Here is a 111,738-nt window from a genome sequence, read left to right as displayed (position 1 = left end):
GCCGCGGACCTGGTCAACGTCAAGCTCGCCAAGTGCGGCGGCCTCAGCACCGGCCGGACGCTGCTCGACCTCGCCCGCGCCCACGAGATGGGCACCGCGGTCGGCTCGATGATGGAGACGCACGTCGGGCTGGGCGCCGCGGCGTCGCTCGCCGCCGCCTGCGGCACCTCCGTCGTCGCGGACCTCGACGCCGCCTGGTGGGCCCGCGAGTCGCCGTACCTCGGCGGGCTGCGGTACGACGGCGCCACGGTCGTGCTGCCCGACGCGCCCGGCCTCGGCATCGAGGGGCTGGCATGAGCGCGCCGGACGCGGCCGACGTGCGTGAGGTGGCCGTCCCGGTCTCCACGGTCTGGACCCGCCCCGACGCGCCGCGCGACGTCGACGCGGCCGCGACCGGCGACCTGCCGGACATGGCGGCCTGGGTCGCGACCCTCGACGCCGAGGGCACCGACGACCGCCGCCTCGGCCTGCACGGGCGCACGCTCACCCAGCTGCTCCTCGGCGAGCCCGTCCAGGTGCTGGAGGAGCGGGACGGCTGGGCGCGGGTCGCGGCGCTGTGGCAGGACTCCTCGAGCGACGAGCGTGGCTACGTCGGCTGGGTCCGCCGCGGCCACCTCGGCCGACCCGTCGACCGGCGAACCGGTCCCACCGCGCGCGTCACGGGCCGGACCGCGACGGCGGTGCGCGACGACGGCGTCGAGCTCACCCTGTCGTGCGGCACGCTGCTGTGGCACGACGAGGACGGCCGTGACACCCCGGAGGTGCAGGTCGCGCTCCCCGACGGACGCACCGCGCGGCTGTCGCGGAGCGACGTCGCCCTCGGGCACAAGCGGGAGCACCCGGCCTGGACGCCGGACGCGCTGCTCGCGACGGCCCGTCAGTTCGTCGGCGTGAAGTACCTCTGGGGAGGCACCAGCGGCTGGGGCCTCGACTGCTCCGGGCTCGTGCACCTCACGCTGCGCTCGCACCTCAGCCTGCTGCCGCGCGACGCCTTCGACCAGGAGGCCTCGGCCCGGGTGCGGCCGGTCGACCTCGACGTGGTCGAGCCGGGCGACCTGTACTTCTTCGCCCGGCCGGGCGACCAGATCTACCACGTCGGCTTCGTGTCCCGACCGGTCGAGCCCGACGGCACCCGGTGGATGCTGCACGCCCCCGAGGGCGGGGCGGCCGCCATCGAGGACGCCCCGCTCGCGCCGCACCGGGCGGCGACGCTCGTCGCGGCCGGGCGGGTGCACGACCCGTCAGTCGTCGAGTAGGCCTTCCTTCTCGGCCTGCTTCACGATCGCCCGGACGTTGTCGACGCTGCCGCAGTCCGCGTCGAGCCGCTCGTTGCGGGCCTTCGCGAACGCCGCGCCCAGCCGCTCGCGCACGCTCTCCTCGACGTCCTCGCGGGCCGGGTTGAGGATGGTCAGCTCCTCCTCGGTGAGGTGGTGGTTGACCGCGGTGGCGAGCTCCTCCACGAGGTCGTCGAACGCGTCGCCCTCGAGCTCCTCGGCCTCCAGCACCTTGAGCAGCGCCTCGTGCCCCTCGGCATGCTCCTCCTCGCCGTGCTCGGCCTCGTGCTCGGAGATCGCGTCCTTCCGGCGGAGGGTGGGGTAGACCTCGGCCTCCTCCGCCTCGGCGTGGGCGACGTGCAGGGCGCTGAACGCCCGCCGTACGGCGTCGCGGTCGCTGGTGACGTCGCGCAGCTCGCGCAACAACGCCTCGAAGCGGCGGTGGTCGTCGAGGATCAGGTCCAGCACGTCACCGGAGGTGGGCCGTCCCAGGTCGTGGTTGTCGGTCATGCCCCCGACCTACCCGGACGCGACCGCGGTCATGCCCGCAGGCCGGCCCCGGCCGTGCCCCGGGGAGGCGGGGGTCAGCCGGTCGGGGCGGTGCCCTTGCCGTCGCCGTCGCCGTCGCCGCCGCTGCCCACGGACACCGTCTCGCCGCGGCGCTTCGACACGACCAGGCTCGCGACCGTGGTGACGGCGAGGATCGCGATGATCACGCCGAGGGACAGCAGCGTCGGGATCTCGGGCGCCCACTCGATCGGCTCGCCGCCGTTGATGAATGGGATCTCGTTCTCGTGCATCGCGTGGAAGACCAGCTTGACGCCGATGAAGCCGAGCAGCACCGAGAGGCCGAAGCCGAGGAAGATCAGCCGCTGGAGCAGGCCACCGATGAGGAAGTACAGCTGGCGCAGACCCATCAGCGCGAAGATGTTGGCCGTCAGCACGAGGTACGGCTCCTTGGTCAGGCCGTAGATCGCGGGGATCGAGTCGAGCGCGAACAGCAGGTCGGTCATGCCGAGCGCCAGCATCACGATGAACATCGGGGTGACCAGGCGCTTGCCGTTCTCCTTCACCCAGATCTTGGCCCCGTGGTACTCCTTCGTCGCGGGCAGGTTGTTCTCCGCCCAGCGGACGATCCGCGGCTCCTCGTAGTCGCCGTCGTCGTCGTCCTCGCGCGCCTCCTTGAACAGCTTGACGGCCGTGTAGATGAGGAACGCGCCGAAGAGGTAGAAGACCCAGCTGAACTGGTTGATCGCGGCGGCACCCACGCCGATGAAGATGCCGCGCATGACCAGCGCCAGCACGATGCCGACCATCAGGGCGGTCTGCTGGTACTCCTTCGGGACCGCGAACTTGCCCAGGATGATGATGAAGATGAAGAGGTTGTCGACCGACAGGGAGTACTCCGTGAGCCAGCCGGCGAAGAACTCCGTGCCGTACTGGTGGCCGGCGAACACCCACACGCCGATGCCGAAGACGATCGCCAGGCCGACGTACACCGACAGGTAGGTGGAGACCTCCTTCATCGACGGCTCGTGCGGGCGACGGCCGATGATGACGACGTCGAAGATCAGGATCGCCATCGTGACGACGATGGTGGTCCACCAGACCCAAGTGGGAACGTCCACGTACAGACTCCTCCGGACAGCGGTTGCGTGACGGCGACCCACGGGGGACGGCGCCAGGGACAGCGACAGATCCGGAGGTCTCTTCCGCCCCCTGGGGTCTACCCAGCGCGGGGGCCGACGATGCCGGGACCGTCCGGTCCGTGGGACCGGCGTCCGTGATGACGACACCGACGCGAAGGAATACTCCCCTCCATGGGTCATCCTCTCAGACCTGTGACCCGCTCCGCGAATCCGTCGTACGGCGAGACGCCTTCCGGACCCCGGGACCGCCTGACTGCCCGCCTAGAATTCACCGCGTGACGACACCCGTGCCGTGGCACGACTTCTCCTCCGACCCGCGCCGGCCCGAGAGCGCGACGCTGCGCGCGGCCGACAAGGACCGTGCGGTGGTGGTCGCGGCCCTCGGGGACGCCTACGCCGACGGTCGGCTCACCAAGGAGGAGTACGACGAGCGGGCGACCGCCGCCACGACCGCGAAGACGCTCGGCGACCTGCCTCCGCTGCTGGCCGACCTGGTCCCGATGGCGCCCGGAGCACCGGGCACCGCACTCGACCGGACGACCGTCGAGTCGCTCGACGCGCAGGCGCTGCGGCACTGGGAGAAGCAGCGCGCGGAGGCGCTCAACGGGCTGCTGTTCATCGCGGTCGTCACGTGGGTGATCTGGTTGGTCACCTCCGGGGTGGGCTCGTTCCCGTGGCCGGTGTTCCCGACGCTGTTCGTCGGGATGCGCCTGGTCCAGGTGCAGGTGCAGAAGCGCGAGATCATCCGCAGCCAGCGCGAGAAGCTCGAGGCCAAGGAGCGCAAGCGGCTCGACAAGCGTGACCGACCGTCGCTGCCGCCGGGTGACGACAGCGACGACTGACCGTTCGCCTGAAGGGGTGCCGATGGGTCACTCCGCGTCGCTCGCGCAGAGCTTCTCCATCTCCGCCACGTAGTCGCGCAGCGGATCGAGCCCGGCCTCCGCCCGCCGCTCATCGACCCCGGCTTGGTCCCCGATCGGCGTCGCGGGCACGGCCTCGGCGCCGTCGCAGCGGATCTGGGTGCCGTAGGTCTGCTCCTTTCCCTCGGCGGCCGCCACCCGGTCGGTGAGGTAGGCCAGGTCACCGTGGGAGGCGTCGTCGGCGGCGACAGCCTCCGCGAGGAGGTCGAGCGCACGGCGCTGGAGCTCCGGGTCGAGGTCGGCGTGCTGGGCGACCACCCACGCAGCCGTCGAGCCCTCCCTGCCGACGAGTGCCCAGCCCGGCCAGCCGTGCTCGTCGAAGATCTCGGCGAGGCGCACCTGGCGCTCCTCGAACGTCGTCTCCGGGTCCTCGCCCTGCCCGGTCAGCTCGGCCTGGTCGTCGGCCTGCATCCGGACGAGCTCGTCGTGCAGTGCCTGGTCGAACGCGACCGTCCCGGCCGAGCCCGCGGGGCCGGAGCCGGACGGGTCCGCGTCACCCGACTCGTCGCCGCCGGCGCAGGCAGTCAGCGCGGCCAGCAGGAGGCCGGCCAGCGTGACCGCACTCGGGCGGCTCGTCGTGCGCATCGCGGCTCTCCCTCGCTCGGGACGAGCTCAGTCGAGGCAGAACTCGTTGCCCTCAGGATCGCGCAGCACCAGGAATCCCGCACTCCCCGGCTCCGCGTCGGGCTCGTGCCGGCGGACCCGCTCGGCCCCGAGCGCGACCAGGGCGTCGGCCTTGGCCTCGAGGGCCGCCATCCGCTCGTCGCCGGTCGCCTCAGCTGCCGCGCGCACGTCGAGGTGGACGCGGTTCTTGGCGGTCTTGCCCTCGGGCACCTTCTGGAAGAACAGTCGCGGCCCGTCGCCCTCCGGGTCGACGGCGGCGGACCGGTCGTTGCGGTGCTCCGGCGGCACGCCCCAGGCGTCGAGCGCGGCGTCCCAGGAGTCGAACCCGGCCGGCGGCGACTCGAGCCGGTAGCCGAGCACCTCGCACCAAAACTCCGCGAGCGCCCCCGGGTCGGCGCAGTCGAACGTCACCTGCACGGTCAGTGCCACGAGGCATCCCCCTCCGGTCGAAGCTTCTTCGGCAGCTTGGCGACGACGAGCTCGTAGGAGGTGTCGACCGCCTCGCGCAGCTCGTCGTCGGGGATCGCCCCGTCGATGCGCAGGGTGTTCCAGCCGTTGCGGCCGATGTAGGCCATCACCGACGCCTCGTCGGGGTAGCGGTCGATCCACTCGTCGGCCGGCCCGTCGCGGCCGGGTCCGCACTTGACCCCGACGGCGTCGTTGCCGAGGAAGGCGAAGATCTTGCCGCGCTCCCCCGGTCCGACCTTGGCGACCCGGTCGTTCTCCCACGGCGAGTCGGGCCAGGCACCCGGCTTGGCGAGGGCGTACGTCGCCAGCTCCTCCGGCGTCATCGGCGAACCTCCGCTGATAGCTCAGCGTCGTCCAGTGCCGTCGATGGCAAGGCGGAGGAGGGAGGCGAGGCGGGCCTCGTCGACCGACGACAACGCAGCCAGCGGCGGTGATGGGCGGGGCTGGGCATCAGCGGGCGCCGGCCTCGACCATTTGGCGGAGCTCGCGCTTGAGGTCCTGGATCTCGTCGCGCAGCCGGGCGGCCAGCTCGAACTGCAGCTCGGCGGCCGCGGTGTGCATCTGCTCGGTGAGCTGCTGCACCAGCTCGGCGAGCTCCGCGCTCGGCAGGCCGGCGAGGTCGGCGGCGTGCTTGCCGGACTCGCGGCCGAGGCCGGGCACGGGCTGGCCCTTGCGGGCGGCGCCCTTGGGGTCGACGTTCTGCCAGGTCTTGAGGAGCTCCTCGGTGTTCTCGTCCTCGCGGGCGAGCATCTCGGTGATGTCGGCGATCTTCTTGCGCAGCGGCTGCGGGTCGACGCCGTTGGCCTTGTTGTAGGCGACCTGCTTCTCGCGGCGCCGGTTGGTCTCGTCGATGGCGGCCTCCATCGACGCGGTGACCTTGTCGGCGTACATGACGACCTGCCCGGACACGTTGCGGGCGGCGCGGCCGATCGTCTGGATCAGCGACTTGTCGGAGCGCAGGAAGCCCTCCTTGTCGGCGTCGAGGATCGCCACCAGCGACACCTCGGGCAGGTCGAGACCCTCGCGGAGCAGGTTGATGCCGACGAGCACGTCGTACTGCCCGAGCCGCAGGTCGCGCAGCAGCTCGATGCGCTTGAGCGTGTCGACCTCGCTGTGGAGGTAGCGGGTGCGGACGCCGGCCTCGAGGAGGTAGTCGGTCAGGTCCTCCGACATCTTCTTGGTCAGCGTGGTGACCAGCACCCGTTCGTTCTTCTCGGTGCGCCCGTTGATCTCGTGGATCAGGTCGTCGATCTGGCCCTTGGTGGGCTTGACGACGACCTCGGGGTCGACCAGGCCGGTCGGCCGGATGATCTGCTCCACGACGTTGTCGACGCCGCCGACCTTGGCCAGCTCGTAGTCGCCGGGCGTCGCGGAGAGGTAGATCGTCTGGCCGATCCGGTCGAGGAACTCCTCCCAGCGCAGCGGCCGGTTGTCCATCGCGCTCGGCAGCCGGAAGCCGTGGTCGACCAGATTGCGCTTGCGGGACATGTCGCCTTCGTACATGCCGCCGATCTGGGGCACCGCGACGTGCGACTCGTCGACGACGAGAAGGAAGTCCTCGGGGAAGTAGTCGAGCAGGCAGTTGGGCGCCGAGCCGCGGGTGCGGCCGTCGATGTGCATCGAGTAGTTCTCGATGCCGGAGCAGGAGCCGACCTGCCGCATCATCTCGATGTCGTACGTCGTGCGCATCCGGAGGCGCTGCGCCTCGAGCATCTTGCCCTGCTTCTCGAAGAACCGGAGCTGGTCCTCGAGCTCGAGCTCGATGCCCCGGATCGCGCGCTCCATGCGCTCGGGCCCGGCGACGTAGTGGGTCGCCGGGAAGATGTGCAGCTCGCTGTCCTCGGTCACGACCTCGCCGGTGACCGGGTGCAGCGTCATCAGCCGCTCGATCTCGTCGCCGAAGAACTCCACCCGGATCGCGAGCTCCTCGTAGACCGGGAAGACCTCGAGTGTGTCGCCGCGGACCCGGAACGTGCCGCGGGTGAACGACATGTCGTTGCGGGTGTACTGGATCTCGACGAGCCGGCGGAGCAGCTTGTCGCGGTCCCACTCCTGGCCGACCCGCATCTGGACCATGCGGTCGACGTACTCCTGCGGGGTGCCCAGGCCGTAGATGCACGACACCGTCGACACCACGATCACGTCGCGACGGGTGAGCAGCGAGTTGGTCGCGGAGTGCCGGAGCCGCTCGACCTCCTCGTTGATCGAGGAGTCCTTCTCGATGTAGGTGTCCGTCTGCGGGACGTAGGCCTCGGGCTGGTAGTAGTCGTAGTAGGAGACGAAGTACTCGACGGCGTTGTTGGGGAGCAGCTGGCGCAGCTCGTTGGCGAACTGCGCGGCGAGGGTCTTGTTGGGCTGCATAACCAGGGTGGGGCGCTGCAGCTTCTCCACCGCCCACGCGACCGTCGCGGTCTTGCCGGTGCCGGTGGCGCCGAGCAGCACGACGTCCTGCTCGCCGGCCGTGATCCGCCGCTCGATGTCCTTGATCGCGGTCGGCTGGTCGCCCGACGGCGTGTAGTCGGACTCCACCTTGAACGGCGCGACACTGCGCTGCAGGTCGGTCACGGGCCTCATGCGTGTCAGCGTACGACCCGCCTCCGACAGTCACGCAGGCTCGGGGACCGGGCCGTCCGCCGCGACCGTCGGACGCGGTCCGCCGAACCTGAGGTAGAGGAAGGGGACCGCGAACAGGTTCAGCAACGTCGAGGTGACGAGTCCGCCGAGGATGACCACGGCCATCGGGTGCTCGATCTCGTGGCCGGGGATGCTGCCCGCCACGACGAGCGGCAGCAGCGCAAGCGCAGTCGCGAGGGCCGTCATCAGGATCGGCGCGAGCCGCTCCTGCGCCCCGCGCAGCACCAGGGCCGGGCCGAACACCTCCCCCTCCTCGCGCTGGAGGTGCTGGTAGTGGCTGATCAGCATGATGCCGTTGCGGGCGGCGATTCCCAGCACGGTCAGGAACCCCACGAGCGAGCCGAGCGAGAGCGTCCCGTCGGTGAAGTACGTCGCCAGGATGCCGCCGACCATCGCGGCGGGGAGGGTCATGAAGGCTACGAGCGCCAGCCGCCAGCTCCGGAACGCGATCTGCAGCAGGAGCAGGATGACCAGCGCCGCCACCGAGGCCCACACGAGCAGGCGTCGCTGCGCCTCCTGCCGCTCGGCGAACTCGCCGGTGACCTCCGGGAAGTAGCCGGTGGGGTACTCGACGGCGTCGACGGCCCGCTGGATGTCGCCGGCGACGGCGCCGAGGTCGCGGCCCCGGACGTTGGAGCTGATCTCGATGTAGCGGCGGAGATTCTCGTGCTGGATCAGGTTGGGCGTGGGGCGCACGTCCACGTCGGCGATGGAGCTCAGCGGCACCTGCCCTCCGTCGGGGGTGTCGATCAGCATGTCCCGCACGGACGTCAGGTCGTCCCGCTTGTCGGGGACGCCCCAGATCCGGATGTCGTAGACACGGCCGCCGGTCCACAGGTCGCCGAGCTCCTCGCTGCCGAGGATCGCGGCCGACGCGCGACGCACGTCACCCGGCTTGAGGCCGTGCTCCTGGGCCTTGGCCAGGTCGACCTCGACCTCGATCTGCGGCTCGTTGACCTGCAGCTCGACGTGCACCTCGGCCGTGCCCTCGACGGCCGCCATCCGGGCGCGGACCTGCTCGGCGGTCGCGCGCAGCCGGTCCAGGTCGTCGCCGTACACGCGCACGACGATGGCGTCGCTCGAGCCGGTCAGCACCTCCCGGATGCGCTCCTTGAGGTAGGTCTGCACGTCCCGGTAGAGCCCCGGGTAGCCGTCCACCGTCCGTTGGATCTTCGCCAGGGTCTGGTCGTAGTCAACCGCCGGGTCGACACTGATCCAGTTCTCGCCGAAGTACATCCCCACGACCTCGTCTGCGTTGCTCGCCTGCCCGATGTGGGCGCCGAAGTTGCGCACACCGTCGATCGCCCGGAGCTCCCGGCTCCCCCGCGTCGTGATCCGGACCATCTCCGGGTGCGACGTGCCCGGCGTGCCCAGCCAGTGCATGAGGAAGTCACGTTCCTTGAAGTCCGGGAGCAGCGACTGGCCGAGCGCGGGCACCGCGGCGACACCCGCGGCGACCACGACGGCGAAGCCGGTGGCCAACAGGCGCATCCGGCGCATCAGCCCCGACAGGGTCGCGACGTACCCGCGCTGCAGCAGCCGCACCAGCGGCGGCTGCCGGCGTGCGAGCGGGGCTCGGCCGAGGAGGAGCAGTGCCATCGCGGGTGTCACGGTGAGGGCCACGACCATCGAGGCGAGCACCGCCAGGGCGTAAGCCAGCACCAGGGGCCGGAAGAACGCGCCGGTCAGGCCGTCGAGGAAGAGCACAGGCACCACCGCGACGACGTTGATCAAGGTGGCGTACGTGATGGCGCTGCGGACCTCGACCGACGCCTCGAGCACTACGCGCGCGCTCGTGCGGCCGTGCTCCGCGCGGTGCTGCCGGAGCCGCCGCACGATGTTCTCGATGTCGATGATGGCGTCGTCGACCACGACGCCGACGGCGATCACCAGCCCGGCCAGGATCATCGTGTTGATGGTGGCTCCGCGCCAGTCGAGGACCAGCAGCGCCGCGAGCAGGGAGAGCGGGATGGCGACGGCGCTGATCAGCGCGCTGCGCCACTCGAACAGGAACAGCAGCAGGATGGCCATGACCAGCACGGAGCCGATGAACAGGGCGCTGGTGAGGTTGTCGATCGCGATCTCTATGAACGTGGCGGGCCGGAAGATGCTGCTGTCGATCTCGATGCCGTCCAGCCCCGGAGCCAGCTCCTCGAGGGTCTTCTCGACACCGTGCGTCACGTCCAGCGTGTTGGCCCACGGCAGCTTCTCGACGATGAGCATCAGCCCTTGGCCGTCGTTGATGACGGCGTCGCCGCTCAGAGGCTGGTGCCCGCGGACGACGTCGGCGACGTCTCCCAGCCGGACGGGCGCGTCGTCCTGGGACGTGCCGACCACGACCTGCTGCAGGTGGTCGGCCGTGACGATCGGAAGCGTGTGCTGGACGCCCACGCGCTGGTTGGGTGTCTCGACGGCGCCACCCGTCCCGACCAGGGTGCCGCTCACGTGCTTCAGGAGTCCGGCGTCGACCGCCGTCGAGGTCTCCGTCATGGCCTGCTCGAGCGTGATCCCGTGGTCGTGCAGCGCCTCGGGGTCGACGTTGACGAAGACCATCTCGCGCCGCTGGCCCCACATTGCGACGTTGGCCACACCGCTGACGCCCAGCAGCCTGGCCCGGACCTTCCAGTACGCCGTCATCGACAGGTCGATCATGTCCATCTCGTCCGACGACATGCCGATCTTCAGGACGCGGCTCGTCGCGGACAGCGGCTGGATGATGACCGGCGGCGCCGCCCAGCTCGGCAGGGTCGGCTGGATCGTCGCGAGCCGCTCCTGGACGAGCTGCCGCGCGTCCATCAGGTCGGTCCCCGGCTCGAAGATCAGCTCGACCGAGGACAGCTGGGTGACCGACTTCGACCGGAGGACGTCGAGCCCCGGGACACCCTGGAGGTTCTGCTCGAGAGGAACCGTGATCAGCTCCTCGACCTCACCGGCCGTCAGGCCGATGCAGGCCGTCTGGACCTCGACGCGCGGCGGGGCGAACTCGGGGAAGACGTCGACCGACGTGCCCCTCAGCTGGACGCCACCCAGCGCCATGAGCGCCGTCGCGCCCGCGACGACCAGGAACCGGTAGGTCAGGCTGGTCCGCACGATCCAGCGCATCATCCCGCCCACCCCCTCTCGAGCGTCAGTGCCCTACGCCGAACTCTGCTCCGAGCAGCTCCTGGGCACCGACGGTCACGACGCGCGTGCCCGCCTCCGGGCCTTCGGAGAGCCACACCCGGTCACCCTCGATCACGTCCACGGCGACGGGTGCCCGCTGGAAGACGCGGCGGCCGGGCGCGGTGTACGTCCACGTGCTGCCCTCCTCGTCGTAGAGAAGTGCCGCGTAGGGGATGACGAGGCGGGTCCGCCGGTCCCCTCCGGAGGTCCCCACCGTGGCGGTCTCGAGACCGATCCGCTGGACGGCCCGGGGAGTGAGCGTCACCCGGGACACGTCCGTGCCCGTGACGGGCTCGACGTGGGCCGGGGGGCGGCTCGCGGTGTGCGTGTCGTCGCCTCCCTGGGCGGGGCTCAGCAGCGAGAGGCTCGCGGCGAGGACCGCGCCCAGCACGACGATCCCGCCCCCCATCATTGCCGTCACCACGCGTGACGGGCTGTCGTCCCTCATGTGCACCTCCTCTGGTCGGGTGTTTCCAGGTCTCAGCCGACGCTGAGTCCGGGGTCGACCGGCTGCCGGTCGAAGCCGGCCCCGAGGTCCGAGGAGTCCTCGTGGGGCGCGACACCCATGTACATCAACGGCAGGAAGAACAGCCCCATCGCCAGCGTGGTCACCAGTCCGCCCAGGATGACGACGGCAGCGGGGTACAACAGCTCGGTGCCGGCCGTCCGTCCCAGCACCACGACCGGCAGCACCAGGACGGCGAGCGCCGTCGCCGAGACGAACGTGGGCAGGAACCGGTCGCGCGCCCCCGCGACGACGACGCCGACGCCGGGGCGGTGCCCGTCGGGCCGCGCCAGGGCACGGTAGTGCCCGAACAGCGCGAGGAGGTTCCTGGTGTACACGCCGACCAGGACGAGCAGGCCCAGCAGCGTCCCGAGGCGGAGCTCCATGCCGGTTGCCGCCGCGGCGAGCATCCCGCCGGACAGGGCGAGCGGCAGCCCGATGAAGGCCAGCGCCGCGAGCTTCCAGCTGCGGAGGCAGGCCTGGAACAGCAGGAACATGAAGACGAGCGCTGCCCCGGCGACGCCGAGGACCTCGAGCAGCACCCGCCGCTCGGCGGCGTAGTCGCCGAGGATCTCCGCGTGGTACTCCTGCTGGAAGTCCAGGCCGGCCAGGACGGCCTCCACGTCCGTGGCCACGTCGGGGACGCCCCGACCCGACACGCCGACGACCACGTCGACGTACCGGGAGACCGCGTGGTGCCGGATCGTGGTGGGTGAGGAGGTGACGGACACGTCCGCCACGTCACCCAACCGGACCGCGCGGCCGCCGGGTGTGGTGTCGATCAGGAGGTCCTCCACGGCGGCAAGGTCGTGCCGGGTGTCCTGCGTCCCGATGACGACGACCTGGAAGATCTTCTGTTCCTCGAACAGGCTCCCCACCTCGATGCCCGAGATGACCGTGGCCGCCTCACGACGGATCTCGCCAGGAGTGAGTCCGGCCTCCTGCGCGGCGGCCAGGTCGACCTCGATGTCGATCTGGGGCTCCCGGGGCTGCTGGCTCACCGTCACCATTCCGGCGCCGTCCACGCCGTCCAGCGCGGCTCGCACCGCCTCGGCCTGGTCGCGCAGGAGGTCGAAGTCCTGGCCGAAGACGCGCACCACGACCTGCTCCGTCTCGGTCGCTCCGACGCCGTACGCGGCGGCTCGCTCGTCGGTGTAGGTCTGCACGTCGTGCGCGATGCCGGGGTAGCCGGCCACGACGTCCCGGACCTCCGCCACCGTGGCGTCACGATCCGCGTCCGAGGACAGCGTCAGCCAGAGCTCGCCGCTGCTCACGCTCGACACCACGTCAGAGGTGATCGCCCGCCCGACGTGCGCGCCGACGGTCTTGATCCCCGGCACCGTCCTCAGCTCGTCCGCGACCCGGGAGGTGATGCGGCTCATCTCCCCGTGCGACGTCCCTGCCGCCGCCTGCCAGTGCACCACCAGGGTCCGCTCCTGCAGACCCGGACCCATGTCGGCGTCGAGGGCGGGCGCGACCGCGATCCCGGCGACCGCCAGCACCGCGAACGCCGCGAGAGCCGCGGCGGGCCGGGCGATGCCACGGACCAGCACCTTCCCGTAGGACGACGCGAGTCGGCCGGCCAGGGGTGAGGCGGCGCTGCCGGGTGGCCGGCGGCGGAGCAGCAGCGCGGACAGCGCCGGGGTGACGGTGAGCGCGACGATCAGCGAGACGACCAGCGCCAGGCTGTAGGACAGGAGGACCGGTCCGAAGAAGGCGCCGTCCAGACCGTCCCGGAGACCGACCCAGAACAACGGGACCGCGGCCGCCAGCACGATGAGGGTCGCGAAGACCATCGGTCGGCGCATCTCCTCGATCGCGACGGCCAGCGTGCGGGCGCGTTCGTCCGCCCCCGTCGCCGCGAGGCGCACGCGGACGTTGTGGAAGTCGACGACCGCGTCGTCGACGACCGCTGCGGTGGCGATCGCGAGACCCGCGAGCAGCATGACGTTCATCGACGCGTCGCGGAGGTGGAGGACCAGCGCCGCCGTGACGAGCGACAGCGGCAGGGCGACGGCGATGACGACGCCGACGCGCCAGTCGTACAGGAGTGCCACCACGAGCAGCACCAGGACGAGCCCGATGATCCCGAGCATCAGGGCCGTGCGCAGCCCCTCCTGGACGTACGACGCGGGCCGGAAGACCGTGGTGTCGAGCTCGACGTCCGTGAGACCGGGCGCCAAACGGTCGAGCGTGCGCTCGACGCTCTCGGTGACCTCGACGACGTTCGCCTCGGGGAACTTCTGCACGACCAGCATGAGGCCCTGCGAGTTGCCGGCGACCGCGTCGCCGATGAGCGGCTGGTGGTCCTCGACGACGTCGACGACGTCGCCGAGCCGGACCGGCTCGCCGTCGTCCCCGAGCACCGTCTCCCCGTCCGGGCCCTCCAGCGCCACGCTCGCCAGGTCCTCGGGGTCGTCGATGGGCAGCACGTGCTGGACGCCGAGACGCTGGTTCGGCGTGTCGATGAAGCCGCCCGTGCCCGGGGTCGAGGCACGGACGAAGCTCAGCGGCGAGACCCACAGGGAGTTCGCCGACGTGGTCAGGACCTCGCGAACGGTGACGCCCTCGTCGGCCAGGCGGTCCGGGTCCACCTGGACCTGCATCTGCTGCTCGCGCTGGCCCCAGATGGCCACGTTGGCCACGCCCGGCACTCCTTGCAGCGCGGGCTTGAGGGTCCACCGCGCGAGCACCGACTGCTCGATGGGAGTGAGCGTGGTCGAGTCGACCCGGACCATCATCACCCGGCTCGTCGACGACAGTGGCTGCAGCATCACCGGCGCGGTCGACACGCGCGGCAGGTCGCGCGCCTGCCCCAGTCGCTCCTGGACGACCTGGCGGGCCTCGAGCGGGTCGGTGCCCGGCTCGAACAGCAGGACGATCGACGAGAGGCCCGGGATCGACTCCGACGAGATCTCGTCGAGCCACGGCACGCCGTTGAGCAGCATCTGCTCCATCGGCGCCGTGATCAGCTGCTCCACCTCGACGGCCGACAGCCCGAGGGACTCGGTCTGCACCTCGACGTACACCGGCGCGAAGTCCGGCAGCGCGTCGACGGGCATCTCCCGGATCTGGGTGAACCCGGCGGCGAACAGTCCGACCACCAGGGCGGCCACCAGGGCTGGGAACTTCAGGCTCGAGCCGACGAGTTTGCGTACCATCTGGCACCCCCCTGCGGTCCGAGCCGCCGCAGCACGGGTGCCGCAAGGCTCTCCGAGACCAGAGTTCGCCAGCCGGTGCACGATGTCGACGCTTCGAGCGCGAGTTACGCCAGAGATACGGCGAATGACGTGTCCTCGGCGATCGGGTCGCTCGTCCGGCTTCGTTAGATTCTCCCTGTGAGCAGCTCAGCGGTCCCCCGCCGCCGCCCGGTACCGGTCTCGGTGCGCCGCGTGCTCCTGTCGGTGCTCGGCTTCCAGCTACTGCTGGCGCTGGCGTTGACGCTGGTCGACTCCTACCGCCGGCGGGGCAAGCGGCCCAAGCCGTTCCCGGTCATCCAGCCACGTCCGGTGGCGATCGGCGACGGGCAGGTGACGACGTACACGTTCGGCAAGGACCTGTACGACGACATGCTCGCCGCGATCGCGACGGCGCAGAAGCGAATCCTCTTCGAGACCTACATCTGGAAGGGCGACGAGGTCGGCCAGCGGTTCAAGGACGCGCTGCAGGAGGCGGCCGGCCGCGGTGTCGAGGTCTACGCGATCTACGACAGCTTCGCCAACGCCGTGGTCAGCCCGCGGTTCAAGCGGTTCGGGCCGCGCATGCAGGTGCTCGCCTACCCTGTCTACAGCGCCGGCTGGCGGTTCTTCGACCTCCGCCGCTACGGGCGCGACCACCGCAAGATCATGGTCGTCGACGACGAGGTCGGCTTCGTCGGCGGCTACAACATCGGCACGGCGTACGCCACGGAGTGGCGCGACACCCACGTCCGCGTCACCGGCCCGGGCGTCTGGGACCTCGGCCGCGCCTTCGCCGACTTCTGGAACCTGCACCGCCGCCCGCAGCACGGCACCCGCCCGCTGCTGCTGGAGGCGACCCCCGACTGGGAGCCGCGGATCCGGGTGCACCGCAACGTGCCGCGGCTGTGGATGTTCCCGATCCGCGGGATGTACCTGGAGGCGATCAACCGCGCGTCCACGCGCATCTGGATGACCCACGCGTACTTCATCCCCGACGACGACTTCGTCGACGAGCTGACGGCCGCGGCCCGCCGCGGCGTCGACGTCCGGGTGCTGGTGCCCCGCACCTCCAACCACGTCGTCGCCGACTGGCTGTCACGCGGGTTCTACGGCGAGCTGCTCGCCGCCGGCGTCCGGATCTTCCGGTTCGAGGGCGCGATGGTGCACGCCAAGACCGCCACGGTCGACGGCCGCTGGTCGACCGTCGGCACGGCCAACATCGACCGGCTCTCGCTGACCGGCAACTACGAGATCAACATCGAGGTCATCGACCCCGACCTGGCCGAGGAGATGGAGCGCATCTTCCACTGCGACCTCTCCAACGCCACCGAGCTGACGCCCGAGGAGTGGTCGTCGCGCGGGCTGCACAAGAGGTTCACCGAGCTGGTGCTGCGGCCGTTCCGACCGCTGCTGTAGACGGGCCGGTCCGGAAAACGTACGCATGGTACGGCCGGTCCCGGGAAACCCTCAGGGTGGAGACCTGGGAGGGGATACCACGTGCAGATCGACAAGGAGACCGTCACCGAAGCGCTCCGGGAGCGCGGCTTCCACGACCGCGCGGCGCAGGCCGAGTGCGCGCTTCCGCGCAGCGTCGACACCGAGCGCGACGCCGCGCTGCTCAAGGAGCTCGACGTCGACAAGGCCGCGCTCGAGCCCGACGGCGGCTAGAGCATCCGCCGCAGCAGCCGGTCGCGGTCGACGAGCTGGTGCTTGAGCACCAGCCCGACGTGCAGGGTGACCGCCACGAAGAACGTCACGTGCGTCGCCACGTGCACCAGCAGCAGGTCGTCCTCGACCAGCAGCACCCCTAGGCCGGACAGCGGCATCAGGACCAGCGTCAGGTAGAGCACCTGCTCCGTCCGGTGCGCCAGCCGGCGCTCGCCCTCGGTCAGGGTCTCCGCCCACGGCGGCAGGGGTACGACGCGCCTCCGCACGAGCCGGACCAGGGCGAGCAGCAGCAGCGTGAGGCCGAGCACGACGTGCGTCGTCAGCACCGGCTCGTCGCCGCTGGCCACCCGGGCCAGCACCGCCCCGGCGTCCTGGTCGCGGGCCCGGTCGTGTGCGGCGTCCGCGAGCTCCTCGAGGCGTTCCTCCTCGGCCTCGGAACCGGCCCGGTCGGCACGCGCGTCGAGGGCGTCCTCGACCCGGTCGCGGCCGTCCTCGACGTCGAGGGTGTAGCCGACGACGAGCTGGGCGGCGAGCACCAGCACGGTCAGCCAGTGCAGCACCTTGGTGGCGAGCGGGTAGCCGGTGACGGCCTCCACCTGGGTGTCGGTCACGGGCGCCTCGCCGGCAGGTGCGTGCGCGGCGCCATCCGCGGCCCGCGCCGCGGCCGGTGCAGCCCGCCCAGCTCGACCAGGCGCTGCACCCGGTAGCGGTGCGGCCGGTAGGGCTCCAGCAGGACGGCCAGGCCCTCGTCGTCGACCGCCGTGCCGGTCAGCGCGTAGCCGACGTTCTTCGCGACGTGGTAGTCGCCGAAGCTCACCGCGTCGGCGTCGCCGTGCGCCCGGAACCGCGTCTCCGCGGACGTCCACACGCCGATGCCGGGCAGGCTGCGCAGCCGCCGGTCCACCTCGTCGGACGGCAGCCCGACAGTGCGCTCGAGGGACGACGCGACCCGCGCCGCGGTCACGACCGCCCGCGAGCGCGCCGGGTCGATGTGCATCCGGAGCCACTCCCAGGACGGGATCGTGCGGATCGTCGCCGCCGACGGCTGCACCCACAGCCGCCGCTCCACGCCCGGGCCGGGGGCCCGCTCGCCGTACCGGTGCACGAGCGCGCGGAACCCGGCGAACGCCTCCTGACCGGTCACCTTCTGCTCGATGATCGCCGGCACCAGCGACTCCATCACCAGACCGGTGCAGGTGATCCGCCAGTGCCGGTGCCGCCGGTGGAGGTCGGCGACGACGTCGTGCTGCGGCTCGAAGCCGGTCGGGTCGTCGTCGGCGCCGAGCATCGCCGGCACCGAGTCGAGCGCCCAGGTCGCGCCGCTCCCCCAGGCCGCCGCGTGCACCCTGCCGTCGAGCGCCTGGCGCAGCCGCAGCGTGGCCGGCCCCTCGGGGGTGAGGATCCCGCGCCAGACCGTGCCGTCGTCATCGGTGCGGAACGTCGGGTCGCCGCCGCCGTGCCGCAGGATCACCAGCACCTGGCGCATCGGCAGCGGCCAGTCAGGCTGCCAGACACGCGTCTGCTCGGTCGTGGGTGCGGGCACGCGCTCACGATAGATCGTCGGTGGGACCGGGCAGGATGACCGCATGCTCCTCGCCGACCTCGTCGCCGCCCACGCGGCGGTGCGCGCCACCCGCTCCCGCAAGGCCAAGGTGGCCGCGCTGGCGGACGTCGTCCGGCACGCCGGCGACGAGGGCGACGAGGTCGTGTCGGTGGTGGCCCACTACCTCGGTGGCTCGCTGCGGCAGCGGCGGACGGGGCTCGGCTGGCGCGGCCTGGCCTCGCTCCCGGAGCCGGCCCCTGAGCCGTCCCTCGACGCGCTGGAGGTGGACGCGGCGTTCGAGACGCTGAGCCTGGTCGCCGGCGCCGGCTCCAAGGCGGTGCGGGAGCGGCAGGTCACCGACCTGTTCGGCCGCGCCACCGCCGACGAGCAGGCGTACCTCCGCGGGCTGGTCACCGGCGAGCTCCGGCAGGGCGCGCTCGACGCGCTGGTGCTCGACGCGGTGGCCGCCGCGGCCGGGGTCGCTCCGGACGCCGTACGACGGGCGGCGATGTTCGCGGGCGCGACCGCGCCGGTGGCGGTGGCGGCGCTGCGCGACGGCGAGGCCGGGCTGGCGGCGTTCCGGCTCGAGGTGGGACGGCCGGTGCGCCCGATGCTCGCGTCCAGCGCGCCCGCCATCGACGACGCCTTCGCCGGTCTCGACGGCGAGGTCGCGGTCGACACCAAGCTCGACGGCATCCGGATCCAGGTGCACAAGGACGGCGACGAGGTCCGGGTGTGGACCCGCAGCCTCGACGACATCACCGACCGGCTGCCCGAGGTGGTCGAGCTCGTGCGTGGGCTCCCGTCTCGCCGGCTGGTGCTGGACGGGGAGGCCATCGCGCTCGACGAGGCCGGCCGGGCGCGGCCGTTCCAGGAGACCGGCGCGCGGACCGCGAGCAGCGCCGACCTCGAGACGCTGCGCGCGACGGTGCCGCTGACGTCGTACTTCTTCGACCTGCTGCTCGTCGACGACGAGGACCTCGTCGACGCGCCTGCACGCGAGCGACTGGTGCGCCTCGCGGAGGTGGTGCCGGCCGCGGCTCTGGTGCCGCGCGTGCTGACCGCCGACGTGGCCGAGGCGCAGCGGCTGTTCACGAAGGTCGTCGCCGACGGGCACGAGGGCGTCGTGGTCAAGGCCCTCGACGCGCCGTACGCCGCCGGCCGGCGCGGCGCCGCCTGGGTCAAGGTCAAGCCGCGGCACACGCTCGACCTCGTCGTGCTGGCGATCGAGTGGGGCTCCGGCCGCCGCCAGGGCTGGCTGTCCAACATCCACCTCGGCGCGGGCGACCCCGGCAACGGTGGCTACGTCATGCTCGGCAAGACGTTCAAGGGCATGACCGACGAGATGCTCGCGTGGCAGACCGAGCGCTTCCTCGGGCTGGAGACGTCACGCTCGCAGCACGTCGTGCACGTGAAGCCCGAGCAGGTCGTCGAGATCGCGTTCGACGGGCTGCAGCGGTCGACGCGCTACCCCGGCGGGCTGGCGCTGCGCTTCGCTCGCGTGCTGCGCTACCGCGACGACAAGACCGCCGACGAGGCCGACACCATCGAGACCGTCCGGCTGCTCGGCGGCCAGGTGTACGACGCGTGACACGGGTGGTCACAACATGCCCCGGGTCCGACGTAGCATGACCGCGTGACCAGCGTCGAACCCGTCGGGCAGGCCGCTCCTCCGCAGGACGGCCGGCGCACCGCCGCCGCCGCGCGGCGCCGCCGTCGCGAGGCCGAGATCCTGGCCGCGACGCGCACCCTGTTCGACGCGCGCGGTGTCCGCGACGCGCAGATCGAGGACATCGCCCGGGCCGTCGGCATCAACCGCGCGATCATCTACCGGCACTTCACCGGCAAGGAGGAGCTGTTCGCGCTCACCCTCGTCGGCTACCTCGACGAGCTCGACCAGCGCCTCGCCGCCGCCGACCGGCCCGACGGTGACCCGGTGGAGCGGCTGCGCGGGATCACCGAGGCGTTCATCGACTACGGCCTGGCCTACCCGGCGTTCGTCGACTGCGCGCTGACCCTGATGCGGAGGCCCGGTCCGGAGCTGCTGGAGGAGATCAGCGAGGGCGCGATGTTCCGGCTCGGCCGGGCGATCAGCACCTGCCTGGCTCGCGTGGCGGCCGCGATCGAGGCCGGCGTCGAGACCGGCAGCTTCCACACCGACGACGTCCACCTGCTCGCCAACACGCTGTACGCCGCCGGGCTGGGCGGCATGCAGCTCGCCCGGGTCGGCATGCTCGTGAAGGAGGCGGCGCCGGGCATCCCGACCGTCGCCACGCTGTCCCGCGAGCAGGTCAAGGAGCACCTCGTCGCGAGCAGCATCGCGATGGCGGTCGGTGCGCCCCGCGGGTGAGTCCGACTACCGGTATCGGTAGTCGAAGGGTGACCCATGGGTCACGCCTGAACTACCGATATCGGTAGCTCGGCGCGGCTAGGGCCGGCTGACCGACACCAGCGTGAACACCTCGTCGCCACCGGACAGGTCCCGCTCGCGGACGATCCCGAGGCCCGGCCCGTAGACCTTCTCGGAGACGACGTCCTTCTCCAGACGCGACCACTCCAGGCTCCGGACGGCGTCGTGGACGCGGCCGTGCGGCACCCGCGTGGACACGTGCCGCTGCACGATCCAGGCCTGGTCCTCGGCCTCGCCCCGGAGGTACTCCTGCCGGTACGCCGCCGTGGGCCGCGGGTCCGCCGGCATGACCATCCCGGCGACCGCGCCGTCGACACCGGCCCGCCACGACCCCTCGCGGCTCTCGACGTCACCGTGCTCGTCGTACGTCGCGGTCCGCTCGCCGAAGTACCAGACGTTGCCGGCGTCGTCGGCGGCGTACCAGTCGTGGGTGCGCTCGTCGACGCTCCCGTCCGCCCGGCGCACAACGTCGCGCACCACGGTCGTGGTCACGCCCTGGATCACCTTCGTGCGGTGGGTGACCACCACGCGCTCGCGGAAGCGCTCACCGTCCTCGTGGCCGCGGTACCGCGAGACCGTGCCGGGGACCAGCGGGAAGTACGCGTTCGGCTGCGGGTCGTCGAACCGGGCGGAGTCGACGGCCGACGCCGGGGTGGCGGCCGAGCCTCCGACGGCGGCTCCGGCGACGAGGGTCAGGGCGAGGGCGACGAGTGTGCGGGCGGGCATGGTGGGTGTCCTCTCGACTGGGTCCTGCCAGCCTCGGGCATCGCACCTGAAGCGCGCCTGAACTCCCCCGCGGCGCTCAGCGCTCCAGGATCGCGGTGACGCCCTGGCCGCCGGCTGCGCAGATCGAGATGACGCCGCGGCCGGAGCCCTTCTCGGCCAGCAGCTTGGCCAGCGTGGCGACGATCCGGCCGCCGGTCGCGGCGAACGGGTGACCCGCGGCCAGCGACGAGCCCACGACGTTGAGCTTCGACCGGTCGATCGAGCCGAGCGGGGCGTCGAGGCCGAGGCGCTCCTTGCAGAACACCGGGTCCTCCCAGACCTTCAGCGTCGCGAGGACCTGCGAGGCGAACGCCTCGTGGATCTCGTAGAAGTCGAAGTCCTGCAGCGTGAGGCCGGCGCGCTCGAGCATCCGCGGCATGGCGTACGCCGGCGCCATCAGCAGGCCCTCGCCGCCGTGCACGTAGTCGACGGCCGCGGTCTCGTGGAACGTCAGGAACGCCAGCGGCTCCCAGCCCTTCGCCTCGGCGTACTCCTCCGAGCAGAGCAGCACGACCGACGCACCGTCGGTGAGCGGGGTGGAGTTGGCCGCGGTCATCGTCGCCGCCTCGCCCTTGCCGAACACCGGCTTGAGGGTGGAGAGCTTCTCCAGCGACGAGTCGGGGCGGAGGTTCTGGTCGCGCTCCAGACCCTGGAACGGCGTGACCAGGTCGTCGAGGAAGCCCCGGTCGTACGCCGCCGCCAGGTTGTGGTGCGAGGCGACGGCGAGCTCGTCCTGCTCCTCGCGGCCGATGCCCCACTCCAGCGCGGTCAGCGCGGCGGACTCGCCCATCGACAGGCCGGTGCGAGGCTCGCTGTTCTGCGGGATGGACGGCGCGAGGTGGGCCGGGCGGACCTTGGTGAGCGCGGCGAGCCGGCCCTGCAGGGTCTTGGCGCGGTTGGCCTCGAGCAGGATCTTGCGCAGCCGCTCGTTCACGGCGATCGGCGCGTCGGAGGTGGTGTCGGTGCCGCCCGCGATCCCGACGTCGATCACGCCGAGGGCGATCTTGTCGGCCACCGCCACCGTGGCCTGGATGCCGGTGTCACAGGCCTGCTGGAGGTCGTAGGCCGGCGTCTCCGGCGCGAGCCGGCTGCCGAGCACGGCCTCCCGGGTCAGGTTGAAGTCGCGGCTGTGCTTGAGCACCGCGCCCGCGACCACCTCGCCCACCCGCTCGCCCTGCAGCCCGAACCGGGTGACGAGCCCGTCGATCGCGGCGGTCAGCATGTCCTGGTTGGACGCGTGCGCGTAGACCGTGTTGGAGCGCGCGAACGGGATGCGGTTGCCGCCGACGACGGCGACGCGACGGATGGCCGGGGTGTTGGTCATGGGTACATACTCTCCGGTAACAAGGGGTAGGAAAACCCGATGAGGGTCACGTCACGAAATGTGGACACCGAGTTATACCGCTCGTTACAACTGTAGGACTGCCCGCTCCCCCCGTCCAGGAGGACCGCCGCGATGAGCGACCGCTACCAGAGCCTGATCCACACGCCCGTCGGCCAGCTGCTCGCCAAGAACCTCGGCCTGCCCAACCCGGTCCGCCTGGAGCGCTGGACCGAGGGTGCCCCGCTCGTCGACGGCACGATCGTGCTCGGCGGCGACGGCCGGCTCGAGAAGTCCCTCGTCACCGCGCTCGACGACCTCGGCATCGCGCACGTCCGCGGCGCCGGACCGGTGGGCGAGGGCGAGGAGCGCTACAAGGGGCTGGTCTTCGACGCCACCGGCATCGCGGCGAGCGACCAGCTCGTCGCCCTCCAGGAGTTCTTCACCCCGCTCATGCGCAGCCTCGGCACCTGCCCGCGCGTGGTCGTCCTCGGCGTGACGCCCGAGGCGCTGCACGGGGCGGAGCGCGTGGCGCAGCGCGCGCTCGAGGGCTTCACCCGCTCGCTCGGCAAGGAGATCGGCAAGGGCGGCACGGTGCAGCTCGTGTACGTCGCGCCCGAGGCGCACGACCACCCGGCCGCGCTCGCGTCGACCCTGGGCTTCCTGCTCTCCCCCAAGTCGGCCTACGTGTCCGGCCAGGTCGTCCGGATCGGCGCCCACGGCGCCGTCGACGCGGCCGAGGAGGTCACCGACTGGACCAAGCCGCTGGCCGGCAAGGTCGCGATCGTCACCGGTGCCAGCCGCGGCATCGGCGAGCAGATCGCCCGGGTGCTGCACCGCGACGGCGCCACGATCCTCGGCATCGACGTGCCGCAGGCGGCGAGCGAGCTGCAGGCCCTGATGCGCGAGCTGGACGGCGACCACCTCACGCTGGACATCACCGGCAAGGACGCGCCGCAGCGGATCGCGCAGCACGTGAAGGAGAAGCACACGAAGGTCGACGTCGTCGTGCACAACGCCGGCATCACCCGGGACAAGAAGCTGGCGAACATGAAGGCCGACGGCTTCGGCTCGACGATCGCGGTCAACCTGACCGCGCCCGAGCGGATCACGACCGAGCTGCTCCGGCAGAAGCTGATCGCCAAGAACGGCCGCATCGTCGGCGTCGCCTCGATCGCGGGCATCGCCGGCAACCTGGGCCAGACCAACTACGCCGCCTCCAAGGCCGGCGTCATCGGCCTCGTCGACAGCCTGGCCGACGACCTCAAGGACGGCATCACCATCAACGCGGTCGCCCCGGGCTTCATCGAGACGAAGATGACCGCGGCCGTGCCCTTCGCGACCCGGGAGGTGGGCCGCCGGCTCAACGCGCTGTCGCAGGGCGGTCTGCCGGTCGACGTCGCCGAGGCGATCGCCTGGTACGCCAACCCGGCCTCCACCGCGGTCAACGGCAACGTGGTCCGGGTCTGCGGCCAGATGATGCTGGGGGCCTGACCTGATGGCCGTCCCCACGATGCTCCGGGCGGCGCTGCCGTCGATCCCGGTCGTCAACCAGCTGCCGGGCATCCGCAAGACCGGCACCGACCTGCCCGAGCTCGTCGAGACCCGGTACGACGTGCCCGTCGACCGTGACCACGTGGCGGCGTACAGCGAGGTCTGCGGGTTCCCGCTCAAGGAGAGCCTGCCGCTCACCTACCCGCACCTGCTCGCGTTCCCGCTGCACATGGCGATCATGACCAGCCGGGACTTCCCGTTCCCCGCGATCGGCACGGTGCACCTGGAGAACGCCCTCACCCAGCACCGCGCGATCTCGCCCGACGAGAAGCTCCAGGTCACCGCCCGCTCCGGCGGCCTCCGCCCGCACGCCAAGGGCCGGGCCTTCGACCTCGACGTCGACGTGCACAGCGCCGGCGAGCTGGTGTGGCAGTCCCGCTCGACGTACCTGCGTCTCGGCGGCGGCGACCGCGAGGCGGCCGCGGCGGACAGGACGTTCGAGGACGTGCCCGCCGGCGGCGTGCAGTGGCGGCTGGCCGGGGACCTCGGCCGCCGCTACGCCGCGGTGTCCGGGGACCACAACCCGATCCACCTGTACGGCGTCACGGCGAAGGCGTTCGGCTTCCCCCGGCAGATCGCGCACGGCATGTGGAGCAAGGCACGCTGCCTCGCGGCGCTCGACGGGCGGCTGCCCGACGCGGTGACGGTGGAGGTGGCGTTCAAGAAGCCCGTCCTGCTGCCCGGCACGGTGGCGTTCGGGTCGACGAAGGTCGGCGACGGCTACGCGTTCGCCTTGCGCAACCCGAAGAACGACAAGCCCCACCTGCTCGGCCGGGCGACCCCCCTGGCCTGACGGCGCCGGCGGCTCAGGACCGCGGCCACGCCCAGCGCCACAGCGCGAACAGCCCCGGCAGCAGGACCACCAGGAACACCGCCCCGCCGACGTGGTCGCCGACGTCGGAGCCGAACGCGAAGAGCAGGCTGCCCAGCAGCACGAACGGTGACGTCAGGAACGCCACCACGCCGAAGACCGCCTTGCGCCACGGGCGGCTCGGCACGGCCACCCGGTAGCCGCCGAGGCCGGCCAGCAGGTCGTCGAGCTCGCCGTGGGTGCGCGCCGCGAGGGCCCGCCCGGTGCGCTGCTCGAGCTCGGCCGACGACAGCCGGCCGACGGAGAACGCGTCCGCGAGCACCTTCACGGCCGCGTCGCGGTCGGCGTCGGAGGCCAGCACGCCGTCGCGTGCCGCCTGCGCGGCGGCCGCGCGCTCGCGCACGTGGGTGGTGAACGTCGTGCCGAGGTCGCGCGCGACGTCCTCGATCCCCGAGAGGTCCGGTCCCGCGGCGGTCGGGCCTGCGCGGTTCCCCGACGCCTCGACGACGCCGTCGGCCTCGTCCGGCTGCTGGCTCCCCACCGCTCCAGGCTAGTCGCAGCCCGGCCGTCGCGTCCCCGATTCGCGGAGTGCCCGACTCCCCGATTGCGGCGCAATTGACCCGGCCTTCCCCGTGTCCCGGCCGGGACGCTCGAAGCACGATGAAGAGGCCCGCTTCCGGAGGTGGAAAATGACCGAAGTCATCGAGCGCCCGACGCAGACCGACGAGGGTGCGGTGCACATCCTCTGGATGAACGGCGGGCTCAGCTGCGACGGGGACTCCGTCGCGCTGACGGCGGCCACGCAGCCGAGCATCGAGGAGATCGTCCTCGGCGCGCTGCCCGGCCTGCCCAAGATCGCGGTGCACTGGCCGCTGATCGACTTCGAGTGCGGCCCGGAGCAGGGCGCGGACACCTTCATCGAGTGGTGGCACAAGGCCGACCGCGGCGAGCTCGAGCCGTTCGTGCTCGTGGTCGAGGGCTCGATCCCCAACGAGGCGATCAAGCCGGAGGGCTACTGGTGCGGCTTCGGCAACAACCCGATGACCGGCCAGCCGATGACCACCTCGGAGTGGCTGGACCGGCTCGCCCCCAAGGCGACCGCCGTGCTCGCCGTCGGGACGTGCGCGACGTACGGCGGGATCCACGCGATGTCCGGCAACCCCACCGGCGCCATGGGGGTGCCCGACTACCTGGGCTGGGACTGGAAGTCCAAGGCGGGCCTGCCGATCGTCTGTGTGCCGGGCTGCCCGATCCACCCCGACAACCTGGCCGAGACGATCACCTACCTGCTGTACCAGGTGGCCGGCCAGGCGCCGATGATCCCGCTCGACGAGGCGCTGCGCCCACGCTGGTTGTTCGGCGCGACCGTGCACGAGGGCTGCGACCGCGCCGGCTACTACGAGCAGGGCGACTTCGCCACCGAGTACGGCTCCCCCACCTGCATCGTCAAGCTGGGCTGCTGGGGACCGGTCGTGAAGTGCAACGTGCCGAAGCGGGGGTGGATCAACGGCGTCGGCGGCTGCCCCAACGTCGGCGGCATCTGCATCGGGTGCACGATGCCCGGCTTCCCGGACAAGTTCATGCCGTTCATGGACGAGCCGCCGGGAGCCAAGCTGTCGTCGCGCGGCAGCACGATCTACGGCAAGGCCGTCAAGCGCCTCCGCGGGGTCACGGAGAGCACCCTCGACAAGGAGCCGCGCTGGCGCACCAAGGGGCCCGACCTCAAGACCGGCTTCACGAAGACCTGGTGAGCGGAGCGACCATGACCATCACCGAACCCAAGCGGACCACGCAGCAGGACACCGACGTCGTCGAGATGTCGTGGGACCCGGTCACCAGGATCGTGGGCAGCCTCGGCATCTACGCCAGCGTCGACTTCAAGCAGAAGAAGATCCTCGAGTGCCACAGCACGTCGTCGATCTTCCGCGGCTACAGCCTGTTCATGCGGGGCAAGGACCCGCGGGACGCGCACTTCATCACCAGCCGGATCTGCGGCATCTGCGGCGACAACCACGCCACCTGCTCGGTCTACAACCAGAACATGGCCTACGGCATCGCGCCGCCCCACCTCGGCGAGTGGATCATCAACCTCGGTGAGGCCGCGGAGTACATGTTCGACCACAACATCTTCCAGGAGAACCTCGTCGGGGTGGACTACTGCGAGCGGATGGTCAAGGAGACCAACCCCGGGGTCCTGGAACGCGCCAACAGCACCGAGGCGCCGAACGCCGGGATCCACGGGTACCGGACCATCGGCGACATCATGCGGTCGCTCAACCCGCTCGAGGGCGAGTTCTACCGCGAGGCGCTGCAGGTCAGCCGGTACACCCGCGAGATGTTCTGCCTGATGGAGGGCCGGCACGTCCACCCCTCGACGCTGTACCCGGGCGGCGTCGGCACGACCGCGACGATCCAGCTGTTCACCGACTACCTGACCCGGCTGATGCGGTACGTCGAGTTCATGAAGAAGGTCGTGCCGCTCCACGACGACCTGTTCGACTTCTTCTACGAGGCGCTGCCCGGCTACGAGCACGTCGGCGAGCGCCGCATCCTGCTGGGCTGCTGGGGCAGCCTGAACGACCCGGCGTACTGCGACTTCCGCTACGCGACCATGTCCGACTGGGGCAGGAAGATGTTCGTCACGCCGGGTGTGATCGTCGACGGCAACCTCGTCACCAACGACCTCGTCGAGATCAACCTCGGCATCCGGATCCTGCTCGGCCACTCCTACTACGAGGACTGGGTGAAGTCCGGGCGCGAGACGTTCGTGACCCGCGACCCGCTCGGCAACCCGGTCGACGAGCGGCACCCGTGGAACCAGCACACGATCCCCAAGCCGGCCAAGCGCGACTGGGACAACGCCTACTCCTGGACGATGTCGCCGCGCTGGTTCGACGGCACCGACCACCTCGCCCTCGACACCGGCGGCGGGCCGATCGCCCGGCTCTGGTCGACCGCGCTCAGCGGCCTCGTCGACTGCGGCTACGTGAAGGCGACCGGCAGCAGCGTGGTCATCAACCTGCCCCGCACGGCGCTGAAGCCCGAGGTCACCTTCGAGTGGAAGATCCCGCGCTGGAGCAACGCGATCGAGCGCAACCGCGCCCGCACCTACTTCCAGGCGTACTCCGCCGCGCTCGCCCTGCACTTCACCGAGAAGGCGCTGGAGGAGGTCCGGGCCGGCCGCACGGACACCTGGACGAGGTTCGAGGTGCCCGACCAGGCCGTGTCCGTCGGATTCACCGAGGCGGTCCGCGGCGTGCTCAGCCACCACATGGTCATCCGCGACGGGAAGATCGCGAACTACCACCCCTACCCGCCGACCCCGTGGAACGGCAGCGTCCGCGACACCTACGGGACCCCCGGTCCCTACGAGGACGCCGTCCAGAACACGCCGATCTTCGAGGAGAACCCGCCGGAGACCTTCAAGGGCATCGACGTGATGCGGGCGGTCCGCTCGTTCGACCCCTGCCTGCCGTGCGGCGTCCACATGTTCACCGGCCGCGGCCGGGTGGTGGAGCACCTGCACACGCCGAGCGTCCCGGTAAAGCCCTACTAGGTCGCGCCGTGCACGAGCTGGCGATCACGGAGAGCCTGGTGGACCTGGTGGCCGAGCGCACCGTCGGGCGCCGGGTCGTGGCGGTCACGGTCCGGGTCGGGGACGCGTCGGGCGTCGTGCCGGAGGCGATGGCGTTCTGCTTCGACGTCGTGGCCGCGGAGACGCCGCTGGCCGGCGCCGCGCTGGTTGTCGAGGAGTGCGCGGGCGACGACCTCGCCCTGGTCAGCGTCGAGCTGGTCCGGGAGGAGTCGTGTGCCTGACCTGCGGCTGCGGTGACGCCCCGGCCACCGAGACCACCGAGACGGTGCTCGTCGAGGAGCGCCTCCTCGCCAAGAACGACCGGCTCGCCGAGCACGTCCGGGACTCGCTGGCCGCGCGGGAGATCACGGCGCTCAACCTGATGAGCTCGCCCGGGGCGGGCAAGACCAGCCTGCTCGAGCGCACGGTCGCGGACCTCGCGTGGCGGCACACCGTCTGCGTCATCGAGGGCGACCAGGAGACGTCGTTCGACGCCGACCGGATCCGCCGCGCGGGTGCGCGCGCGGTCCAGGTCAACACCGGGGCGGGCTGCCACCTCGACGCCGCGATGGTGCACCGGGCCCTGCACGAGCTCGACCCGCCGACCGGCGCGCTGCTGTTCGTGGAGAACGTCGGCAACCTGGTCTGCCCGGCCCTCTTCGACCTCGGCGAGCGCGCCAAGGTCGTGGTCGTGTCGGTCACCGAGGGCGACGACAAGCCGCTGAAGTACCCGCACATGTTCGGCGTCGCCGACCTCGTCGTGGTCAACAAGACGGACCTCCTGCCGTACGTCGACTTCGACCTGGCCCGGTTCGAGGAGCAGGCCCGTGCCCTGCGCCCCGGCGTCGAGGTGCTGCCGCTGTCGGTGCGGACCGGGGAGAACGTCGAGCACTGGTACGCGTTCCTGGAGGACGTCGCCGCCGAACGAGGAGGAGCCGCGCATGGAGCCCGTGTCGGTACGTGAGGTCAGCGAGCGCATCGAGACCCTGCTCGACGAGCTCGGGCAGAGCAGCCCGCCCGCGGTGCTCGAGCGCGTCGAGGGACTGCTGCAGGCGGTGATGAGCCTGTACGGCGCCGGGCTGGCCCGGCTCGTCGAGGAGGTCACGCCCGAGGTCCTGCGCCGCCTGGCCGACGACGACGTGGTCGGCAACCTGCTGGTGCTGCACGACCTGCACCCCGACGACGTCGACACCCGGGTGCAGCGCGCGCTGGAGCAGGTGCGCCCGTACCTGGGGTCGCACGCCGGAGGCGTGTCGCTGTCCGAGGTCGACGCCGCGGGCGTGGTGCACCTGCGGCTGGAGGGCAGCTGCGACGGCTGCCCGTCCTCGTCCCTCACCGTGAGGTCGGCCATCGAGGACGCGATCCTGGTCGCCGCGCCGGACGTCGTCGCCGTCGAGGCCGAGGGCATGGTGGACGCGGGTCCGGCGCTCCTGCAGATCGCGCCGTTCAGCCCGCACGACCCCGTCCCCGCGGCCGGACCGTCCGCCGGCTGGGAGCACCTCGACCTGGACGTGCCACCGCGGACGCTGCGGCGCGTCGACGTCGCCGGGGAGTCCGTCCTCGTCGCGAACCTCGACGGCACGCTCCTCGCCTACCTCGACCGCTGCCCGGCCTGCCTCGGCTCACTGGCGGAGGGCACGCTCGAGGGTGACGCGCTGCGCTGCCGCTGCGGGCACGGGTACGACGTACGGCTGGCCGGTCGCGCGCTCGACGCCGACGCGACTCCGCTCTCCCCCGTCCCGCTGCTCCCCGAGCACGGCGCGTGGAAGATGGCGCTGCCGCGCCGGGAGGCGGTATGAGCGGCCTGGGCTCGCTGCGGCGGATCGCCGCTCCCGCGCCATCGGCCGCCCCGGTGGAGGAGCGGTGCGAGTTCTGCGGCGTCAGCATCGGCGACCGGCACGGGCACGTCGCCGACGTCGCGCAGCACCGCCTGCTGTGCGTCTGCCGGCCCTGCTACCTGCTGTTCGCGCCGCAGGGTGCCGGCGGCGGCCGCTACCGCGGCGTCGGCGAGGACGTGCGCCGCGTGGCCGACCCACGCGTCACCGAGAGCCAGTGGGACGCGCTCCGGATCCCCGTCGACCTGGTCTTCTTCTTCCGGCAGTCCGGGATCGAGCACCTGCTCGCGTTCTACCCCGGCCCGGGCGGCGCGACGGAGTCGCTGCTGGACCTGGTCGCCTGGGACGACCTGGTCGCCGACCACCCGGTGCTCGGCACCACCATGGAGGACGTCGAGGCGGTGCTGCTGCGCCGTCTGGGCGACGGCTTCGCGTGCTACCTCGTGCCGATCGACCTCTGCTACGAGCTCGTGGGCGTGGTCCGCTCGTCGTGGACCGGGCTCGGTGGCGGCACCGAGGTGTGGCGGCGGATCGACGCCTGGTTCGCCGACCTGGACCGTCGCGCCCGCTCGGTGCCGCGAACCGGTGGTGCCGCATGAGCGCGTCGGACGCGGCCCTCCCCGGTGCCACCGTCGACCTCGACTTCAGCTGCGACGAGGCGGTCGCCGACCGGTACGCCGCGTCCCCCACCGTCGTGCTGAGGATGCGGGCCCGGGACGCGTCGGGCCTCCGCGTGCACGCCCTCGCCCTGCGCTGCCAGGTGCGGATCGAGCCGGTCCGCCGGCCGTACAACGACGGCGAGGCGACCAAGGTCGTCGACCTGTTCGGCACACGGGGGCGCTGGGGCGCCACGATGCAGCCGCTGCAGCTCGCCTTCCTGTCCCAGGTGCTCCCCGGCTTCACCGGTGAGTGCACCTTCGACCTGGCCCTCCCGGTGAGCTACGACGTCGACGTCGCGGCCCACAAGTACCTCGCCGCGCTCGAGGACGGCGTCGTACCCCTGCTGCTGCTGTTCAGCGGCCAGGTGTTCACCGGCACCGCCGGCGCGATCGCCGTCCAGCCGGTCCCGTGGCACAAGGAGACGACCGCGCGACTGCCCGTGGCGGTGTGGCGCGAGGCCGTGGACGCGCACTTCCCCGGACAGGCCTGGCTCCGGGTCGACCGGGAGACCTTCAACCGGCTCTCGGTGTACCGCGGCCGCCTCGGGCTGACGTCGTTCGACGCGGCCCTGGACCGGCTGCTCGGTGAGGCCGAGCGATGACGACGGCCCGGGAGGACGCCCGCGCGGTCGCCGACGCCGTGCTCTACGAGGGCTACGTGCTCTACCCCTACCGGGCGGGTGCCGCGAAGAACCAGGTCCGCTGGCAGTGGGGCGTCCTGATGCCGCACGACGTCGTCGCGCTCGACGGTTCCGAGCGCGCGGCGACCCGGACCGACCTGGTCGTGGACGGCGACGCCACCGCGCTGCGGGCGACCGTGCGCTTCCTCCAGGTGCAGCGCCGCGGCGTCGAGGACGCCGCCGGCTCGCCGGTCGACAGGCTCGACGTCGGCGACACCCGCTACGTCCCGTGGGACGAGGCCGTCGAGCGGGAGGTCCCGCTCGACCTGCCGCTCGACGAGGACCTCGCCGTGACCGTGCCGGTCGAGGGCGGCACCGAGGCCGAGCAGGTGCCAGGCGGCCGGCTGGTGCGCGTCCGCGAGCCGCTCGCCGTGCGCGTCACGACCCGGGTGCACCGGCCGGTGTCGCCGTACGCCGTGACCCTGCTCAGGATCGAGGTCGAGAACGCCACCGCCTCCGGCGACGTCGGCGCGCGACGGCCGGACTGGCTGCGCCGAGCCCTGGTCGCCTGCCACGTGCTCGTCGAGGTGGAGGGCGCGTCGTTCGTCTCCCAGCTCGACCCGCCGCAGTGGGCGTCGGGGTTCGTCGCGGGCTGCCTCAACGACGGGGTCTTCCCGGTCCTGGCCGGGCCCGACGACCAGGCCGCGGTCGTCCTGAGCTCGCCGATCATCCTGTACGACCACCCCCGGCTCGCGCCGCAGAGCGAGACCGCGTTCTTCGACGCCCTGGAGATCGACGAGCTGCTCAGCCTGCGCACCGCCACGCTGTCCGACGACGAGAAGCGCGAGGTGCGCGGCACGGACCCGCGCACCGCGGCGCTGCTGCGGGAGGTCGAGGGCATGCCGCCCGACCTGTGGGAGCGGCTGCACGGGACCGTGCGGTACGTCGACGCGATGACCACCTCGCTCGCGCCGCCGCCCGAGCCGCCGGCCGCGCTCGACGTGCCCTGGTGGGACCCGGGTGCCGACGCGCAGGCCGACCCCGACCACGACACGGTCGAGATCGGCGGCACGACGGTGCGGCGCGGCAGCCGGGTCATCCTGCGCCCCGGTCCCCGACGGGCCGACGCCTACGACCTGTTCCTCGCCGGGCGCGAGGCGACGGTGGCCGCGGTGCTGCGCGACGTGGACGGCCACGAGCACCTCGCCGTGTCGGTGGACGACGACCCGGGCGCGGAGCTGAAGGCCGCGCACGGCCGCTACCTCTACTTCGCGCCCGACGAGGTGGAGCCCTTGACGAGGGCGGGTGCGTGATGGCCCGCCTCCTGGTCGCCTGCGTCGGCAACATCTTCCTCTCCGACGACGGCTTCGGCGTGGAGGTGGCCGCCACGCTCGCCCGGGAGCCGTTGCCACCGGAAGCGAAGCTCGTCGACTTCGGCATCCGGTCGGTGCACCTGGTCTACGAGCTGTTGGAGGGGTACGACGTCCTCCTGGTCGTCGACACGGTGGCGCGGCAGGAGGGGCCGCCCGGCTCGCTGCACGTGATCGAGCCCGACGTACCCGAGCGCGGGAGCGCACCGGTCGACGCGTTGCCCGAGGTGCTGCTCGACCCGCACGACCTGTCGCCCGGCGGCGTGATGGAGCTGCTCCCCACACTCGGCGGCGTCGTCGGCCGGATCCTCGTCGTCGGCTGCCGACCCGCCGTCCTCGACGAGGGCATCGGCCTGTCGGCCCCCGTGCGGGAGGCCGTCGAGCCCGCGGCCGCGCTGGTCCGGGAGGTCGTCGACCACGAGCTGGCCCGTCTGCACGCGGGGGCACGCGTGCCCGGAGGAGGTGGATGAGGTGAAGAAGCTCCTGTTGCTGGTCGTCGCCGCGGTCGCCGCGGTCGCGGTCGCCTCGAAGGAGGACATCAAGCGCTACCTCGACATGCGCCGCATGTAGCCGTCCCTCGTCAGGGCATCGGCCCCAGGATGTGCGGGACCGCGGCCGGCAGCGGCTGCTCGCGCTGCGCCGGCAGCCGCGCGGGCGAGGGCGGGGTCGCGTCCTGCCGCTCCGACGACGCCGGCCAGTGCCGCGCGTCCGGCTCCCAGCTGCCGGGGTCGTCGGTCAGGCCGACCAGGTAGGTCAGCGAGCAGTCGAGCGCCCGCGCGATCTCCGGCAGCTTGCACACGTCGAGGCCGGCACCGTGCTCCAGGCTGCTCAGCGCCTTGTTGGTCGTCACCACGCCGAGCCGGCGCAGCCGCGCGACCACCTCCTTCTGGGTGAGCCCGAGCGCACGGCGACGCTGGCGGAGCCGCTCGCTGATGAGCAGGTGCCGGTGCGTCCCGAGCTCGTCGTACGGCGTGCGGTGGGTCAGCTCAGTCGTCATCGGGCCTCCCGGTCATGTCGGCCAGCGGGTGGATCGTGTAGCGCGCGAAGTTGAACACCGGCGCGAGGGCGAGGAGCCGCTCGAACTCCTCGTGGTCGGCCACGTCGTACAGCCACGCACCGCCGTGCGCGCCGACGACGTGGTAGCGCATCAGGACCTTGCCCTCCTGCTCCATCCGGTGGCCGTACTCCGGCATCCGGGCGATGGCCCGCACCATCGCGTCGGACAGCAGATTCTGCTCGAGGCTCCACAGCACGAGGAACTTCATCGGGTCAGCAGATCCGCGGCAGCTGCTCGCCGAGGGGCAGGTCCACCACGCGGGAGGCCCCGAAGCCGGTGGTCGCGGCCACCATGCCGGGATGCGCCTCCACGCACTCGCCGATGACGGCGGAGCCCGCGCCGGCCGGGTGCGCCCGCATCGCCGCCAGCACCTCGTCCGCGTGGTCGCGGTCGACGAAGGCGAGCAGCTTGCCCTCGTTGGCGACCTGGAGCGGGTCGAGACCGAGGAACGCGCACGCGTTGGCGACGACCTCGGGGATCGGCAGGGACCGCTCGACGACCTCGACCCCGACGCCGGAGGCGCGGGCGATCTCGTTGAGCGCCGTGGCGACGCCGCCGCGGGTCGGGTCGCGCAGCACGTGCAGGTCCCGGGTGACGTCGAGCATCGCGGAGACCAGGCGGTGGAGCGGCTGGCAGTCGGACTCGACCTCGGCGCCGAACTGGAGGCCCTCGCGGACGCTCATGATCGCCACGCCGTGCACGCCGATGTCTCCGCTGACGATGACCACGTCACCCGGTCGGGCCCGGTCGGGACGCAGGTCCACGCCCTCGGGCACGACGCCCACGCCGGCGGTGTTGACGTACACGCCGTCGCCGTGGCCGGTCTCCACCACCTTGGTGTCGCCGGTGACCACGCGGACCCCGGCGCGCTCGGCCGCCTCGCCGAGGCGCTGGGCGACGGCGCCGACCTTCGTCACGTCGGTGCCCTCCTCGAGGATGAAGGCCGCCGACAGGAACAGCGGCTCCGCGCCGCTCATCGCCAGGTCGTTCACCGTCCCGTTCACCGCGAGGTCGCCGATGCTGCCGCCGGGGAAGAACAGCGGCCGGACCACGAACGAGTCGGTCGAGAACGCCACCCGGCCGCCGAGCAGCGGGAGCACCGCCGAGTCGGCCAGCCGGGCCAGGTCATCGTCGGCGAACGCCGGCAGGAACACGTGCTCCACCAGCTCACCGGACATCGCCCCGCCGCCGCCGTGACCCATCACGATCGTGGGGCTGTCGCGGAGCGGGAGCGGGCAGGTCCAGCCCTCGAAGCTCACCGGCTCGGTGGGAGCGGCGAGCGTGATCGGCTCAGCCAACGGAGGTCACCTCCCGGGTCTCGCCGGGACCGGGCTGGGCCGGCACCTGCATCCGTCGGTAGAGGTAGTACGCCGCGCAGGCGCCCTCACTCGACACCATCGTGGCGCCGAGCGGGTTGCGCGGCGTGCAGAGCGTGCCGAACGCGGAGCACTCGTGCGGCTTGATCAGCCCCTGCAGCACCTCGCCGCTGCGGCACACGGTCGACTCCTGGGTGTGGATGTCGCCGACCTCGAAGCGCCGCTCGGCGTCGTACTCGCGGTAGGCGTCGGAGAGCCGCCAGCCGCTCTGCGGGATCATCCCGATCCCGCGCCAGGACCGGTCGACGACCTCGAACACGTCCTCGAGCATCCGGATCGCGACGGGGTTGCCCTCCGGGAGGACGACGCGCCGGTAGGCGTTCTCCACCTCCGCCCGGCCGTCCTCGAGCTGGTGGACGGCCCGGCGGATGCCCTCGAGGATGTCGAGCGGCTCGAAGCCGGTGACCACGATCGGCACGTGGAACCGCTCGGCGAGCGGCGGGTACTCCGCCGTGCCCATCACGGTGCAGACGTGACCGGCGGCCAGGAACGCCTGCACGCGGCAGTCGGGCGAGGTCATGATCGCCTCGATGGCGGGCGGCACCCGGACGTGGCTGACCAGCAGGGTGAAGTTGTCGATCCCGAGCTTCTTGGCCTGGTAGACCGTCATCGCGTTGGGCGGCGCGGTCGTCTCGAAGCCGATGCCGAAGAAGACCACCTGCTTGTCGGGGTTGGTCCGGGCGAGCTGGAGCGCGTCGAGCGGCGAGTAGACGACCCGCACGTCCCCGCCGGCGCTCTTGACCCGGAACAGGTCCTTCTCGCTGCCGGGCACCCGGAGCATGTCGCCGAAGGAGCAGAACACGACGTCGGGCCGCGACGCGATCTCCAACGCCTTGTCGATCACCTCGAGCGGTGTCACGCAGACCGGGCAGCCGGGTCCGTGGATCAGCTCGATGCCGTCGGGCAGCAGCTGGTCGAGGCCGTGCCGGATGATCGAGTGGGTCTGTCCGCCGCAGACCTCCATCATCGCCCACGGATGGGTGGCCGTGGCATGGATGTCGTCGAGCAGCCGCTTGGCCAGCTCGGGGTCCTGGAACTCGTCGAGGTACTTCATCGCTCGCCTGCCTCTCCGCCCGGTGCGCCCGGGCCGTCGACGGTCTGCATCTCGGGCGCCAGGTCGGGGCGCGGCAGGCCGGCCTGCTCGGCCGCGCGTCCCCACTGGTCGCCGAACTCGGCCTCGAGCTCGCCCATCTGCCGGAACAGCTCGAGGGTCTCCAGCGCCGACTGCTCGTCCAGGCGCTGGAGGGCGAAGCCGACGTGCACGATCGTGTACTCGCCGACCTGGAGGTCCGGGACGTACTCCAGGCACACCTCCTTGGTCACCCCGCCGAAGTCGACCTGGGCGATGCGCGTCCCGTCACGCTCGCTGATGTCCAGGACCCGGCCCGGAACCGCTAGGCACATGGCTGCTCCCTTCTCGTCGTACGTCGTGTCGTGCACGTCCTGCGTCGCGGTTGTGTCGGTGCGCGAGCACCGCGACCTGTCCGAGGGCGATGCCGGCGTCGCTGGCCGGGACCGCGTGGTGGCGGAGCACCTCGAACCGGCGGGCGGTCAGCGCGGCGGCGCAGGCCGAGGTGAGGTACGCGTTGAGGAAGACGCCGCCGCTCAGGGTGGCGACGCGCAGCCCGGTCTCGTCGCGCAGCCGCTCCGTGACCGCGACGACCAGGTCGACGACCGCACGCTGGAACCGGGCCGCGACCACGGCCGGCGGCACACCGGTGCGCACGTCGTCGGCGGCGGCCGCGACCACGGGTGCCGCGTCGAGCAGCTCCCCCTGCACCGCGAACCGGTAGCCGTCGACGGAGCCGGCGGAGCGTGCCCGCGCCTCGAGCTCCATCGCCGCCTGGGCGTCATACCCGGCCCGGTGGCAGATCCCGGCGATCGAGGCGACGGCGTCGAACAACCGGCCCATGCTCGACGTCGGCGCGCAGCCGAGCCCGGTGTCGAGCTGCCGGTCGAGCAGAGCGAGCTCGTCGTCCGCGCAGGCCCGGACGCACGGCAGCGCGTCGTCCCACGCGACGCCGGCGCTGCGCAAGTGCGAGAGGGCCATCCGGCACGGGTTGCGAACGCCGGCGTCGCCACCGGGCAGGGCGACGTACGCCAGGTGCGCGGCCCGGTCGAAGTCGCCGTACCCCGCGACCAGGAGCTCACCGCCCCAGACTGCGCCGTCGTCGCCGTAGCCGGTGCCGTCGAACACGACGCCGAGGACGGTCGCCTCGGGCCCGAGGCCGTGCTCGACCATCGTGGACGCGACGTGCGCGTGGTGGTGCTGCACGCCCTCGACCGGGCGGCCGTCGGCGTGGTCGAGGGCCCAGCGGCGCGAGCGGTACGCCGGGTGCCGGTCCGTGGCAAGAGCCGTCGGAGCGACGCCGGTGAGCAGCTCGAGGTGCGCCTCGGCGGTCGTGAACGCCGCGAGGGTGGCGAGGTCGTCCATGTCGCCGACGTGCGCGGACATCCAGGCGAGCCGCCCCTCGGCCAGGCACAGGGTGTTCTTGAGGTCGCCGCCCACGCCGAGCAAGGGCGGGCTGTCGAACGGGAGCGCGATCGGCAGCGGCGCCTGCCCGCGCGACCGGCGCACCGGTGCCTCGGCGCCGTCGACGGCGCGGGTCACGGTGTCGTCGCACGGGACGTGGATGGGGCGGTCGCCGTAGAGCCACGCGTCCGCCAGGCCGCCCAGCCGGGTGCGGGCGTCGGTGTCGTCGGTGACGATCGGCTCGCCGGTGAGGTTGCCGCTGGTCATCACCAGGACCGGCAGGTGGTCGTCGCCGGGCAGCCCGAGGAGGAGGTGGTGCAACGGGGTGTAGGCGAGCATCACGCCGAGGTCGTCGTTGCCGGGCGCGACCGCGTCCGCCGCCGGGCCACGCGTGCGGCGGCGGGCCAGCACGACCGGCCGGCTGCGGGCGGTGAGCAGAGCACGCTCGGCGTCGTCCAGGTGCACGAGCCGGTCCGCGGCGGCGGCGTCGGCCACCATCAGCGCGAACGGCTTGTCGCCGCGCCGCTTGCGCTTGCGCAGGGTCTCCACCGCGTCGGGAGCGGTGGCGTCGCAGGCGAGGTGGTAGCCACCGATCCCCTTGACTGCGACGACGGCTCCGTCGCGCAGCAGGCCGCGCGCCTCGGCGAGCGCGGTCTCGCCCACGAGGGTCGGGCGGCCCGGCACGGCGAGATGCAGCCGCGGGCCGCACTCCCGGCAGCAGACGGTCTGGGCGTGGAAGCGCCGGTCGGCCGGGTCGCCGTACTCACGGGCGCAGGCGTCGCACAGCGGGAACCCGGTCATCGTGGTGTGCTCGCGGTCGTAAGGCAGACCGGTGGTGACGGTGAACCGGGGACCGCAGCTGGTGCAGGTGATGAACGGGTGCCGGTACCGGCGGTCGGCCGGGTCGCGCAGCTCCGCGAGGCAGTCGTCGCAGACGCTGACGTCGGGGCTGACGAAGGTGCGTCCCGGACCGCCTCGTGACGGCGCGATCGTGAAGGTGGTGCCGCCCTGGACGGGGACGGCGGTGTCGGTGACGTCCACGACGACCGCGAGCGGAGGCGCGTCGGGGGCGAGCCGGGCGACGAACGTCGCGACCGAGCGCGGGTCGCCCTCGACCTCGGCGACGACGCCGTCGCCGGTGTTCCAGACGCCGCCGCTCAGGCCGAGGCTGCGCGCGAGGGCGTAGACGAAGGGCCGGAAGCCGACGCCCTGGACGACCCCGCGCACGACGACCCGCCGGCGGGCACGGCTGGGGCCGGAGACGGCCACGTGCATCACTTCCACGCGAAGGCCGGTCGGGCCGGCTCGGGTGGCGGCTCCTCAGGCTGTCGTCACGGTCGGTCGGGGCGACAGTCGTGACTGTTCGTCGGCGGTGCGGATGTCGGTCAATCTACGACTCCCGGTGTCGGGGCGTCACCGACCGAATGACGTAATACCTACGAGCGGCCGCGACGGCTCAGCGCGCCCGGCCGAACTTCTTCGACGCGACGGTGGCGACGCCGCGGGCCGCCGGCGGCGACACGCGCTGGTAGAACACGCCCTCCGCCGGCCGCCACACGCCGAGGTCGGTGAGGCCGTCGCCCTCCCAGTCGCCGGTGACCGGCAGGTCGCCCGGCGCGCCGAAGGGGACGCTGGTGAGCACGGGGAGCCCGTCGGGGCCGACGGTGCGCAGCACGAACGTGGCGGTGGCGCTGTCGTAGACGCCGAGGTCGCTGACGCGGTCCCCGTTCCAGTCACCCTTGACCGGCAGGTCGTTGACGTCGCCCAGCACGACCTTGGTCTTGGTGCCGTCGGCGTTGCGGAGCACGAACTTCGCGGTCTTCTGCTTCCACACGCCGAGGTCGCTGGTGCCGTTGCCGTCCCAGTCGCCGGTGACCGGCAGGTCGGGGCGGGAGCCGAACCGCACGACCTGGGCCGAGCCGTCGGCGTGGCGCAGCCAGAAGCGGTTGCCGGTCTGCCGGCGCACCCCGAGGTCGGCGGTGCCGTTGCCGTCCCAGTCGCCGACGACGGGCTGGTCGGTGGGCAGCCCCCAGCCGACGACCGTCGCGGGGGCACCGGTGAGCGAGAGCCGGAACTTCGAGGCCGCCGTACGCCGGTAGACCGCGGGCTCGTCGACGCCGTCGCCGTTCCAGTCCCCGACGACGGGGACGTCGGAGCAGTTCTGCGACGCCTGCGAGCGCGGCATGACGAACTCGACCTGGTGGAACCACGGCTTCTGGACCTTGCCGTTGAGCCGCTCCTCGAAGTGGAGGTGCGGGCCGGACGAGCCGCCGCTGGTGCCGACCCGGCCGAGCACCGTGCCCTGGTCGACGCGCTGTCCGGGCACCGCCCAGAGCGCGTCGAGGTGGGCGTAGAGCGTGGTGTCGCCGTTGCCGTGGTCGACGACGACGTACTTGCCGTAGCTGCGGTTGCCGAGGTCGGTGACCGTGGTCACCACGCCGGCCGCGGCCGCGAGGGCCGGCTCGCCGAGGTCGGGGACCCGGTTGAAGTCGGCCGAGTACGCGCTGGGGCTGTGGCTCGGGCGGGTGCTGCCCTCCCAGACCTGGCCGCAGGAGAACGGCATCTCGTAGTCGGGGACCGGAACGGCCTGCGCGGGTCCGGCCACCGCGACGCTCGCGCCGAGGGTGAGGAGCAGGACGCCGCCTCGTCGCAGTGCGGTGCCTACCCGTTCACGCATGTCTCACTACTTCCCTCGAGTCACAGAAACGCTCAGATGCAACCAGAACATCGGCGTGTCGGTGAGCGTTATTGAGGGATTGGTGTGTTACAGCGCTGTGATTCAGCGGGGCTGGGGCTCAGTCGAGCTTGCGGATGAGCCCCTCCTGGGCGACGGTCGCGACCAGGGTGCCGTCCTCGCGGAAGACCCGGCCGATCCCGAGCCCGCGGGCACCGGAGGCGGACGGCGAGGTCTGGTCGTAGAGCAGCCACTCGTCGGCGCGGAACGGCCGGTGGAACCAGATCGTGTGGTCGAGCGACGCGCTCTGCACGTGCTTGCTGCCGAGGTCGACCTCGTGCGGCACCAGCGCGGAGCCGAGCAACGTCAGGTCGCTCAGGTAGGTGAACGCCGCCTGGTGCACGAGCGGGTCGTCGCCGAGCTTGCCGTTGGTGCGGATCCAGAGCCGCACCTGGGCGGGGTGGTCGTCGGAGGCCGGGAGGCCGCCTTGGCGGGTGTCGCCGATCCAGCGCAGCTCCAGGCTGGCCCACTCCTCGAGCCAGGCACTCGCCCGCTCGCCGCGGGCCTTGCGGAGCAGCGCGCCGAGCTCGGGCGTCTCGTCCGGCGCGGGTACGTCGGGCATCCGGTCCTGGTGGTCGTAGCCGCCCTCGGGCACCTGGCTCGACAGCGTCATGTAGTAGATCGGCCGGCCGTGCTGGCGGGCCACGACGCGCCGGGTCGAGAACGACCGGCCGTCGCGGATCCGTTCGACGTCGTACACGATCGGGACGGCGGGGTCGCCCGGCCGCAAGAAGTAGCTGTGCAGCGAGTGCACGCTGCGCGGCTCCTCGACGGTGCGGGCGCCGGCGACCAGGGCCTGCGCAGCGACCTGCCCGCCGAACACGCGCTGCAGCATCGTGTCGGGCTGGATCCCGCGGAACAGGTTGACGTCGATGGTCTCGAGGTCGAGGAGCTCGACGATCTCCTCGGCGGAGCTGGGCACGCGGCGGTCTCTTCCTTCTCGGCTACTCGTCGTCGCGCCGGTCGAGGCCGGCCAGGAAACGCTCGAACTCCGCACCGAGCTCCTCCCCGGTCGGGAGGTCGCGCTCCTCGGCCAGGGGCAGGGTCGAGCCGGAGGCGTCGGGGCTGTCGGCGCGGTGGAAGCTGTCGTACTGCTGCTCGAGACCGGCGACCACGTCGGCGACCTCCGTGGAGTCGGCGATCTGCGCCGCGATCTCCCCGAGCCGCTCGGCACCGGCCGCGTCGAGCGCGGCGAGGTCCCACTCGAGCCCGGTGACCACCTCGACCGACTCCAGCATCGTCACGGCGGCGGCGGGGTAGTCGAGCTGCGCGACGTAGTGCGGGATGTGCGCCACGAAGCCCATCGCGGGGTGGCCCCACTCCCCCAGCCGCAGCTCGAGCAGTGCCTGCGCACTGGACGGGATCCGGATGTTGCCGGCCCAGACGTTCTCCTGCACGAGGAGCTCGGGCGACGTGCCGTGGTTGGTCAGCATCACCGGCCGCGTGTGCGGCACGGCCATCGGCACCGACCCCAGCCCGACGGTCAGCCGGACGCCGAAGTGCTCGACGACGTCGCGCACCGCCGAGGCGAAACCCTCCCAGCGGGTGTCGGGCTCCGGCCCGTGCAGCAGGAGGTACGGCGTGCCGAGGGAGTCGCGCAGCACCCGCACGACGAGGCGCGGCGCGGCGTAGTCCTGGTAGTGGTCCTCCACGAACGTCATCGGCGGGCGGCGCGCGCGGTAGTCGTAGAAGGAGTCGACGTCGAAGCTCGCCACCACCCGGCCGGCGTCGCCGTCGAGCAGGTGGGCGACGGCCAGGGCACCGGCGTTGCCGGCGTCGAGGAAGCCGTCGAGTGCGTGGAGCAGCACCGGACCGCCGGCGCCCGAGAGCTCGTCGAGCTCGGGAACCTCGTCCACGATGTGCACGCTGCTCATGCCACCTCCCCTGCGGTCCTCGTCGCCTCGTCGCGCTGCGTCATCACCAACCCAACACCACTACCGTGCTCACTATGCCCGATCTGGCCGGTGAGCTTCGTCGCAGGATCGAGGCGTCCGGCGACCTGCGGCGGGCGCCGGACATGCAGGCCTACATGAAGTCCGACCTGCCCTACGCCGGCGTGACGTCCGTGCCGCTGCGGGCGATCCTGCGCGAGGTGATCCCGGCGCACCCGCTGCCGGACCGGCGTTCGTGGGAGGCCGCCGTGCGCGGCATCTGGTCCGGCGCGACGTACCGGGAGGAGTGGTACGCCGCCCTCGGCGTCGCCCGGCACCGGCTCTACCGCGACCACCAGGACGTCGCGACGCTCGGGCTGTACCGCGACCTCGTCGTCGACGGCGCCTGGTGGGACGTGGTCGACGACCTCGCCACCCACCTCGTCGGCGACATCCTGGCCGCGCACCGCGAGGAGGCCACGCCGGTGCTGTGCGCCTGGGCCGTCGACGACGACCTCTGGCTACGCCGTACCGCCGTGATCTGCCAGGTCGGCCACAAGCACGACACCGACCTCGACCTGCTGCGCCACGCGCTGGAGCAGAACCTCGAGGACTCGCCGCACGGCCGCACGTTCTGGATCCGCAAGGCCGTCGGGTGGGCGCTGCGCCAGCACGCCCGCACCGACCCCGACTGGGTGCGCGCGTTCGTCGCCGAGCACGAGACCGGCCCCGCCCACCTGTCCGGCCTCTCCCGCCGCGAGGCGCTCAAGCACCTCTGACCGCCGAGTCGGCGCATCTTGCCCTCTCACACAGCTCGAGTCGGCGCGTCTTGCCCCTCCAACCCCGCGACGACTCGGCGCACGGCGTCAAGCGTCCGCTCCACGTCGCGCTCGGTGGTCGCCCAGTTGCTCACCGAGATCCGCAGCACGCTCCGACCGCGCCAGCGCGAGCCGGTCGTCCAGGCGGTGCCGTCGGCGAGCATCCGCCGCACGACCTCCTCGGTCCGCTCGTCGCTCCCGAACGACGCGCAGACCTGCGTGAACACCACGTTGTTCAGCACCTCGACACCCGGGATCGCGGCGAGCCCCTCGGCGAAGGCCGTCGCGTGCCGGGCGAGCCGCTCCACCAGCTCCCGCACACCCGACGACCCGAGCGAGCGCAGCACGGCCCAGACCGGGATCGCCCGGGCACGGCGCGAGATCTCGGGCACCTTGTCGAACGGCTCCCCCGCGTCGTCGTGGATCAGGTAGTCGCCGCGCATGCCCATCGACGCCTTCAGCGCCGCCGGGTCGCGGACGACGGCGAGGCCGCAGTCGTACGGCACGTTCAGGGTCTTGTGCGCGTCGGTCGCCCACGAGTCGGCGCCGTCAACGCCGTACAGCGAGTGGGCGTGCATCGGGGAGGCCGCCGCCCACAGGCCGAAGGCGCCGTCGACGTGCACCCACGCGCCGTGCTCGTGCGCGACCCGGACGGCATCCTCGAAGTTGTCGAAGGCGCCCGAGTGCACGTTCCCCGCCTGGAGTACGACGACCGTCGGCTCGCCCGACCCGGAGCGGAGCGCGGCGGCCAGTGCCGGCACCTCGATCCGCCCCTGGCCGTCGGCCGCCACCGGTTCGGGTTCGCCCAGCCCGAGGTAGCGCAGCGCGAGGTCGACGGTGTCGTGCCGCTCCTCGCCGGCGAGCACCCGCACCCGCGGTCCGCCGTGCAGCCCCTGCGTCGCGACGTCCCAGCCGGCCCCGCGCAGCACCGCGTCGCGGCCGGCGGCCAGGCAGGTGAAGTTCGCCATCGTGCCGCCCGTCACGAACCCGACGGCCGACCCCGACGGCAGCCCGAGCAGCTGGAGCAGCCACGCGCTCGCGACGTCCTCGACCGCCGAGTGCGCGGGCGTGAGCTGGCGCAGGCCGGCGTTCTGGTCCCAGGCGCTGACCAGCCAGTCGGCCGCGAGGGCGGCGGGGTGGGTGCCGCCGATGACGAAGCCGAAGAAGCGCCCCGAGGGCGAGGCGACGAGCGCCGGCTCGCACGCCCGGGCCAACAGGTCGACGACCTCGGCCGGGTCGGTCCCCTCCTCGGGCAGCGCGTCCCCCAGCGCCCCGACGACCCGCTCGATCGACTCCTGCGGCGGGACGGGCCGGGTGTCCAGGGTCGCCAGCCAGTCGAGGGTCAGCTCGTGGGCCCGTTCCAGGGCCGCGGTGGTCTGGTCCATCCCGCGAGTCTCCGCCCGGCCCGCCGCGCCGCACCAGACCCCGACCGGGTGGTGCGCGACACCGCTCAGACCTCGACGGGCGCGAGCCGCGCCGCGGTGCTCCGCACCCGCTCCCGCAACGGGCGCTTGTCGGAGTCGTCGAGCCAGCAGGCCTCCACACCGTCCAGCGCGATCCGCACCATGTCGTCCCAGCCGTACCCGAACGCGGCCGCCACCGCGGCGTACTCCTTGCCGAGGTCGAGGTCGCTGAGGGCCGGGTCGTCGGTGTTGACGGTGGCGAGCAGCCCCGCGGCGCGCATGCGCGGGTACGGGTGCTCCTCGAGCCGCTCGACGACGTGGGCGATGACCACGTTCGAGGTCGGGCACACCGTGATCGGGACCCGCTCACCCGCCATCCGGGCGACCAGCTCCGGGTCGTCCAGCACCGGGACGCCGTGGTCGATCCGCTCGAGACCGAGCACGTCGAGGCAGGCCGCGATCGCGGACGCCGGGGAGTTCTCGCCCTGGTGGCCGGTGAGCCGGAGGCCGGCGGCCCCCGCCACGTCGTACGCCGGGAGGTAGGTGCGCGTGTCGATGCCCAGCTCCGTCGAGTCCATGCCGACGCCCACCACCCGGTCGACGCCCGGCGATCCGGCCCGGCGCAGCGCCACCAGCTCCTCCACGAGCTGTCGCCCCGCCTCGGGGCCGAACGCCCGGTCCATGTCGCAGATCAGCAGGCAGCGCGTCCCCGTCTCGGCCTCGGCGGCCGCCAGCCCCTCGTCGAGCCCCGCGACGACCGACGCGAGGTCCTGTCCGGCAGCGAGGTGCCGGGCTGGGGTGAAGAACGCCTCGGTGTGCACGACGCCGTGCGCCGCCGAGTCGAGCAGGCTCTCGTGGGCCAGCCGAGCCCAGTCGTCGCGACCGCCGAGCGCGGACTGGACCGTCCAGAAGACCTCCAGGAACCCGTCGAGGGAGTCGTAGCGGTACAGCTCGGTCGGGTCCGACGTGGGCAGCCGCAGCCCGTTGCGCGCCGCGAGCTCGACCAGCGTCGACGGGCGCATCGTGCCCTCGAGGTGGCAGTGCAGCTCGACCTTCGGGAGCGCGTCGAGCGCGGCCGCGAGCGGACCCATGCCCGGATCCTCCGCCCGCCGCCCCCGGGGCCGCCAGACCCGCTCGGGTGGTGACCAGCCCCACACGGCGGCACCGTGGTGGCTCTTGTTACCGACGGGTAGCATCATGCCGTCTGATGACTCCCCTACTTCAACAAGGAGCCCCCGTGGCCCGACAGTTGCGAGAGGTCGTCTTCGTCGACGGGGTGCGGACCCCGTTCGGCAAGGCCAAGGGCCAGTACGCCGAGACGCGTGCGGACGACCTGGTGATCAAGTGCATCCGCGAGCTCATGCGGCGCAACCCCGACCTGCCGCCGGAGCGCGTCGACGAGGTGGCGATCGCGGCCACCACCCAGATCGGCGACCAGGGCCTGACCATCGGCCGCACCGCCGCCCTGCTGGCCGGGCTCCCCCGCAGCGTCCCCGGCTACGCCATCGACCGCATGTGCGCTGGCGCCATGACCGCGGTGACCACGACCGCGTCGGGCATCGCGTTCGGTGCGTACGACGTCGTCATCGCCGGCGGCGTCGAGCACATGGGCCGGCACCCGATGGGCGAGCAGGTCGACCCCAACCCGCGCATCGTCGCGGAGAAGATCGTCGACCCCGAGGCGCTCTCGATGGGCAACACCGCGGAGAACCTGCACGACCGCTACCCGACCATCACCAAGGACCGCGCCGACGCCTACGCCGTGCGCTCGCAGCAGAAGACCGCGCAGGCGTACGCCGACGGCAGGATCCAGCCCGACCTCGTCCCGGTCGCGACCCGCAGCGCCGAGGCCGGCTGGGGCCTGGCCACCACCGACGAGCCGCCGCGCCCCGGCACGACCGTCGAGGACCTGGCCGCGTTGAAGACGCCGTTCCGTCCGCACGGCCGCGTCACCGCCGGCAACTCGGCCGGCATCAACGACGGCGCCACCGCCGCGCTGCTCGCCGACGAGGAGACCGCCCGCGAGCTCGGCCTGCCGGTCAAGATGCGGCTGGTGTCCTACTCCTTCACCGGTGTCGAGCCCGAAGTGATGGGCGCCGGCCCGATCCCGGCGACCGAGAAGGCTCTCTCCCAGGCCGGCCTCACCATCGACGACATCGGCGCGTTCGAGGTCAACGAAGCGTTCGCCGTGCAGGTGCTCGCGTTCCTCGAGCACTTCGGCATCGCCGACGACGACCCGCGGGTCAACCCGTTCGGCGGCGCGATCGCGATGGGCCACCCCCTCGCATCGTCCGGCGTACGCCTGATGAACCAGCTCGCCGCGACGTTCGCCGAGCACCCCGAGATCCGGTACGGCGTCACCACGATGTGCATCGGCATCGGGATGGGCGGCACCGTGATCTGGGAGAACCCGCACCACTCCGCGACGCAGGACGAGGTGGCCTGATGGTCTCGACAAGCTCGACCAACCGCTACATCGACGACGCAGAGCTCCGCGAGCTCCTCGACCGCGCCTCCGCGCTGTCGGAGGCCGAGGTGGTCACCGAGGCCAAGGCACGCGACGTCGCGCTGCCGCTCGGCGCCGGCACGATGGTGCTGGTCACGCTGGACAACGGCCACGACCACACCCGGCCCAACACGTTCGGCCCCCGGTCGCTCCGCTCCCTGAACGAGGCGCTCGACGCCGCCCTCGCCCGCGAGGACGTCGTCGCGGTCGGCGTCACCGGCAAGCCGTTCATCCTCGCCGCCGGCGCGGACCTCTCCGGCCTCGGCGGGCTCACCAGCCGCGACGACGCGAAGATGATCGCGCGCATCGGCCACGGCGTGTTCGCCAAGCTCGACCGGGAGATCGGCGGCAAGCCGACGTTCGGGTTCGTCAACGGTCTCGCGCTCGGCGGTGGCCTCGAGGTGGGCCTCAACTGCACCTACCGCACCGTGCAGGACAGCGCGCCGGCCCTCGGCCTGCCCGAGGTCATGCTCGGCCTGATCCCCGGCTGGGGCGGTGCCTGGCTGGTGCCGAACCTCGTCGGCGCCGACACCGCGGTCAGGCTCATCCTCGAGAACCCGCTCAACCAGGGCAAGACGCTCACCGGCCACCAGGCCTTCGAGCTCGGCCTGGCCGACGCGGAGCTCGGCGGCGCCGACTTCCTGGAGCAGTCGTTGCTCTGGGCGGCGAAGGTGCTCACCGGCGCCGTCACCGTCGAGCGGCCCGAGGTCGACCGCGGCGAGGCGTGGGACGCGGCCGTCGCCCAGGGCAAGGGCATCGCCGACTCCAAGACCGGTGGCGCCTCCCCCGCGGCGTACCGCGCCGTCGACCTGATCGCCGCCGCCAAGTCCTCCACCAAGGTCGAGGGCTTCGCCGCCGAGGACGAGGCGCTCGCCGACCTGGTCATGACGCCGGAGCTGAAGGCCGGGCTCTACTCGTTCGACCTGGTGCAGAAGCGGGCCAAGCGTCCGGCCGGTGCCCCCGACAGGTCGCTGGCCCGGCCGGTGACGAAGGTCGGCATCGTCGGCGCCGGCCTGATGGCCAGCCAGCTCGCGCTGCTGTTCGCCCGTCGGCTCCAGGTGCCGGTGGTCCTCACCGACCTGGACCAGGAGCGCGTCGACAAGGGCGTCGGCTACGTGCACGCCGAGATCGACAAGCTGCTCGGCAAGGGCCGAGTCGGCCCCGACAAGGCCAACCGGCTCAAGGCCCTCGTCTCCGGCGCGGTCGACAAGGCGGAGGTGTTCGCGGACGCCGACTTCGTCGTCGAGGCGGTGTTCGAGGAGATGAAGATCAAGAAGCAGGTCTTCGCCGACGTCGAGAAGGTGGTCTCCCCCGAGGCCGTCCTGGCCACCAACACGTCCTCCCTGTCGATCACCGAGATGGCGGCCGACCTCGAGCACCCCGAGCGGGTCGTCGGCTTCCACTTCTTCAACCCGGTCGCGGTCATGCCGCTGCTCGAGATCGTGAAGGGCGAGCAGACCGACGACGCGACGCTGGCCACGGCGTTCGCAACCGGCAAGGCGCTGAAGAAGACCACGATCCTGGTCAAGGACAGCCCGTCGTTCATCGTCAACCGGCTCCTCGGCCGGTTCATGGGCGAGGTCGGAAAGATCGTCGACGAGGGCACCCCGCTCGCGGTTGCCGACGGCGCCTTCGCGGGCGTCGCGCCGATGCCGCCGTTCTTCCTGCTGTCGCTGGTCGGACCGGCGATCGCGCTGCACAACAACGAGACGCTGCACGGTGCCTTCCCCGACCGCTTCTACGTCTCGCCCAACCTGCAGGCGCTCGTGGCGGCCAGGAAGACCAGCGTCTACCTGCCGGACTTCTCCATCGACCCGGAGGTCGCCGAGATCTTCGCCGCGCCGGCCGACGGTACGGCGCTCGAGCCGGCCGCCGTCCGCGAGCGGACGCTCTCCGCACTCGCCGACGAGGCCCGCCGGATGCTCGACGAGGGCGTCGTCGCGGCTCCCGAGGACATCGACCTGGCGATGATCACCGGCGCCGGGTTCTCGTTCTGGAACGGCGGCCTGACCATGCTGCTCGATCGTGAGGGCATCTCGGAGAAGGTCACCGGCGCGACTTTCCACTGACGCACGACAGCGCGAGAGGCCACTTCCCGCACGACACGCCGCGAAAGCGGGTGGGGAAGTGGCCTCTCGCGGCGTTCAGGGGCGGGTGGCCTTGGCGAGGATCACCGAGAACACCGCGAAGCAGACCGTGGTGATCGCGCAGCCCCACCACATGACGTTGCTCAGCATGAAGGCGAGGATGCCGGCGACGACGGGCACGATCGCCCACCACTTCACCAGCCGGGCCCGCCACAGGGTGAGCGCGACCAGCGGCAGCGAGAGCATGAAGCCGACCAGGCCGGGGAGCTGGAAGACCCGCGGGCCCCACATCTCGTTCATCATCGTGTCCTGCACGGCCTGGACGGCGTCGACGCCGTACATCGCGCCGAGCGCGGAGTCGTACCAGTCGATGAACAGCATGCCCGGCAGCGTGGTCATCCCGACGAAGCCGACGAGCGCCGTGACGTTGGCGAGCCAGGCGCCGCGGCCGCGGACGTACGGCGCGATGAGGAGCGCGGGCGCGATCCAGAACGCGTACGACCAGTGGAAGCCGAGTGACTTGAACTGGAGCGGGTCGGGGTTGGCGGCGTAGATCTTCCACATCTCCTGGCCCATCACGCCGGCGCCGGGATCGGCGTAGGCACCGACGATGGCGAACAGTCCGGCGAGGACGGGCGCGGCGACCAGGAAGGCGCGCCGGGCCGACAGCGCGGACGAGCTCGTCGTCGCGGTGGTGGTCGTGGACGGCGGGGCGGTCTGGACGGTGGTCATGGCTTCTCCTGGAGTCGGTCGGAGCCGGGTGGCTCGGTGACTCCAAGACTGGGTCCGCGCGGCCTGGACCGGATCCGGCGCGGGACAGAGATCCGGGTCAGCCGTACGACGGATCTGCGGCGGTGCGCTCGCCGGCGACCACGACGCCGTTCTCGTAGGCGAAGATCACCGCCTGGACGCGGTCGCGCAGGCCGAGCTTGGCGAGCACGTTGCTGACGTGCGTCTTGGTGGTCCCCTCGGAGACGAACAGCCGCTCGGCGATGTCCAGGTTCGACAGGCCGCGGGCGAGCAGCCCGAGCACCTCGACCTCGCGCGGCGTGAGCAGCGACAGTCGCGCGTCCGGGCCGGGCGTCGCGGGCGCGGCGCGGCGCACGAACGCGTCGATCACGCGCCGCGTCACGCCGGGCGCGAGCAGCGAGTCGCCGGCGGCGACGGTGCGGATGGCGGCGGCGAGCTCCTCGGCGGGGGCGTCCTTGAGCAGGAAGCCGGAGGCGCCGGCCCGCAGCGCCTCGAAGACGTACTCGTCGAGGTCGAACGTGGTCAGCACGAGCACCTTGGTCGGCAGCCCCGCCTCGACGATCTGCCGGGTGGCGGCCAGCCCGTCGAGGACCGGCATCCGGATGTCCATGAGCGTCACATCGGGCCGCAGCCGGCGCACCACCGAGACACCCTGCTCGCCGTCGGACGCCTCCCCCACGACCTCCAGGTCGGGCTCGCTGTCGAGCAGGGAGCGGAACCCGGCCCGCACCATGCCCTGGTCGTCGACGATCACGAGCGAGGTCATGCCTTCTCCTTGCCGGTGGGTGAGAGGTTCAGCGGGAGCCGGGCGCGCAGCCGCGTGCCGCCGCCGGGACGTGGGGACATGTCGACAGTGCCGTCGTACAGCGCCACCCGCTCGCGCACGCCGACGAGGCCGTGGCCGGGCGTGTGCCCGTCGGCGGTCGAGGTCGCGACACCCTGGCCGTCGTCCTCGACCTCCACCACGAGCGCGTCCGGCCGGTACGCCACCCGCACGGTGACGCGGGTCGGGTGCGCGTGCCGGAGCGCGTTGGTCAGGCCCTCCTGGGCGATCCGGTACGCCGTGAGGTCGGCGCCCTGCGGCAGGTCGACGGGGTCGCCCTCGACGACGAGCTCGACGGCAAGGGTGTCCGTGCGGGCCTGGTCGACGAGGCGCTGGAGCTGGTCGAGCCCGGGCTGCGGGGTGAGCGAGACAGCCTCGCCCTCGGCACGCAGCACGCCGAACAGCCGGCGCATCTCGACCAGCGCCTCCCGGGCGGTCGCCTCGACCGCGGCCAGGTCGGCGGCCTCGGCGGCGTGGTCGGGCCCGAGCCGGCGGCGCACGGCCTGGGTCTGGATGGTCACGACGCTGATCGAGTGCGACACGATGTCGTGCAGCTCGCGGGCGATCCGGGTGCGCTCCTCGACCGCCGCGCGCTCCTCGGCGAGCTCGCGGTCGCGCTCGAGCAGCTCGGCGCGGGCGATCGCCTCGGCGGCCTTGGCCGAGCGCTGTCGTACGGCGGTGCCGACCGACCACGGGCCGATCAGGAACACCAACGCGGCCGCGATGTCGCTCGGCACCAGGCCCTTGAGGATCATCGCGGTCATGAACGGCGTGAAGATGATGAGCAGCCCGACGTAGCTCCTCGGCGGGACGGTCTCCACGCCGATCGTGTACGACAGCAGCACCAGGCACAGCAGCGTCGAGAACTGCGAGTCGGGGTTGATGATGATGTTCGCCACCACGGCGATCACGGCGACCGGGATCGGGAACACCCGGCGCCAGGCCACCGCCGCCATCGCGCCGCCGGCGACGAGGACGTGCAGGAGCGGGCTCTCGATGCTGTCGTTGTAGAAGGCCTCCGCGAGCGTCAGCACGACGAAGGCCGCGGCGATCGCGATGTCGAGCCGCGGCGGCGCGTTCCACCGCCGCACCGGGAGGGCTCCGGGGGCGGTACGCGGGCTGGCCGTGACGGTCACGGGGACGACGGTAGGTCAGCACGGCGCCGCGCACATCGGTCTTGCGACAGAGATCGTCCGCGTCGTCCGAACCATTCGGCGGTCCCACCGCGTCTAGGGTGCAGGCGGGTCGACGGGCGACCCGGGGAACAGGGGGACGGATGCCAGCGCGAGACGCCGGGCGGCGCGACGCCTTCGCCGAGTTCGTCGCGGCACGGTCCGCGGCGCTGCACCGCACGGCCTACCTCATGGTCGGCGAGCACGCGCTGGCCCAGGACCTGCTCCAGGAGGCGCTGACCAAGACGTACGTCGCGTGGCCGCGGCTGCGCGAGGTCGCGAACGCCGAGGCCTACACGCGCAAGGCGATCACGACCACCGCCATCTCGTGGCGGCGCAAGCGGTCGTGGCACGAGCAGCCGCACGAGACACTCCCCGACCGCGCCGCCCACGGCGACCCCATCGGCGACAACGACACCCGCGCGTGGGTGTGGGCGGCGCTGCAGCAGCTGCCGGCCCGCCAGCGCGCCGCCGTCGTGCTCCGCTACTACGAGGACCTCACCGAGGCACAGACCGCCGCGGCCATGGGCTGCGCGGTCGGCACCGTCAAGAGCCAGGTCTCGACGGCCCTCAAGACCCTTCGCACCCGGCTCGGCAGCACGTCCGAGCCCCTCCCCCTCGACGCCCTGGTGGTGACCCGATGACCGGTCTGCTGAACGACGTGATGCACGAGCGCGCCGAGCGCGCCGGCACACCGCAGCTCGACGTCGACGCGATCATCGCCGGGGGCGACCGACGAGTCCGCCGCGGCCGGACACTGGCCGGCCTGGCCGCCGCGGCCGTGGCCGCCACCGTGGCCGTCACCGGGCTCGCCGTCCCCCGGCTGCTGGGCGACGACCCGGCACTCGCCCCCGCCACGAACCCGTTCGCGGCACGCGAGCTGTCCTGGGCCCAGGGGTCGACGATCCACTGGGGCGGGCAGACGTTCGACATGGGCCGCACGGTGCGCTCCTATCTGCAGACCGACGACGGTTTCGTGTGGACCTCGCCGGACGGGACCGTCCGGCTGTTCGACGGCAGCAACAACCGCGAGATCGGGCGGGCCGACGGCGGCTACCTCGTCGCCGACGACAGCGGCCCCTTGGTCGCCTGGACGACGCCGCGGGAGGACGGCCGGTCCCCGGCGTACGTCGTCTACGACACCGCGGCGGACGAGGTCGTCACCCGGGTCGACGCCGACCCCGACGACAACCGCTGGGAGACGGAGCGGGTGATGGGTCTCGACGGTACGGCGGCGTACTGGAAGCAGGGCGACACGTTCGTGCGACAGGACCTCGGCGGCGGTGGGGCGAGCACCCTCTGGGTCCAGGAGCCGTTCGAGGACCCGGCCACCAAGGCGGACCCCGCGATCACGGACATCGTCGACGTGGCGGCCGGGCGGATCGCCTACTACGTCCAGCGCGGCGACGCGTGGGGGCTGGCTGTCGGAGACACGATCGAGCCCGACGCACGGATCCTCTCGGCGGCGAGCCACGGTGTGCTCTCGCCCGACGGGCGCTACCTGGCCTCCGAGAACGACGACTTCATCGCGGTGCACGACACCCGGACCGGGGAGGACCTGTCCCCCGGCCTGGGCTCCTACCCCTACGCCGTCGGCTACGCCTGGGTGGACGACGACACGCTGATGGTCTACGGCCTCACGAGCATCGAGGGCGACGGCCCCTACCCGGCCGACCTGATGACCTGCGACGTCGGGGGCGGCTGTACGACGGAGGCGTCGGAGGAGATCGCCGAGGGGTCGTTCGCGCTGCCGGTGGGCGAACCGCTCGACTGACCTTGACTTCGAGCGCACTCCAAGGGTGAGGATGGTGCGGTGAGCTCCGTCGACACCGCCCCGCGCACCTACTCCATCGCCGAGACCGCCGAGCTGACCGGGCTGACCGCGCACACCCTCCGCTACTACGAGCGCGACGGACTGATGCTCCGCGAGGTCGGCCGGTCGGCCAGCGGCCACCGCCGCTACACCGACCGGGACCTCACCTGGATCGACCTGATCACCCGGCTCCGCGCGACGGGCATGCCGATCCGCGACGTGCGGCGGTACGCCGCACTGGTCCGCGAGGGTGACGGCAACGAGGTCGAGCGGCTCACCCTGCTGCGCGACCACCGGCAGCGGGTGCTCGCCCAGCTCGCGCAGACCCAGGAGCACCTGGGCGCGATCGACCGCAAGATCGGGATCTACGTCGACCGGCTCGAGCAGATCGGCCAGGCCGGGTTGACTTAGAGCGCGCTCGAAGGGGCACGGTGGAGGGCATGACTGACACCAGCACCGCTCAGCCCGCCCCGGTCGGCACCCGCACCCTCGGCTCCGGCGACCACGCCCTGACCGTCTCGGCGATGGGTCTCGGCTGCATGGGCATGTCGGAGTTCTACGGCGGCCGCGACGAGGAGACCGCGATCGCCACCATCCACCGCGCCCTCGAGCTCGGTGTGACCTTCCTCGACACCGCCGACATGTACGGCCCGTTCACCAACGAGAAGCTCGTCGGCCGCGCGATCGCCGGCCGTCGCGACGGGGTCCAGCTCGCCACCAAGTTCGGCAACGAGCGCGGCGAGAACGGCGAGCGGCTCGGCATCAACGGCAAGCCTGACTACGTCCGCAAGGCCGCCGACGCGTCGCTGCGGCGGCTCGGCGTCGACCACATCGACCTCTACTACCAGCACCGCGTCGACAAGACCGTTCCGATCGAGGAGACCGTCGGCGCGATGAAGGAGCTCGTCGAGGCCGGCAAGGTCCGTCACCTCGGCCTCTCGGAGGCCTCCCCGGAGACCATCCGGCGTGCGCACGCCGTGCACCCGATCACGGCGCTCCAGACGGAGTACTCCCTGTTCACCCGGGACCTCGAGGACGAGATCCTCCCGGTGCTGCGCGAGCTCGGGATCGGCCTGGTCCCCTACTCCCCGCTCGGACGCGGCCTGCTGACCGGCAGGATCCGCTCGTCGTCCGACCTGGAGGTCGGCGACTCCCGCACGTCGGCGTACTTCCCGCGCTTCCAGGGTGACGCGCTCGACGCCAACCTGGCGCTGGTCGAGCGGATCGGCGAGATCGCGGCCGAGAAGGACGCGACCCCCGGTCAGCTCGCGCTCGCCTGGGTGCTCGCCCAGGGCGACGACGTGGCGCCGATCCCGGGCACCAAGCGGGTGACGTACCTCGAGGAGAACGTCGGCGCCGCCGCCGTGACGCTCGAGGAGAAGGACCTCACCCGGCTCGACGAGGCCGTCCCGCGCGACGCCGTGGTCGGCGACCGGTACGGCGACATGTCGACCATCGACGCCTGACGAGGCTCGGGCCGAGGGGTCCGACGTGGTCGCCCCTGCTGCGGCGGTCGGATGCCGACGCCCCCCGCTCAGCTCAGGGGGACCACGCGGAAGACCGGGTAGCGGGGCGCGATCTCCTCGAACTCCGAGACGGGTGCGCGGGGGTCGACGGGGATGTGCACCCGCCCACTCGTGGCGACCTCGCAGTAGCGCTTGATGATCGGCGCGCGCTCCTCAATCGGAACCTCGTCGAGGCGGACGTCCGTGCGGCGACCGTGGAGCAGCACGGCCCGGTGGCCGGCAGCGCGGACGTTGCGGACCCAGTTGGTGTTCTCGCCCAGCATGGACACGAGGTACCGCTCGCCGTCGAGGTCGGCGACGACGACCGGCAGCCTGACCGGCCTGCCGGACGTGCGGCCCAGGACCTCCAGGGTCGCGACCGGCCAGGGCGTCCGGCCGGTCGCGAAGACACGCGCCCACACGGCGTTGAGGGCCCGCGCCAGGATGTTCGGTCGGCCGTTGCGATAGAGCCATCGAGTGAAGCGCTCGAGCGCCATCGCCCCTCCCTCGCCGGATGTGCCGCTAGGTTCCCCGCGGCTGCTCGGCCCCGGCCGCCTGGCGTTCACCCAGGCGGCTGTGGCGGCGGCTGTAGCCGAAGTAGACGACGAACCCGATGACCATCCAGATGAGGAACCGCACCCACGTCTCGCCCGTGAGGTTCAGCATCAGGTAGACGCACATCACGACCGAGAGCAGCGCGACCAGCGGGGCGGCCGGGGTGCGGAACGACCGCGGCAGGTCGGGACGGGTGCGCCGGAGCACGAGGACGCCGACGCTGACCAGCACGAACGCGAACAGCGTGCCAATGCTGACCAGGTGGGCCAGCGTCTCCAGCCCGACGAAGCCGGAGATCACGGCGACCGCGACGCCCGTGATGGCGGTCATCCGGGCCGGCGTGCCGTACTTAGGGTGCACCTTCGACAGCGAGGACGGCAGCAGGCCGTCCCGCGACATCGCGAAGGCGACGCGGGTCTGGCCCAGCATCAGGATCATCACCACGACGGTGAGACCGATGCAGGCACCGACCGAGACGAGGGTGCCCATCCAGTCGATCCCGACCGACTCGAACGCGGTCGCGACGGGCGCCGCGTCGTTGGGGTCGATCTCGGTGTAGCTCTGCATGCCGGTGATCACCAGGCTGACCGCCATGTAGAGGAACGTCACGATGGCGAGCGACCCGAGGATGCCGATCGGCACGTCCTTCTGCGGGTTGCGGGCCTCCTCGGCCGTGGTGGCCACGACGTCGAAGCCGATGAACGCGAAGAACACCACCGCCGCACCGGCGATCACGCCGGCGATGCCGTAGACGGCCGGCTCCAGCCCGAGCAGCGTCGTGATGAGCGGCAGCGACGTCCAGCCACCGGAGGACTCCTCGGCGGGCTTCGACGGCGGGATGAACGGCGAGTAGTTGGAGACCTGCACGTGCGCGGCGCCGACGACGATGACGGCCGCCACGACGACGAGCTTGATCGCCACGACGACCTGGTTGATGCGGCTGGAGAGCTTGATGCCGAGGATCAGCACGAGCATGACCAGCAGCGAGATCACGACGGCCGGGAGGTTGACCAGTCCGTCCTCGGCCGACGCCAGCGCGGTCGGGACCTCGAACGGTGTGCCTGCCAGCAGCTTCTGCAGGTAGCCGGAGAACCCGGTGGCCAGCGCGGCCGAGCCGATCGTGAACTCCAGGGCCAGGTCCCACCCGATGATCCAGGCGACCAGCTCGCCGAACGTCGCGTACGAGAAGGTGTAGGCGCTGCCCGCGACCGGCACGGTCGAGGCGAACTCCGCGTAGCAGAGCGCCGCGAGCGCGCAGGCGACGCCGGCGATCACGAACGAGAGCGCGATCGCGGGGCCGGAGTTGGACGCGGCGACCGTGCCCGTGAGCACGAAGATGCCGGCGCCGATGATGACGCCGACTCCGAAGACGATGAGGTCGAGAGCGCCGAGGCTCTTGCGGAGGCTGTGGTCGGGCTCGTCGGTGTCGGCGATGGACTGCTCGACGGACTTCGTGCGGAACACGCTCATGCGTCGAACCTTCCCACGTGACCTTTACTTTGACGAGCCAACCCGCGTGGACCGGTCCACTCCCTCGGCGAGCTGCTCGATCAGTGAGCGGGCGATCGACTGCGCGGTGAGCCCGGTCTGCTCGAGGATCGCGGCGCGCTTGGCGTGCTCGAGGAAGCGCTGCGGGATGCCGAACAGCCGCACCGGCGTGGTGACGCCCTGCTCGTTGAGCGTCTGCAGCAGGACCGAGCCCACGCCCCCCACGACGCCGTTGTCCTCGACGCACACGACGAGCCGGTGCTCGCGCGCGAGGTCGACGAGCGCCGGGTCGACCGGCTTCACCCAGCGGGGGTCCACGACCGTGACGCCGAGGCCCTGGTCGCCGAGCCGCTCGGCCACCTCGACCGAGGTGGCCGCCATCGAGCCGACCCCGACGACCAGCACGTCCTTGGCGCCCCTGCGGACGAGGACGTCGCAGCCGCCGACCCGGTCGATCGCGGGCACGTCGTCGTTGGGCGGTCCCTTGGGGAACCGGACGACGGTCGGAGCGTCGTCGACCTGGACCGCCTCGCGCAGCTCCTCGCGCAGCCGGGTGGCGTCGCGCGGGGCCGCGATCCGCAGGCCGGGGACGACCTGGAGCACCGACATGTCCCACATGCCGTTGTGGCTGGCGCCGTCGTCGCCGGTGACGCCGGCGCGGTCCAGCACGAACGTGACGCCGCACCTGTGCAGCGCGACGTCCATCAGCACCTGGTCGAAGGCCCGGTTGAGGAACGTCGCGTAGACCGCGACCACCGGGTGCAGCCCGCCGAGGGCGAGGCCGGCGGCCGAGGTGGCGGCGTGCTGCTCGGCGATGCCCACGTCGAAGGTGCGCTCGGGGTGCTGCGCGGCGAACTTGTGCAGCCCGACCGGGTGCAGCATCGCCGCGGTGATCGCGACGACGTCCTCGCGCTCGCGGCCGAGCTCGACCATCTCGTCGGCGAACACGTCCGTCCAGATCCGGCCCTTGGGCGACTCCTCGCCCGTCTCGACGTTGAACGGCCCGGGCGAGTGGAACTGGTCGGCCTCGTGCCGCTCCGCGGCGTCGTAGCCGAAGCCCTTGCGGGTCATGGCGTGCACGATCACCGGGCCGCCGAACCGCCTCGCCTGGGTGAGCGCCTGCTCGACGGCCTCGCGGTCGTGGCCGTCGATCGGGCCGACGTACTTGAGGCCGAGGTCCTCGAACAGGCCCTGCGGCGCGAGCGCGTCCTTCATGCCCTTCTTCACCGCGTGGAGGGCGTCGTACACCGCAGGGCCGACGCCGCGGACGCCGTTCAGCCGCCTCTTCACGAGGTCGAGCAGCTGCTCGTAGCGCGGGCTGGTGCGCAGCGTCGCGAGGTGCTTGGCGAGACCGCCGACGGTCGGGGTGTAGGAGCGACCGTTGTCGTTGACGACGATGACGAGCTTGCGGGTGTCGTCCGCGGCGATGTTGTTGAGGGCCTCCCACGACATCCCGCCCGTCAGGGCGCCGTCGCCGACGACGGCGACGACGTAGCGGTCCTCCCCGCGGATGGCGTACGCCTTGGCCAGGCCGTCGGCGTAGGACAACGCCGTGGAGGCGTGGGAGTTCTCGACGATGTCGTGCTCGGACTCCGCCTGGCTCGGGTAGCCGGACAGGCCGCCCTCGGTGCGCAGCGTGTCGAACCGGCCGGCGCGACCGGTGACCATCTTGTGCACGTAGGCCTGGTGGCCGGTGTCGAAGAGGACGCGGTCGTGCGGGGAGTCGAACACCCGGTGGATCGCGAGGGTGAGCTCGACGACGCCGAGGTTGGGGCCGAGGTGGCCGCCGCGCGGGGAGCAGGTGGTGACCAGACGGTCGCGGATCTCGCTCGCCAGCTCGTCGAGCTCGGCGTCGTCGAGGTCGCGCAGGTCACGTGGGCCGGAGATCCGGTCCAGCTGTCCCATCCGAGGGCCTCCCGGGGAGTCGGGCGTCAGGGTGTCGTACGGCGTTCGAGTCTACGGGTGCTTCGCGGCCGCCGTACCCGCCGAGGCCGCCGGGGTGCTCTCGAGCCGCGGCGACAGGTACGTCACACGCGGGTCTTGCGCATTTCCGCGCGAACCGGGCGCAAACCCTTTACTTTGTTCCGGTGCTGAACCGTGCCGCTCTGGCTGACCGTGCTCCTGGGGGATCTTTCGTGAAGAAGCTGCTTGCCGTCGTCCTGACGGCGGTCGTGCTCGTCGGTGGCGGGACGCTGTCCGCTGCCAACGCGTGGGAGCCGCCCACAGGGGCGATGTTCAACGACCCGATGGGCCAGCGCGAGGCCCAGGACCGCACGATGAAGCACATCATCAAGGCGATCAACAAGTCCCCGAAGCACTCCCTGATCCGGATCGCGATGTACTCCCTCGACCGGCCGGACGTCACCAAGTCGCTGCTCGCCGCGTGCAAGCGCAAGGTGGCCATCCAGATCGTGCTCAACGACAACTGGACGTCGGGCCAGACCCGGACGATGCGCAAGCAGTTCGGCACCAGCATGGCGCCGCGCTTCGACGACGGCTGCAACCCCCGGGACCCCGAGAAGTTCGCGCAGCCGTGGGCGTACCCGAGCTTCGTCCGGATCTGCGCGGGCGCCTGCCGGCTGAACCGGCCGCTGGGCAACCAGCACATGAAGTTCCTGCTGTTCTCGCAGACCGGCTCCGCGCGCAACGTCGTGATGGTGGGCTCGACGAACCTGACCGGGTTCGCCGCGCGCACGCACTGGAACGACCTGTTCACGATGGTGGACAAGCCGACGACATACCAGGCGTACAGCATGATCCACAACCAGCTCGCGCAGGACATCCCGGTCGCCGAGCCGCACGTGGTCGTCGTCGACGGCAACCTGGTCTCGGAGTTCGGCGCGATCGTGCCGCGCATCCAGAAGGAGAACGACCCGATCTGGCTGCGGCTGAACCAGGTCGACTGCGCCGCCCAGCCGGGCTACGGCAAGAACGGCCACACCGTGATCCGCGTGATGATGTACGCCTGGGTCGGCGTGCGCGGCCAGTACCTCGCGCAGAAGGCCGCCCAGCTCGACCGGGCCGGCTGCGAGGTGCGGGCGATCCTCAGCGGGGCCGGCACCGTCGTGAAGCGGATCCTGCGGCGCGGCGGCGTCGCCATGCGCAGCGCGGACCTCGACACCGACAAGGACAAGGAGACCGGCTTCGACGACACGCCCTGGGAGCACTTCACCCACGAGAAGTGGATGACGCTCAACGGGACCTACGCCGGCGTGCCCATGCGGGTGGTGTGGACCGGCTCGGAGAACTGGTCGGACAAGTCCGAGGTGAACGACGAGGTCACGATCATGATCCCGCGCCAGAAGGCGCACGAGGACTACGCCCGGCACTTCGAGTTCCTGTGGACGAAGCGCACCCGTCGCCTCTGACGCACGACGCCGTGACCGGGATGTGACCTCCTCGATGCGGGGCCCGTCCGGGGCTTCGGTTAGGGTCTACCGGTCATCGTGCAGACCGGTCCCGGTACGGGGCCCAACAATCCCGGGGGTCGCTCCGTGACCAAGAAGTCGATCATCGTCCTGCTGAGCATGCTGCTCGCGACGACCACGCTGGGTGTGGGCGCCGCGTTCGCGTACACGCCCGGCACCGGTGCCCGCTTCAACGACCCGTACGGCGACCGGGCGGCCGAGAACGTCTCGATGGTCCACATCCGCAAGTCGATCCAGTCCGCCGAAAAGGGCTCGATCATCCGGATCGCGACGTACTCCCACAGCCGCGCGGACATCACCAACGCCCTGATCGACGCCTGCCAGCGCGGCGTCGCCGTGCAGATGGTCATCAACGACAACTTCATCTCGAGGACGACCAAGCGGCTGCGCAACTACCTGGGCAGCAACATCGACCCGCACTTCAAGGACGCCTGCCACAAGCGCAACAAGGAGAAGGGCGAGACGAAGTACCCCGACCCGAGCTACCTCAAGGTGTGCTTCCAGTCGTGCCGCAAGGGCGCCGGCAACCAGCACATGAAGTTCTACCTCTTCTCCGACACCGGTGAGGCGAAGAACGTCGTGATGGTCGGCTCCACGAACATCTCGCGGTACGCCGCCCGCACGCACTTCAACGACCTGTTCACGCAGGCCAACCGCTCGGGGATGTTCCACGACTACTCCCTCATCCACCGCCAGCTCGCGGAGGACAAGCGGGTCAAGCGGGTCTACCGGAAGTTCGTCAACGGCGACATCGTCAGCGAGTTCGGCGCCGTCGTCCGCCGCGGCAAGCAGGACCCGGTCTACCGCCGCCTCAACAAGGTGTCCTGCGCGGGCGGCACGCAGATCCGCGTGATCATGTACGCCTGGGTCGGCGACCGCGGCAAGTTCATCGCCAAGAAGATGGCCCAGCTGAAGAAGCAGGGCTGCGACATCCGCGCCATCCTGTCCCAGCCCAGCCAGGGCGTGAAGCAGACCCTCAAGGGCGCCGGCATCCCGATCCGCTCCGCCGACATGGACCTCGACGACAACCCCGACACCGGTTTCGGCGAGACCCGCTGGGAGCGCTTCACCCACGAGAAGTGGATGATCATCAACGGCACCTGGAACGGTCAGCCGCAGAAGATCGTCTGGACCGGCTCCGAGAACTGGTCCGGCCTGTCGTTCCTCAACGACGAGGTCACCCTCAAGATCCCGCGCGGCGACATCTGGGCCCAGTACAACGCGCACTTCGACTTCGTCTGGAACAACCACACGCGGGCGTACTGACCTACTGACCGAGCGCGCGCAGCTTCGTGAGGAGCTGCGCGCGCTCGTCGTCCGTCAGGGGTACGTCGAGCACGTCGAGCCACTCCTCGACCTCCCCGTCCCGCAGCGGCCGGTGCTCGGTCGGCTCCCCCGGCGCCCGGACCGTCAGCGCCTCGTGCGTGACGGTGACGTGACGGCCGGGCAGGTGCTTGGTCAGGATCAGGCCGCTGCGGAAGTGCGAGCCGGGGAACGTGCTCGTGTAGTGGTGGCCGATCACCACGTCCACCGGCTTCACCTCCAGCTCGTCGGTGGTGTGCGTGACCTCCCAGCCGTCCTCGCGGAGCCGGTCGAGAGCCCAGTCGCCGGCCGGCGTACGACGGAGGCGGTAGCGCCAGCCCGGCAGGTAGTCGTCCTCGGCGCCGTCCGCCAGCGGGATCGGCCGGAGCAGGCTCATCCCGAAGCCGGGGTCGCACAGGAGGCGCTGGCCGTCCAGCACCACCTCCACCACCATGTGCGTCCGCCCCTGCTGGGTGCCGGCGTCGGGGTCGCCGACCCGGCCCAGGTGTCGGCGCACCTCGTAGCCGAGGCGCTGCAGGGCCGCGGAGAAGATCGTCGTGTGCTCGAAGCAGTAGCCGCCCCGCCCGCGCCCGACGAACTTCCCTTGGACGGCGTCGAGCGAGACCCCCGGGTGACGGCCCAGCAGGACGTCGATGTTGTCGAAGGTGAACGCGCGGACGTGCGCCTCGTGCAGCTCGTCCAGCGCCGCGCGCCCCGGCTCCCGAGCGGCGACGCCGAGCCGCCCGAGGTAGCCCTCGAGGTCGAGCCGGTCGGTGAGCCACGCGTCGGAGGACATGGCGACATTCAAGCGCAGGAGCGCCCGGTAGGGTCACGCCCGTGACTGCACCCCACCCGACCTACGACCAGCTCGCTCCCCTGCCGGCGTACGCCGAGCAGCCCGTGCCCATCGCGTTCGAGGACGTCAACGGGCACCTCAACGTGCGTCACTACACGGGCATCGCCAGCGAGGGGCTGGACGAGGCGCTCGTGGGTGTGGGGATCCCGCAGAACTGGCCGGCCAGCGGGCACGCGTGCTTCTCCGCGGAGCACCACCTGACCTACCTCGCCGAGCTGCGCACCGGCGACCGGATGTCCGCCCGCGTCCGCCTCCTCGGCCGCGCCGAGCGGGCCGCGCACGCCCTCGTCTACCTGCTCGACGAGTCGCACCGGCGGCTGAGCTTCGTGATGGAGGAGATCCTCCTCCACATCGACATGGAGACGCGCCGGACCGCTCCCTGGCCCGAGGACGTGGCCGCCGCGCTCGACCGGCGGATCGCCGACGACGCGACCCTGCCGTGGGAGCCCGACGTGTCCGGCTCGCTGGCCCTGCGCTGACCCCGGCTCCGACCCCGGCGCTCGGAGCGGCGACGGCGATCCACCCGGTCGGGCTATGGGCGTCGAGAGGACCGGAGCGTTGACTCGGAGCAGGTCGACCGGTCGCTCTGACCGAGGTCCGACCGGAAACCACGTCGACCTACGGACTCGACCCTTCCAGGAGGTGTCCGATGGGACAGCCACGTGACCTCATGAACCGCGCGACCGAAGCGGTCCTCACCGGTGATCTCGCGGCGCTGCGAGACATCTACGCACCGGACGTGGTCGCGACCACGCCGGACGAGGGGGAGCTGCACGGCATCGACCGCTTCATCGAGTGGAACCAGTCGTTCGTCGGATCGTTCACGGACCGGGAGTACGTGCCGCTGCTCGAGCACGAGACGGCCGACTGCGCCATCGACCAGGGCGACTTCGTCGGCACGAACACCGAGCCGATGACACTGCCCGACGGCCAGACGGTTCCCCCGACCGGCAAGCAGGTGCGCGTGCGCGCTGCGGACGTGGCCACCGTCCGCGACGGCCGCATCGTGCGCCACGACTTCTACTTCGACCAGCTCGACCTGCTCGTCCAGCTGGGCCTCATGGAGGCGCCGGCCGGGACCACCACGACCTGAGGTCGCAAGGCTAGCCGGCGGCTCGTGCCGTCAGCCGGCGGCAGACTCCCCCAGCCAGGCCAGCGCCGCCACCGTCATCGCGGCGGTCCCGGTGTCGAGGGTGGGCTGCAGGACGGGCGCGAACAGCGCCGAGTGGTTCACCGGGACCTCCTGCGACACGCGGCCGCGTGCCTCCGCCTCGCCGTACAGGACGGGGTCGGTGCCGCCGATCCCCCAGTAGGTGTACGGGACGCCGAACGCGCGTGGGAGGTCGCTGAAGTCCTCGCTCGCCGACTGCTGCGCCAGCTCGACCGCCGCCTGACCGAAGTGAGCGGTGAACGCAGCGGCCACCCGCTCGGTGACCGCGGGGTCGTTGTCGGTGACGGGGAAGCGGTCGAACAGCTCGATCTCGGGGGGCCGGGGACTGCCCGACGCGTCGCACTCGGCGCGGACGATGCGCTCGATCGCGCCCAGCACCGCGGCACGGGTGCCCTCGTCGTAGGTGCGCACGTTCACCAGCAGGGTCGCCCGGTCGGGGATGACGTTGCTCTTCGTGCCGGCCTGCACGCTGCCGACGGTCAGCACAGTCGGCTCGCCCGGGCGGGTCTCGCGGGACACGACCGTCTGCAGCCGGACCACGATCATCGCCGCGAGGACGACCGGGTCGACGGCGGCGTGCGGCATCGACCCGTGCGCACCCCGCCCGTGCACCGTGATGCGCAGGCTGTCGGCGGCGGTCAGCACCGGCCCCGAGCGGGTGCCGACCCGGCCGGCCGGGAGCGGGAGGACGTGCTGGCACAGCGCCACGTCGACGCCGCCGACCAGGTCGACGAGACCGTCGTCGACCATCCGGCGGGCACCGTCGCCGACCTCCTCCCCGGGCTGGAAGACGGCAACCAGGGTGCCGCGCCAGGCGCCCGGCGCGTCGGCCAGGAGCCCGACCGCCCCCAGCAGGCAGGTCACGTGCACGTCGTGACCACAGGCGTGCATCACCGGGACCTCGGCCCCGTCGGGGTCGACCGTCGTGACGGTGCTGGCGTACGGGAGGCCGGTGGCCTCGGCCACCGGCAGCGCGTCCATGTCGGCGCGCAGCAGGACGGTCGGGCCGTCCCCGTTGCGGAGCACCGCGACCACCCCGGTGCCCCCGACGCCCTCGTGGACCTCGCAGTCAAAGGTGCGCAGCCGCTCCGCGACCAGGGCAGCCGTCCGCGTCTCCCGGTGCGACAGCTCGGGGTGGGCGTGCAGGTCGCGGTAGAGCTCCTCCTGCCAGCCGCGGACCGCCTCCAGCCCGTCCAGCACAGCGTGCGTCGCCGGTGTCGTCATGCGCGGCTCCCTGCTGCTCAGTCGGGCGCCCGGTCCGGTCCGGCCCCCTTGCGAGGCTAGTCGCGTCCGCGCAGGGGCTGAGGCGGGATCCTCCGTACGGGGGAGGCGACGCGCCCAGATCTCGGTCGCCTGGGGGATGTATCAAACCTGCACTCCGCGGTCTCCTAGGACTCATCGACGCGAGTCTCGGGAGAGGGGGAGACGGCCATGCGGTTCCAGGGAGAGCGCCAGGTGCAGGCACCGGCCACCCGCGTCTGGGCGGCACTGCACGACCGGGACGTGCTGCGCGAGATCATCACCGGCTGCGAGGACATGCGCCCGCTCACGGGTGGCGTCTACGCCGCCACCCTGGCCGCCCGCGTCGGGCCGATGGCCGACAGCTACCGCGGGACGTTCTCCATCACCGACGTCCGGGACGGCTCCGACCTGCGGGTGCGCGTCGAGGCCAAGGGCCGCTGCGGCCGGCTGAGCGTCGACCTCCGGGTGCGGCTGCTGGACACGCCGGGCCACTGCTCGACCACGCTCCGGTACGACGCGGAGGCGACGGTCGGCGGGTTGGTGAGCCGGCTCGGGCGGGCCGCGCTGACCGTGGCCGGCGGGCACTTCACCGGTTGCTTCTTCCGCGACCTCGACCGCGCGCTGCGGCACGAGGTGTCGGTTGGCACCCCTAGTCTCGCCGTGTGACGACCCCGCACCAGCTGTCCCGCCAGGACGCGCGTCGCGTCGCCGTGCGCGCGCAGCTGCTGGACGCCGACCGTCCGGGGGACCTGTTCGAGGTCGTCCGGCATCTCGGGCTGGTGCAGAACGACCCGACGGCCGCGGTGGCGCCGAGCGCCGACCTCGTGCTCTGGTGCCGCCTCGGGCAGGGCTACGACGCCGCCGAGCTGCGCGACGCGATCGACACCCAGGCGCTGCTCGAGCTCGACGGGATGATCCGCCCGCCCGAGGACCTCGCGCTGTACCGCGCCGAGATGGCGGCCTGGCCCGGCAGCGGCCGGCTCAAGGAGTGGCAGCACGACATCGCGGCCTGGGTGCACGACAACGACGCCTGCCGCCTCGACATCCTCGAGCTGCTGCGCTCCGACGGGCCGCTCCCCCTCCGGGCGCTGCCCGACACCACGGTCCGCCCGTGGCGGTCGAGCGGGTGGACCAACAACCGCAACGTCGAGAAGCTGCTCGGCTTCATGGTGCAGCGCGGCGAGGTCGCGGCATCCGGGCGCGAGGGCCGCGAGCGGCTGTGGGACCTCGCCGAGCGGATCTACCCCGACGACCCCGCCCCGGACGAGGACGAGGCCCGGAGGCTTCGCGACTGCAAGCGGCTGCGCGCCCTCGGCGTCGCCCGCGGCCGCGCCCCCGCTGCCCCCGCCGAGCCCAACGACGTGGGCGAGGCCGGCGAGCCGGCGGTGGTCGAGGGCGTCAAGGGCACCTGGCGCGTCGACCCGACGTACCTCGACGGCCTCGGCAGCCCCGACGGCTTCATCGGGCGCGCAGCGCTGCTCTCGCCGCTCGACCGGCTCGTCTACGACCGCCGGCGGATGGAGGAGCTGTTCGAGTTCGACTACCAGCTCGAGATGTACAAGCCCGTCAGCAAGCGGCGCTGGGGCTACTGGGCCATGCCGATCCTGCACGGCGACCAGCTCGTCGGGAAGCTCGACGCCACCAGCGACCGCAAGGGCGGGGTCCTCGTGGTCGACGCGGTCCACGAGGACGGGCCGTGGACCAAGCGGATGCGAGCCGACGTGCGCCGGGAGATCGAGGACCTCGCCCGCTGGCTGGACCTCGAGCTGGTCGAGGCGGGCTAGCGACACGGACGAGCGGTCAGCGTGCCAGCTCCCCCACCGGCACCGGCACGTCGAGCCGGTTCCCGATCGGGGCGAGCGGGCAGGCCCACATCGGGTCGTAGGCGCACGAGGGGTTGTAGGCGAAGTTCAGGTCGATCACGAGCCGCCCGTCGCCGAGGCCGAGGTCGGCACCCTTGACCGTGTCGACGACGTACCGTCCGCCGCCGTAGCTCGGGCCCGGGTCCTTCACCGGCACGAACAGCCCGCCGGCGTACGACGTCAGCCGCCACACGTCGAGGGTCCCGACACCAGGGAGCTCGGCGACGCCGAAGCGCTCGAACACCACGGTCCCGTCGGTGCCGGTCGTCGCCTCCCAGACCTCGCCGTCCCCGAGCCGCACCTCGGCGTCGAAGCGCCACGCGGGGTCGTAGTCGGCGACCGGCAGCCCGTCGAACCCGGCCCGGTCCTCCTCCGACAGCGGCGACGCGGGATGGGTCGCCATCAGGGCGTCGCGCCCCTCGCGCCACAGCGCGTGCCCGGCGGCGGGGTCGTGCGCAGCGCGGACCGCGGAGTACAGGGCGAAGACGCGACGTCTCCAGTCGGCGATGTCGAAGGCGTCCACACCGTCACGCTAGCCAATCCGGCGGGCGCCGTGGGCGGCGCGGGTCGTGACCGTCCCGTGACCGGCCGGCCGGACAATCCGGACAACCCTCGCGAACCAGCGCGACGACCGGCCGAGGACCACCCGTCCGGGCCATGTGCCGGCTTCGTGCCCTTCCTAAGGTGCCGGATGTGGAGGTGAGCGCATGACCGCTCTCGTGCTGGTCCTGATGCTCGTGCTGGCCCTGGTGTTCGTGGTCGTGGCGCGGGCGGACCGGCGGGAGCGCGCCGGGCCGAGGCTCGGCGCGAATGGTCGCCGGCGTACCACACGCTGAGTACGCTGGAGTCTCCAGGTATTCGTCGAAGCCTCAATCGACGTGAAGAACCCCCGACAGGACTAGTGCCGGGGGTTTCTTCATGCGCACGCTAGATCGGCCCGGCGTCGCGGGACCGAAGGCGCGCCGGTCGGCGTCAGAGCCGCGCGACGAACCGCTTCCCGCGCAGCGCCTCCTCGACCAGGCCGACCGCCCGGCGCTCGCCGAGGAGCCGCGCCGCCTCGGTCTGCCAGGTCTCGACCGCCGCCTCGACCGCGTCGAGGTCGGCCACGTCGCGCAGCACCCCGCGCGCCTCGCTGAGCCCGCGCAGCACCGCCGCCTGGCAGGCCTCGACGTGCAGCACGGCGAACCGCGCGAGGACCACGTCGTGCCGGCGCAGCACCGGGTAGGACCGGAACTCCGGCGGGCAGATGTCCAGCAGCCAGGCGACCGCGGTGTGCTCCCAGCCGGGAGCGCCGGGAGGCCGGACCTGGCGCGGCCAGCCGGCCGGGGCGACGAGCTCGGGCATGCTCCCAGTGTACGTCGGTAATCGAACATCTGTTCGACTGTTCGGATTTCCACGCGAGGAGTGCCGGGCGCACCTAGGCTGCGCCTGTGGCGCGCGTGGGGGTCTCCGTCCTCGGGGGCGTCGAGGCGCGCCTCGACGCGGCGGCGGTCGACCTCGGCAGCCCCAAGCAGCGCGCCCTCCTGGCGGCGCTCGCGCTGCACCGCGGCCGCGCGGTGAGCACCGACGCGCTCGTGGACCTGCTCTGGGCGGACACGCCCCCGGCGCAGTGGGCGACGACCCTCCAGGGGTACGTCGCCGGCCTGCGCCGCGCGCTGGAGCCGGGCCGCCCGGCCCGCGCTCCCGCGACGGTGCTGGTCACCGCGCCGGGTGGCTACGCCCTGCACGTCGACGCGGCCGACCTCGACGCCGCCCGGTTCGACACCGCGGTCGGGGCCTGCCACCAGCGCCTCGGCGCGCCGGCGCTCGTCACGGCCGGACCACCCGGGGGCCGCTCCCCTGCCGAGCTCGAGGGCGTGATCGACGACCTCGACGACGCGCTCGGCCTGTGGCGCGGCACCCCGTACGGCGAGCTGGAGGACGCGCCCGCGGCGGTGGCCGAGCGGGTCCGGCTGGAGGAGCTGCGCCTGGTCGCGCTCGAGGACCGCGCCGTCGCCGCGCTGGCGCTGGGCCGGCACGCGACGGTCGCCGCCGAGCTCGAGGGCCTGACCACGTCGTACCCGCTGCGCGAACGGCTCTGGGCGCTCCGCGCCCTCGCGCTGACCCGGTCCGGCCGGCAGGCCGACGCGCTCGACGTGCTGCGCCAGGTGCGCGAGCTCCTGGCCGAGGAGCTCGGCCTGGAGCCCGGTCCCGAGCTGCGCGACCTCCAGACCGCCGTGCTCCGCCAGGACCCGTCGCTGGAGGCGGTCGTCCCGGTGCGGCCGACCCGCCCGGCGGTGACCCCGGCCGTGCCCGCGGCGACCAGCCCCTGGCCGATGGTCGGGCGCGACGCCGAGCTCGGCGTGCTGGTGACGCTGCTGGACGAGGCGGCTGCCTCGGGGACGCCGCGGTTCGCCGCGGTGGTCGGCGACCCGGGCATCGGCAAGAGCCGGCTGCTCGCCGAGCTGACCGGCGTCGCGCGCGACCGCGACTGGGGCGTCGCGGTCGGCCGCTGCTCGCAGGACGACGGCGCTCCCCCGCTGTGGCCGTGGGTCTCGGTGCTCGCCACGATCGGCGCCGAGCCACCCGACGCGAGTCGCGAGCTGCACGCCGACGCCGGCGCGCAGTTCCGGGTCTGGGACGACATCGTGCGCGCGGTCGCCGGCGCCGCGACGGCTCGGCCGCTGCTGGTGCTTCTCGACGACCTGCACTGGGCGGACGCGTCGTCGTTGCGCGTGCTCGGTCTGCTGCTGGAGTCCGTGACGTCCGGGCCGTTGGTCGTCGTGTCGACGTGGCGCGACAAGCCGGCACCCGAGGGAGCGCTCGCCACCGTCGCCGAGCAGCTGTCCCGCCGGCACGCCGCCCGCGTCGCGCTCGCGGGCCTCGCCACCGCCGACGTCGGCGAGATCGTTGCCGCCGTCTCGGCGCACCGCCCGTCGACCGACCAGGCCGACGCGTTGCGCGCGCGCACCGACGGCAACCCGTTCTTCCTGGTCGAGTACGCCCGGCTCGTCGACGAGGACGCCGACCTCGCGACGCTGCTCGCCGAGCCCGACCCGCCGCACGCCGTCACCGACGTCGTGTCCCGTCGCCTCACCCGGCTCGACGACGCCACGCAGAAGGCGCTCGTGACGGCCGCCGTCGTGGGCCGCGACTTCGACCTGGCCACGGTGAGCGCCGCGTCGGGCGACGACGAGGACGACCTGCTCGACGCGTTCGACGTGGCGATCTCGGCTGGCCTGGTGCGCGAGGACGGCGTCGGACGCTTCCGGTTCGCGCACGCCCTGGTCCGCGACACCGTCTACGCCGGGACGTCCCGGACCCGCCGCGCCCGTTGGCACGCCCGGGTCGCCGACGCCCTGGCCGGCCGCACCGACCGCGCCGGCGAGGTGGCGCTCCACTGGCACGCGGCCGGGCCAGGCCACGCCGGTGACGCCTGGCGCGCCGACCGGACGGCGGCCTCCGTCGCGATGGGCGTGCTGGCCTTCGACGAGGCCGTCACCGCACTCGACGCGGCGCTCGCCACGCTGCCCGACGACCCGACGGCCACGCCCCGCGACGAGTACGACCTGCTGCTCGACCTCGCCCGCGCCGTCCGCGCCGCCGGGGACTGGGTGCGGCTGCGTGACGTCGCCCACCGCGGCATCACCGTCGGGCAGCGGCTCGACGACGTGGTCGCCACCGCCGAGATCGCGATGGTCACCAGCACCGACGCGCTCTGGCAGCCGTCGCGGCACGGCGGCGTGGACGCGTTCTCGGTGCAGACCCTCCGCGACGTGCTCGACGCGCTGCCCTCCGACGACGACCCGCTGCGCTGCCGCCTGATGCTCGCCCTGGCCGGCGAGCTCTACTACGCGAAGGACGCACCCGCCGAGCGCGACGCCCTCGTCGGCGAGGCGGTCGCGATGGCGCGCCGCCTGGGCGACCCGCTGCTGATCGTGCAGATCCTCACCCAGGCGGGCACGGCGCTGTGGCGGCCCGGCACGGCCGTCCGACGCCGCGAGCTCTGGACCGAGGCGCTGACCCTGGGCGAGTCGCTCGGCCTCGGCACGCTGCTCTCCTCGGTCCGGCTGCTGGTCGCCCTGTCGGCGTCGGAGTTCGGCGACGTCGACCTGCTCGATGCCCTGAGCGCGCAGGTGCGCGACGAGGCCGAGAGCCGGCGCGACCACTACACCCTGATGGTGCTCGACACCCTCGACGTGTCGTGGCTGACGATGCGCGGCGACATCGAGCTGGCCAAGGAGCGCCTCGCCCACCTCACCGGGATCACCCAGAAGCTCCGCCTGGAGCAGGCCGCCGACGGTCTCCTCGGCGCGCACGTGTCGGTCGGCATGTGGGCGCGGGACTACGACGCCATCGTGCCGCTGATCGAGTACGTCGCCACCGAGGGCGTGCTGCCGGCGGACACGGCCACGATCTCCCTGCTCGGCCGCGCCGGTGACCTCGACCAGGCCCGCCGCTGGCGCGCGGAGCACGAGCCCGACCTGTCGGACGTGAGCTGGTACTCCTCGCTCAACTGGGCGCTGGCCGCGGAGGCCGCCGCCTACGTCGACGACCGCGACCTGGCCGCCCGGGCCTACGAGCTGCTGACGCCCCTGGCCGGCATGCTCGCGATCGGCGGCACGGGCTGCGCGGTCGGCCCGGTCGACTCGTTCCTCGCCCTGGCCGCGCACGTGACCGGCGAGCACGCGCTGGCCGCCCGGCACGCCGACGACGCCCTGGCGCTGTGCCGGGCCTGGCGGATCCCGCCGGTCGAGCAGTGGCTGCTCGACCAGCGGGAGCGGTACGGCTTCTGACTGCGGCCGGGGCTAGCTCTTCTTCGTCCGGCTGCCCGTCGCCTTCTTCGCGGTCGCCGTCGCCTTCTTGGTGCCGCCGGACGACTTCTTCGCTGCGGCCGTGGTCTTGCCGGTGGCCTTGCCCGCCGTCTTCTTCGCGCTGCCGGCCGCCTTGCCGGTCGCCTTCTTCGTCGCCTTGGTCGCCCTTGTGGCGGCCTTCGTCCCGGCGCCCATCGGCTCCGGTGGGAACCACACCAGCTTGGTCGCGTGCACCTTGGCGACGAACGTCGACCCGCGCGATGCCCAGGCGTCTCGGTCGGTCGCGCTCTTGAGTGGACTCTTCAGGTCGATCATGACCCTTCCCTCCCGCTTTGTCGGGCTCGTGGCCCGAAGTGGCACCCTCCCTGTTCCCCGGGAGGTCAGGATCACGCCCCGTGTCACAGCGCGATCGGCGCGTCGAGGTAGCGGAACGCGCGCCGCTCGCCGCGCGCGAACCTCCCCCGCGTGGCCAGCCAGACCACCCAGAACGCCCGGCCCACGGTGCCGAAGATGCGGGCATGGTGCTCCGGCGGGACGCCGTACGCGACCCAGGGGACGATGCGGACGATCTTCGAGAACGGCATGTCGTCGTTCTTGAAGTGCTCCTCGTCGATGCGGTCCCAGTCCGCCTGGGTGAGCACCCGCTGGAGGATCGCGATCGCGTCGGACTCCTCGTGCCGCAGGTGCCGGCCCAGGCTCTCGCGGGTCGCGGTGACCCGGACGGCCAGGGCCCGGCGGGCGTCCTCGTCGTCGTGCGCGGCGAGCCTCGCGAACCCGGCCGCGCAGCCCTCGAGCAGCGGGTCGATCTCGGCGTGCTCCGCCTCCATCGCCTCCAGCGTCGCGCGGTCAGCCTCGTCGGACCGCTCCAGCAGCTCCGGCCAGAGGCCGGCGTCCTCGCCGCTGTGGTGGTGGTGCAGCACGTCGGCGAAGAGCGTCCAGCGGTCCGCCAGCGCCCGCCAGGTGGCGCGGTCGTGGCTCGGCGTGAGCCGGACCGCCTGGCTGAAGGCGGCCAGGTCGCGGCGGAACGCGTGGTGCATCACGTACATCAGCAGCATGTCGACCGGGCCTTCCGGTGCGGCCGTCTGGCCGGGCAGCCGCAGCTGCGTCAGCGTGGTCGTAGTGGTGGTCATGGCAGTCCTCCTCAGACGCCGGCGGGGGTACGGGCGGGGTGACGGTCGGGGGTGGTCGCCGACGCGACCGGGAGCACGGGGTCGTGGACCTCGGCGTCGATGGTCGGCAGCAGGGCGGTCCAGCCATCCGGGCAGCCACCAGTTCCAGCGGCCCAGCATCGCCATCGTGGCCGGCACGAGCACCATCCGGACGACGGTCGCGTCGAGCAGGATCGCGACGGCCATGCCGAAGCCGAGCATCTTCACCACGGTCTCCGTCTCGGTGGCGAAGCCGAGGAAGACGGCGACCATGATCGCGGCGGCCGCGGAGATGACCCGGCCGGTCGACGACAGGCCGCGCACCACGCTGCCGTGGGCGTCGCCGGTCGCGAGCCAGTCCTCGCGGATCCGCGAGAGCAGGAACACCTCGTAGTCCATCGACAGGCCGAACAGGATCGCGAACATCAGGATCGGCACCCAGCTCGACACGGGCATCGCGTGGTCGAGACCGAGCAGCTCGGTGGCCCAGCCCCACTGGAACGCCGCCGTCAGGACGCCGTACGCCGCACCGATGGAGAGCATGTTCATCACGGCCGCCTTGAGCGGGACGACCACCGAGCGGAACATCATCGTCAGCAGCAGCACCGAGACGCCCACGACGAAGGCGATGACCAGCCAGATCCGGCCGGCGAGCATGTCCGCGATGTCCGCGAAGAGCGGTGTCATGCCGGTGACCTCGACGCCCGAGGGGACCGCGCGGCGGAGGTCGTCGACCAGGCCGGAGACGCGCTCGTCGGTGGGGCCGAACGACGGCTCCGCGGTGAGCAGGCCGACGGATCCGTCAGGGGAGACGACCGGCGGGAAGACCCGCTCGACGCCGTCGACCGCGGCGACCGTGCGGCCGAGCGCGTCCAGGTTGGCGGCCGGGATCCGGTCGAGGTCGACGACCACGGAGAGCGGGCCGTTGGCGCCGGCGCCGTACTCGGCGGCGACGAGGTCGTAGGCCTGCCGGGTGGTCAGCTCCTTCGAGGAGCTGCTGGCGTCCTGGGGCCAGGTGCGCATCGCGAGCGACGGCGCGGCGAGGGTGCCGAGCAGGACCACGGCGGCGACCGCCCAGGGCAGCGGGCGGCGGCCGACGCGGGCGGCCCAGCGGGCCGTCAGCGGCTCGCGCTCGACACGGTCGCGGTGCTTGCGGACCTTGCGGGACAGCACGCGGTGGCCGGCGAGACCGGCGAGCGCCGGGACGAGGGTGACCGCGGTGGCCATCACCGAGACGACGGCGATCGCGGTGGCGAAGCCGAACGACGCGTAGACCGACAGACCTGCGAGGCGCAGGCCCATCAGCGAGACCAGAACGGTGGCGGAGGCGAACACGACCGAGCGTCCCGCCGTCGCGGTGGCACGGCCGGCCGCCTCGCGGACCGGCAGGCCCTGGCGGAGGTACTCGCCGTGCCGGGTCACCAGCAGCAGCGCGTAGTCGATGCCGACGCCGAGGCCGACCATGCTGGCCACCATCGGGGCCGCGGTGCTCACGTCCATGGTGGCGGCGAGCAGGGTGACACCGGCGGAGCCGATCGCGAGGCCGGTCAGCGCGACCGCCAGCGGCAGCCCCGCGGCGACGACCGAGCCGAACGCCAGCACGAGGATGACCAGGGCGGCGACGATGCCGATGATCTCGCCGCGGCCGTCCATCGGCGCGGCGGCGGTGCCGGGCAGCTCGCCGCCGAGCGCGACGTCGAGCCCGGCCTCCTCGGCCGGCGCGACCGCGCCCTCGAGCGGCTCCATGTCGCCCATCAGGTCGGGGTCGGTGACGGGAACGTCGTACAGGACGGTGAACATCGCGGTGTCGCCGTCGGCGGACATCCGGGGCGGCGTCACCGTGGAGACGTGCGCGAGGGCGCCGAGCTCCTCGTACACCTCGCCGAGCACCGCCTCGGGGACGGTGTCGCCGTCGGCGTCGTGCAGCAGGACCTGGGCGGACGCGCCGCCCATCGCCGGGAAGTGGTCGCGCAGCCGCTCGATGCCCACCTGGGCCCGGGCGTCCGGCACGTCGTAGTCGTCCTGGGTGGTGCCGCCGAACGCGGACGCGGCGGTCATCACCGCGGCGGCGATGACGACCCAGGCCAGGATGGTGCGCCAGGGGTGCGCGGCGGCCGAGCCGCCGAGTCGGTACAGGAAGCGGGACATCGTTCTACTCCGTCGAGTCGGGACGTCACGGCGTCGTTGCCGGACGTCGACGACTCTCGCCGGAGGCGCTGGAGCCGGACTGGGAGCCGACTGGAGGCCCGCTGGGACGGGCCTCCAAGCGGCGCCGGGCGCCTCCTAGGCTGGAGCGATGATCTTCATCACCGCCAAGTTCCAGGTCCTGCCCGAGCACGCGGAGGCGTGGCCCGAGATCTCGCGGGAGTTCACCGAGGCGACCCGCGCCGAGGACGGCTGCCTGTGGTTCGAGTGGTCGCGCAGCCTCGACGACCCGGAGGAGTACGTCCTGACCGAGGCGTTCCGCGACGGCGACGCCGGGGGCGCGCACGTCAACAGCGACCACTTCCGGAAAGCGCAGCAGAGCCTGCCGCCGTACCTCGTCGCGACGCCGAAGATCGTCTCGACCGAGATCGACCAGGACGGCTGGAACGAGCTCGGCGAGCTGCGCGTCGAGCGGTAGGGCGCGGCGCGCCCTAGCCCAGGCGGGTCATGGCGGCCGGCAGGGCCACGGCGTGATGATCGAGGCGGAGCACGCCATGTCCCGAGCCATCCGCAGCGCCCCGTCGGCCGCTGCCCCGACGTTCGCCGCCCTCGCCCTCGCGGCGGGAGCCGTGGTCGCCGTGCTGCTCGGCGTCTACGGGTCGGTGCACCAGCCGACCGGACGGACGCTCACCACGCTGGGGTTCTCGAGCCTGATCTCGATGAAGGTCTGGCTGGCGGTCGTCGCCGGCATGCTCGCGCTGGCGCAGGCGGCGACGGCGGCGTGGATGTACGGCCTGGTCGGCGGATCGAAGTCCGCGCCACGCTTCGTCGGTCCGCTGCACCGGGCGACCGGCGCGCTGGCCGTGCTCGTCACGCTGCCGGTGGCGTTCTCCTGCCTGTGGTCGCTGGGGTTCCAGTCCTACGACACCCGGGTGGTCGTGCACTCGGTGGTGGGCTGCCTGCTGTACGGCGCGCTGGTGACCAAGGTGCTGGTGCTGCACGGCCGGCCGACGCCGGGGTGGCTGCTTCCGGCCGCGGGCGGCGCGGTGCTGACGGCGCTGGTGCTCGTGGTGATGACGTCGGCGGTCTGGTACCTGGGGACGCAGGGCGTGCCGACCTCGACCGGCTACTGACCCCGGCCGGTCACCCGGCCACGAAGGAGAACCGCACCTCGCGGTCGGGGTTGTCGACGTTGAGGTCGACCAGGCAGATGCTCTGCCAGGTGCCCAGCGCGAGCGTGCCGCCGACCACGGGCACGGTGGCGTACGGCGGCACCAGCCCGGGCATCACGTGGGACCGGCCGTGGCCGCGAGTGCCGTGGCGGTGCCGCCACCGGTCGTCGGCGGGCAGCAGCTCGTCGAGCGCCGCGAGCAGGTCGTCGTCGCTGCCGGCGCCCGTCTCGATGATCGCGATCCCGGCGGTCGCGTGCGGGACGAAGACGTGCAGCAGCCCGTCCTGCTCGTCGGCCACGAACGCCGCGCAGTCGCGGGTCAGGTCGAGGACGGTGTCGCGGTCGCCGGTGCGGTAGCTCCTGGTCTCGCTGCGCATCGGCTCATCGTGCCACCCGGGCGGGAACACCCTCGTCGACGGTCAAGCCAGGGACGAGCGTGCGCAGCCGGGTGAGCGCCTCCCGTGCCTGGGACTTCACCGTGCCGACGCTGGTGCCCATCAGGTCCGCGGTCTGCCGTTCGGTGAGGTCCTCGAAGTAGCGCAGCACGACCACGGTCCGCTGCCGCGGCGCGAGGCCGGCGAGGGCGGCCTCGAGGTCGAGCCGGGTGTCGCTGTCGGGACCGTCGGCGGCACGGTCCGGCACGTCCTCGCGCACCACGACGCGCCCCTTGTGCCGGCGCCAGCGCGAGATGTTGTCGTTGACCATGATCCGGCGGACGTACGGCTCCGGGTCGTCGCCGATCCGCTGCCACACGCCGACCGCCTTGACCAGCGCGCCCTGCACGAGGTCCTCGGCGTCGTGGTGGTCGCCGCACAGCAGCGTCGCCGACCGGAGCAGCGCGGCGTAGCGGGCCGCGACGAACTGGTCGAACGACGTCTCGACCTCCCGCCGGTCAAGCCCCGGCACGTCGCCACCTCCGGGCGCCCAGCACGCCGAGGCCGAGGACGGCCGCGCCGGCGCCGTACAACCACCAGGGCGGCGGGGCCTCCGGTTCGGGTCGGGACACGGTCGGCTGGGACCAGAGATCCGTGGCGTACTGGGGCCGCCCGACCCAGTTCTCCCGCTCCTCGCGCACCAGCAGGCGGTGCTCGCCGGTGCGTACGTCGACGGAGAGGATCGCGGCGGAGCCGCCCAGGACGCCGCGGACCACGACGTGCTCGTCGTCGGCCCAACCGACCACGTCGAACACCTCCACGTCGAGCGGCAGCGGCTCCAGCGTCGTGCCGGCCGGACCGATCTCGCCCACCAGCAGTCGCTCGGCCATCCCGGTGCCGAGCTGCTCCACCATGACGAGCCGGTCGCCCGCGGGCGAGATGGTGCCCTCGCTCGCGTTGTCACCCTGGCCCGTGACCGGCCGCTGGTAGTCGGGCTGGGTCCGGCCGCGCGACCACCGGACGACGTCGCCGTCGACGAAGCCGGCGAACCCGGCCCGCGTCGGCACGATCCACGAGGCGTCGATGAACGAACGCGGCAGCTCCCTGGGATCGTCCGGCGACGTGACGTCCCAGATGGTCAGGGGCGCGGACGTGGACGACCAGCCGCTGCCGCCCCGCTCGGTCACGACGCCGTACCCCACCACGAGCTCGTCGTCCTTGCTCCATGTCAGCAGGCCCGGGGCCAGGCCGAGGTCGCTGCGCACGCGGTGCTCGACCGCGTCGCCCGTGACCGAGTCGTAGGCAGCCCAGCCACCGACCCGGCCGGGATCGTCGGGGTGGTCCAACCAGTAGGCGACCGACCGGCCGTCCGGGGACAGGACCACCTCGTCGTGGAGGAACGGGACCTCCGCGCCGGGGTCGACGCGGCTCGGAAGGTCGAGGAAGCGGTACTCCCCCGTCGCTGCCGACACCCCGACCCAGCCGTTGGAGGTGTCCGTGCCGAGGAACCCGCTCGCCCGACCGGCGCCGGCGACGACGGCCAGGGGGCCGAACGGGTCGCCGCCGGTGCCGTCGAGACGGGTGGGCGGCGTGACGAGCCGATCGGGGATGGCCGGACCGCGCGGACGCGAGTCGACCGGGGCCGGCCGGTCAGGGGTGGTGGCAGGCGGCGGCAGGACCAGGGCGACCACGCCGACGACGACGGCGGCCGCGAGAGCCTGGACCACCCGCGTGCGGCGGCGCCGGTGGACGCCGCGCTGCCACAGGTCCGGTGGTGGCGGTGCGCCGCCGGACCGGTCCGCGATGTCGGCGAGCCGCTCGCGCAGGTCGGTGCTCATCGGTCGTCCTCCTCCTCGGCCGTCACCCTCTCACCCCTTCCACGCGCGGAGGCCGCGATTCGGAGGGGTCGTCGCGCATGCTTTCTCCATGAACCTCGATGACGTGGCGCGGCTGGCGACCGATCTCGACGGCGTGCGGGAGTCGGTGCGGGGCGGCCGGCGCGGGTGGTACGTCGACGGGCGGCTCGTCGCGCGGCAGGAGGAGCCCACGGTGCTCCTGGCCCGGTGCGACGTCGCCGAGCGGACGCGACTGGTCGAGGCGGCGCCGGAGGTGTTCTCGGTCGCGCCCCGGATGGTCGCGCACGGCAAGGTGCTCGTCGACCTCGACGCCGTGTCGGAGGCCGAGCTCGCCGCGGTGCTCGCTGCGGCTAGGAGATACTCCGCGCGATGAGCACGACCGCCGACAGGGCGCACACGGCGAGCATCGCGAGCCGCACCTGCTCCCGTGGCACCATCCCCCGCAGCACCCGAGCCACGAGCAGCCCCACGGCGAGGAACGGCAGCAGCGCGACCGCCACGAGGAGCGCGCTCGGTTCGCCGCGTCCGGTGAGGTAGAGGCCGACCAGGCTGAGCGCGCCGCCGACCATGAAGTACACCGCGAGCGTCGTGCGGATCTGTCGCGGCGTCCGGTGCTGCAGCAGGATCGCCAGCGGCGGTCCGCCGATGGAGGTGGCCGTGCCGGTGATGCCGGACGTCAGGCCCGCAGCGACGAGCGTGCCGCGGTTGACCGGGATGACGACGGCGCGCCACGTGAGCAGCACGCTGACGAGCACGATGAGCCCGACCACGACACCGAGCACCTCGACGGACACCGCCGTCACGATCGCCACTCCGGCCGCCGTACCGGGGATGCGGGCGCCGATCGACCAGCGCAGGCCGCGCCAGTCGATCTCCTGGCGCTCACGGGCGAGCGTGACCAGGGGGAACACCATGATCAGCCAGAGCACGAGGTCGGGCATGAGCTGCGGCTGGAGCAGCATCGCCATCGGCGCGGCGAGCAGCCCGAGACCCAGCCCGACGAGCCCCTGCACGGCCGCACCGACGACGAGGGTGGTGGCCAGGACGGCCACCACCCTCGGGTCGATCTCGGTGAGCGGACTCAGCCGGGTCAGCTCTTCAGCAGGTTGCGCAGCACGAACTGCATGATGCCGCCGTGCCGGTAGTAGTCGGCCTCGCCCGGGGTGTCGATGCGCACCACCGCGTCGAACTCGACGTCGTCCGCCTTCACCTTCACCGTCTTCGGGGTCTTGCCGTCGTTCAGCTCGGTGACACCGGTGATCGAGAAGGTCTCCTCGCCGGTCAGGCCGAGCGACTCGGCGTTCTGGCCCTCGGGGTACTGCAGCGGCAGCACGCCCATGCCGATCAGGTTGGAGCGGTGGATCCGCTCGTAGGACTCGGCGATGACGGCCCTGACGCCCAGCAGCGCGGTGCCCTTGGCGGCCCAGTCGCGCGACGAGCCGGAGCCGTACTCCTTGCCCGACAGGACGACCAGCGGCGTACCGGCGGCGAGGTAGTTCTCCGACGCCTCGTAGACCGTGGTGACGTCGCCACCGTTGGTGAAGTCGCGGGTGACGCCGCCCTCGGTGCCCGGCGCGAGCTGGTTGCGCAGGCGGATGTTGGCGAACGTGCCCCGGATCATCACCTCGTGGTTGCCGCGGCGCGAACCGTAGGAGTTGAAGTCGCGCTGCTCCACGCCGTGCTCGGCGAGGTACTTGCCGGCGGGCGAGTCCTTCTTGATCGCACCGGCCGGCGAGATGTGGTCGGTGGTGACCGAGTCGCCGAGCTTGAGCAGCACGCGAGCGCCGTCGATGTCCTCGACCGGGGCCGGCTCCTCCGGCATGCCTTCGAAGTACGGCGCCTTGCGGACGTACGTCGAGTCGGCGTCCCACTCGAAGGTGTTGCCCTCGGGCGTGGGCAGCGAGCGCCAGCGCTCGTCGCCGGCGAAGACGTCCTGGTAGGAGTCGCCGAACATCTCGGAGTTCACCGCGCCCGCGATGGTCTCCTCGACCTCGGCCGGCGACGGCCAGATGTCGCGCATGAAGACGTCGTTGCCGTCGCTGTCCTGGCCGAGCGGGTCGTTGAACAGGTCGACGTCCATCGAGCCGGCCAGCGCGTAGGCGACCACAAGGGGTGGCGACGCGAGGTAGTTCATCTTGATGTCGGGGTTGATCCGACCCTCGAAGTTGCGGTTGCCGGACAGCACGGAGACCACGGCGAGGTCGTTGTCGTTGACGGCCTTCGACACCTCGGGAATGAGCGGGCCGCTGTTGCCGATGCAGGTGGTGCAGCCGTAGCCGACGAGGTTGAAGCCGAGCTTGTCGAGGTACGGCGTGAGGCCGGCTCGCTCGTAGTAGTCGGAGACGACCTTCGACCCGGGAGCGAGCGTCGTCTTCACCCACGGCTTGCGGGTCAGGCCCTTCTCGACGGCCTTCTTCGCGAGCAGCGCGGCGCCGATCATCACCGACGGGTTGGAGGTGTTGGTGCACGACGTGATCGCCGCGATCGTCACGGCGCCGTGGTCGATCTCGAAGGTCGTGCCGTCCTCGAGCGTCACGCTGGCCGGGTTCGTCGCCCGGTCGCCGCCTCCGTGGGCGACGTTGTCGTGGGGCGCGGCGGAACCGTTGCCGGCGGCGTGCGACGGCGAGTCGGAGGCCGGGAAGGACTCGGCGACCGCCTCGTCGTACCCCTGCTCGTCCTCGTCCACGTAGTCGACGAGGGCGCCCCGGAACGACGCCTTGGCGTCGGACAGGGAGATGCGGTCCTGCGGGCGCTTCGGGCCGGCGAGGCTCGGGACGACCGTGGAGACGTCGAGCTCGAGCCTCTCGGAGTAGCGCGGCTCCGCCGACGGGTCGTGCCAGAGGCCCTGCTCCTTGGCGTACGCCTCGACGAGCTTGAGCTGCTCCTCGCTGCGGCCGGTCAGGCGCAGGTAGTCGACGGTCTGCTCGTCGATCGGGAAGACCGCGATGGTCGAGCCGAACTCCGGCGACATGTTGCCGATCGTCGCGCGGTTGGCCAGCGGCAGCGCGGAGACGCCCTCGCCGTAGAACTCGACGAACTTGCCGACGACGCCGTGCTTGCGCAGCATCTCGGTGATCGTGAGGACGAGGTCGGTCGCGGTGGCGCCCTCGGGCAGCTCGCCCGACAGCTTGAAGCCGACAACGCGCGGGATGAGCATCGACACCGGCTGGCCGAGCATCGCGGCCTCGGCCTCGATGCCGCCGACGCCCCAGCCGACCACGCCGATGCCGTTGACCATCGTGGTGTGGGAGTCGGTGCCGACGCAGGTGTCCGGGTAGGCCTGCAGCTCCCCGTCGACCTCGCGGGTGAACACCGTGCGCGCGAGGTGCTCGATGTTGACCTGGTGGACGATGCCGGTGCCCGGCGGGACGACCTTGAAGTCGTCGAAGGCGCCCTGGCCCCAGCGCAGGAACTGGTAGCGCTCGCGGTTGCGCTCGTACTCGATCTCGACGTTGCGCTCGAACGCCTCGGGCGAGCCGAACACGTCGGCGATCACCGAGTGGTCGATGACCATCTCGGCCGGCGCGAGCGGGTTGATCCTGGACGCGTCGCCGCCGAGCTCCTCGACGGCCTCGCGCATGGTGGCGAGGTCGACGACGCACGGGACGCCGGTGAAGTCCTGCATGATCACGCGCGCTGGCGTGAACTGGATCTCCTTGCTCGGCTCCGCGTCGGCGTCCCACGAACCGAGCGCGCGGATGTCGTCGGCGGTGATGTTGGCGCCGTCCTCGGTGCGCAGGAGGTTCTCCAGGAGCACCTTGAGGCTGAACGGGAGGCTGGCGACGTCGACGCCGTCACCGGTCACCTTGTCGAGTCGGAAGATCTCGTAGGACTTCCCGTCCACGTCCAGCGTGCTCTTGGCACCGAAACTGTCCTGACTCGGCATCAGCTCTCCTCGTGATCGCGCGTGACGTCTTCGGTCGCTTCGACCCATCTTGCCCACGCGCGCGAGGACCCCGGAAGTGAGGCAACCCTTATCTCACGTCGATCGTGGAACCGGTCGAATCTCTTGACGTCAAGATACATGATGTCGAGCGACCCCACCAGGCAACCCCCACTCCCGCGAGTCGGCGCATCTTGCCCTGTCAGGTGTCCCGAGTCGGCGCATCTTGCCCTCTCTACAGGCTCGAGTCGGCGCGTCTTGCCCCTCGACCTGGCGGGCCTCAGAAGCCCAGCAGCTTGCCGAGGGCGGAGAAGACGGCGTCGAACGCCTTGGCGACCGGGTTGCTGGGTCCGTCGGAGGTGGACTTCTGCCAGAACAGCGGATGGGGGCCAGTGAACTCGTCGTCGACGAGGGAGGTCCGGCCCCACAGGTACGGCCAGAACACCTCCGTCCGCCGTACGCCGACGGCCAGGCGGGAGTCGAAGCCCATCACGAGGTGCTGCTCCATCCTCGTAGACCTGCCGCCGGGGTCGGTCGCGACGACGTCGCCACTGCCCTGGACGATCAGGCTCCCCGTGCCGGCGAACATGATGTAGCGCACCTGCCACGTCGCCAGCGACAGGATGCCCCAGCGCCAACGCGTCTCCAGCTCCGGCGTACCGATGACGCCCACGACGTGCTTGGGATGCATCACCACGCCCGGGTGGTCCTCGAAGTCGATGCGCATCAGGTACGAGTCCGGGTCATCCGGTGTCGCGAGCGTCGCCGCGGTGCCGGCCTCGTCGCCCGTGACCCGACTCAGTCCGTAGAGCCCGGCTGCGAAGCTGACGAACGGCGCGCTCCTGTCGTAGAGGAGGCTGCCGCGGACCGTCCCCTGCACGGGTCGGACGTGCTCCGAGCGTGCCGACAAGACCTCACCGGGGGCAAGGTGGATCGTCAGGGTCCGCTGGGCGTCGATGGAGCGAAGGCTGGCCGAAGCCCTCTCGCACCCGTCCGCCAGCAGGATCGGCCGGTGCGCCCGGTGCAGCAGCGGCATCAGCAGGAAGTAGCTGACCGTGCGGAGGACCGGAGGGATGAGAAGAGCCAGCAGAGCGATTGCTGCCAACCACCGCCAGGACCGTTCCCACTGAGTGATGACCCATCCGGCTCCGGACTCCTGGGCCTCCCGCAGGCTCCGCTCCTCGTCCCGCTTCTTCTTGAGCTCCGATTTCTTGGTGGCGAGCTCCTGCTCGGACTGGGAGAAGCCGCCGTCCGCCCTGAGCTGGTCCAGCTTCTGCTCGTCGGTCAGCTGGGGGTCACTCAGGACGGCCGCTCTTCTTCTGGCCTGGTCGAGACTCCGCTCGAACGTTGCCAGCGTCTGCTCCGCCGTCTCCGCAGCCTTCTCGGCGAGCCCGCACGGGTCACCCGGGAGGACGCTCGAGACCAGGTCCTTCCAGAAGCCACAGACCTCGTCCTGCTCCGCACGCCGACGCTCGACGTCCGCCTTCGTGTCGGCGACGCGCTGGCTCGCCGCAGCCACCTCCGCGGCGACCCTGCTCCGCAGCGACGCGATCGCCTGGCTCCGGCCTTCCGCGGTGGCGCGCTCCAGCACCTCGATGTCCGACTCCAGGTCCTTCCGCTCCTCCGTCACCTGGGGCAGTCGATCGCGACCCTCCAGGGCCTCCTGGAGGGTGGGCACGAACACCTGGATGAGGAGGTAGCCGAGGAAGAGGCCGAGCACCGTCACCCCGAGGACGCCCACCTTCCGGAGGGCGAACCCGAGAACCACCGAGACCAGGCGCACCCGCGCGAGCCTAGTTCAGCCCCTCAGGGGCAAGATGCGCCGACTCGGCAGGAGTCCGCGTCAGCGCGTGCCCGGTGGAGTCAGCGGGTGAGGAGGGCGACGCACTCGACGTGGTGCGTCATCGGGAAGAGGTCGAAGGCGCGGAGCGCGTCGAGCCGGTAGCCGCCCTCGGTAAACAGCGAGACGTCGCGGGCGAGCGCGGCGGGGTCGCAGGCGACGTACACGACGGCGCGGGGCGCGCGGGCGACGACGGCGGAGACGACCGGCTTCCGGGCGCCCTCGCGCGGCGGGTCGAGGACGACCAGGTCGACGGGCTCTAGGTCGAGGCGGTCGAGGGTGCGGTCGACGGAGCCGCGGGTGACGGCGGCGTGCGGGTACGCCGCGAGGTTGGCGCGGGCGTGCTCGCAGGCGGTGCGGTCGCCCTCGACGGCGTGGACGGAACCGGTCGGTCCGACGGCGTCGGCGAGGAAGGCCGAGAACAGCCCGACGCCGGCGTAGAGGTCCAGGCAGGACTCCCCCGGCTCCGGCCGGAGCTGGTCGAGCACGGTCTCGACGAGCACCCGCGGCGCGCCCGGGTGGACCTGCCAGAAACCGCCCGCGGCGACGTCGAACGTGTGGTCGCCGTACGACGTGGAGACGGCCTCACTCACGACGCCCTCGTCGACGGGTTCGCCCTCGACCTCGACACGGGCGTCGGTCCGGGTGATCACGCAGTCGTCCACGGGTACGACGCGGTGCGACCGGTGTGCCCGGAAGCCGCGCCGGCCGTCGGGGGTGAGCGCGACCTGGACGCGGGTGCGCCACCGCAGGCCGTCGTCGTCGCCGGGCACGGCCTCGACGTCGACCGGGACGTCGAGCTTCGCGAGCCGCTGCAGCTGCTCGCGGACGACCGCCGCCTTCAGCACGCGCTGCGCCGGGAGCGCGACGTGCTGGAAGTCGCAGCCGCCGCAGAGACCGGGGCCGGCGACGGGGCACGGCGCCTCGACCCGGTCGGGCGACGGCTCGAGGACCGAGACGGCGTCGCCGCGCAGGAAGCGCGACCCCTCGTCGCCCTCGGTCACCCGGACCGTGACCCGCTCCCCCGGCAGCGCGTGCCGCACGAACACCACGCGCCCGTCGTGCCGCGCGACGAAGTGGCCGCCGTGGGCGACCGGCCCGACCTCGACGTCGAACGTCTGCCCGACGAGCGAGCGCCCGTGCGACTGCTTCTGCCTCGGCCGGCGGTTCACCGCTTGTCGCCGGCACGGCCGGTGGGCTTGTCGTGCAGCACGCCGCGGCGGATGTCGCCGGGCCGCGCCTTCGACATCTCGCGCTCGGCGCGCTCCTTGGCGATCAGCGACGACCGCAGCTGGTAGGGCACGGAGATGACCATGACGCCCTGCGTGAACAGCAGCCGCCCCTTGAGCCGCAGCGCGGTCTGGTTGTGCAGCAGCTGCTCCCACCACCGGCCGACGACGTACTCCGGGATGTAGACGGCCACGACGCCGCGCGGGTTGGAGTCGCGGATGCTGCGCGTGTAGTCGACGATCGGCCGGATGATCTCGCGGTACGGCGAGTACAGCACCTTCAGCGGTACGTCGATCCGCCGGGTGTCCCAGTCCTCCAGGACGCGGGCCGTCACGGTGTGGTCGGTGTCGACCATGACCGCCTCGAGCACGTTGGGCCGGGCCGCCTTGGCGTAGGCCAGCGCCCGCATCGTCGGCTTGTGCACCTTCGACACGAGCACGACCGCGTGCACGCGCGTGGGCAGCACCTGGTCGTCCTCCTCGACGAGGAGCTCGCTGGTGACCTTGTCGTAGTGCTTCGAGATGCCCTGCATGATCGCGAAGAACGTCGCCATCGCCAGGATCGTGATCCAAGCGCCGGCGAGGAACTTCGTGACCAGCACGATCACGAGGACCACCGCGGTGAGGCCGAAACCGAAGGTGTTGATCGCGCGCGAGCGCATCATCCGGCGACGCACCCCCGGGTCAGTCTCGGTGCGCAGGTGTCTACCCCAGTGCCGGATCATGCCGAGCTGGCTCAGGGTGAAGGACACGAACACCCCGACGATGTAGAGCTGGATCAGCTTGGTGGTCTCGGCGTCGAATGCCCAGATCAGGATCATGGCGAGCACCGCCAGGAAGACGATGCCGTTGCTGTAGGCCAGCCGGTCGCCGCGGGAGCCGAGCTGCCGCGGCGCCAGCCCGTCCTTCGCCAGGATCGAGCCGAGCACCGGGAAGCCGTTGAACGCGGTGTTCGCGGCCAGCACCAGGATCAGCCCGGTCATCGTGACGACGAAGTAGAAGCCCGCTGGGAAGTGGTCGAAGACCGCCCGCGCGATCTGGGCGATGATCACGTCCTGGTCGAAGCCCGGCGGCATCGGCGACCCGTCCGGGAGCCGGAGCCGCTCGATGTGGTGCGGGTCGACGTACCGGACGTTCATCTGATCTGCGAGCAGGATGACGCTCATCATCATCGTGATGGCGATCAGCCCGAGCAGAAGCAGCGTGGTGGCCGCGTTCCGGGACTTCGGCTTCTGGAAGGCCGGCACGCCGTTGGAGATGGCCTCGACGCCGGTCAGCGCGGCGCAGCCGGAGGAGAACGCCCGGGCGAGCAGGAAGATCAGCGCGATGGTGTTGAGCGCCCCGCCCTCCCAGCCCGGGACCGGCTCGATGATCAGGTCCGCGCTCGCAGCCTGCGGCAGAGTCCCGCTGAGCATCCGGATGAAGCCCCAGGTGCACATGCCGAGGATGGCGAACATGAAGAGGTACGTCGGGATGGCGAAGAACGTCCCGGACTCCCGCACGCCCCGGAGGTTCAGCGCGGCCAGCACCGCCACCGCGATCGCCGCGACTGTGACCTCGTGCTCCTTGAGAGCGGGTATCGCGGCCGAGGCGTACGACGAGGCCGACGAGATCGAGACGGCGACCGTGAGGATGTAGTCGACGAGCAGGGCGCTGGCCACCGTCACCCCGGCCCGGCGGCCGAGGTTCACGGTGGCGACCTCGTAGTCGCCACCGCCGGAAGGGTAGGCGTGCACCGTCTGCCGGTAGGAGGCGACGACCGTGAGCATCACGACGGCGACGGCGATCCCGATCTTCCAGGTCCAGACGTAGGCGCTGGCGCCCGCGATCGCGAGCATGATGAAGATCTCGTCAGGAGCGTAGGCCACCGACGACAGGGCGTCGGAGGCGAACACCGGAAGGGCGATGCGCTTGGGAAGCAGAGTCTCCCCGAGTTGCGTGCTCCTCAGCTTGCGGCCGAGGAGGATCCGCTTCGAGACATCGCCGACACCCACGAGGTACCAGGCTAGGGCATGTTCGACCGGCCGGTGCCCAAGCCCCGGAGGACGGTGCGGCGGGCCGCGGGAGGAGTGCCGGACGGGCGGGCACGCGTCCGGTAGCGTCTGCCCCGTGCACGTCGTGATCATGGGTTGTGGCCGCGTCGGTTCGACGCTCGCGCGGAGCCTCGAGGACCGCAACCACACCGTCGCCATCATCGACAGCAACCCCGACGCGTTCCGCCGGCTCGGGCCGACGTTCCGCGGCACGAAGGTGACCGGGGTGGGCTTCGACCAGGACGTGCTCGACCGGGCCGGGATCGAGAAGGCCGACGCGTTCGCCGCCGTGTCCAGCGGCGACAACTCCAACATCATCGCCGCCCGCGTGGCGCGCGAGACGTTCGGCATCCAGTCGGTCGTCGCCCGCATCTACGACCCGGGACGCGCGGAGGTCTACCAGCGGCTCGGCATCACCACCGTCGCGACGGTGAAGTGGACCGCCGACCAGATCCTCCGCCGGATGCTCCCGGCCGGCGCGGAGCCCGACTTCCGCGACCCCTCCGGCACGATCCGGCTCGACCAGGTGCCGGTCAACGACTCCTGGATCGGCCAGCGGACGGTGAAGTTCCAGGAGCAGTCCCGGTCCCGGATCGCCTGGATCGACCGGCTCGGCGAGGGCATGCTGCCCACCCGCGAGAGCGTCATCCAGGAGGGCGACCTCCTCCACCTCGTCATGCGCGAGGAGAACGCCGACCACGTCTACAAGGTCTTCAACGAGGGACCGGAGGCCGACTGATGCGCGTTGCCATCGCCGGGGCGGGTGCCGTGGGGCGCTCGATCGCCCGCGAGCTCATCCACAACGGTCACCAGGTGCTGCTGATCGACAAGGACCCCACCGCGCTCAAGCCGGAGCGGGTGCCCGACGCCGAGTGGCTGCTGGCCGACTCCTGCGAGCTCTCCTCGCTCGAGGAGTCGCGGATGGAGTCCTGCGACGTCGTGATCGCCGCGACCGGTGACGACAAGGTCAACCTCGTGACGTCGCTGCTCGCCAAGACGGAGTTCGCCGTCCCCCGCACCGTCGCCCGGGTCAACCACCCCAACAACGAGTGGCTCTTCACCGAGGCCTGGGGCGTCGACGTCAACGTGTCGACCCCGCGCATCATGTCAGCGCTGGTCGAGGAGGCCGTGACGATCGGCGACCTGGTCCGGCTGTTCACGTTCCGCCAGGGCAACGCCAACCTGGTCGAGCTGACGCTCCCCGCCGACTCGCCGTACGTCGGGAAGCCGTGCGGGCTGATCCCCTTCCCTGACAACTGCTCGATCGTCACGATCCTGCGCGACGGGCAGGTCTACACCCCCGAGGCCGACCAGCCGATCGAGGCGGGCGACGAGCTGCTGTTCGTCGCCTCGGCCGACTCTGAGCAGGAGCTCCAGTCACTCCTCGCCCCGGAGCAGCACCGGGCCTGACCCCTCGGCGGCCTCCGCGACGGGGGTGTGGTTGCGCGCGAGCAGCCACACCATGCCGAGCAGGGCGGCCACCTGGAGCGGCCAGCCCATCACGATCTTGGAGACGCCGAGCGCGGCGATCATGCGGCCGGCGTCGTCGGCGGCCTGGCCGGCGAGGTAGAGCGGCAGCTGCACCGCCACCCGGATCACGCAGGGCAGGACCAGCATCAAGGTGAGGTTGCGGCACAGCCGGACCACCTGCCGGTCGTCGTGCCACGCGGTCGGGTCGCCGGCGACCGAGCCGACCATGAACCCCACGACCGGCCAGCCGACCACCACCGAGAACAGCAGGACCACGGCGTAGCCGGCGTTGTAGACGATGCCGGGCAGGAAGTAGGCGAGTGCGCTGTCGTCGGCGTCTCCCCCGCCCTGCAGGCTGCGGTAGGCGAACAGCGCGCCGATCGCGATCCCGATCAGGCTGTTGACCACGAACTGCACGGTGGAGCGCTGCACGAGCCGGATCACGAGCAGCACCAGCGCGGTGGAGACGCTCAGCACCAGCGCGTTGCGCAGGGAGTCGGTGGTCAGGAAGGTCACCGTGAACGCGATGGTGGGTACGGCGGCCTCGAGCATGCCGCGCTTGCCACCGAGCGCCTTGGACAACTGGGAGCGGACGACCGCCTCGACCGTGTCGGCGCCGACCGGTCCGCTCGGTGCGGGAGAGGTCACCGCAGCTCGTAGCGCGGGTTGAACATCAGCCGCTGGTTGTCGTGCACGCCGATCCGGCCGACCACGCGGATCTGCTTGCCGGGCTCGATCCCGGCGATCCGCCGACGGCCCAGCCACACCACGGTGATCGTGCCGGAGCCGTCGTAGAGCTCGGCCTCGAGCGCGGGCACTCCGCCGCGCGGCCGGAGGGTCACCGTGCGCAGGCTGCCCTGCAGGTCGGCCATCTGTCGGTCCTGGGCGTCGCTGATCGGGCAGCAACCCGCCTTGTGGACGTCCTTCTGGAGCTCGACGGCCTCCTGCTCGGGGGCGTTCGCCCAACGGCTCAGGCTGCGGCGCAGCCTGCTGGTCACCTCGGTCACGAGTCCATCGTACGGCGCGCGTCGGCCTGTTCACGCGCCTGCTGCTGCGCCGCCTGCATCTGCTGCGCGACGGCGTGCGGGACGGTCAGCGGGAGCGCCTCGCCGGGGGCGTGCGGCTCGCCGCCGCGGCGGACGACCACGTCGCGCAGGGCGGACTCGACGAGTCCGTCGTCGGACGGGTCGAGCGCCGGCTGGCCGAACAGCGTGGCGCGCAGCAGCCAGCGGGGGCCGGTGATACCGAAGACGCGGGACGGCTGCTGCCCGGTGCGGCCGTCTGGCGCGGTGACGTTGAGGACCACGCGGAGCTCGGGGCCGTAGGGGCCCTCGGCCTCGGTGGCGGTGCCGCCGCGGCGGGTGATCTCGGACGCGATCTGCTTGCGCACGTCCGGCCAGATGTCACCGTTGCGCGGGGCAGCGAAGGCGCGCAGCTCCAGGGCACCCTCCTGGCCGGCCAGGACGACCGCGACGACCTGGCCGGTCTGCTCGTCGACCTGCAGCTGGAGGTCGAGGCCCTCGCGCGGCGTCACGACCAGGCTGCCGAGGTCGAGCTTGCCGGGGTCGTCCTCGTCGAGGGTCACCTCGTCGGCATCCCAGGGACCGCGGGCGCGGACGCCGGTGACCTCGAGGGCCGGCTCCGACGACGCGTCGGCGGCCTCGACGTCGGGCTCCGACTGCTTCCGGCGGAACTTCACTGCTACTCCTTCGGGGACGGTGACGGCTCGGGCTCAGGGTCGGGCACCACCGTCAGGAACCCACCCGTCGAACCGTACCCGCCGTCGCCGCGCACCGAGTCGGGCAGGCGCTCGACCGCGACGAACCGCGCGTGCTCCACCTGCTGGATCACCAGCTGCGCGATCCGGTCGCCCCTGCGCAGCTCGACCGGCGAGCGCGGGTCGAGGTTCACCAGCATCACCTTGATCTCGCCGCGATAGCCCGCGTCGACCGTGCCCGGACTGTTCACGATCGACAGGCCGAACCGGGCGGCCAGCCCCGACCGTGGGTGCACCAACGCGACGTACCCGGCGGGCAGGGAGATCGCGATGCCGGTCGGCACCATCGCCCGCTCCCCCGGCTCCAGCCGGACGTCGACGGTGGTGGTGAGGTCGGCGCCGGCGTCGCCGGGATGGGCGTACGACGGCAGCGGAACCTCGTCGTCCAGGCGCTGCACCAGGATCTCGACCATGGCGGGGACCCTACCCAGCCCGGGCCGGTGCCCCACTGGGAGGATGTGCGCGACATGAACTACGCCGAGCGCCTGCACGTGCCTCTGCGCTGGTGGGCGCTGGCCACGATGTTCCTCGCCACCGTGCTCCTGGCCTTCCTCGTGGCCACGCCCGCGTGGGTGGCGTTCGCCGCGACCGGGCTCATGCTGGCGGCGGTCGTCGCCGTGTTCCTCTCGTACGGCGGGGCGCGCGTCACCGTCGAGGGCGGGCTGTTCACCGCCGGCAGCGCGCGAATCCCGGTCGACCAGCTCGGCGTCCCGGTGGCGCACGACGCGGCCGCGAGCCGACGGCTGGCCGGCGTCGATGCGGACGCGCGGGCCTACCTGCTGCTGCGGCCCTACATCCCGCGGTCGGTGCAGGTGCCGGTGGACGACCCGGCCGACCCCACGCCGTACTGGCTGGTCTCGACCCGGCACCCCGACCGGGTCGTGCATGCTCTCGTCGCGGCCGGGGCACCGTCCGGTCGTAGGGTTGAGGGCGCGCACCTCGACCACCCCGACGAAGGAGAGTGACCGTGGCCGGATCGAAGATGTGGTCGTTGATGGGCCTGGGGGCCACCGTCGGCGCCACGTTCGCCGCCCGCAAGGCGTTGACCACGACGTGGAAGGTGGCCACCGGGAAGCAGCCACCGCAGAACCCCGCCCACCCCGACGTGTCGCTCGCCGAGGCGGTCGCGTGGGCGACGGTCAGCGGCGTCGCCGTCGGGCTCGCGCGGATGTTCGCCTCGCGCAAGGCGGCCGACTACTACCGCCGGTCGACCGGGCACCTGCCGCCCAACCTCGACGACGTCGAGGTCTGACGGCACCCAGCACACGGCGAAGGCCGGGTCCCCCAGGGGGCCCGGCCTTCGTGCGTCGTGGTGATCAAGCGTGGTGATCAGGCGCAGTCGCGGCAGATCATCTTCTTGGCGTCCGCGAGCTGGCTGCGGTGGTGGACGAGGAAGCAGCTCATGCAGGTGAACTCGTCGTCCTGTCGGGGACGCACCTCCACCGCGAGCTCCTCGTGCGACAGGTCCGCACCCGGCAGCTCGAACGACTCGGCGGCCTCGGCCTCGTCCTCGTCGACCTTGCCGGAGTTCTTGTCGTGGCGCCGAGCCTTGAGCTCCTCGAGGCTCTCCTCGCTCTGGTCCTCCTCGGTCTTCCGAGGGGCGTCGTAGTCAGTTGCCATCTCTCGTCAATCTCCTGGCCCCGTGGGTGTGTCTGTAGGCCGTCCTGGCCGTCCGTGCGCATCGTCGCGTGGCGGATTGTGCACCATCGGACCCACTCTTTGCACGGCCAAAAGGCACTGTGTCCGCTTGTTGGCGCCGGAATGTCACCAGGGTCACAGGACGTGGCCCGGTTGAACCGGTCGCTCGGGTCCGAACAGACCACGCCGCCTAGGTATTCCCGGCGGTCCGCCGGCGTCTCCCCCGGCGTCAGGAAGCGGTGAAACCGCACCCCTCGACCGCTGCGACGAAGTCGTCGAAGCCGCCGGCCGGCGAGGCGAGCACCAGGCGCTTGCCGCCGACGCCGGGCCGCTGGGCCCAGCGGCCCCCGGCCTCCTCCACGACCAGCCCGCCGGCCGCGAGGTCCCACTCGTTGAGGCCCTCCTCGACGTAGGCGTCGGCGCGTCCGCAGGCGACGTAGCAGAGGTCGAGCGCGGCCGAGCCGAGACGCCGTACGTCGCGCACCCGCCCGAGCAGCCGGGCGATCGCGGCCGCCTGCTTCACCCGGGTCTCGCGCTGGTAGCTGAAGCCGGTGATCACCAGCCGGTGCTCCAGCGGCACGACGTCGCGGACCCGGACCGGGCGGCCGTCGAGGTGGGCGCCGCCGCCGCGGGTGGCCGTGAACGCCTCGCCCTTGGTCACGTCGAGCACGACCCCCGCGACCACCTCGTCGCCCTCCTTGGCGGCGATGGAGATGGCGTACTGCGGGATGCCGTAGAGGAAGTTGACGGTGCCGTCGATCGGGTCGACGACCCAGGTGACCCCGCTGGTCGACGGGGTGTCGTCGCCCTCCTCCCCCACGATCCCGTCGTCGGGGCGGGCGGCGAGCAGCCGGTCGCGGATCAGCTCCTCGGCCGCGTGGTCGACCTCGGTGACCACGTCGGTCGGGCTGGTCTTGGTGTCGGCGACCTCGACGCCCGCGCGGCGACGCTCGGTGACCAGGGCGGCGGCCTCGCGGGCCACCTCCACCGCCAGCTCCAGGAGGTCGGCGTGGTCGGTCATGTCAGTCCTTCCCGCAGAGCGCGGGCCGGGGCCCGCGCAGGTTGGCGCAGCAGCCCGCCGGGCAGACGTCGTGGGACGGCGGGAGGGAGCCGACCGACGCGCGCTCGGCCTCCACCCCGCGTTCGACGGCGGCCCGCTCGACGAGCAGGTCGCGGACCATCCGGACGAAGCGTGGGTCCACCCCGGCGGTGGCGGCGCGGGCGAAGGCCAGGTCGAGCTTCTCGGCGGTCGCCGCGGCCTCGGTGTCGAGGTCGTAGACGACCTCCATGTGGTCGGACACGAACCCGATGGGCACCAGCACGACGGCGCGCACGCCGGCCCGCTTGAGCTCCTCCATCCGGTCGTTGACGTCGGGCTCCAGCCAGGGCACGTGCGGCGGGCCGGACCGCGAGCAGTAGACGAGCTCGGCGGCGTACCGGTGGCCGGTCTCCTGCCGCACCCGCTCGACGATCTCGTCCATCACGCTGCGGTGCTGGCGGACGTAGAAGCCGCCACCCAGGACGGGGGGTCCGCTGCGGTCGTCCATCGCGGTGGGGATGGAGTGCGTCACGAACAGCACGTGGGCGTCGTGGCGGAGGGCGTCGGGCAGGTCCGCGAGCGCCGACAGGGTCGCGTCCACCATCGGCTCGACGAAGCCGGGGTGGTTGAAGTAGTGCCGCAGCCGGTCGATCCGGGGAGCCTCGCCGTTCCCGTCGGCCGCGACCTCGGCGACCGCGTCGGCGAGGTTCTCGCGGTACTGCCGGCACCCGGAGTACGACGAGTACGCGCTGGTCACGATCGCGGCGGCGCGCTGCACGCCGTCGTCACGCATCCGCCGGATGGTGTCGGCGAGGTAGGGGTCCCAGTTGCGGTTGCCCCAGTAGACGGGCACGTCGATGCCCGACGACCGGAGGTCCTCCTCGATCGCCGCGAGCAGCTCGCGGTTCTGGTCGTTGATCGGGCTGCGGCCGCCGAACTGGAAGTAGTGCTCGCCGACCTCCTCGAGCCGCTCGCGCGGAATGCCGCGGCCACGGGTGACGTTCTCGAGGAACGGGACGACGTCCTCGGGCCTCTCCGGGCCGCCGAACGAGACGAGCAGGAGCGCGTCGTACGGCGCGATCACGGGGGGCATGGCCACCATCCTAGGATTCGCACGATGCTCGAGACCTATCGCCGGGTGCTCTCCTTGCCCGGCGCGCTCGCCTTCTCGCTGAGCGGCCTCCTCGGGCGGCTGCCGATCTCCATGATCAGCCTCGGGATCGTGCTGCTGGTGTCGGAGCGGACCGGGTCGTACTCCCTGGCGGGCTCGGTGTCGGCGGCCTACATCGTCGCGAACGCGACCGTCGCGGTGCTGCAGGGCCGGCTGACCGACCGGTTCGGCCAGACCCGGGTGCTGCCGATCGGCGCGCTGGGCAACTCCTTGGCGCTCGGCCTGCTGATGTGGTCGGTCGAGACCGACCAGGCCCCACTGATCACCCACGCCGCGGCGTTCGCCGCCGGCGCCACGATCCCCGTCGTGGGCGCGGCCGTCCGCGCCCGCTGGGTGCTGCTGGTCCCCGAGAAGCGCACCCTGCAGACCGCGTTCGCCTACGAGGCGGTGATGGACGAGGTCGTGTTCATGGTCGGCCCGACCCTGGTGACGGTCCTGGCGACGGCGGTGCACCCGCTGGCCGGGCTCGGCGCCGCGATCGGCGCGGGCATCGTCGGCACGCTGCTGCTCGCGGCGCAGCGCGGCACCGCGCCGCCGCCGCAGCCGCGGGACCGTGACCGGTCGGCCCGGCCGCGGATGCCGTGGCGGGTCCTCGTGCCGATGGTGGCGGGCTCGGCCGCGATGGGCGCGATCTTCGGCTCCGTCGAGGTCGCCACCGTGGCGTTCACCGGGGAGCTCGGCCGCAAGGAGCTGAGCGGCGCGCTGCTGGCGACCTGGGCGCTGGGCTCCCTGCTGTCCGGGATCGCCACCGGGGCGATCCACTGGAAGGCCACCACGGCGGTGCGGTTCCGCTGGGGCATGGTCGCGCTCGCGGTCTCGGTGCTGCCGCTGCCGTTCCTGGGCAGCCTCGGGGCCATGGCCGGCGTGCTGTTCGTCGCCGGCTTCGCGATCTCGCCGACGCTCATCGCGCTGATGGGGCTGACCGAGCAGGTCGTCCCACCGAGCCGGCTCACCGAGGGCATGTCGATCGTGCACACCGGGATGGCCGCCGGCATCGCGCCGGGCGCGGCCGCGGCGGGCCAGGTCATCGACCGGGTCGGGCCGGGCGCGTCCTACTGGGTGCCGGTCGCCGCGGGCGTGCTCGGCGTCGCCGCCGCGTTCATCGCTGCGGCGACGGCGCCGGGGCCTGAGGCGCCGCCATCGCCCACCGGATCGCCCGCGTCGCCAGCGTCCCGGCCGTCCTGACGGCGACCGCCTCGGTCACCGGGAGGTAGGGCAGCCGCAGCTCGCGACGGGCCCACCGCGGCATCATGCTCACCGCGGTCGCCGCCAGCACGCCGTACGGCGTGCGGGCGAGGAGCGGCAACGGCGGGTGCAGCAGCAGGAACCGCGCCGTCGCCCGCGCCGCCGGAGTCCCGGCCAGCTCGGGGCGGAACGCCTCGAGCCGCGCCGCGAGCTGCGCCTCGCTGCGCGGCGGGTCGGTGACGCCGAGCGCCTCCGCGACGCGCGCGGTCTCGGCGACGTAGGCGTCGCGGCCGGCCTGGTCGAGCGGGCGGTCGCCGTACCGCTGGTGCGCGGTGAGGAAGGAGTCGACCTCGGCGACGTGCACCCACTCCAGCAGGTGCGGGTCGGAGGCGGCGTAGGGACGTCCGTCCGGCGCCGTGCCGACCACCCCCTCGTGCACGCGGCGGATCGCGGCGACCATCTTCTCCGCGTCAGCGGCTGTGCCGAAGGTCGTCACCGCCAGGAAGTAGGAGGTGCGCTGCAACCGTCCCCAGGGGTCTCCCTCGAAGCCGGAGTGGTCGGCGACACCGGCCATCGCCAGCGGGTGCAGGGACTGGAGGAGCAGCGCGCGGATCCCGCCGGTGAACATCGAGGCGTCGCCGTGCACGCGCTGGATGGCCGTGCCCTCGGCGAACCAGCGCTCGCCCGGCGTCCCGTGCACGCGCTCGCGCCGCTTGGGACCCTCCGGCCCCGCGACCCGCGCGAACAGCCGGCGCCCCATCTCCTCGCGCACTCCGGACAGCACGACTCCGAGTATGACGCGGCAGCCCCAGCGCGTGGCCCGGCCTCGGCTACTGTCGCGCCATGGCGCGTGCGTGGCAGAGCTGGTCGGGACTGACCACCGCCCACCCGGCGCAGGTGCTCTCGCCGACCAGCGCCGAGCAGGTCGCCGACGCCGTCCTCGCGGCCCGGCACCAGGGGCTGACCGTGAAGATGGTCGGCTCCGGCCACTCCTTCACCGACGTCGCCGCTGCCGACGGCGTGATGCTGCGACCGAGCCGGCTGGCCGGCGTGACGCACGTTGACCGCGACGCCATGACCGTGACCGCCCGCGCCGGCACGCCCCTGCACCAGGTGAACGCCGAGCTCGCCGGGCACGGCCTCTCCCTGCACAACATGGGCGACATCGACCGGCAGACCCTGGCGGGCGCGATCTCCACCGGCACGCACGGCTCCGGCCGCTGGGCGTCGCTGTCGAGCCAGGTCACGGGGCTGGAGCTGGTCACCGCGGACGGGGCGGTGGTGCAGGTCGACGCCGACCACGACCCGGAGCTCTTCCAGGCCGCCCGGGTGGGCCTGGGCGCCCTCGGGGTGCTGACCGCGATCACCTTCCGGGTCGAGCCCGCCTTCCTGCTCGAGGCGAAGGAGGGGCCGCTCACCTTCGCGCAGCTGGTGCGCACCTTCGACGAGCTGGTCGCCACCCACCACCACGTCGACGTGCACTGGTTCCCCTACAGCAACCACGCCCTGGTCAAGCGCAACGACCGCACGCTCGACGACCCGGCGCCGCTGTCCCGGACCCGGGCGTACGTCGACGACGAGCTGCTCGCCAACCAGGTCTTCGCGCTCACCCAGCGGCTTGGCAACCGGGTCCCGCGCACCGTCGTCCCCCTCAACCGGATCAGCTCGCGCGCGCTGACCTCGCGCACCTACACCGACCTGGCGCACACGGTGTTCGTGGCCCGGCGCAAGGTGCGGTTCAAGGAGATGGAGTACGCCGTCCCGGCCGAGGTGGGCATGGACGCGCTGATCGACGCGCGGCGCGTGATCGACCGCGGCCGCTGGCCGGTCAGCTTCCCGGTCGAGATCCGCTACGCCCGCGCCGAGGAGCCGTGGCTGTCCACCGCGCACGGCCGCGACACCGTCTACCTCGCGTTCCACGTGAACGCCCAGACCGACCACGTCGCGTTCTTCCGCGCCGTCGAGGCGGTCCTGCGCGACCACGGCGGCCGGCCGCACTGGGGCAAGCTGCACACCCGCACCGCGCACGACCTGTCGGCGGCGTACCCGCGCTGGGCCGACGTCCTCGCGGTCCGCGACCGGGTCGACCCCGACCGCGCGTTCACCAACCGCTACCTCGACCGGGTGCTGGGCCGGTGAGGCACCCGACGCGCGACCCGGTCGGCCCCGGGCAGGAGTCCGTCTGGGACTACCCCCGCCCGCCGCGGGTGGAGCCGTCGACCCGGCACGTCGAGATCCGGCTCGGCGGCACCGTCGTCGCGTCCACCCGGTCGGCGCTGCGCGTACTGGAGACCAGCCACCCGCCGACCTGGTACCTCCCGGTCGAGGCGTTCGCCGACGGCGCCCTCCGGCCGGCCGCGGGCTCGTCGTGGTGCGAGTGGAAGGGCGCCGCGCGCTACTTCGACGTCGTCGCCGGCGGTGTCGTGGCGTCCCGGGCGGCGTGGGGCTACCCGGACCCGACCCCCGGCTTCCGGGCGCTCCTCGACCACGTCGCGGTCTACCCCGGCGCGATGGAGCGCTGCACGGTCGACGGCGAGGTGGTCCTGCCGCAGCCCGGCGGCTTCTACGGCGGCTGGGTCACCGCCGACGTCGTCGGCCCGTTCAAGGGCGGTCCCGGCAGCACCGGCTGGTGACCGGGGGCTCGCGCTCACTGGGTGTGTCCCTAGTGACGTGCGAAAGCGCTCGGCCGACTGGACGAGCGGATACGCGGGCACTGCTGCATAGAGGGCGGCGGGCAGGATGAGCCCATGCGGACCTTCGATGAACTGATCGCCGAGGCCGAATCGGCGGACATCACAGGCTGGGGCTTCGCGTGGCTCGATGGTCGCGCCACGGAGCAACGTCCACCTTGGGGATACTCGCGTCTGCTCGCCGACCGGCTGGCACGGGCCGCGTCCGCCCTGGACATCGACACTGCTGGCGGTGAGGTGGTCTCGGAGGCGTCCGTGCTGCCGGAGCGGATGAGCGTCACCGAGGCATGGCCGCCGAACGCGCAACGGGCGCGTGAGGTATTGGGCCCGCGAGGCGTCGAGGTGCACGAGACGAAGCAGGACCAGCCCCTGCCCTTCCCTGACGAGTCGTTCGACCTGGTGACGGCGCGGCACCCGGTGAGCCCGGACTGGTCAGAGATCCGGCGCGTGCTCGAGCCAGGCGGCCACTACTTCGCCCAGCACGTCGGCCCGGCCTCCGCGTTCGAGCTGATCGAGTTCTTCCTCGGCCCACTTCCCGAGCATCGGCAGGGCCGAGACCCCCGTCGTGAGGTCGCACAGGCTGAGCAGGCGGGACTGACCGTCACAGACCTCCGCACGGCCCGCTGTCGCATGGAGTTCCTCGACGTCGGTGCGGTCGTCTGGGTGCTGCGCAAGTGCGTCTGGTGGGTCCCTGACTTCTCGGTCGACCGGTATCGGGCCAAGCTCTTGGAGCTGGACGACCTGATCCGGCACCGGGGGGCGTTCGTGGCACACTCGACGCGGCACCTCATCGAAGCTCAGCGGTAGGCCGCTCGCTGGACCGCTGCGTCACGCTAAGCAGCCGGTCAGTGCAGCCGTGCTGACATGCCCCGCACAGTGACGACCAGCGCCGCCGCCGCAATAGGGACACACCCAGTCAGGTGCTGGCCGCGCCGGACGGGCGGGGCGCGGCCCAGCCGCGCCGCATCGCCAGCAGCCGCCACACCAGGCAGACCGCGGCACCCGGCACCGCGACCAGCACCTCGTCGACCCCGGCCCACACGCCGAGCACGGCGATGGTCCCGCCGACCAGGGCCGGTGTCGCGTAGAGCTCGCCGCGCAGCACCACCGGCACCCGCCCCGCGAGCACGTCGCGGAGCATGCCGCCACCGATCGCGGTCACCAGCCCCATCAAGGCCGAGGGCACCGGGCCGAGGCCGGACTCCAGCGCCTTCAACCCGCCCACCACGCAGAACAGCGCGAGCCCGGCGGCGTCGAACACGTTGACCAGCCGCTCCATCCGGCCGAGCGCCGGGTGGAACCAGAACGTTGCCAGGCCCGCCGTGACCGGCACCAGCAGGTAGCGCCAGTCCGCCAGCGCGGCCGGCGGCAGCGCCCCGATGAGCACGTCGCGCATGAAGCCGCCGCCGAGGCCGGTGATCCCGGCGAGCACCAGGACGCCGAACAGGTCGAGGTCCTTGCGGACGGCGACGAGCCCGCCCGACAGCGCGAACACGAAGATGCCGACCAGGTCGAGGACGGTCAGCAGCATGCGGCGCAGTCTAGGTGGCAGTGTTCACGCCTCAGATTCCGGTGACGACACCGGCGCGTGGCCGTGGCCTGCGAGGACGCTGAAGTAGGCTCGGCGGAACGACCGAGCACCACCACCACGACCAACGACACGGACGACGGAGCACGCGCCGACGATGGAGCAGCAGGACCTCACGCTCGTGGGGCTGACCGACGACAGGACCCACCTGGTCCTGGTCAGCGACTCGGGCACCGAGTTCCGGCTCGCCGCCGACAACAAGCTCCGGGCCGCACTTCGCGGTGACCACGCCCGCCTCGGCCAGTTGGAGATCACCATGGAGAGCGCCCTGCGACCCCGCGACATCCAGGCCCGGATCCGTGCCGGTGAGACACCCGAGAGCGTCGCCGCGGCCGCGTCGACGAGCCTCGAGCGGATCATGGGGTACGCCACCCCGGTGCTCGCCGAGCGCGCCCACATCGCCGAGCGCGCCCAGCGCGCGTCCGTGCGCCGCAAGGCCGGCGAGGGGTCGTCGCGGCTGCTCGGCGACGCCGTCGCGGCGCACCTGCGCGCGCAGAACGTCGACCCGGAGACCGTCGCCTGGGACTCCTGGCGCCGTGAGGACGGCCGCTGGACGCTGGTCGCCGACTACCGCCTGAACGGCTCGGGCCAGCACGCCGAGTTCGTGTTCGACGCCGCCGGCCGCTACGTCGTGCCCGAGGACGACGACGCCCGCCGCCTGGTCGGCGAGCAGGTCGACGCCGCGCCGCCGGCTGCCCCGCAGGCCACCTCCTCCCCCGCCGCCGCGGGCGGCGCCACCGGCCAGCAGCGCCGGCTGTCCGCCGTACCCTCCGACGACCAGCTGCCCCTCGGCGAGGACGCCCTCGGGATGGTGCGCGACGAGCCCGCCGCCGCGGCCCCGGACGAGCGGCCGGAGTCCGTGCACACCGACCAGGCCGACTGGATCGCGACCCAGGCCAGCGAGCGGCCGGCGCCGCGCAAGCCCCGCGACGAGCTGATCCCCGAGCCGGAGCCCGAGCCCGAGGCGGAGGAGGAGCAGCCGGCCGAGCCCAAGAAGAAGGGCCGCCGCGGCCGGGCGTCGGTCCCGTCGTGGGACGAGATCATGTTCGGCGGCGGCAAGGGCGACTGACCGCGCCCGCCGCCAGCTCGCACCGACCGGCTCCGTAGGGTGGGCCGGGTGCCGATCCCCGACTTCATCGTCCAGCTCCGCTCGAAGGTCGGGCACGACCCGCTCTGGCTGGTCGGCGTGACCGCGGTTGTCCTCCGCGACGAGCGTGAGGTGCTGCTAGTGCGCCGCTCCGACAACGGCGCTTGGACGCCGGTCACCGGCATCGTCGACCCGGGCGAGCACCCGGCCGAGGCGGCCGTGCGCGAGACGCTCGAGGAGACGCTCGTGACCGCCGAGGTCGAGGCCCTGGCGTGGGTCAACGTGACGCCGCCGATCGAGTACCCCAACGGCGACCGGTCGCAGTACGTCGACCACGCCTTCCGCTGCCGGTACGTCGCCGGCGAGGCCGCGGTCGGCGACGACGAGTCGGTCGACGTCGGCTGGTTCCCGGTGGAGGCGCTGCCTCCGATGGACGCGCTGCTGCGGCAGCGGATCGTCCACGCCGTCGAGCACGACGGCGGGCCCACGCGGCTGGACCCGTTCGTCCCCGGCGCCGCACGCTGACGCGGACGCCCCCGCACAGCAGAGGACCCGCCGCCCCAGGAGGGGCGTCGGGTCCGTGGCGCTCGGGTCAGGCGACGGTGTTGGCCGGCGGCGTCCCGGGCGTGTAGCCGTAGGTGGACTCCTCCGACGGCATCAGGATCCAGAGCACCGGGTAGATCAGCAGCTGGCTGCCCGGGATGACCATGAGGACCAGCACGAAGAGCAGGCGGGCCGCCCACGGGCCGATGCCGAAGCGCTGTCCGAGCCCGGCGCAGACACCACCGAGGACACGGCTGCCGCGCGGACGGACGAGTCCCTGGCGGGCGAAGGTCTGGTGGACGTCGTTCATGGTGGTTCCTCCGGTGGATATCTGGTCGGCGGTCGTCGACCTGTCACCTACTGTGCGTCGCGGCGGGGGCCGCGCACATCAGGAGCTGCCCTGACTTCGTCCCTGACCCGGTCCGGACGGCGGCTCAGGGGGCTGGGGCGGCGCGGCGTGACTGCCGTCGCAGCGCGCAGGCCTGGACGGTTTGGTTACCGGCCGGTAATAATCCGACATGGCCTACTTCGTCACCGGCGCGACCGGGTTCATCGGGCGGCACCTCGTCGGCGAGCTGCTCGAGCGGCGCGAGGGCACGATCCACGTGCTCGTCCGCCCGGGTTCGCGCGACCGTCTCGCCTCCCTGGTCCGGCGGTGGGGTCCGGCTGCCGAGGACCGGGTCGTGCCCGTCGAGGGCGACCTCACCAAGCCCCGGCTCGGGGTGAGCCGCGCTTGGATCCGTGAGCACAAGGGCGAGATCGAGCACTTCTTCCACCTGGCCGCGATCTACGACATGACCGCGAGCTCCGAGCTGAACGAGCGGCTCAACGTCGGTGGCACCCGCGCTGCCCTCGAGCTCGCCGGGGCGCTGGCCACCGGCACGTTCCACCAGGTCTCCTCGATCGCCGCGTCCGGTGACTACCACGGCACGTTCGACGAGACGATGTTCGACGTCGGGCAGGGCCTCCCGTCGCCGTACCACCGCACGAAGTTCGAGTCCGAGCGGATCGTCCGCGAGGAGTCGACGGTGCCGTTCCGCGTCTACCGGCCGGCCGTCGTCGTCGGCCACTCCGAGACCGGCGCGATGGACAAGATCGACGGGCCCTACTACTTCTTCCCGCTGTTCAAGCGGATGCGCGACCTGCTCCCGTCGTGGGTGCCGCTCGTCGGCATCGACCTCGGCGACACCAACGTCGTGCCCGTCGACTTCGTCGCCGCCGCGATGGACCACCTCGCGCACCTGCCCGACCACGACGGCGAGACGTTCCACCTCGTCGACCCGCGGCCGCAGCAGACCATCGACGTGGTCAACACGCTCGCCGCCGCGGCCAAGGCCCCGCGCTTCGCCGTACCCGTCGACCGCCGGGTCACCGGCGTGCTGCCGGGCCTGCTCCCCCGGGCGCTGCGGCCGGGGAACCTGGTCAGCAACCTGCTGCACGCCGCCCCGGTGCAGCTCGCGCTGCGCGGCACGGTCGGCCGGCTCGGCATCCCGCCCGAGGTGCTCGAGCACGTGTCCTTCCCGACGGTGTACGGCGCCGCCCGCACCGAGCGGCTGCTCGACGGCTCCGGCATCTCGGTGCCCGAGCTCGATACGTACGCCGACCGGCTGTGGGGCTGGTGGGAGGAGCACCTCGACACCGACACCGCCCGCGACGCCGGCCTGCGCAAGGCGCTGGAAGGCCGCACCGTCGTCATCACCGGCGCCTCGTCCGGCATCGGCCGGGTGACGGCGCTCAAGGTCGCCCAGGCCGGCGGCGTGCCGGTCCTGGTCGCGCGCGGCAAGGACCAGCTCGAGGCGACGAAGGCCGACATCGAGGACGCCGGCGGCACCGCCCACGTCTACGCGTGCGACCTCTCCGACCTCGACGCGATCGACGAGCTGTGCAAGCAGATCCTCGCCGACCTCGACACGGTCGACTTCGTCGTCAACAACGCCGGCCGCTCGATCCGCCGCTCGCTGGCGCTGAGCCACGACCGGTTCCACGACTTCGAGCGCACCATGCAGCTCAACTACTTCGGCGCCATCCGACTGGTGATGGGGCTGCTCCCGGCGATGCGCGAGCAGGGCCGCGGCCACGTCGTCAACGTCAGCTCGATCGGCGTGCAGACCAACCCGCCGCGCTTCTCGGCGTACGTCGCCTCCAAGGCCGCGCTGGACTCCTGGTCGAACGTGGTCAGCTCCGAGCTGGTCGGCGACGGCGTCTCGTTCACCACGATCCACATGCCACTCGTGCGGACGCCGATGATCGCGCCGACCCGGCTCTACGACCGGTTCCCGACGATCACCCCGGCGCAGGCCGCCGACATGGTGCTCGACGCCCTCGCCGACCGGCCGCACGAGATCAACACCGTGCTCGGCTCGATCGGCGCGGTCGCCCACACCGTCGCGCCGAAGACGTCGTTCCGGGTGCTGCACCTGGCGTACCAGGTGTTCCCCGACTCGGCGGCCGCGAAGGCGCACGCCGACGCCGCGGACGTCCCCGAGCAGGAGAGCCCGCAGCAGCTGCTGCTGTCCCGTCTGCTGAAAGGCGTGCACTGGTAAGCGGTTTGCCGCTACCCTCGACCCACCATGCATCACCTGTGTTGTCGCTGCCGCTGACACCAGCCGCCCGGCTGGTGCCCTCCGCACGCCCAGCCGACACCAGCACACAGGACCTCCTCGCATGAAGCTCACCTTCGCCACCTGGGTGGCCGACCTCTCCGCCCGTGGCCACGGCGTCCTCGCGGCCAGCCACGCCGTCCCGATCCAGCTCTGGCTGCGCGAGCCGGGCGACTACGGGTCGGTGCTGCACTTCCTGGCCCGCGGCACCACCGTGACGCTGCGCCGGTACGCCGCGACCGACCTGACCACGCTGGTGCTGCGCAGCGAGTGCGACTGCGAGGAGCACCGCACCGCCGGGGCGGGCAGCCGCACCGTGCTGACGCCGGGCGCCGTCCCGGTCGACGAGGTCGTCCTCGACGGTGCCGCGCTGTTCGGCTGGACCGGCTTCGAGGCCGGCCTGCTCGACGTACCGACGGCGGCGGAGCTGTTCGCCGAGCTGCGGCACGAGCTCGACGGGCGCGCCGCGGACGTCGCCTGAGCGAAGGGCCGGGGGCCGGGCCCCTGGGACTGCACCGGCCCCCGACCCGAGACCGAGGCCGGGCGCCGGTCCGTCGGGACGGCGACATGGGACGGGCTGCCCGGCCTCGGGACACTGTTCAACGAGCCGGGCAGACGGAGGTCACGGGCCGGTGGCCACCGGTCTCGCCGGGTCCTGCACCCACTCGCTCCACGAGCCGGCGTACAGCGCCGCGTCCACCCCGAGCCGGCGCAGCGCGAGCACGTCGTGGGCGGCGGTGACGCCCGACCCGCAGTAGGCGCCGACCTCGACGCCGGGTTCGAGGGCGCCCGTCGCCTGGTACGTCGCCCGCAGCGCGTCGAGCGGCGCGAACCGGCCGTCGCGGAGGTTCTCGGCGGTCGGGACGCTGCGCGCGCCGGGCACGTGACCGGCGACCGGGTCGACCGGCTCGGTCTCGCCGCGGAACCGTTCACCGGCGCGGGCGTCGACCAGCACGCCGTCACGAGCCACCCGCGCGGCGCCGTCCGCGTCGAGGACTGGTAGCACGCCGGGGCCGGCGACGACGTCGCCCTCCTCGGGCTGCTCCTCCCCCGTCGCCATCGGCCCGCCGGCGGCGACGTACGCGGACCAGCCGCCGTCGAGCACGCGCACGTCGGGGTGGCCGTGGTGCTCGAGCAGCCACCAGGCCCGGGCCGCCGAGGTGCCGGACACGTCGTCGTAGACCACGACGGGCCGGTCGTGCCGCACCCCGGCGCGGCGCATCGCCGCCGCGAACAGCTCCGGGTCGGGCAGCGGGTGCCGCCCGCGCGAGCCGTCACCGACGGGGGCGGCGAGGTCGGTGTTGAGGTCGACGAAGGCCGCGCCGGGGACGTGGCCGGCGAGGTACTGCTCGAACCCGTCGGTGCGGCCGAGCTGCCAGCGGACGTCGAGGAACGTCGTCCCTCCCGCCGCGGCGAGCGCGACCGCGTCCTCGGTGCGGACGACCGGGTCGGTCACAGCCGGCTGTCCCCGAACGGCAGCGGCTCGCCGATCATCGACACCGCCCGGGCGCGGCCGGCGGTGAGCCCGCGCCGGTGGTGCTGCCGGCAGAGCACCTCGTAGCCGACGTCGGGCGGCTCCTCGCCCTGCTGCTCCACGTCGCCGACGACGATCACCTCGCCCTCGGTGACCATGACGCCGTTCACCGTGCGCGCGTTGTGGGTCGCGCGCTTGCCGCACCAGCAGAGCGCCTCGACCTGCAGCACGTTCATCCGGTCGGCCAGCTCGACCAGCCGGGCCGAGCCGGGGAACATGAGAGACCGGAAGTCGGTGAGGATGCCGAACGCGAACACGTCGATCTGCAGCTCGTCGACGATCCGGGCGAGCTGCTCGATCTGCGCCGGCGTGTAGAACTGCGCCTCGTCGCAGATGAGGTAGTCGACCCTCCCGCCGCGGGTCAGCGCCCCGACGACGTACTTCCAGAAGTCGAAGTCCTCCGGCACCTCGATCGCCTCGTGCTGGAGGCCGAGACGGCTCGACAGCGTGGCAGCGCCGGCCCGGTCGTGGCTGGTGAAGATGCGTCCGGACCGTCCGCGCGCCGCGTGGTTGTGGTTGGTCTGGAGGGCGAGGGTCGACTTGCCGGAGTCCATCGTCCCGGTGAAGAACTGCAGTTCGGCCACGGGCGGCAATCCTGCCACGGGCGGCCGGCCCGGCGTGGCCCGACCTCCTACAGGACGATCAGCGGGATGAGCATCTCGGCGGACGTCAGCGAGCCGTGCAGCCCGACCAGCGTGGCCTCGTAGGGGAACGCGGTCGACGACATCACCGAGTGGTCGCCGCGGGCGGCCACGACGACGTCCCCCAGCCGCGGCCGGACGCCGGGGTCGACGGCGCCGAACCAGCCCAGCCCGATCGCCTCCTGGCGGGTGAGCACGTCGGCGCGCTCGCCGAGGACGCCTCGCCAGGTGGCGACCACGTCGTCGACGGCCCCGGATCGGCAGTAGACGTGCCGGAGCCGGGCCTCGCCGCCGAGCAGCGAGACGCCGTCGAGCAGGCTCGGCTCGTCGTCGGTGTCCACCCGGGACTCCGGCGGGGAGTCGACCATGCCGTGGTCGGCGACCACGACGACGACCACCTCGGGCGGCAGCGTGTCGCGCAGGTGCTCGGCCGCCGCGTCGATCATCGACAGCTGCTGCTCCCACTGCGCCGAGGCGACGCCGTACCGGTGACCCGTCCAGTCGAGGTCGCCGTCGTACATGTAGGTCAGCGACGGCTGCCGTCCCGCCGCCGCCTGGACTGCGGCGAGCCGCTCGCCGACCCGGTCGGCGCCGACGAACTCGGCGCCGCGGCTGCCGGCGAGGGTCAGCCCGGAGGTCCGGAAGTCGCGCTTGTTGACGACGGTGGTGTGCACGCCCGCCGCCGCCATCCGCGCGAACGCGGTCGGGTGCGGCTGCCACTCGTGCGGGTCGACCTTGCTGCTCCACATCAGGGCGTTGAGCAGGTCGTCGGTGCCGGGGATCCGGGTGGTGAACCCGACGACGCCGTGGCTCCCTGGGACGAGGCCGGTGCCGAACGACGTCAGGCTGGTCGCGGTCGTCGTCGGCACGCCCACCGTGGCCGGGTCACCGAGCTGGGCGGACAGGAACGGCGCCTCCTCGGCGTGGTCGCGCAGCAGCTCGTAGCCGAGCCCGTCGATGAGGAACACGACGTACGACCCGGCCTCGGGCAGGCCGAGCCCGGGGTCGGGCAGGCCGGCGTCGACCCCCAGCGCACGGCTCACCGCCGGCAGGACGTCGCCCAGTGACCGGTGCCCGTAGTCGGGACCGACGAAGTCCGTCACCGCCCGGTCACCGGGTGGCGACGGTGCCGGTGCTGGCCGAGAGCGCGTCGGCGAACTCGAGCAGGTCGGCCACCGCCTGCGGCCCCTCGGCCGCGGCGCTCACCCGGAGCGAGAAGTCGTCGGCGGTCACCACGCCGGTGTAGCCGTGGTCGGCGTCGCACTCCGGGTCGGCGCAGCCTGCGGGCTCGAGGTCGACGCGCCCCACCGCGCCCCAGCCGATCGTCAGCACGGCCTCGTTGGCCCCCGGCGGCGGGATCGGCTTGCCGGCGTACGACGCCGGGTTGGCGACCATCCGGTTGACCACGACCGAGCGGATCGCGCTGATCGCGACGGCCTCCGTCGAGGACGAGGTGTACGGCGCCGGCAGCAGGTCGTCCGGCGGGTGCTCGTCGGTGTGCGCCAGGATCAGCCGCGAGGCCGTCAGCACCAGCACGCTCATGTGCCGTCGCACCTCGTCCCGCTCGTCGATGGTCGGCTCGTGGTGCACGAGGAAGCACAGCACCGCCTCCCCCGCCACGGCTGCGTCGACCGCGTGCGACACCACGTCGGGGTAGTAGCCCGACTTCTCGATGGCGTCGCGCAGGTCGGAGGTGCGGTCGGTCATAGCGTCAAGTCTGTCACCCGCGCGCACTCATGCCGTGGCAGGGACCTGCCGATCATCCGAACGGGAGGACCACGCACTCGGCGATGGGAGTCCGATATCTTTACGTTTGTGAGCGCCGCACCCGACTCGCGCAGTCTCGACGCCGTCGAGGCAGACACCCACAACGAGACGCGGCTGCAGTCCCTGGCCGCACTCCGCCTCCTCGACACGCCCCGCGAGGAACGCTTCGACCGCATCGTCCGGCTGACCCAGCGGATGTTCGACGTCCCCACCGTCGTCGTCTCCCTGATCGACGAGCGCCGGCAGTACAACAAGGCCGAGGTGGGGGTCGGCAAGGACGAGATGCCGATCGGCGACTCGTTCTGCCGCTACACCGTCCTCGACGACACGCCGTTCGTCGTCGAGGACGCCGCGCACGACCCACGCTTCGTGGACAACGCCCTGGTCGCCGACGGTCTCCGCTTCTATGCCGGCCAGCCGCTCAAGGCGCCCAACGGCGTGCCCGTCGGCTCGCTCTGCATCGCCGACGACAAGGCCCGGCACCTCACCGACGACCAGCTCGACATGCTGCGCCAGCTCGCGGACATCGCCGAGGCCGAGCTCGCGCTGACCGACGAGCTCAACCGCGCGGGCGACGTCCAGCGCCGGCTGCTGCCGCGCCGGGTGCCCGAGCTGCCCGGCTACACCGTCGCCGGCACCTGCGTGCCCGCCCTGGCGGTCGGCGGCGACTTCTACGACTGGTTCCCGGCCCAGGACGGCTACCAGTTCGTCGTCGCCGACGTGATGGGCAAGGGCATGGCGGCCGCGCTCGTCGGCGCCGGCGCGCGGGCCGTCCTGCGCGGCACCTCGCAGTTCAACGACGTGGAGACGTCGCTGCACCGCACGGACGTCTCGATGGCCGACGACCTCGAGGAGATCTCCAGCTTCATCACGATGTTCGTGGCCCGGCTCGACTACCGCTCCCACGTGCTGAGCTACATCGACTGCGGGCACGGCATCGCCGGCATCGTCCGCGCCGACGGCACCGCCCTGCGGTTCGTGTCCGACTCGATGCCGATCGGCCTGCTCGACTTCCGCCGCGAGGCCCGCGCCGTGCAGCTCGCCCCCGGCGACACCTTCATCTGCCTCAGCGACGGCCTGCTCGACCTCTTCGACAGCATCGAGGAGGCCGTCGAGGCGGCGCGGATCACCGTCGTCAACTACCCCGACCCTGCCGAGGCGGTGAAGATCGTCGAGGAGTACGCCCGCGACCACGTCGCCACCGACGACATCACCTGCATCGTGGTCCGGCGGGACCAGCTGTGACCCGGCCGACGGGGGCGGCGGACGTCACCGGGATCCCGGAGTTCCGGCTCGTGAAGAGCTACCCCGGCAAGCACCTGCTGATCCGGGTGCTCGTGGTGCTCACGCTGACGCTGGGCACCTGGTACGTCGGCTGGCGCTGGCTCTTCTCCGTCAACTGGGCCAACTGGTGGATCGCGGTCCCCCTCGTCGTGGCGGAGACGTACGCGCTGGTCGACGCCTACCTGTTCGGCCTCACGATGTGGCGCGTCAAGGAGCGCGGCGAGCCGCCGCTGCCGCCGCCGGACGCCACCGTCGACGTGTTCGTGTGCACCTACAACGAGCCGGTCGAGCTCGTCCTGGCCACGGCCCGGGCGGCGAAGCGGATCGAGTTCCCCCACGAGACCTGGATCCTCGACGACGGCGACCGGCCCGACATGCGCGCGGCCGCCGCCGAGCACGGCATCGGCTACATCACGCGCTCCGACGACTGGACCGACCGGCCGCGGCACGCCAAGGCCGGCAACCTGAACAACGCGCTGTTCCAGACGCAGGGCGAGTACATGCTGATCCTCGACGCCGACCAGGTGCCCGATCCCCGCATCCTCGACCGCACCCTCGGCTGGTTCGAGGACCCCAAGGTCGCGCTCGTCCAGACGCCGCAGTTCTTCGTCAACGTCACCGAGTCCGACCCGCTCGGCAGCCAGGCGCCCTTGTTCTACGGGCCGATCCAGCAGGGCAAGGACGGCTGGAACGCCGCGTTCTTCTGCGGCTCCAACGCCGTGCTGCGGCGCGAGGCGCTGATGCAGCTCGGCATCGTCGGCTACGTCAAGGCCACCGAGGAGGCCGTGCGCGACGCGCTCGCCACCGCGGCCCGCCTGATGTCCCGGGTCGTGCGGGAGGCTCGCCGTACCTCCGACCCGAGCCTGGGCACCCTGGCCGCCGTCGAGACCGCAGTCCGCGAGGCGCGGCAGCGGCTGAGCGCGGGCGCGCCCGTCGCCGACGTCACCTACGCCTTCCAGCAGCGGGTCGATGCCGCCGCCCGCTCGATGGTGGCGAAGGACATGCGCGCGATCGAGGACGACCTGAAGGCGATCGAGGAGCTCGGCGTGGACATCGACGCCGAGCTCGGCGTCGTGGTCGTCGACGAGGACGCCCTCGACCGGCTCGCCGAGCGCGACTGGTCGCCGCTCGGCGCCATCGAGTCGGTGCGCGAGCTGGTCAAGGCCGTCGACGTCGACCGCGACGACGAGGCCCAGCCGATGATGCCGCTGGCCACCGTCTCGGTCACCGAGGACATGGCCACCTGCATGCGGCTGCACACGCTGGGCTGGAAGTCGGTCTACCACCACGAGCAGCTCGCCCACGGCCTCGCGCCGGAGGACCTGCGCACGATGCTGCAGCAGCGGCTGCGCTGGGCCCAGGGCACCATCCAGGTGATGCTGCGGGAGAACCCCCTCGTGCAGAAGGGCCTCACCCTCGGCCAGCGGCTCATGTACTTCGCGACCATGTGGAGCTACCTGTCCGGCTTCGCCGCGGTCGTCTTCATCGCCGCGCCGGTCATCTACCTGTGCTTCGGGATCCTGCCGGTGAAGGCGTTCGGCCTCGAGTTCCTGATCCACTTCGTGCCGTTCATGGTCGCCAACCAGCTGCTGTTCTTCGTCGTCGGGTACGGCGTGAAGACCTGGCGCGGCCAGCAGTACTCCATGGCCCTGTTCCCGTTGTGGATCCGCGCGTGCTGGACCGCCGCGGCCAACGTGTTCCTCGGCCGGCCGCTCGGCTTCGTGGTGACGCCCAAGACCCGGCAGGCCCGGCAGCCGTTCCCGTGGCGGCTGATCATCCCGCAGACCGTCGCGGTCGCGGTGCTCGTCCTGGCCACCCTCATCGGCGTGTTGCGGCTGTGGACCGGCGCGTCGCAGGCTCCGATCGGTACGTTCGTCAACGTGCTGTGGGTCGCCTACGACCTGCTGATCCTCAGCGTGATCTTCCGGGCCGCGGCCTTCCGCGCCCCGGACGACGACGTCGAGACCGACCCGGCGCACGACGACGCACCCACGAACGCGAGGCAGGAGCAGGCCTGACATGGAGATCGACACGAGCGACGTCCGCGGCAAGGTGGCGGTCGTCCGGCTCGACGGACGGCTCAACATGGTCGCCGCACCACGCCTGAAGGGCGCGATCGAGGACCTGGTCGACCACGGCGGCACGCACGTCGTCGTCGACCTCACCGCGGTCACCTTCATGGACTCGTCCGGCCTCGGCGCCCTCATCGCGGCGCTGAAGAAGGCGCGTCAGGCGCAGGGCGACCTGCGCATCGCGGGGGTCAACGAGCAGGTCGCCACCGTGCTGAAGCTGACCAACCTCGACCGGGTGCTGCGCCCGTTCGAGTCGGTCGAGGCGGCCGCCGATGGCTGGTGAGGTCCCGGCCCCTGCCGAGTACACCGTCAGCGGGCTCGCCGTGCCCGAGTCGATCGAGCT

The 111,738-nt window shown here is 72.3% G+C and carries 112 protein-coding genes (2 of these 112 running past the window's edge); 53 read left to right on the top strand and 59 right to left on the bottom strand.

Annotated elements, in window-relative coordinates; genetic code table 11:
- Together ETU37_RS12415 and ETU37_RS12410 are read left to right on the top strand one after the other, a co-directional pair.
- Positions 1–297, top strand: partial view of a mandelate racemase/muconate lactonizing enzyme family protein gene (locus ETU37_RS12415; RefSeq protein ID WP_129987638.1) — the 3' portion only. 780 nt of this gene lie to the left of the window's left edge; 297 of the gene's 1,077 nt are visible here — the last part of the coding sequence; its start codon lies beyond the left edge, outside the window; it ends in the stop codon at positions 295–297.
- Positions 294–1,256: a C40 family peptidase gene (locus ETU37_RS12410; protein ID WP_129987637.1), complete on the top strand. Its 963-nt coding sequence runs from the start codon at positions 294–296 to the stop codon at positions 1,254–1,256. Before ETU37_RS12415 ends, ETU37_RS12410 begins: the two co-directional genes overlap by 4 nt.
- On the opposite strand, the gene ETU37_RS12405 is transcribed toward ETU37_RS12410, so the two are convergent.
- Both ETU37_RS12405 and ETU37_RS12400 read right to left on the bottom strand, forming a co-directional pair.
- Positions 1,242–1,784: a hemerythrin domain-containing protein gene (locus ETU37_RS12405; RefSeq protein WP_129987636.1), complete on the bottom strand. Its 543-nt coding sequence runs from the start codon at positions 1,782–1,784 to the stop codon at positions 1,242–1,244. The genes ETU37_RS12410 and ETU37_RS12405 overlap by 15 nt on opposite strands.
- A 74-nt stretch (positions 1,785–1,858) precedes the next feature.
- Positions 1,859–2,902 carry a TerC family protein gene (locus tag ETU37_RS12400; protein ID WP_206053891.1) on the bottom strand — a complete coding sequence of 348 codons (1,044 nt, stop codon included), beginning with the start codon at positions 2,900–2,902 and terminating at the stop codon, positions 1,859–1,861.
- A gap of 296 nt (positions 2,903–3,198) precedes the next feature.
- On the opposite strand from ETU37_RS12400, the gene ETU37_RS12395 reads away from it, so the two are divergent.
- Positions 3,199–3,765 carry a DUF1707 SHOCT-like domain-containing protein gene (locus ETU37_RS12395; protein WP_206053890.1) on the top strand — a complete coding sequence of 189 codons (567 nt, stop codon included), beginning with the start codon at positions 3,199–3,201 and terminating at the stop codon, positions 3,763–3,765.
- Between the two features lie 27 nt (positions 3,766–3,792).
- Here ETU37_RS12395 and ETU37_RS12390 read toward each other — a convergent pair whose 3' ends face one another.
- From ETU37_RS12390 to ETU37_RS12360, 7 genes are all read right to left on the bottom strand, one after another.
- On the bottom strand, positions 3,793–4,428 hold the full coding sequence (locus tag ETU37_RS12390) for a DUF6624 domain-containing protein (RefSeq protein WP_129987633.1): 636 nt from the start codon (positions 4,426–4,428) through the stop codon (positions 3,793–3,795).
- A gap of 27 nt (positions 4,429–4,455) precedes the next feature.
- Positions 4,456–4,896 (bottom strand): VOC family protein, encoded by a 441-nt coding sequence (locus tag ETU37_RS12385; protein ID WP_129987632.1) that lies wholly within the window; start codon positions 4,894–4,896, stop codon positions 4,456–4,458.
- Positions 4,887–5,258, bottom strand: a complete 372-nt coding sequence (locus tag ETU37_RS12380) for an MmcQ/YjbR family DNA-binding protein (protein ID WP_129987631.1) — start codon at positions 5,256–5,258, stop codon at positions 4,887–4,889. Before ETU37_RS12380 ends, ETU37_RS12385 begins: the two co-directional genes overlap by 10 nt.
- Positions 5,259–5,385: 127 nt before the next feature.
- A complete protein-coding gene (uvrB, locus tag ETU37_RS12375) occupies positions 5,386–7,509 on the bottom strand; it encodes an excinuclease ABC subunit UvrB (RefSeq protein ID WP_129987630.1) in 2,124 nt (707 codons plus the stop codon).
- A gap of 30 nt (positions 7,510–7,539) precedes the next feature.
- On the bottom strand, positions 7,540–10,674 hold the full coding sequence (locus ETU37_RS12370) for an efflux RND transporter permease subunit (RefSeq protein WP_129987629.1): 3,135 nt from the start codon (positions 10,672–10,674) through the stop codon (positions 7,540–7,542).
- A gap of 22 nt (positions 10,675–10,696) precedes the next feature.
- Positions 10,697–11,179, bottom strand: coding sequence for an efflux RND transporter periplasmic adaptor subunit (locus tag ETU37_RS12365; RefSeq protein ID WP_129987628.1), 483 nt, complete (start codon positions 11,177–11,179; stop codon positions 10,697–10,699).
- 32 nt (positions 11,180–11,211) lie between these two features.
- Positions 11,212–14,397, bottom strand: a complete 3,186-nt coding sequence (locus ETU37_RS12360) for an efflux RND transporter permease subunit (RefSeq protein WP_129987627.1) — start codon at positions 14,395–14,397, stop codon at positions 11,212–11,214.
- Positions 14,398–14,574: 177 nt separating this feature from the next.
- Here ETU37_RS12360 and ETU37_RS12355 point away from each other — a divergent pair, with 177 nt between their 5' ends.
- Both ETU37_RS12355 and ETU37_RS23215 read left to right on the top strand, forming a co-directional pair.
- Positions 14,575–15,831, top strand: a complete 1,257-nt coding sequence (locus tag ETU37_RS12355) for a phospholipase D-like domain-containing protein (protein ID WP_129987626.1) — start codon at positions 14,575–14,577, stop codon at positions 15,829–15,831.
- A gap of 81 nt (positions 15,832–15,912) precedes the next feature.
- Complete coding sequence (locus tag ETU37_RS23215) at positions 15,913–16,083, top strand: hypothetical protein (RefSeq protein ID WP_165372509.1); 171 nt, start codon at positions 15,913–15,915, stop codon at positions 16,081–16,083.
- Here ETU37_RS23215 and ETU37_RS12350 read toward each other — a convergent pair.
- Complete coding sequence (locus tag ETU37_RS12350; RefSeq protein ID WP_129987625.1) at positions 16,080–16,694, bottom strand: cytochrome b/b6 domain-containing protein; 615 nt, start codon at positions 16,692–16,694, stop codon at positions 16,080–16,082. The two genes, ETU37_RS23215 and ETU37_RS12350, sit on opposite strands and share 4 nt — an antisense overlap.
- A complete protein-coding gene (locus ETU37_RS12345; protein ID WP_240755692.1) occupies positions 16,691–17,626 on the bottom strand; it encodes a DNA-3-methyladenine glycosylase family protein in 936 nt (311 codons plus the stop codon). The genes ETU37_RS12350 and ETU37_RS12345 overlap by 4 nt, the downstream gene beginning before the upstream one ends.
- A gap of 43 nt (positions 17,627–17,669) precedes the next feature.
- Between ETU37_RS12345 and ETU37_RS12340 the strand changes: the two genes are divergently transcribed.
- Positions 17,670–19,217, top strand: a complete 1,548-nt coding sequence (locus ETU37_RS12340) for an ATP-dependent DNA ligase (RefSeq protein WP_129987624.1) — start codon at positions 17,670–17,672, stop codon at positions 19,215–19,217.
- A 45-nt stretch (positions 19,218–19,262) separates the two neighbouring features.
- Complete coding sequence (locus tag ETU37_RS12335) at positions 19,263–19,976, top strand: TetR/AcrR family transcriptional regulator (protein ID WP_129987623.1); 714 nt, start codon at positions 19,263–19,265, stop codon at positions 19,974–19,976.
- A 78-nt stretch (positions 19,977–20,054) separates the two neighbouring features.
- Here the strand turns inward: ETU37_RS12335 and ETU37_RS12330 are convergent, their stop codons facing one another.
- Positions 20,055–20,762, bottom strand: a complete 708-nt coding sequence (locus ETU37_RS12330) for a hypothetical protein (RefSeq protein ID WP_129987622.1) — start codon at positions 20,760–20,762, stop codon at positions 20,055–20,057.
- A 76-nt stretch (positions 20,763–20,838) separates the two neighbouring features.
- A complete protein-coding gene (locus tag ETU37_RS12325; protein WP_129987621.1) occupies positions 20,839–22,125 on the bottom strand; it encodes an acetyl-CoA C-acetyltransferase in 1,287 nt (428 codons plus the stop codon).
- A gap of 132 nt (positions 22,126–22,257) precedes the next feature.
- Here ETU37_RS12325 and ETU37_RS12320 point away from each other — a divergent pair, with 132 nt between their 5' ends.
- Together ETU37_RS12320 and ETU37_RS12315 are read left to right on the top strand one after the other, a co-directional pair.
- Positions 22,258–23,616 carry a 3-oxoacyl-ACP reductase gene (locus tag ETU37_RS12320; protein WP_129987620.1) on the top strand — a complete coding sequence of 453 codons (1,359 nt, stop codon included), beginning with the start codon at positions 22,258–22,260 and terminating at the stop codon, positions 23,614–23,616.
- Positions 23,617–23,620: 4 nt separating this feature from the next.
- On the top strand, positions 23,621–24,469 hold the full coding sequence (locus tag ETU37_RS12315; protein ID WP_129987619.1) for a MaoC/PaaZ C-terminal domain-containing protein: 849 nt from the start codon (positions 23,621–23,623) through the stop codon (positions 24,467–24,469).
- A gap of 13 nt (positions 24,470–24,482) precedes the next feature.
- Here ETU37_RS12315 and ETU37_RS12310 read toward each other — a convergent pair whose 3' ends face one another.
- Entirely contained in the window at positions 24,483–25,028 is a 546-nt protein-coding gene (locus tag ETU37_RS12310; RefSeq protein ID WP_129987618.1) for a DUF1707 SHOCT-like domain-containing protein, read from the bottom strand.
- A 148-nt stretch (positions 25,029–25,176) separates the two neighbouring features.
- Here ETU37_RS12310 and ETU37_RS12305 point away from each other — a divergent pair, with 148 nt between their 5' ends.
- From ETU37_RS12305 to ETU37_RS23955, 10 genes are read left to right on the top strand one after another with little or no spacing between them, the layout of a single operon-like run.
- Entirely contained in the window at positions 25,177–26,238 is a 1,062-nt protein-coding gene (locus tag ETU37_RS12305; protein WP_129987617.1) for an NADH-quinone oxidoreductase subunit B family protein, read from the top strand.
- 11 nt (positions 26,239–26,249) lie between these two features.
- Positions 26,250–28,043 (top strand): nickel-dependent hydrogenase large subunit, encoded by a 1,794-nt coding sequence (locus ETU37_RS12300; protein WP_129987616.1) that lies wholly within the window; start codon positions 26,250–26,252, stop codon positions 28,041–28,043.
- Positions 28,044–28,051: 8 nt separating this feature from the next.
- Positions 28,052–28,303: a hydrogenase/urease maturation nickel metallochaperone HypA gene (locus ETU37_RS12295; RefSeq protein ID WP_129987615.1), complete on the top strand. Its 252-nt coding sequence runs from the start codon at positions 28,052–28,054 to the stop codon at positions 28,301–28,303.
- Positions 28,294–29,025: a hydrogenase nickel incorporation protein HypB gene (gene hypB / locus ETU37_RS12290; RefSeq protein WP_129987614.1), complete on the top strand. Its 732-nt coding sequence runs from the start codon at positions 28,294–28,296 to the stop codon at positions 29,023–29,025. Before ETU37_RS12295 ends, hypB begins: the two co-directional genes overlap by 10 nt.
- The gene (locus ETU37_RS12285; RefSeq protein WP_129987613.1) at positions 29,003–29,860 is read left to right on the top strand and encodes a NifU family protein; all 858 of its coding nucleotides are present in this window, start codon (positions 29,003–29,005) and stop codon (positions 29,858–29,860) included. The genes hypB and ETU37_RS12285 overlap by 23 nt, the downstream gene beginning before the upstream one ends.
- Positions 29,857–30,495 carry a DUF5947 family protein gene (locus ETU37_RS12280; protein ID WP_129987612.1) on the top strand — a complete coding sequence of 213 codons (639 nt, stop codon included), beginning with the start codon at positions 29,857–29,859 and terminating at the stop codon, positions 30,493–30,495. Before ETU37_RS12285 ends, ETU37_RS12280 begins: the two co-directional genes overlap by 4 nt.
- Positions 30,492–31,157: a DUF6084 family protein gene (locus tag ETU37_RS12275; RefSeq protein WP_129987611.1), complete on the top strand. Its 666-nt coding sequence runs from the start codon at positions 30,492–30,494 to the stop codon at positions 31,155–31,157. The genes ETU37_RS12280 and ETU37_RS12275 overlap by 4 nt, the downstream gene beginning before the upstream one ends.
- Positions 31,154–32,488, top strand: a complete 1,335-nt coding sequence (locus ETU37_RS12270; RefSeq protein ID WP_129987610.1) for a hypothetical protein — start codon at positions 31,154–31,156, stop codon at positions 32,486–32,488. The genes ETU37_RS12275 and ETU37_RS12270 overlap by 4 nt, the downstream gene beginning before the upstream one ends.
- The gene (locus tag ETU37_RS12265; RefSeq protein WP_240755698.1) at positions 32,488–33,015 is read left to right on the top strand and encodes a hydrogenase maturation protease; all 528 of its coding nucleotides are present in this window, start codon (positions 32,488–32,490) and stop codon (positions 33,013–33,015) included. Before ETU37_RS12270 ends, ETU37_RS12265 begins: the two co-directional genes overlap by 1 nt.
- 1 nt (position 33,016) lies before the next feature.
- Positions 33,017–33,115, top strand: a complete 99-nt coding sequence (locus ETU37_RS23955) for a DUF6893 family small protein (RefSeq protein WP_420819108.1) — start codon at positions 33,017–33,019, stop codon at positions 33,113–33,115.
- Between the two features lie 10 nt (positions 33,116–33,125).
- Here ETU37_RS23955 and ETU37_RS12260 read toward each other — a convergent pair whose 3' ends face one another.
- From ETU37_RS12260 to ETU37_RS12220, 9 genes are all read right to left on the bottom strand, one after another.
- On the bottom strand, positions 33,126–33,542 hold the full coding sequence (locus ETU37_RS12260; RefSeq protein WP_129987608.1) for a helix-turn-helix domain-containing protein: 417 nt from the start codon (positions 33,540–33,542) through the stop codon (positions 33,126–33,128).
- Entirely contained in the window at positions 33,532–33,810 is a 279-nt protein-coding gene (locus ETU37_RS12255) for a muconolactone Delta-isomerase family protein (RefSeq protein WP_129987607.1), read from the bottom strand. The genes ETU37_RS12260 and ETU37_RS12255 overlap by 11 nt, the downstream gene beginning before the upstream one ends.
- Before the next feature lie 4 nt (positions 33,811–33,814).
- The gene (hypE, locus tag ETU37_RS12250; protein ID WP_240755691.1) at positions 33,815–34,900 is read right to left on the bottom strand and encodes a hydrogenase expression/formation protein HypE; all 1,086 of its coding nucleotides are present in this window, start codon (positions 34,898–34,900) and stop codon (positions 33,815–33,817) included.
- Complete coding sequence (gene hypD / locus ETU37_RS12245) at positions 34,893–36,032, bottom strand: hydrogenase formation protein HypD (RefSeq protein ID WP_129987606.1); 1,140 nt, start codon at positions 36,030–36,032, stop codon at positions 34,893–34,895. Before hypD ends, hypE begins: the two co-directional genes overlap by 8 nt.
- Positions 36,029–36,382 carry a HypC/HybG/HupF family hydrogenase formation chaperone gene (locus ETU37_RS12240; protein ID WP_129987605.1) on the bottom strand — a complete coding sequence of 118 codons (354 nt, stop codon included), beginning with the start codon at positions 36,380–36,382 and terminating at the stop codon, positions 36,029–36,031. Before ETU37_RS12240 ends, hypD begins: the two co-directional genes overlap by 4 nt.
- The gene (gene hypF / locus ETU37_RS12235) at positions 36,336–38,726 is read right to left on the bottom strand and encodes a carbamoyltransferase HypF (RefSeq protein ID WP_129987661.1); all 2,391 of its coding nucleotides are present in this window, start codon (positions 38,724–38,726) and stop codon (positions 36,336–36,338) included. Before hypF ends, ETU37_RS12240 begins: the two co-directional genes overlap by 47 nt.
- A gap of 181 nt (positions 38,727–38,907) precedes the next feature.
- A complete protein-coding gene (locus tag ETU37_RS12230; RefSeq protein WP_129987604.1) occupies positions 38,908–40,128 on the bottom strand; it encodes a M23 family metallopeptidase in 1,221 nt (406 codons plus the stop codon).
- Between the two features lie 118 nt (positions 40,129–40,246).
- Positions 40,247–41,107 (bottom strand): acyl-CoA thioesterase, encoded by an 861-nt coding sequence (locus ETU37_RS12225; protein WP_129987603.1) that lies wholly within the window; start codon positions 41,105–41,107, stop codon positions 40,247–40,249.
- Between the two features lie 22 nt (positions 41,108–41,129).
- Positions 41,130–42,059, bottom strand: coding sequence for a PAC2 family protein (locus ETU37_RS12220; RefSeq protein WP_129987602.1), 930 nt, complete (start codon positions 42,057–42,059; stop codon positions 41,130–41,132).
- A 74-nt stretch (positions 42,060–42,133) separates the two neighbouring features.
- On the opposite strand from ETU37_RS12220, the gene ETU37_RS12215 reads away from it, so the two are divergent.
- Positions 42,134–42,835: a DNA alkylation repair protein gene (locus ETU37_RS12215; protein WP_129987601.1), complete on the top strand. Its 702-nt coding sequence runs from the start codon at positions 42,134–42,136 to the stop codon at positions 42,833–42,835.
- Between the two features lie 26 nt (positions 42,836–42,861).
- On the opposite strand, the gene ETU37_RS12210 is transcribed toward ETU37_RS12215, so the two are convergent.
- Both ETU37_RS12210 and add read right to left on the bottom strand, forming a co-directional pair.
- Complete coding sequence (locus tag ETU37_RS12210; protein WP_129987600.1) at positions 42,862–44,259, bottom strand: pyridoxal phosphate-dependent decarboxylase family protein; 1,398 nt, start codon at positions 44,257–44,259, stop codon at positions 42,862–42,864.
- Positions 44,260–44,324: 65 nt separating this feature from the next.
- Entirely contained in the window at positions 44,325–45,368 is a 1,044-nt protein-coding gene (add, locus tag ETU37_RS12205) for an adenosine deaminase (protein WP_129987599.1), read from the bottom strand.
- A gap of 146 nt (positions 45,369–45,514) precedes the next feature.
- Between add and ETU37_RS12200 the strand changes: the two genes are divergently transcribed.
- Together ETU37_RS12200 and ETU37_RS12195 are read left to right on the top strand one after the other, a co-directional pair.
- Positions 45,515–46,723, top strand: coding sequence for a thiolase family protein (locus ETU37_RS12200; protein WP_129987598.1), 1,209 nt, complete (start codon positions 45,515–45,517; stop codon positions 46,721–46,723).
- Positions 46,723–48,852 (top strand): 3-hydroxyacyl-CoA dehydrogenase NAD-binding domain-containing protein, encoded by a 2,130-nt coding sequence (locus ETU37_RS12195; protein ID WP_129987597.1) that lies wholly within the window; start codon positions 46,723–46,725, stop codon positions 48,850–48,852. Before ETU37_RS12200 ends, ETU37_RS12195 begins: the two co-directional genes overlap by 1 nt.
- Before the next feature lie 75 nt (positions 48,853–48,927).
- Here ETU37_RS12195 and ETU37_RS12190 read toward each other — a convergent pair whose 3' ends face one another.
- The 3 genes from ETU37_RS12190 to ETU37_RS12180 form a co-directional block, all read right to left on the bottom strand.
- Positions 48,928–49,602 (bottom strand): hypothetical protein, encoded by a 675-nt coding sequence (locus ETU37_RS12190; RefSeq protein ID WP_129987596.1) that lies wholly within the window; start codon positions 49,600–49,602, stop codon positions 48,928–48,930.
- Between the two features lie 97 nt (positions 49,603–49,699).
- Positions 49,700–50,386 (bottom strand): response regulator, encoded by a 687-nt coding sequence (locus ETU37_RS12185; RefSeq protein WP_129987595.1) that lies wholly within the window; start codon positions 50,384–50,386, stop codon positions 49,700–49,702.
- Positions 50,383–51,579 (bottom strand): sensor histidine kinase, encoded by a 1,197-nt coding sequence (locus ETU37_RS12180; RefSeq protein WP_129987594.1) that lies wholly within the window; start codon positions 51,577–51,579, stop codon positions 50,383–50,385. Before ETU37_RS12180 ends, ETU37_RS12185 begins: the two co-directional genes overlap by 4 nt.
- A 140-nt stretch (positions 51,580–51,719) precedes the next feature.
- Between ETU37_RS12180 and ETU37_RS12175 the strand changes: the two genes are divergently transcribed.
- The 4 genes from ETU37_RS12175 to ETU37_RS12160 are packed head-to-tail and all read left to right on the top strand — an operon-like array spanning position 51,720 to position 54,894.
- Complete coding sequence (locus ETU37_RS12175) at positions 51,720–52,259, top strand: SigE family RNA polymerase sigma factor (protein ID WP_129987593.1); 540 nt, start codon at positions 51,720–51,722, stop codon at positions 52,257–52,259.
- Complete coding sequence (locus tag ETU37_RS12170) at positions 52,256–53,389, top strand: hypothetical protein (RefSeq protein WP_129987592.1); 1,134 nt, start codon at positions 52,256–52,258, stop codon at positions 53,387–53,389. Before ETU37_RS12175 ends, ETU37_RS12170 begins: the two co-directional genes overlap by 4 nt.
- Positions 53,390–53,428: 39 nt before the next feature.
- Positions 53,429–53,839, top strand: a complete 411-nt coding sequence (locus ETU37_RS12165) for a MerR family transcriptional regulator (protein ID WP_129987591.1) — start codon at positions 53,429–53,431, stop codon at positions 53,837–53,839.
- Positions 53,840–53,868: 29 nt separating this feature from the next.
- Complete coding sequence (locus tag ETU37_RS12160) at positions 53,869–54,894, top strand: aldo/keto reductase (RefSeq protein WP_129987590.1); 1,026 nt, start codon at positions 53,869–53,871, stop codon at positions 54,892–54,894.
- A gap of 68 nt (positions 54,895–54,962) precedes the next feature.
- Here ETU37_RS12160 and ETU37_RS12155 read toward each other — a convergent pair whose 3' ends face one another.
- The 3 genes from ETU37_RS12155 to dxs are packed head-to-tail and all read right to left on the bottom strand — an operon-like array spanning position 54,963 to position 58,881.
- A complete protein-coding gene (locus ETU37_RS12155) occupies positions 54,963–55,430 on the bottom strand; it encodes a nitroreductase/quinone reductase family protein (protein ID WP_129987589.1) in 468 nt (155 codons plus the stop codon).
- 25 nt (positions 55,431–55,455) lie between these two features.
- Positions 55,456–56,958: an amino acid permease gene (locus ETU37_RS12150; RefSeq protein ID WP_129987588.1), complete on the bottom strand. Its 1,503-nt coding sequence runs from the start codon at positions 56,956–56,958 to the stop codon at positions 55,456–55,458.
- A gap of 24 nt (positions 56,959–56,982) precedes the next feature.
- Positions 56,983–58,881, bottom strand: a complete 1,899-nt coding sequence (dxs, locus tag ETU37_RS12145) for a 1-deoxy-D-xylulose-5-phosphate synthase (protein WP_129987587.1) — start codon at positions 58,879–58,881, stop codon at positions 56,983–56,985.
- A gap of 230 nt (positions 58,882–59,111) precedes the next feature.
- Here dxs and ETU37_RS12140 point away from each other — a divergent pair, with 230 nt between their 5' ends.
- Positions 59,112–60,344, top strand: coding sequence for a phospholipase D-like domain-containing protein (locus ETU37_RS12140; protein WP_129987586.1), 1,233 nt, complete (start codon positions 59,112–59,114; stop codon positions 60,342–60,344).
- 126 nt (positions 60,345–60,470) lie between these two features.
- Positions 60,471–61,670 carry a phospholipase D-like domain-containing protein gene (locus ETU37_RS12135; RefSeq protein WP_129987585.1) on the top strand — a complete coding sequence of 400 codons (1,200 nt, stop codon included), beginning with the start codon at positions 60,471–60,473 and terminating at the stop codon, positions 61,668–61,670.
- A 1-nt stretch (position 61,671) separates the two neighbouring features.
- On the opposite strand, the gene ETU37_RS12130 is transcribed toward ETU37_RS12135, so the two are convergent.
- Positions 61,672–62,502 (bottom strand): arylamine N-acetyltransferase family protein, encoded by an 831-nt coding sequence (locus ETU37_RS12130; RefSeq protein WP_129987584.1) that lies wholly within the window; start codon positions 62,500–62,502, stop codon positions 61,672–61,674.
- A 41-nt stretch (positions 62,503–62,543) separates the two neighbouring features.
- Here ETU37_RS12130 and ETU37_RS12125 point away from each other — a divergent pair, with 41 nt between their 5' ends.
- Both ETU37_RS12125 and ETU37_RS12120 read left to right on the top strand, forming a co-directional pair.
- Positions 62,544–63,041 (top strand): thioesterase family protein, encoded by a 498-nt coding sequence (locus ETU37_RS12125; RefSeq protein WP_129987583.1) that lies wholly within the window; start codon positions 62,544–62,546, stop codon positions 63,039–63,041.
- A 170-nt stretch (positions 63,042–63,211) separates the two neighbouring features.
- Positions 63,212–63,655 carry an ester cyclase gene (locus ETU37_RS12120; protein WP_129987582.1) on the top strand — a complete coding sequence of 148 codons (444 nt, stop codon included), beginning with the start codon at positions 63,212–63,214 and terminating at the stop codon, positions 63,653–63,655.
- Positions 63,656–63,685: 30 nt separating this feature from the next.
- Here the strand turns inward: ETU37_RS12120 and ETU37_RS12115 are convergent, their stop codons facing one another.
- Positions 63,686–64,957 carry an amidohydrolase gene (locus ETU37_RS12115; protein ID WP_129987581.1) on the bottom strand — a complete coding sequence of 424 codons (1,272 nt, stop codon included), beginning with the start codon at positions 64,955–64,957 and terminating at the stop codon, positions 63,686–63,688.
- Positions 64,958–65,164: 207 nt separating this feature from the next.
- On the opposite strand from ETU37_RS12115, the gene ETU37_RS12110 reads away from it, so the two are divergent.
- Both ETU37_RS12110 and ETU37_RS12105 read left to right on the top strand, forming a co-directional pair.
- Positions 65,165–65,641 carry an SRPBCC family protein gene (locus ETU37_RS12110; RefSeq protein WP_129987580.1) on the top strand — a complete coding sequence of 159 codons (477 nt, stop codon included), beginning with the start codon at positions 65,165–65,167 and terminating at the stop codon, positions 65,639–65,641.
- Positions 65,638–66,759, top strand: a complete 1,122-nt coding sequence (locus ETU37_RS12105) for a DNA glycosylase AlkZ-like family protein (RefSeq protein WP_129987579.1) — start codon at positions 65,638–65,640, stop codon at positions 66,757–66,759. The genes ETU37_RS12110 and ETU37_RS12105 overlap by 4 nt, the downstream gene beginning before the upstream one ends.
- A gap of 16 nt (positions 66,760–66,775) precedes the next feature.
- On the opposite strand, the gene ETU37_RS12100 is transcribed toward ETU37_RS12105, so the two are convergent.
- On the bottom strand, positions 66,776–67,360 hold the full coding sequence (locus ETU37_RS12100) for a DUF1684 domain-containing protein (protein ID WP_129987578.1): 585 nt from the start codon (positions 67,358–67,360) through the stop codon (positions 66,776–66,778).
- Positions 67,361–67,544: 184 nt separating this feature from the next.
- Between ETU37_RS12100 and ETU37_RS23865 the strand changes: the two genes are divergently transcribed.
- A complete protein-coding gene (locus ETU37_RS23865; protein WP_276319687.1) occupies positions 67,545–67,673 on the top strand; it encodes a hypothetical protein in 129 nt (42 codons plus the stop codon).
- Positions 67,674–67,809: 136 nt separating this feature from the next.
- On the opposite strand, the gene ETU37_RS12095 is transcribed toward ETU37_RS23865, so the two are convergent.
- Positions 67,810–68,181 (bottom strand): hypothetical protein, encoded by a 372-nt coding sequence (locus ETU37_RS12095; RefSeq protein WP_129987577.1) that lies wholly within the window; start codon positions 68,179–68,181, stop codon positions 67,810–67,812.
- An 86-nt stretch (positions 68,182–68,267) separates the two neighbouring features.
- Between ETU37_RS12095 and ETU37_RS12090 the strand changes: the two genes are divergently transcribed.
- Positions 68,268–71,612 (top strand): ATP-binding protein, encoded by a 3,345-nt coding sequence (locus tag ETU37_RS12090; RefSeq protein ID WP_129987576.1) that lies wholly within the window; start codon positions 68,268–68,270, stop codon positions 71,610–71,612.
- 12 nt (positions 71,613–71,624) lie between these two features.
- Here the strand turns inward: ETU37_RS12090 and ETU37_RS12085 are convergent, their stop codons facing one another.
- A complete protein-coding gene (locus ETU37_RS12085; protein WP_129987575.1) occupies positions 71,625–71,945 on the bottom strand; it encodes a hypothetical protein in 321 nt (106 codons plus the stop codon).
- A gap of 83 nt (positions 71,946–72,028) precedes the next feature.
- The gene (locus ETU37_RS12075) at positions 72,029–74,926 is read right to left on the bottom strand and encodes an MMPL family transporter (RefSeq protein ID WP_206053887.1); all 2,898 of its coding nucleotides are present in this window, start codon (positions 74,924–74,926) and stop codon (positions 72,029–72,031) included.
- 148 nt (positions 74,927–75,074) lie between these two features.
- Between ETU37_RS12075 and ETU37_RS12070 the strand changes: the two genes are divergently transcribed.
- Both ETU37_RS12070 and ETU37_RS12065 read left to right on the top strand, forming a co-directional pair.
- Positions 75,075–75,401: a putative quinol monooxygenase gene (locus ETU37_RS12070; RefSeq protein WP_129987573.1), complete on the top strand. Its 327-nt coding sequence runs from the start codon at positions 75,075–75,077 to the stop codon at positions 75,399–75,401.
- A gap of 76 nt (positions 75,402–75,477) precedes the next feature.
- Positions 75,478–76,056, top strand: coding sequence for a DUF6529 family protein (locus ETU37_RS12065; protein ID WP_129987572.1), 579 nt, complete (start codon positions 75,478–75,480; stop codon positions 76,054–76,056).
- 10 nt (positions 76,057–76,066) lie between these two features.
- Here ETU37_RS12065 and ETU37_RS12060 read toward each other — a convergent pair whose 3' ends face one another.
- Genes ETU37_RS12060 through ETU37_RS12050 form a run of 3 tightly spaced genes read right to left on the bottom strand, consistent with a single transcriptional unit; the run spans position 76,067 to position 78,306 of the window.
- Positions 76,067–76,471, bottom strand: coding sequence for a secondary thiamine-phosphate synthase enzyme YjbQ (locus tag ETU37_RS12060; protein ID WP_129987571.1), 405 nt, complete (start codon positions 76,469–76,471; stop codon positions 76,067–76,069).
- Between the two features lie 4 nt (positions 76,472–76,475).
- Positions 76,476–77,000, bottom strand: a complete 525-nt coding sequence (locus ETU37_RS12055; protein ID WP_129987570.1) for a SigE family RNA polymerase sigma factor — start codon at positions 76,998–77,000, stop codon at positions 76,476–76,478.
- Positions 76,987–78,306, bottom strand: a complete 1,320-nt coding sequence (locus ETU37_RS12050) for a hypothetical protein (RefSeq protein ID WP_129987569.1) — start codon at positions 78,304–78,306, stop codon at positions 76,987–76,989. Before ETU37_RS12050 ends, ETU37_RS12055 begins: the two co-directional genes overlap by 14 nt.
- Before the next feature lie 88 nt (positions 78,307–78,394).
- Between ETU37_RS12050 and ETU37_RS12045 the strand changes: the two genes are divergently transcribed.
- Positions 78,395–78,697, top strand: a complete 303-nt coding sequence (locus tag ETU37_RS12045; RefSeq protein ID WP_129987568.1) for a hypothetical protein — start codon at positions 78,395–78,397, stop codon at positions 78,695–78,697.
- Here ETU37_RS12045 and ETU37_RS12040 read toward each other — a convergent pair.
- The 5 genes from ETU37_RS12040 to ETU37_RS12020 all read right to left on the bottom strand — a co-directional run bounded on the left by ETU37_RS12040 (position 78,675) and on the right by ETU37_RS12020 (position 87,270).
- Positions 78,675–79,376, bottom strand: coding sequence for a TSUP family transporter (locus tag ETU37_RS12040; protein ID WP_240755690.1), 702 nt, complete (start codon positions 79,374–79,376; stop codon positions 78,675–78,677). The genes ETU37_RS12045 and ETU37_RS12040 overlap by 23 nt on opposite strands.
- Positions 79,377–79,414: 38 nt before the next feature.
- Complete coding sequence (gene acnA / locus ETU37_RS12035; protein ID WP_129987567.1) at positions 79,415–82,210, bottom strand: aconitate hydratase AcnA; 2,796 nt, start codon at positions 82,208–82,210, stop codon at positions 79,415–79,417.
- 277 nt (positions 82,211–82,487) lie between these two features.
- Complete coding sequence (locus ETU37_RS12030) at positions 82,488–83,990, bottom strand: hypothetical protein (RefSeq protein ID WP_129987566.1); 1,503 nt, start codon at positions 83,988–83,990, stop codon at positions 82,488–82,490.
- Positions 83,991–84,070: 80 nt separating this feature from the next.
- Positions 84,071–85,219 (bottom strand): class I SAM-dependent RNA methyltransferase, encoded by a 1,149-nt coding sequence (locus ETU37_RS12025; RefSeq protein WP_129987565.1) that lies wholly within the window; start codon positions 85,217–85,219, stop codon positions 84,071–84,073.
- Positions 85,216–87,270, bottom strand: coding sequence for an APC family permease (locus tag ETU37_RS12020; protein ID WP_240755689.1), 2,055 nt, complete (start codon positions 87,268–87,270; stop codon positions 85,216–85,218). The genes ETU37_RS12025 and ETU37_RS12020 overlap by 4 nt, the downstream gene beginning before the upstream one ends.
- A 115-nt stretch (positions 87,271–87,385) precedes the next feature.
- Here ETU37_RS12020 and ETU37_RS12015 point away from each other — a divergent pair, with 115 nt between their 5' ends.
- Complete coding sequence (locus tag ETU37_RS12015) at positions 87,386–88,048, top strand: potassium channel family protein (RefSeq protein ID WP_129987563.1); 663 nt, start codon at positions 87,386–87,388, stop codon at positions 88,046–88,048.
- Complete coding sequence (locus tag ETU37_RS12010) at positions 88,048–88,719, top strand: potassium channel family protein (RefSeq protein WP_129987562.1); 672 nt, start codon at positions 88,048–88,050, stop codon at positions 88,717–88,719. The genes ETU37_RS12015 and ETU37_RS12010 overlap by 1 nt, the downstream gene beginning before the upstream one ends.
- On the opposite strand, the gene ETU37_RS12005 is transcribed toward ETU37_RS12010, so the two are convergent.
- Genes ETU37_RS12005 through dut form a run of 4 tightly spaced genes read right to left on the bottom strand, consistent with a single transcriptional unit; the run spans position 88,687 to position 90,969 of the window.
- The gene (locus ETU37_RS12005; protein ID WP_240755688.1) at positions 88,687–89,427 is read right to left on the bottom strand and encodes a DUF3159 domain-containing protein; all 741 of its coding nucleotides are present in this window, start codon (positions 89,425–89,427) and stop codon (positions 88,687–88,689) included. The genes ETU37_RS12010 and ETU37_RS12005 overlap by 33 nt on opposite strands.
- Positions 89,424–89,786: an OB-fold nucleic acid binding domain-containing protein gene (locus ETU37_RS12000; RefSeq protein ID WP_240755687.1), complete on the bottom strand. Its 363-nt coding sequence runs from the start codon at positions 89,784–89,786 to the stop codon at positions 89,424–89,426. The genes ETU37_RS12005 and ETU37_RS12000 overlap by 4 nt, the downstream gene beginning before the upstream one ends.
- Positions 89,783–90,478 carry a DUF3710 domain-containing protein gene (locus ETU37_RS11995; RefSeq protein ID WP_129987561.1) on the bottom strand — a complete coding sequence of 232 codons (696 nt, stop codon included), beginning with the start codon at positions 90,476–90,478 and terminating at the stop codon, positions 89,783–89,785. Before ETU37_RS11995 ends, ETU37_RS12000 begins: the two co-directional genes overlap by 4 nt.
- Before the next feature lie 2 nt (positions 90,479–90,480).
- A complete protein-coding gene (gene dut, locus ETU37_RS11990; protein WP_129987560.1) occupies positions 90,481–90,969 on the bottom strand; it encodes a dUTP diphosphatase in 489 nt (162 codons plus the stop codon).
- Positions 90,970–91,023: 54 nt separating this feature from the next.
- Between dut and ETU37_RS11985 the strand changes: the two genes are divergently transcribed.
- Together ETU37_RS11985 and ETU37_RS11980 are read left to right on the top strand one after the other, a co-directional pair.
- Positions 91,024–91,521, top strand: a complete 498-nt coding sequence (locus ETU37_RS11985) for a DUF3093 domain-containing protein (RefSeq protein ID WP_129987559.1) — start codon at positions 91,024–91,026, stop codon at positions 91,519–91,521.
- 2 nt (positions 91,522–91,523) lie between these two features.
- Positions 91,524–91,808: a DUF4235 domain-containing protein gene (locus ETU37_RS11980; protein ID WP_240755686.1), complete on the top strand. Its 285-nt coding sequence runs from the start codon at positions 91,524–91,526 to the stop codon at positions 91,806–91,808.
- Between the two features lie 77 nt (positions 91,809–91,885).
- Here ETU37_RS11980 and ETU37_RS11975 read toward each other — a convergent pair whose 3' ends face one another.
- The 3 genes from ETU37_RS11975 to ETU37_RS11965 all read right to left on the bottom strand — a co-directional run bounded on the left by ETU37_RS11975 (position 91,886) and on the right by ETU37_RS11965 (position 94,326).
- Positions 91,886–92,176, bottom strand: a complete 291-nt coding sequence (locus ETU37_RS11975) for a DUF4193 domain-containing protein (RefSeq protein WP_129987557.1) — start codon at positions 92,174–92,176, stop codon at positions 91,886–91,888.
- A 247-nt stretch (positions 92,177–92,423) separates the two neighbouring features.
- Entirely contained in the window at positions 92,424–93,215 is a 792-nt protein-coding gene (locus ETU37_RS11970; protein WP_129987556.1) for an inositol monophosphatase family protein, read from the bottom strand.
- 1 nt (position 93,216) lies between these two features.
- Complete coding sequence (locus ETU37_RS11965) at positions 93,217–94,326, bottom strand: ferrochelatase (protein WP_129987555.1); 1,110 nt, start codon at positions 94,324–94,326, stop codon at positions 93,217–93,219.
- 24 nt (positions 94,327–94,350) lie between these two features.
- Here ETU37_RS11965 and ETU37_RS11960 point away from each other — a divergent pair, with 24 nt between their 5' ends.
- Positions 94,351–95,589 carry an MFS transporter gene (locus ETU37_RS11960; protein ID WP_129987554.1) on the top strand — a complete coding sequence of 413 codons (1,239 nt, stop codon included), beginning with the start codon at positions 94,351–94,353 and terminating at the stop codon, positions 95,587–95,589.
- Here the strand turns inward: ETU37_RS11960 and ETU37_RS11955 are convergent.
- Positions 95,504–96,373 (bottom strand): oxygenase MpaB family protein, encoded by an 870-nt coding sequence (locus ETU37_RS11955; protein ID WP_240755685.1) that lies wholly within the window; start codon positions 96,371–96,373, stop codon positions 95,504–95,506. The two genes, ETU37_RS11960 and ETU37_RS11955, sit on opposite strands and share 86 nt — an antisense overlap.
- Positions 96,374–96,432: 59 nt before the next feature.
- Between ETU37_RS11955 and ETU37_RS11950 the strand changes: the two genes are divergently transcribed.
- From ETU37_RS11950 to ETU37_RS11940, 3 genes are all read left to right on the top strand, one after another.
- The gene (locus ETU37_RS11950) at positions 96,433–97,728 is read left to right on the top strand and encodes a D-arabinono-1,4-lactone oxidase (RefSeq protein ID WP_129987552.1); all 1,296 of its coding nucleotides are present in this window, start codon (positions 96,433–96,435) and stop codon (positions 97,726–97,728) included.
- Positions 97,725–98,222 (top strand): DUF427 domain-containing protein, encoded by a 498-nt coding sequence (locus tag ETU37_RS11945; protein ID WP_129987551.1) that lies wholly within the window; start codon positions 97,725–97,727, stop codon positions 98,220–98,222. Before ETU37_RS11950 ends, ETU37_RS11945 begins: the two co-directional genes overlap by 4 nt.
- A gap of 114 nt (positions 98,223–98,336) precedes the next feature.
- Positions 98,337–99,086, top strand: a complete 750-nt coding sequence (locus ETU37_RS11940; protein ID WP_129987550.1) for a class I SAM-dependent methyltransferase — start codon at positions 98,337–98,339, stop codon at positions 99,084–99,086.
- Positions 99,087–99,195: 109 nt separating this feature from the next.
- Here ETU37_RS11940 and ETU37_RS11935 read toward each other — a convergent pair whose 3' ends face one another.
- Positions 99,196–99,810 carry a trimeric intracellular cation channel family protein gene (locus ETU37_RS11935; protein WP_129987549.1) on the bottom strand — a complete coding sequence of 205 codons (615 nt, stop codon included), beginning with the start codon at positions 99,808–99,810 and terminating at the stop codon, positions 99,196–99,198.
- Positions 99,811–99,964: 154 nt separating this feature from the next.
- On the opposite strand from ETU37_RS11935, the gene sepH reads away from it, so the two are divergent.
- Both sepH and ETU37_RS11925 read left to right on the top strand, forming a co-directional pair.
- The gene (gene sepH / locus ETU37_RS11930) at positions 99,965–100,936 is read left to right on the top strand and encodes a septation protein SepH (RefSeq protein WP_129987548.1); all 972 of its coding nucleotides are present in this window, start codon (positions 99,965–99,967) and stop codon (positions 100,934–100,936) included.
- A 48-nt stretch (positions 100,937–100,984) separates the two neighbouring features.
- Positions 100,985–101,479 (top strand): NUDIX hydrolase, encoded by a 495-nt coding sequence (locus ETU37_RS11925; protein WP_129987547.1) that lies wholly within the window; start codon positions 100,985–100,987, stop codon positions 101,477–101,479.
- Positions 101,480–101,546: 67 nt separating this feature from the next.
- On the opposite strand, the gene ETU37_RS11920 is transcribed toward ETU37_RS11925, so the two are convergent.
- The gene (locus ETU37_RS11920; RefSeq protein ID WP_129987546.1) at positions 101,547–101,807 is read right to left on the bottom strand and encodes a PspC domain-containing protein; all 261 of its coding nucleotides are present in this window, start codon (positions 101,805–101,807) and stop codon (positions 101,547–101,549) included.
- A gap of 208 nt (positions 101,808–102,015) precedes the next feature.
- On the opposite strand from ETU37_RS11920, the gene ETU37_RS11915 reads away from it, so the two are divergent.
- A complete protein-coding gene (locus ETU37_RS11915) occupies positions 102,016–104,040 on the top strand; it encodes an SDR family oxidoreductase (RefSeq protein WP_129987545.1) in 2,025 nt (674 codons plus the stop codon).
- Positions 104,041–104,161: 121 nt separating this feature from the next.
- Positions 104,162–104,578, top strand: coding sequence for a hypothetical protein (locus ETU37_RS11910; RefSeq protein ID WP_129987544.1), 417 nt, complete (start codon positions 104,162–104,164; stop codon positions 104,576–104,578).
- Between the two features lie 141 nt (positions 104,579–104,719).
- Here ETU37_RS11910 and ETU37_RS11905 read toward each other — a convergent pair whose 3' ends face one another.
- From ETU37_RS11905 to ETU37_RS11890, 4 genes are read right to left on the bottom strand one after another with little or no spacing between them, the layout of a single operon-like run.
- Positions 104,720–105,553 carry a sulfurtransferase gene (locus tag ETU37_RS11905; protein WP_129987543.1) on the bottom strand — a complete coding sequence of 278 codons (834 nt, stop codon included), beginning with the start codon at positions 105,551–105,553 and terminating at the stop codon, positions 104,720–104,722.
- On the bottom strand, positions 105,550–106,215 hold the full coding sequence (locus ETU37_RS11900) for a thymidine kinase (protein WP_129987542.1): 666 nt from the start codon (positions 106,213–106,215) through the stop codon (positions 105,550–105,552). Before ETU37_RS11900 ends, ETU37_RS11905 begins: the two co-directional genes overlap by 4 nt.
- Positions 106,216–106,262: 47 nt before the next feature.
- Positions 106,263–107,375: an alkaline phosphatase family protein gene (locus ETU37_RS11895; RefSeq protein ID WP_129987541.1), complete on the bottom strand. Its 1,113-nt coding sequence runs from the start codon at positions 107,373–107,375 to the stop codon at positions 106,263–106,265.
- Positions 107,376–107,382: 7 nt separating this feature from the next.
- The gene (locus tag ETU37_RS11890) at positions 107,383–107,979 is read right to left on the bottom strand and encodes a DUF5998 family protein (protein ID WP_129987540.1); all 597 of its coding nucleotides are present in this window, start codon (positions 107,977–107,979) and stop codon (positions 107,383–107,385) included.
- A 108-nt stretch (positions 107,980–108,087) separates the two neighbouring features.
- Here ETU37_RS11890 and ETU37_RS11885 point away from each other — a divergent pair, with 108 nt between their 5' ends.
- The 4 genes in view from ETU37_RS11885 to ETU37_RS11870 are tightly spaced (at most 1 nt apart) and all read left to right on the top strand, a layout consistent with a single transcriptional unit that may run on beyond the window.
- Positions 108,088–109,284 (top strand): PP2C family protein-serine/threonine phosphatase, encoded by a 1,197-nt coding sequence (locus ETU37_RS11885; RefSeq protein WP_129987539.1) that lies wholly within the window; start codon positions 108,088–108,090, stop codon positions 109,282–109,284.
- Positions 109,281–111,341, top strand: a complete 2,061-nt coding sequence (locus tag ETU37_RS11880) for a glycosyltransferase family 2 protein (RefSeq protein ID WP_240755684.1) — start codon at positions 109,281–109,283, stop codon at positions 111,339–111,341. The genes ETU37_RS11885 and ETU37_RS11880 overlap by 4 nt, the downstream gene beginning before the upstream one ends.
- Before the next feature lies 1 nt (position 111,342).
- Positions 111,343–111,678: an STAS domain-containing protein gene (locus ETU37_RS11875; RefSeq protein WP_129987538.1), complete on the top strand. Its 336-nt coding sequence runs from the start codon at positions 111,343–111,345 to the stop codon at positions 111,676–111,678.
- Positions 111,668–111,738 carry the start of an ATP-binding protein gene (locus tag ETU37_RS11870; protein ID WP_129987537.1) on the top strand. The gene runs 364 nt beyond the window's last position, so only the first 71 of its 435 coding nucleotides appear in the window; it begins with the start codon at positions 111,668–111,670; the stop codon falls past the right edge of the window. Before ETU37_RS11875 ends, ETU37_RS11870 begins: the two co-directional genes overlap by 11 nt.

Origin of the sequence: Nocardioides iriomotensis (assembly GCF_004168035.1) — a bacterium.
In the GTDB taxonomy this organism is placed as follows: Bacteria; Actinomycetota; Actinomycetes; order Propionibacteriales; family Nocardioidaceae; genus Nocardioides_B; species Nocardioides_B iriomotensis.
This window is presented reverse-complemented; position numbering and strand designations above follow the sequence as displayed.

Excerpts from the sequence above, each read along its gene's own strand:
- ETU37_RS11875 (WP_129987538.1), top strand. The coding sequence starts at position 111,343 with ATGGAGATCGACACGAGCGACGTCCGCGGCAAGGTGGCGGTCGTCCGG.
- ETU37_RS12210 (WP_129987600.1), bottom strand. The coding sequence starts at position 44,259 with ATGGACCAGACCACCGCGGCCCTGGAACGGGCCCACGAGCTGACCCTC.
- hypF (WP_129987661.1), bottom strand. The coding sequence starts at position 38,726 with ATGCACGTGGCCGTCTCCGGCCCCAGCCGTGCCCGCCGGCGGGTCGTC.
- ETU37_RS12365 (WP_129987628.1), bottom strand. The coding sequence starts at position 11,179 with ATGAGGGACGACAGCCCGTCACGCGTGGTGACGGCAATGATGGGGGGC.
- ETU37_RS11935 (WP_129987549.1), bottom strand. The coding sequence starts at position 99,810 with ATGCTGCTGACCGTCCTCGACCTGGTCGGCATCTTCGTGTTCGCGCTG.
- ETU37_RS11920 (WP_129987546.1), bottom strand. The coding sequence starts at position 101,807 with ATGAACGACGTCCACCAGACCTTCGCCCGCCAGGGACTCGTCCGTCCG.
- ETU37_RS11915 (WP_129987545.1), top strand. The coding sequence starts at position 102,016 with ATGGCCTACTTCGTCACCGGCGCGACCGGGTTCATCGGGCGGCACCTC.
- ETU37_RS12390 (WP_129987633.1), bottom strand. The coding sequence starts at position 4,428 with ATGCGCACGACGAGCCGCCCGAGTGCGGTCACGCTGGCCGGCCTCCTG.
- ETU37_RS12305 (WP_129987617.1), top strand. The coding sequence starts at position 25,177 with ATGACCGAAGTCATCGAGCGCCCGACGCAGACCGACGAGGGTGCGGTG.
- ETU37_RS12230 (WP_129987604.1), bottom strand. The coding sequence starts at position 40,128 with ATGCGTGAACGGGTAGGCACCGCACTGCGACGAGGCGGCGTCCTGCTC.
- ETU37_RS12170 (WP_129987592.1), top strand. The coding sequence starts at position 52,256 with ATGACCGGTCTGCTGAACGACGTGATGCACGAGCGCGCCGAGCGCGCC.
- ETU37_RS12240 (WP_129987605.1), bottom strand. The coding sequence starts at position 36,382 with ATGTGCCTAGCGGTTCCGGGCCGGGTCCTGGACATCAGCGAGCGTGAC.
- ETU37_RS12380 (WP_129987631.1), bottom strand. The coding sequence starts at position 5,258 with ATGACGCCGGAGGAGCTGGCGACGTACGCCCTCGCCAAGCCGGGTGCC.
- ETU37_RS12315 (WP_129987619.1), top strand. The coding sequence starts at position 23,621 with ATGGCCGTCCCCACGATGCTCCGGGCGGCGCTGCCGTCGATCCCGGTC.
- ETU37_RS12195 (WP_129987597.1), top strand. The coding sequence starts at position 46,723 with ATGGTCTCGACAAGCTCGACCAACCGCTACATCGACGACGCAGAGCTC.
- add (WP_129987599.1), bottom strand. The coding sequence starts at position 45,368 with ATGGGTCCGCTCGCGGCCGCGCTCGACGCGCTCCCGAAGGTCGAGCTG.
- ETU37_RS12085 (WP_129987575.1), bottom strand. The coding sequence starts at position 71,945 with ATGATCGACCTGAAGAGTCCACTCAAGAGCGCGACCGACCGAGACGCC.
- ETU37_RS12260 (WP_129987608.1), bottom strand. The coding sequence starts at position 33,542 with ATGACGACTGAGCTGACCCACCGCACGCCGTACGACGAGCTCGGGACG.
- ETU37_RS12070 (WP_129987573.1), top strand. The coding sequence starts at position 75,075 with ATGATCTTCATCACCGCCAAGTTCCAGGTCCTGCCCGAGCACGCGGAG.
- ETU37_RS11975 (WP_129987557.1), bottom strand. The coding sequence starts at position 92,176 with ATGGCAACTGACTACGACGCCCCTCGGAAGACCGAGGAGGACCAGAGC.
- ETU37_RS11985 (WP_129987559.1), top strand. The coding sequence starts at position 91,024 with ATGAACTACGCCGAGCGCCTGCACGTGCCTCTGCGCTGGTGGGCGCTG.
- ETU37_RS12010 (WP_129987562.1), top strand. The coding sequence starts at position 88,048 with ATGCGCGTTGCCATCGCCGGGGCGGGTGCCGTGGGGCGCTCGATCGCC.
- ETU37_RS12265 (WP_240755698.1), top strand. The coding sequence starts at position 32,488 with ATGGCCCGCCTCCTGGTCGCCTGCGTCGGCAACATCTTCCTCTCCGAC.
- ETU37_RS12095 (WP_129987577.1), bottom strand. The coding sequence starts at position 68,181 with ATGCCCGAGCTCGTCGCCCCGGCCGGCTGGCCGCGCCAGGTCCGGCCT.
- dut (WP_129987560.1), bottom strand. The coding sequence starts at position 90,969 with ATGGTCGAGATCCTGGTGCAGCGCCTGGACGACGAGGTTCCGCTGCCG.
- ETU37_RS11940 (WP_129987550.1), top strand. The coding sequence starts at position 98,337 with ATGCGGACCTTCGATGAACTGATCGCCGAGGCCGAATCGGCGGACATC.
- ETU37_RS12185 (WP_129987595.1), bottom strand. The coding sequence starts at position 50,386 with ATGACCTCGCTCGTGATCGTCGACGACCAGGGCATGGTGCGGGCCGGG.
- ETU37_RS12155 (WP_129987589.1), bottom strand. The coding sequence starts at position 55,430 with ATGGCGCTCGAGCGCTTCACTCGATGGCTCTATCGCAACGGCCGACCG.
- ETU37_RS12150 (WP_129987588.1), bottom strand. The coding sequence starts at position 56,958 with ATGAGCGTGTTCCGCACGAAGTCCGTCGAGCAGTCCATCGCCGACACC.
- ETU37_RS11910 (WP_129987544.1), top strand. The coding sequence starts at position 104,162 with ATGAAGCTCACCTTCGCCACCTGGGTGGCCGACCTCTCCGCCCGTGGC.
- ETU37_RS12130 (WP_129987584.1), bottom strand. The coding sequence starts at position 62,502 with ATGTCCTCCGACGCGTGGCTCACCGACCGGCTCGACCTCGAGGGCTAC.
- ETU37_RS12285 (WP_129987613.1), top strand. The coding sequence starts at position 29,003 with ATGGAGCCCGTGTCGGTACGTGAGGTCAGCGAGCGCATCGAGACCCTG.
- ETU37_RS12045 (WP_129987568.1), top strand. The coding sequence starts at position 78,395 with ATGAACCTCGATGACGTGGCGCGGCTGGCGACCGATCTCGACGGCGTG.
- ETU37_RS23865 (WP_276319687.1), top strand. The coding sequence starts at position 67,545 with ATGACCGCTCTCGTGCTGGTCCTGATGCTCGTGCTGGCCCTGGTGTTC.
- ETU37_RS12110 (WP_129987580.1), top strand. The coding sequence starts at position 65,165 with ATGCGGTTCCAGGGAGAGCGCCAGGTGCAGGCACCGGCCACCCGCGTC.
- hypD (WP_129987606.1), bottom strand. The coding sequence starts at position 36,032 with ATGAAGTACCTCGACGAGTTCCAGGACCCCGAGCTGGCCAAGCGGCTG.
- ETU37_RS12175 (WP_129987593.1), top strand. The coding sequence starts at position 51,720 with ATGCCAGCGCGAGACGCCGGGCGGCGCGACGCCTTCGCCGAGTTCGTC.
- ETU37_RS11970 (WP_129987556.1), bottom strand. The coding sequence starts at position 93,215 with ATGACCGACCACGCCGACCTCCTGGAGCTGGCGGTGGAGGTGGCCCGC.
- ETU37_RS12060 (WP_129987571.1), bottom strand. The coding sequence starts at position 76,471 with ATGCGCAGCGAGACCAGGAGCTACCGCACCGGCGACCGCGACACCGTC.
- ETU37_RS12190 (WP_129987596.1), bottom strand. The coding sequence starts at position 49,602 with ATGACCACCGTCCAGACCGCCCCGCCGTCCACGACCACCACCGCGACG.
- ETU37_RS12255 (WP_129987607.1), bottom strand. The coding sequence starts at position 33,810 with ATGAAGTTCCTCGTGCTGTGGAGCCTCGAGCAGAATCTGCTGTCCGAC.
- ETU37_RS12360 (WP_129987627.1), bottom strand. The coding sequence starts at position 14,397 with ATGGTACGCAAACTCGTCGGCTCGAGCCTGAAGTTCCCAGCCCTGGTG.
- ETU37_RS12325 (WP_129987621.1), bottom strand. The coding sequence starts at position 22,125 with ATGACCAACACCCCGGCCATCCGTCGCGTCGCCGTCGTCGGCGGCAAC.
- uvrB (WP_129987630.1), bottom strand. The coding sequence starts at position 7,509 with ATGAGGCCCGTGACCGACCTGCAGCGCAGTGTCGCGCCGTTCAAGGTG.
- ETU37_RS12050 (WP_129987569.1), bottom strand. The coding sequence starts at position 78,306 with ATGAGCACCGACCTGCGCGAGCGGCTCGCCGACATCGCGGACCGGTCC.
- ETU37_RS12280 (WP_129987612.1), top strand. The coding sequence starts at position 29,857 with ATGAGCGGCCTGGGCTCGCTGCGGCGGATCGCCGCTCCCGCGCCATCG.
- ETU37_RS11950 (WP_129987552.1), top strand. The coding sequence starts at position 96,433 with ATGGCGCGTGCGTGGCAGAGCTGGTCGGGACTGACCACCGCCCACCCG.
- ETU37_RS12220 (WP_129987602.1), bottom strand. The coding sequence starts at position 42,059 with ATGAGCAGCGTGCACATCGTGGACGAGGTTCCCGAGCTCGACGAGCTC.
- ETU37_RS12065 (WP_129987572.1), top strand. The coding sequence starts at position 75,478 with ATGTCCCGAGCCATCCGCAGCGCCCCGTCGGCCGCTGCCCCGACGTTC.
- ETU37_RS12340 (WP_129987624.1), top strand. The coding sequence starts at position 17,670 with ATGCTCCTCGCCGACCTCGTCGCCGCCCACGCGGCGGTGCGCGCCACC.
- ETU37_RS12300 (WP_129987616.1), top strand. The coding sequence starts at position 26,250 with ATGACCATCACCGAACCCAAGCGGACCACGCAGCAGGACACCGACGTC.
- ETU37_RS12160 (WP_129987590.1), top strand. The coding sequence starts at position 53,869 with ATGACTGACACCAGCACCGCTCAGCCCGCCCCGGTCGGCACCCGCACC.
- ETU37_RS12330 (WP_129987622.1), bottom strand. The coding sequence starts at position 20,762 with ATGCCCGCCCGCACACTCGTCGCCCTCGCCCTGACCCTCGTCGCCGGA.
- acnA (WP_129987567.1), bottom strand. The coding sequence starts at position 82,210 with ATGCCGAGTCAGGACAGTTTCGGTGCCAAGAGCACGCTGGACGTGGAC.
- ETU37_RS12120 (WP_129987582.1), top strand. The coding sequence starts at position 63,212 with ATGGGACAGCCACGTGACCTCATGAACCGCGCGACCGAAGCGGTCCTC.
- ETU37_RS12115 (WP_129987581.1), bottom strand. The coding sequence starts at position 64,957 with ATGACGACACCGGCGACGCACGCTGTGCTGGACGGGCTGGAGGCGGTC.
- ETU37_RS11890 (WP_129987540.1), bottom strand. The coding sequence starts at position 107,979 with ATGACCGACCGCACCTCCGACCTGCGCGACGCCATCGAGAAGTCGGGC.
- ETU37_RS12275 (WP_129987611.1), top strand. The coding sequence starts at position 30,492 with ATGAGCGCGTCGGACGCGGCCCTCCCCGGTGCCACCGTCGACCTCGAC.
- ETU37_RS12405 (WP_129987636.1), bottom strand. The coding sequence starts at position 1,784 with ATGACCGACAACCACGACCTGGGACGGCCCACCTCCGGTGACGTGCTG.
- sepH (WP_129987548.1), top strand. The coding sequence starts at position 99,965 with ATGGAGCAGCAGGACCTCACGCTCGTGGGGCTGACCGACGACAGGACC.
- ETU37_RS12370 (WP_129987629.1), bottom strand. The coding sequence starts at position 10,674 with ATGATGCGCTGGATCGTGCGGACCAGCCTGACCTACCGGTTCCTGGTC.
- ETU37_RS12320 (WP_129987620.1), top strand. The coding sequence starts at position 22,258 with ATGAGCGACCGCTACCAGAGCCTGATCCACACGCCCGTCGGCCAGCTG.
- ETU37_RS11960 (WP_129987554.1), top strand. The coding sequence starts at position 94,351 with ATGCTCGAGACCTATCGCCGGGTGCTCTCCTTGCCCGGCGCGCTCGCC.
- dxs (WP_129987587.1), bottom strand. The coding sequence starts at position 58,881 with ATGGGACAGCTGGACCGGATCTCCGGCCCACGTGACCTGCGCGACCTC.
- ETU37_RS12075 (WP_206053887.1), bottom strand. The coding sequence starts at position 74,926 with ATGTCCCGCTTCCTGTACCGACTCGGCGGCTCGGCCGCCGCGCACCCC.
- ETU37_RS12270 (WP_129987610.1), top strand. The coding sequence starts at position 31,154 with ATGACGACGGCCCGGGAGGACGCCCGCGCGGTCGCCGACGCCGTGCTC.
- ETU37_RS12410 (WP_129987637.1), top strand. The coding sequence starts at position 294 with ATGAGCGCGCCGGACGCGGCCGACGTGCGTGAGGTGGCCGTCCCGGTC.
- ETU37_RS11965 (WP_129987555.1), bottom strand. The coding sequence starts at position 94,326 with ATGCCCCCCGTGATCGCGCCGTACGACGCGCTCCTGCTCGTCTCGTTC.
- ETU37_RS12215 (WP_129987601.1), top strand. The coding sequence starts at position 42,134 with ATGCCCGATCTGGCCGGTGAGCTTCGTCGCAGGATCGAGGCGTCCGGC.